Source organism: Kribbella sp. CWNU-51, from assembly GCF_054073265.1.
Window position 1 is genome coordinate 283,746 of record NZ_JBSXMZ010000023.1, and the last position, 107,821, is coordinate 391,566.

A 107,821-nucleotide genomic window follows, 5' to 3' on the forward strand; every position below is an offset into this window, starting at 1 on the left:
GCGGTGGGTGGCGTACGGGTCGCCACGGGTCAGGCCCTGGTTGATGATCAGGACGGGCGTGCCGGACTTGGCTGCGTGGCGGACGAAGCGGAAGCCGGACATGACGGTCAGGGACGAGCCGAGGACGAGTACGGCGTTCGCGTCGTCAATCAGCGTGTAGCAGCGTTCGACCCGGGATTTCGGCACGTTCTCGCCGAAGAACACCACGTCGGGCTTGAGCACGCCGCCGCAGACCGTGCACGGGACCACGGTGAAGGTCCGGACGATGGAGTCGGGCAGGTCCACGTCACCGTCCGGGTTGATCCGGGTCGCCTCCCCTTCGAAGTCCGGGTTCGCAGCGCGCAGGCGACGGTCGAGGGCTTCGCGGGCGGATGTCGTACCGCAGTTCAGGCAGATGACGCGGTCGAGGTTGCCGTGCAGCTCGATCACGTCGCGGGCACCGGCCGCCTGGTGCAGGCCGTCCACGTTCTGGGTGATCACGCCGCTGAGGTAGCCGCGAGCCTGCAGGGCCGCGACCGCCCGATGCCCGTCGTTCGGCTCCGCGCGGGCGATCGTGCGCCAGCCGAGGTGGCTGCGCGCCCAGTACCGTTGCCGACCTGATTCGCTCGCCGCGAAGTCGCCGTACGTCATCGGCGTATGCGTCCGCAGACTGCCCGTCTCACCGCGGTAGTCCGGAATCCCCGACTCGGTCGAGATCCCCGCCCCACTCAGTACGACGACTCCCCCGCCGGCCACCGCGTCGGCCACTGGCGTGACATCCGTCGTACCGGCCTCCAACGCAAGCACGTCAGGGCCGGGAGCCCAGCTCAGTGTCGGACGGGAACGCACCCTTCCAGGGTAGCCAGTCAGCGATCATCCGACGGCTCGACGCCGCGGGTCAGGCCCAGGGTGGCGATCAGGTCCTCGTGGAGCTCGAACCAGACCTTGTGGCACGAGTCGACGTTGGTCCGGTCGACCCAGGCGGGGTCACCGGCCAGGACGCGGTCGAGGGCGGCGGCGAATCGTGCGTGGTAGCCCTGGAAACGGTCGAGCACCCCGGCGAGGTCCTCGGACAGTGGGCCGAGGCGCTCGGCGAGTGCTGACAGTTCGACGATCACGCGGCGGTCCCAGGCCGGATCGGTGTGGTCGTTGAAGGCGTGCGGGTCATCGTCGGTCGGTCTCAGTTGCCACTGCGTGCAGGCGATCTGCAGCCGTTCGTTGAGTGGGAGGAAGGCTCGGTAGGTCTCGCGGAGGGTGTCGACGCCGGCAGCCGTGGCCAGCTCCGCGGCGAGGCGGCGTTCGTTTTCCGCCCGGCCGGACGCCGTCAGCGACCAGCCGCCGATCCCGGCGAACTCGCTCCAGGTGATCCAGCCGAAGGCCTGGTAGTCGAGCAGCAGTTCCTTCGTGGCGGCGGGTTCGAGCGCGTATCTCCGCGCAGCCGTGTGGTCGTCCGCGACCCCGAGCAGGCGTACGGCGTGCAGCACGAGCAGATCTGATGCGGAGGGATGGGTCATGGCTGCTGGGTTTCGGCCGGGCGCTCGGTGCGTGCGGTCAGGCGGTCCAGTCGTTGCTGGCAGGCCTGAGGTGAGTTGAGGCCGAGTGCGCGCGCCATCTCGGCCCAGGTGATGCCGAGACCGCGGGCCGTGAACATCAGGCTCGTCTCGAGCTGATCAAGCTCGGCTCGTGCGGCCGGCAACAGCCGCAACGCCGCCAGGGCCGCCTCCCCGGGCTCTTCAGCGGGACGACTCGACTGCCAGAGGAAGAAATGGATGAGGTCGACGGCCGACGGCGGCACCGGGCCGGGCTGCCACGGACGACGGTCGAGCTGGTTGGCGCCCCGGTCCAGGAGCAGCCGGCGCGCCTCGGACTCCCGCCGGGCCTGGGCCTGGTCATCGACCGCTTGTTCGTGGTTGCTTCGCACGGGAGAACCGTGGATCATTCAACGGATTGTTGTCAATATTTTGTTGAAGGGATGCCTCGTTGATCATCGTCCTCACCGAGGCCACCCGGCAACAGGCAGGTGGTAAGGCCGCCGTGCTCGGGACACTCGCCCGGGCCGGTTTCCCGGTCCCACCCGGCTTCGTCGTACCCGCCGAGGTCTATCGAGCGGCAACGAGCGGTCTGGATCTTCCCGCCGTACTGGCCGACGGCGGGCCGGACGAGGTGCGTCGGGTGATCGAATCCCAGCCGCTCGCGGCAGAGCTCTTGCGCGAACTCACCGACCACATGGCGCGGCTCGGCGATCACGCGGTCGCCGTACGGTCCTCGGCTTCGACCGAAGACACCGCGGGCAGCTCGGCGGCCGGGCAGCATGACACCTTCTTGGGGATCACCGGACCAGCAGCGGTTGCCGAGCGGATCCCGGCGACCTGGGCCTCCTTGTGGTCCAGCCGCGCGGTCGCTTATCGCACAGCAGCGGTACGCGAGCCAGAGATCGCCGTCATCGTCCAGCGGCACATCGACGCCGATGTCGCTGGGGTGCTGTTCGCTTCTGGGGGCGCGACGATGATCGAAGCCTCGTGGGGACTGGGTGAGAGCGTGGTCGGCGGGGTGGCGACGCCGGACGCGTTCACTGTGACCGCGGACGGTGTCGTCGACCGTCGTACCGGAGACAAACGCACCCGCGTCGACCGCGGCGGCAACGGGACCGTCACCGCGACGGTGCGGCCTGAAGACCGCGGTCGGCTGTGCCTCGATGACCGGCAGGTCGTCCGCTTGGCTCGGCTCGGCGCGGAGGTGGCTGAGCACCTGGGCGCACCACAGGACATCGAGTTCGCTGTCGAGAACGACCAGATCTGGTTGCTTCAGGCCCGCCCTGTCACTGCTCCCGTCCCCGGTCGTACCCGAGGGGCGGTCGGCACCCTCGAACCCGGGCAACCGGACCCCGCCGACCTCCACGGGACTGCAGGCAGTCCAGGGCTCGTCTCGGGTCCGGCTCGGGTCGTGCACGGGCCCGAGGACTTCACCCGGGTCGGTCCCGGCGACATCCTGGTCTGCCGGTTCACCGACCCGGCGTGGACCCTGCTGTTCGGGGTCGTCGCCGGCGTGGTCACCGAGATCGGCGGACGCCTCTCGCATGCCGCGATCGTGGCCCGTGAACACCGCATCCCCGCCGTCCTCGGCGTCCCCTCCGCCATGACCTGCATCCAGGACGGCCAACCACTAACCCTCAACGGCACCACCGGCACTATCCACACCCGCCCATGAATCCTCCCGGGAGCGGACCGCCACGCCATCACAATCGCGCTCCGAGTCGGTCCTGCCGCGTGCGGATGAACCGGTGGCGCACTTGTGATGGCCTGGGCGTCCGCCCATCACGGTCCGACATCCGCGAGAGTGAGCGCGCGGACGTGCGGGTCGGCCGGGCTGTCCTCGCCCCCACCGGCAGGAATCACGCGTTGACCCCGCGGGGAAGCAAACCTCAGCTGACGAAGACCGCGGTGGGTTTCGCGACCGGCCCGTGGGGTTCGTAGAGGGCGAGGAAGGTGCCGGTCGGGTCGAACATCGCGGTCTGGCCGGGCTGGAGTTTGAGGCCGGACAGCGGGCGTCCGGTGCGGATGGCGGCGGCCTGGTCGGCGTCGGCGTCGTACCGCGGGAAGGTGCCGGCGGCAACATCCGCGATCGGCAGCCAGGCGAAGTCCTGCGCCAGCGACTCGAGCGTGTGCGCCGCCGCCAGGTCGAAGGCGCCGACCCGGGTACGACGCAACGCGGTCAGGTGACCGCCGACGCCGAGCTCGGCGCCGAGATCGCGTGCCAGGGCACGAATGTACGTGCCGCTGGAACAGTCGACCGAGACGTCGACATCGATCCCGTCCGGCCCCGGGCGTACGTCGAGGACGTCGTACCGCGAGACCGTCACCGCGCGAGCCTTCAGCGCGACCTCCTCGCCGGCCCGGACGCGTTCGTACGCGCGCCGCCCGTCGACCTTGATCGCCGAGACCTTCGACGGCACCTGCGAGATGTCACCGCGGAAACCCGCCACCGCGGACTCGATCGCCTCGGCCGCGACCCCGTCGACCGGGGCCGTGGTCAGCACGGAGCCTTCGGCGTCGTCGGTGGTCGTGGTCGCGCCGAGCCGGATCGTCGCGTCGTACGACTTGTCGGCCAGCTGAAGGTGACCGAGGAGCCGGGTCGCCCGGTTGAGGCCGACGACCAGCACACCCGTCGCCATCGGGTCCAGCGTGCCGGCGTGCCCGACCTTGCGGGTGCCGGCGAGCCGGCGGACCCGCGCGACGACGGTGTGCGAGGTGAGCCCCGCCGGCTTGTCGACGACGACTATCCCGTCGGACGACGAGGTGAAGTCATGGGACGGGGTGCTGTTCGGGGACATGGTGCCGATGCCGGTCAACGCAGCACTCAGTCCTGGTCCTCGTCGTCGTCCTTGTGCTTGTACGGGTCCGCGTCGCCGGCCGGCTTGGCACCCGCGGCGGCCTTGGCCACCTCGGCGTCGGCCTCGCGGGCCTTGGCCAGCAGGTCCTCGATCTGCCCGGCGGTCTCCGGAACGGCGTCCAGGAAGAAGGTGACACTCGGCGAGTGCCGCAGGCCCAGCGCCTTGCCGACCTCGCTGCGAATCAGGCCACGAGCCGACTCCAGGGCGGCCGCGGTCGACGCCCGCGCCTGCTCGTCGCCGTACACGGTGTAGAAGACGCTGGCCTCACGCAGGTCGCCGGTCAGCCGGGCGTCCGTCACCGTGACGAAGCCCAGCCGGGGATCCTTGACCCGGCGCTCGAGCAGTTCGGCGACGAGCACCTGGATCCGGTCGGCCAGCTGCTTCGCCCTTGCTTCACCCATCAGGGCTCACTCCCTCATTCATGAGAACGTCCGGAGAGACATAGACCGTCTCTCCGGACGTTACTCCCAGGTGATCCGGGCGGATCACCCTTGCTGTGTCAGTTGCGCGGCTTCTCGCGGAGCTCGAACGACTCGACGATGTCACCGATCTTGATGTCGTTGAAGTTGTTGACGGTCAGACCGCACTCGAAGCCCTCGCGGACCTCGGACGCGTCGTCCTTGAACCTCTTCAGCGACGACAACTCGGTGTTGTCGACGACCACCGCGCCGTCCCGGATCAACCGGACCTTGGCGTTGCGGCGGATCAGCCCACTGGTCACCCAGCAACCGGCGATGTTGCCCACCTTCGAGGAGCGGAAGATCTCGCGGATCTCCGCCTGGCCGAGGGTGACCTCCTCGTAGATCGGCTTGAGCATGCCCTTCAGGGCCGCCTCGATGTCGTCGATCGCCGCGTAGATGACCGAGTAGTACCGGACATCGACGCCCTCGCGCTCGGCCAGGTCACCGGCCTTGCCCGCCGGCCGCACGTTGAAGCCGATGATGACGGCGTTCGACGCGATGGCCAGGTTGACGTCGTTCTCGTTGATCGCACCGACACCGCGGTCGATGACGCGGAGGTTGACCTCGTCGCCGACCTCGATCCGGACCAGGGCGTCTTCCAGCGCCTCGACCGAACCGGACACGTCGCCCTTGAGGATGAGCAGCAGTTCCTGCGTCTCGCCCTTCTCCATCGAGGCCATGAAGTCCTCGAGGGTCCGGCGCGCACGACGCTTGGCGTTGGCGGCCGCCCGGGCGCGAGCTTCGCGCTTCTCGGCGATCTGCCGTGCCCTCCGGTCGTCGTCGACGACCAGGAACTTGTCACCCGCACCTGGTACGGCGGTCAGACCGAGCACCAGCACCGGACGCGACGGCGTCGCCTCCTCGACCGGGTCGCCGTGCTCGTCGAGCATGGCCCGGACCCGGCCGTACGCCGGTCCTGCCACCATCGAGTCGCCGACCCGCAGCGTGCCGCGCTGCACCAGCACGGTCGCCACCGGGCCACGGCCCTTGTCGAGGTTGGCCTCGATCGCGATGCCCTGGGCCGGCATGTTCGGGTTGGCCCGCAGGTCCAGCGCCGCGTCCGCCGTCAGGACGACGCTCTCGAGCAGCCCGTCGATGTTGATCCGGGACTTCGCCGAGACGTCGACGAACATCGTGTCGCCGCCGTACTCCTCGGGCACCAGGCCGTACTCGGTCAGCTGACCGCGCACCTTGGCCGGGTCCGCACTCGGTACGTCGATCTTGTTGACCGCGACCACGATCGGGACGTTCGCCGCCCGGGCGTGGTTCAGTGCCTCGATCGTCTGCGGCATCACGCCGTCGTCGGCCGCGACCACCAGGATGACGATGTCGGTGGCCTGCGCACCACGGGCACGCATGGCGGTGAACGCCTCGTGACCCGGGGTGTCGACGAAGGTGATGGCCCGCTGCTCGCCGTCCACCTCGGTGGTCACCTGGTACGCACCGATGTGCTGGGTGATGCCACCGGCTTCCTTGGCCACGACGTTGGCTTCCCGGACCGCGTCCAGCAGCTTCGTCTTACCGTGGTCGACGTGACCCATCACGGTCACCACCGGCGGCCGCTTGACCAGGTCGTCCTCGCCGCCCTCGTCGGAACCGAAGTCGATGTCGAACGACTGCAGCAGCTCGCGGTCCTCGTCCTCCGGGGACACGACCTGGACGTCGTAGTTCAGCTCGGTGCCGAGCAGTTCCAGGACTTCCTCGTTGACCGACTGGGTCGCGGTCACCATCTCACCGAGGTGGAACAGCACCTGCACCAGCGACGCCGGGTCGACGCCGACCTTCTCGGCGAAGTCCGTCAGCGACGCGCCACGGGCGAGACGCACGACCTCGCCGTCACCGTGCCGGACGCGAACGCCGCCGACTGCCGGCGCCTGCATGTTGTCGAACTCCTGGCGCTTCGCCCGCTTCGACTTGCGGCCGCGGCGCGCCGGACCGCCCGGACGCCCGAAGGCACCCTGCGTCCCGCCACGACCACGGTTGCCCGCACCCGGACGGCCACCGCCGCCACCGGGCGGGCCGCTCGGGCCGCCGCCGCCGCCGGGACGGAAGCCACCGCCGCCGCCACCGCCGCCACCGCGCGGACCGGCACCCGGTCCACCGGAACCGCCACCGGGACGGCCACGGCCACCAGCGCCGCCGCCACCGCCGCCGCCCGGACCGGACGGACGACCGGTGAACGTTCCGGCCGAGGACTTCGGCATCATCGCCGGGTTGGGCCGCGGCGCACCGGGCACACCACTCGGACGCGGCCGGTCGTTGCTGCGACCGCGGTCGTCACCACGGGACTGCGGCGGACGCGGCGCCATCCCGGCCGGGCTCGCACCCTGACCGGAACGCTCACCCTGACCACCCTGGCCGGGGCGCGCGCCACCGCGCTGCATGCCCTGGGTCGAGCTGAACGGGTTGTTGCCCGGACGCGGCGCACCCGGACGGGGCCCACCGCCCTGGCCACCCGGACGCGGCGCACCCGGACGGGGGGCGCCGGGACGGGGCGCATTGCCCTGGCCACCCGGACGCGGCGCACCCGGACGCGGACCGGATCCCGGCCCACCCGGACGCGGACCCGGCCGGGTCGACTGCTCGGCGGCCGGACGCTGCTGCGCCGGAGCGGCCGGCTGAGCGGCCACCGGGCTGGGCGCCGGCGCGGCCGGCGTGGCCGGCGTGGCCTTGGCGGCCGGTGCCTCGAACGACGGTGCCGCCGGGGTCTCGGCCTTGGCCGCCGGAGCGACCTCGGCGGGAGCGGTCTCCTGCCGCGGCGCGGGCTTCGGGCCCGGACGCGGCCCCGGCTTCACGCCTGGGGTCGGAACCGACTTCACCGGAGCCGGAGCGGACTCCACCTTCTCGGCCACCTCCGCCTTGGGGGTTTCTGCGACCGGCGCCGGGGTCGCCTCAGCGGCCGGCGCGGGGCGCTCGGCCGGGGCCGGCTGTGTTTTCTTCGCCGGTGCGGCAGGCGCGACCGGTGCGGTCGCCTGCGGCGCGGCAGACGTGCTTGCGGCGGCCTTCTTGGCCGCGCGCTTCTTCGGCGGGTTCTTCTCGAAATCTTCCGCCAACCGTCGAACGACGGGTGCCTCGATCGTCGAGGACGCCGATCGGACGAACTCTCCCATGTCGTTCAGCCTGGTCAGAACGACCTTGCTGGTAACTCCGAGCTCTTTCGCGAGCTCGTAGACCCGGACCTTTGCCACTGCTCTCCCTCTGGTCCGAGCCTGGGGCGCGGACCGTTAGTTGACGTACATGCTCATCGCATTGCACTCATCGTTCGACACTCATCGAGTGGTCATGAGTCGATGACCCGCCTTCATGTCGTCGCGACGGTCGTCGCGGGCGGCCGGGTGGCCGCACTTTCGGTACTGCTTTCGGTACTGCGCTGCGCAACATGTTCCCGTACGAGCGCCAGGTCAAGCGGACCGGGGACCTTGAAGGCCCGTGGGAACGCCTTACGCCGCTCGGCGAGGTCGAGGCACGCGGCCACCGGGTGCAGATGCGCCCCGCGGCCAGGCGCCCGACGATCGGGATCCGGAAGGACCAGCCCTCCAGACACCGTCATCCGCAGCAGATCAGCCGGACTGGACCGCTTCCGGCACCCGATACAGGTACGCTCCCGGGCCTTGCCAGGGCGCGCGTCTGCAGTCACTTGGTACGTGATCCTCAGGGTGTGGTTGCGACTCAGTCGACCGACCGAGAGATCAGTCTACCTTCTCGTCCTCACGAGTCACATCCGTATCCGGCCGGATGTCGATCCGCCACCCGGTCAGCCGGGCGGCCAGGCGGGCGTTCTGCCCTTCCTTGCCGATCGCGAGCGAGAGCTGGTAGTCGGGTACGACGACCCTGGCGGCACGTGCCGCGGCGTCTACCACCTCTACAGATGTAACCTGCGCCGGGGACAGCGCATTCCCGACGAAGGTGGCCGGATCGTCGCTGTGGTCGATGATGTCGATCTTTTCGCCGTGCAGCTCGTGCATGATGTTGCGCACCCGCTGGCCCATCGGCCCGATGCAGGCGCCCTTCCCGTTCACCGACGGGTTCAGCGTCCGGACGGCGATCTTGGTCCGGTGACCGGCCTCACGCGCGATCGCGGTGATCTCGACGGTGCCGTCCGCGATCTCCGGGACCTCGAGCGCGAACAGCTTCTTGACCAGGTTCGGGTGGGTGCGGCTGACCGTGATCTGCGGGCCCTTGAAGCCCTTGCGGACGCCCACGACGTACACCCGCAGCCGGGAGCCGTGCTCGTACTTCTCCCCCGGCACCTGCTCCGGCGCCGGCAGCACCGCCTCGATCTTGCCGAGGTCGACCATCACCGAACGCGGGTCGCGGCCCTGCTGGACGACCCCGGAGACGATGTCGCCCTCCTTGCCGGAGAACTCGCCGTACCGGACCTCGTCCTCGGCGTCGCGCAGCCGCTGCAGGATGATCTGCTTGGCCGTGGTGGCCGCGATCCGGCCGAAGTCGGCCGGGGTGTCGTCGTACTCGCGGGCCACGGTGCCGTCCTCGGCGAGCTCGCGGGCGAACACGGTGACGTGCCCGGTCTTGCGGTCCAGCTCGACCCGGGCCTGCTGCTGGGCACCCTCGGTCCGGTGGTAGGCCACCAGCAGTGCCTGCTCGATCGCCTCGGCGACGACGTCGAGGGCGATGTCCTTCTCCCGCTCCAGCGACCGCAGCACGGCCATGTCGATATCCATGTCAGTTCTCCTCCACCGTGCCGTCGGCAGGTGTTTCTGGTTCGTCGTTGCCGGCGGGCCGGTTGAATTCGATCTGGATCTTGGCCTTCTCGACGTCGGCGTACGCGACCGTCTGCCGCTTGCCGTCCACGTCCAGCTCGGCCGCCTCCTCGGAGGCGGACTTGATCCGGCCGGTCAGCTTCCCACCGGCGGTCAGGGTGACCGCGACCAGGCGGCTGACGTTGCGCCGCCAGTGCCGGGGCAGGGTGAGCGGCCGGTCGACGCCGGGGCTGGAGACCTCCAGCGTGTAGGCGCCGTCGCCCATGATGTCGTCGGCGTCGAGCGCCTTGGAGATCGCCCGGGTCACGTCGGCGACGTCGTCCAGGCTGATGCCGCCGTCGCGGTCGACGAGCACGCGCAGCAACCGGCGGCGGCCGGCCGGAGTGATCTCCGCGGCCTCCAGGTCGCAGCCGAACTGCTCGACGATCGGCCGCAGGAAGTTCTCGAGGCTCGTGGTGTCCGTGTGGTCAGTCCTTCGGCTCACAGGTTGACCTGCCTCTCTCCAGTTGTGCACCCGTTCCACCCCCGGCGGTCCGGCCGAGGGCAGTAGCCCACCATATCCGGCCGGTCGCAGTGCTCGGGTCACCGGCTCGTCCCAGACCGGTCACCGGCGCGTCACCAGGTATCGTTCCGCCGTGCCGATCGAACCCCGCCGTGTGTCCCGCCGCAGCCTCATGGTGAGTGCGGCCCTGGTGCCCGGAGCCGTCACGCTGGCCGGTTGCAAGGACGATCCGGCCGGGAGTACGCCGGGCGCCGTCAACCCCTCGTCGTCCGATCGGCGCGCCCAGGAGACGCCGACCGCCGATCCCGCGGTCGTCGCCGCCCTCAGCACGGCGGCGACCCAGGTGACTCAATTATCCCTCGCGTTCGCCGGGACGAGCCGGAAGTTCCCGGCGCTGCGGACTCAGCTCGCGGCGGGTGCGAAGTACCACGCCAGTCATCTGGCGAAGCTCAAGGAGACCGCCGGGGTCACGCCCACCGCCGGCAAGGCACCGGCCGTCGCGGGGACGTCGGCGGCCGCGCTCACCGCCCTGGCCAAGCAGGAGAAGGCCGCGGCGATCGCCCACGCCGCCGCGGCAGCCAAGGTGTCCGGCGCCCCGGCCCGCCTGCTGGCAATGATCGCCGCCGCCGAGACGCAGCTCGCGACGACACTCACCCCGAAAAAGAAGGCAAACGCCTCGTGACCCAACTGGAAGCCCTGCAGGCCGCACTCGCCGGGGAACATGCCGCCCTGTACGGCGTGGGCGTGGCCGGCGGGAAGCTGAGTGGCGCGCGCTTCAAGGCCGCGACAGACTCCTATGCGCAGCACCGCGACCACCGCGACCACCTGAGCGCCCTGGTCGTCGCCGCCGGTGAGACCCCGGTCGCGGCGGAAGCGGCGTACGACCTGCCCCAGGCGGTCACGAACGCGGCCACCGCCGCCGCCCTCGTCCTGCTGATCGAACGGCGAGTGGCAGCCGTGTACGGCGACCTGGTCGAGGCGGCCGAGCAGCCGGCCGTCCGGGCCTTCGCCATCGAGAGCCTGCTCGCCGCCGCGAGCGCCCAGGTCACCTGGGGCGGCGCTCCGGTGGCCTTCCCCGGCGCGGTGTGAGATGGCCAGGTCCTGTCCCTGTGGGCTCGCCGCCACCTACGACGACTGCTGCGGCCGTCTGCACCAAGGCCGTACGTCGGCCAGCACCGCCGAGCAACTGATGCGCTCGCGCTACTCGGCCTTCGTCGTCGACGATGTGCCGTACCTGCTGCGCAGCTGGCATTCCTCGACGCGACCGGCCGATCTCCAGCTGGATCGGGACCTCGTCTGGACCGGCCTCGAGATCCTGAACACCACCGATGGAAGCCCGTTCCACACCGAAGGAACCGTCGAGTTCCGCGCGCACTACACACTCGACGGCCGCCCGGGCCACCAGCAGGAGAACAGCCACTTCACCCGCGAGAACGGAGCCTGGGTGTACGTCGACGCTCTCCCCGGCGGCGCCACGGGCCGATGATGCCGGTGTTGCAGGTGTTCTAGGCGCCGAGGACGTGCTGGATGCCTGCTACCGCGGCGCCGCGGGCCCAGTCGGTGAAGGTCAGCGGGGTGGTGAGGACGTCGAGCGCGCAGCGCTGGGTCTCCAATGGCCCCGGGCGCAGCCGATCCGCGATCGTCTCCTGCAGAGCCGGCGAGTCGGTGAAGGCGGCGACATCCTCGCCACCCAGCACGATGCAGGTTGTCTGGAGGGCCCCGGCGAACGACGCCACGACGTGTCCGAGTGCCCGGGCGGCGTCGTCGAGCCGACGGGTGGCGACCGGGTCGCCGCCGGATCGGGCCCGGACGAGGTCGTGCAGGGTGACCGGGTGCTTGGCAGCCGCCGAGGCGTTGCGCTCGAGATCCTCCCGGTTGAGGTAGGCCGCCACACATCCCCGGTGGCCGAGGCCGCAGCTGGGCCCGCTGCTGTCGACTGGTGCGTGCGCCAGCAGATGACCGTTGTCGATCAGTTCTTCGACGGCGACGCCGTCCCGGACGACGCCCACGCCGAGACCGGCGCCGACGGTGACGATGCCGAAGGTCGAGTGGGTGCGGCCGGCCCCGAACCACAGTTGGTCGCGAGCCAGCGCGGTGACGTCGTTGGTGACGATGACCGGCAGACCGGTCCGGTCCCGCAGCGGTCCGCCGAGATCCACATCGCGCCAGCCCAGGAAGGTCCCCTCCCGGACGACCGAACGGTCCGCGATCACCCCGCCGACGGACACCCCGATGCCGTCCACGGTCGGCACCTTCGGAGCGAGCCTGTTCGCCAGCTGCGCGACGACCTTCACGGTGGCCGCAACCGGCACGACACCGCCCTCCTCGGGCCTGGGCAGGGCCGCCCTCGTCGTCGCTTTGACCTCGCCGAACAGATCGCAGACGACGCCGTAGGCGGTGTCGCCGGTGAGCTTGACGCCGACGACGTGCCGGGCACTGGGCACCGCGGTCAGGATCTGGCGCGGCCGGCCGATCGCTGCCGCGGGCTCGAGATCCTCGGTGGCCATGCCACCGAGGATGAGGGCGCGGGCCAACCGGGACATCGAAGCGTAGGAGAGGTTGAGCCGGTCGCCGAGGTCACCACGGGTCGCCGGTCCGTGGATCAGCAGCTGGCGGGTGACGGCGAGCTCTCCCGCGGTCAGGCCCCGCTCACCGGCTGGTCGTTCCGACGTGCCAGTCACCATCCGCCCAGTTTACAAATCGACACCACGTGACCCTTGTCACACCGGCCATCCTGGCTTATTTTCAATCTGACTGTAAATAGCCCCGGACCCCGGCTAGCAGTACCCGGGCGAAGGAGAGCTGATGGCCACCACGACTTCGATCCGGCCGGCGAAGGCCGGCCGCGCCAGGAACGGTCCGCGCGACGACACCCGTCTCGCGCTGCTGTTCATCCTTCCCGCGCTGATCGGCTTCGGAGTCTTCCTGGTCTGGCCGACCATCCGCGGGATCTACCTCAGCTTCACGAAGTTCAACCTGCTCACACCGCCGGAGTTCAACGGCCTGGACAACTACGTCCGGATGATCCACGACCCGGTGTTCTGGAACGCGTTGAAGGTGACGCTCTACTACGTGATCCTGAACATCGGCTTCCAGACGGTGATCGCCCTGGTGATCGCAGTGATGATGCAGCGGCTGACGCAGCGGACCTGGCTGCGCGGCATCGTGCTCACGCCGTTCCTCGTCTCGAACGTGGTGGCCGCGATGGTCTTCCTCTGGATCCTCGACTACCAGCTCGGCATCGCGAACAACATCATCGCCGCGATGGGCCTGGACCGGATCCCGTTCCTGTCCGACAGCACCTGGGTCATCCCGACGATCGCCTTCATCAATGTCTGGCGGCATGTCGGCTACACCGCGCTGCTGATCTTCGCCGGTCTGCAGATGATCCCCGAGACCGTCTACGAGGCGGGCCGCATCGACGGCGCGAGCGAAGTCCGGATGTTCCGCAGCATCACGGTGCCGCTGCTGCGGCCGATCCTCTCGCTGGTCCTGATCATCACGGTGGTCGGCTCGTTCCAGGTCTTCGACACGGTGGCGATCGCGACGCAAGGCGGGCCGGTCGATTCCTCCCGGGTGCTGCAGTTCTACATCTACGACGTCGCGTTCGGCCGCTTCCAGTTCGGCTACGCGTCGGCAATGTCGGTGGCGCTGCTCACCGTCCTGGTGATCGTGACGTTCGTCCAGTACCGGCTCACCCGCGCCGAGTCCTCCGACCTGGCCTGAGGAGCGACCATGACCACCGACACCACCCCGAAGGTCGCCCCCGCGCCGCCCCCAGTTGTCAGGGAACCCGCGGCCACCCCGAGCGAGCCACACCGGTTCAGCGCCGGTCGCGCACTCGCCTGGACGTTCATGATCCTGGTGATCCTCGTCAGCCTGTTCCCGTTCTACTGGATGCTGCGTACGGCGCTGTCCAGCAACAACGCCCTCTACGCGGGTTCCGGCAGCCTGCTACCGGTGCAGACCTCGGCCGGCGGCTTCGAGCGGGTCTTCGGCCTGCAGACCGGGCAGGAGGCCATCGATGCCGGTGGCGCCGGGCAGGCGATCAACTTCTGGCGCTACCTGTTCAACTCCGTCGTCGTCGCCACGCTCATCACTGCCGGGCAGGTGTTCTTCTCCGCGATGGCGGCGTACGCGTTCGCGCGGCTGCAATGGAAGCACCGTGAGAGGTTCTTCGCGTTCTTCCTGGGCGGCCTGATGATCCCGGCGATCTTCACGCTGCTGCCGAACTTCGTGCTGCTCAAGCAACTCGGTCTGGTGGACACCCTGATCGGGATCGCCCTGCCGACCATGTTCATGACGCCGTTCGCGGTGTTCTTCCTGCGCCAGTTCTTCCTCGGGATCTCCCGCGAGGTGGAGGAGGCCGCGCTGATGGACGGCGCTTCCAAGGTCAAGGTGTTCTTCCGGCTCATCCTGCCGATGTCGGCGGCCCCGATCACGACGCTGGCGATCCTGACCTACATGGCGGCGTGGAACGAGTACTTCTGGGCGCTGATGGTCAGCTACACCGACAGGTCGCGCGTCCTCACCGTCGCGCTCGGCGTCTTCAAGTCCCAGACGCCGCAGACCGGCCCCGACTGGTCCGGCCTGATGGCCGCCACGCTCGTCGCCGCCCTGCCGATGCTCGTGCTCTTCATGTTCTTCGCGAAGCGCATCGTCAACTCCATCGGCTTCAGCGGGATCAAGTGAGGAGCCCGGCATGATCACCTTCCGGCAACGGATCCGCACCGCCGCGGTCGCTCTGCTCACCGCCGCGGCCTTGACCGCCTGCAGCAGTACAACCGGTAGCAGCGCGAACGGCACCATCGAGTACTGGCTGTGGGACTCGGCCCAGCAGCCGGGCTACCAGAAGTGCGCCGACGCGTTCGCCAAGGCCAATCCCGGCCTGAAGATCCACATCTCGCAGTACGGCTGGGACGCCTACTGGTCCAAGCTCACCGCCGGCTTCATCGCCGACACCGCACCCGATGTCTTCACCGACCACCTGTCGAAGTTCGCCCAGTACGTCGATCTGAAGGTCCTCCGCCCCCTCGACGACCTCGGCCCGACCAGTGGAATCAAGGACGGCGACTACCAGCAGGGCCTGGCGGAACTGTGGAAGGGCCAGGACGGCAAGCGGTACGGCGCGCCCAAGGACTGGGACACGATCGCGATCTTCTACGACGGCGCCGCACTCAAGGCGGCCGGCGTGGATCCCGCCGAGTTGGAGAACCTCACCTGGAACCCCCAGGACGGCGGCACGTTCGAGAAGCTCGTCGCGCATCTCACCATCGACGAGAAGGGCGTCCGGGGCGACGAGCCGGGCTTCGACAAGTCGCACGTCAAGACACATGGCCTCGCCTCCGAAGGCTCCGGCGGCGGTGGCTGGGGCCAGACGCAGTGGTCGGCGTTCGCCGGCAGTGCGGGCTGGCAGGCGACTGACAAGAACCCGTGGGGCACCAAGTTCAACCTGGACCAGCCGGCCCTGCAGGACACGCTGAGCTGGTACTTCGGCATGGTGCAGAAGGGCTACATGCCCAGCTACGAGGAGATCGGCGGCGCGAACGCGATCGGCACCGACAAGCAGATCCAGTCCGGTACGGCGGCGATGGGCCTCAGCGGGTCGTGGATGATCTCCAGCTTCACCAAACTCACCGACTCCGCCGGCAAGAAGCTGGACATCGGGCTGGCGCCGACCCCGATCGGGCCGAGCGGCAAGCGGGCGTCGATGTTCAACGGCCTGGCCGACTCGGTCACCACGCTGTCGAAGCAGCCCGAGAACGCCGCGAAGTGGGTCGCGTTCCTGTCCGGCGCGGAGTGCCAGAACATCATCGGCCAGTCCGGCGTCGTCTTCCCGGCCCGGCCGGCCGGCACCCAACTGGCGATCGCCTACAACAAGTCCGAGCGCAAGCTCGACGTCACCCCGTTCACCCGGCAGGTCGTCGACAAGACGACGTTCCTGTTCCCGGTGACGACGAACGCCGCCGACATCGCGGCGCTGATGGCACCACGCTTCGACGCCGTCTACATCGGCAGCTCGCCCGTCAGCTCGTTGACGAAGCTCAATACGCAACTCGACGAGCTGTTCAAGGTCGCCCAATAGCACAAGGCCGGGTGGACCGCGAGGCTCCACCCGGCCGGCCGGCGCCGATCGACCCGTCCGACGTCCAGCCACGTCACGGGTCGTGACGGGTGGTGACGGGTGAGGATCGTCCGGACCGGGTGAGGTTTCCGGTACGGACGGGCAGTGAGGCTGGTGGGATGAACACTGACCTCGGTCTTGGACTGACCAGCCTGTTCATCGTCGCGTTGGTGGCGGCCATAACGCCTGTGATCGTCGGGTTACTCGGCGTGATGCGGATCCCGCAGGTGGTGGTGCTCATCATCGGCGGCGTCGTGGTCGGGCCGCACGTGCTCGATCTGGCCGACCCGGGCAGCATCGTCCTGCTCTCGAACGTCGGTCTAGGGTTCCTGTTCCTGATGGCGGGCTATGAGCTCGACCTGGCGATCTTCCGGCAGCGGGCCGGCAAGCTCGCTCTCGTCGGGTGGGGGGTCACCGTGGTGCTGGCCATCGGGGTGGTCGCGGCACTCGCGGCGCTGGGGCTGGTGCGAGCGTTCGTGCCGGTCGCGCTCGGCCTGACGACGACGGCGCTGGGAACGCTGTTGCCGATCCTGCGTGACAACAACATGCTGCGCGGGTCGTTCAGCTCCTACGTCCTGGCCGCCGGGGCCGTCGGGGAGTTCCTGCCGGTCGTGGCCATCGCGATCTTCCTCGGATCGCACGGCCGGTTCATCGGGCTGATCTCGCTGGTCGCGGTGGGCCTCCTCGGGCTGCTGCTGAGTCTGGCGCCCAGATTGGGGCGTGGCGGCCGGATCGCGCGGATTCTGACGGAAGGGGAGGACGCGACGTCGCAGACCACGCTGCGGTGGACGGTCGCGATGTTGCTGCTCCTGCTCGTGATCGCCAGCGACTTCGGGCTCGACTCCGTCCTCGGGGCCTTCGTGGCGGGAGTCGTCCTGCATCGGTGGGCGCCCGGAAACCCCGAGGGGCTGGACCGCAAGCTCGATGCCGTCGGCTACGGCTTCTTCATTCCCATCTTCTTCGTGTCCTCAGGGATGGGTCTCGACCTGGAGTCGATCATCCACGCACCTGGACGGCTGTTTCTCTTCTTCCTCCTGCTGCTCGTCGTGCGCGGCCTGCCGACGCTGGTGGTGTACCGAACCGCGCTGCCCCGGCAGCGACGGCTCGAACTCGTCTTCGTGGTGTCGACGGCCTTGCCGCTGCTCGTCGCGCTCAGTGAGATCGGACTCGAGACCGGCGAGATGCTGCCCGAGAACGCGGCCGCGCTGGTGGGCGCGGGCGTCTTGTCGGTGCTGGTGTACCCGGCGATCGCCGTCGCCATCGACCGCCGGCTCGCCCGCACCCACGACGAGACCGGCGAACCCCTGCCGTAGCCTGTCCGCCGCTCAGGTCATCGCCGCGTCCGGCGGCCGGCGCGCGGCCGGGATACCCGACGCGGTGTACCGGCGGGTGGCCTTCGCGCCATCCAGCGCGGCATCCAGGGTGATGGCCGCGTCGATCAGGGCCAGGTGCGTGAAGGCCTGCGGGAAGTTGCCCAGCTGCTGACCGGTCAGGCCGATCTCCTCGGAGAACAGGCCCACGTGGTTGGCGTAGGTGAGCATCTTCTCGAAGATCAGCCGGGCCTCGTCGAGGCGGCCGGCCCGGGCCAGGGCGTCGACATAGTTGAAAGTACAGAGCGAGAACGTGCCCTCGTCACCGGCCAGGCCGTCCGGTGAGGCGGCCGGGTCGTAGCGGTAGACCAGGCTGTCGACCACCAGTTCGGCTTCCATCGCGTCCAGCGTCGACAACCACATCGGATCGGTGGGCCCGATGGCGCCGACTGTTGCCATGCGCAACATCGACGAGTCCAGCACGGTGTCGCCGTAGTGCTGCACGAACGCGCCGAGCTTCTCGTTCCAGCCGCGGTGCAGCACCTGGTTGTGGATCGCGTCGCGGGTCGTCACCCACAGGCCGACCGAGCCGGGCAGGCCCCGTTCGGCGGCCAGCCGGATCGCGCGGTCGAAGGCGACCCAGCTCATCACCCGGCCGTAGGTGAAGTCCTTCTGCCCGCCGCGGGTCTCCCAGATCCCCTCCCCCGGCAGGTCCCAGTTCTCGGTCAGCCAGTCGACGATGCCCCGCAGGGCGGACCATGTCTGGAGGTCGAGATCGATCCCGTGCTGGTCGGCGAAGTAGATGCTGTCCAGCGCCTCGCCGTAGATGTCCATCTGCCGCTGGTCCGAGGCACCGTTGCCGATCCGCACCGGCCGCGAGCCGCAGTAGCCCTCCAGATGCTCGAGCGACTCCTCGGTCAGATCGGACGACCCGTCCACGCGGTACATGATGTTCAGCGGGCCACCTCCCCCGCCGGCCTTCTCCTGCACGCGGTCACGCAACCAGCCGCAGAAGTCCGCCGCCTCCTCGGTGAAGCCGAGGCCGAGCAGCGCGTACACGGAGAACGACGCGTCTCGCACCCAGGTGTAGCGGTAGTCCCAGTTGCGCTCGCCGCCAATCTGCTCGGGCAGCCCGGCCGTCGGAGCGGCCACCAGTGCGCCGGTCGGCGCGTACGTCATCAGCTTGAGGGTGATCGCCGAACGCTGCAGCATCTCCCGCCACCGGCCGGTGTACGTCGACTGCGACAGCCAGTCGCGCCAGAACGCGGTCGCGTCGTCGAACATGGCCGTGAACTCCGCGACCCCGATCTCCCGCGGTGGCCCGTCGGCCGCCGACTCCAGCACCAGCCCCCGGGTCTGCCCGGCCGACATCTCGTAGTCGATGTGGATGTCGCCGCCGTCCACCCGGACTTGCGCGAGCCGCTCCTCACCCGGCTCGCGGACCACGTGCAGGGTCAGGCTCAGATCCTTGGTCACGAAGACCGCCCCTGGCTCGACCACCTTCAGCTCGTGCTCCTGGCGGCCGTAGTCGAAGCGTGGCGCGATGTCCACCTCGAAGGCGATCCGCCCGCGCACGCACCGCATCATCCGCACGATCCGGTGGTTCGCGGTGGGCTGCTTGCCGGCCGGTGGCATGAAGTCGACGATCTCGCCGACACCCTCCTCGGTCATAAACCGGGTGATCAGGATGGCGGTGTCCGGGAAGTACAGCTGCCGGCTGGTGACGTCGGCGCCGGTCGCCCGCGCCCGGAAACAGCCGCCGCGTTCCTGGTCGAGCAGCGCGGCGAAGACACTCGGCGAATCGAACCGTGGACAGCAGAACCAGTCGATGGACCCGTCCGTTGCCACCAGGGCAGCGGTCTGGAGGTCGCCGATCAACCCGTGGTCGGCGATGCGTGGGTAGTCGGTCATGTGGGGTCGTCTCCCGTTCGGTTGCGGTACAGATCGACGCCACCGGGCGCAACCTGCTGCATCGTGAAGGCGCGTTCGCGCCGGGTCTCGCACTCATCGACCGGCCCCTTGATCATCCGGCCGGGTCATGCCAGATCGCCCCCGGCGGCAGCAAGGCGTCGGCCTCCTTCGGTCCCCAGCTGCCCTTGGCGTACGGGACGACAGGCACCACGTCCCCGAGCACGGGCTCGACCACTCGCCAGGCGGCCTCGACCGTGTCCTGCGCGGCGAAGAGCGACTGCTGGCCGAGGAGCGCCGCCCCGATCAGCCGGTCGTACGGTCGCTGGTCGGATCCTGGCACTTCGGCGAAGGTGAGGTGCTCGGGCTGCGCAGTCCAGCCGGCGCCGGGCTTCTTGCCGCACAGGATGAGCCCGACCTCGCTCTCCGGCCAGATCCGGAACCGCATCTCGTTCGCGGCGCCGGAATCCCCGAGCCCGAAGATGTCCTGCGGTGGACGGTGGAAGCGGATCATCACCTCGGTCGCGGTGACCGGCAGGCATTTCCCGGCCCGAATCGCGATCGGTACGCCGGCCCAGCGCCAGGTGTCGAGAGCGAGCCGGATCGCGACGTACGTCTCGGTCCGCGACGTGGGATCGACACCGGCGACGTCCAGGTAACCGTCGTACTGCCCGCACACCGTGTCGTCGGCGGTGAGCGGTCGTAGTGACTTGATCACCGCGGACTTCTGCGCCCGCCAGGTCGCGTCGTCGAACTGGCCCGGCGGATCGGCCGTCACGCACGCGAGCACCTGCAGCATGTGGTTCTGCAGAACATCGCGGATCGCCCCGGTGCGGTCGTAGAAACTGCCGCGGTCGGATACGTCGAAGTTCTCCGCCATGGTGATCTGGATGCTCGCCACGTGGTCGCGGTCGAGCAGCGGTTCGACCACCGAGTTGGCGAAACGCGCGAACAGCACGTTCTCCAGCGGGTCCAGGCCGAGCCAGTGGTCCACCCGGTAGATGGCGTCCTCGGGGAAGACCTTGTTCATGGTCGCGTTGAGCTCCTGGGCGCTGGCGAGATCGGTGCCGAACGGCTTCTCGACCATCACCCGGGCCCCGTCGGCCTTGCCCGCACCGGCGATGCCCTCGGCGATCCGGCCGAACAGCGGCGGCGGCACCTCGAGGTAGAACAGGGCTCGCTTCCCGGCACCGATCTCGTCGGCCATCGCGGCGTACGTCGCGGCGTCGTCGAGGTCGCCGTCGATGTAGCGCAGGAGGCGGAGCATGCCGGCTGCCGCAGGGGTGTCGGGGTCGATCCCGTTGGCCCGCAACGACGCCGTCGCGTACGCGCGGAACTGGTCGAGTCCCCAGCCGCTCTTGGCCACCCCGACGATCGGTACGTCGAGCACGCCCCGATCGACCAGCCCGACCAGGGCGGGAAAGGTCTCCAGCTTCGCGAGATCACCGGTCGCGCCGAAGATGACCAGTGCGTCCATGTCGGCGGTTGGCATGGTGGTTCTCCTAGTCACTCCGGGTCGGCTGGGCTCAGCCGAGCCGGTCGAGGATGTGGTCGCCGACCCGCAGCGCGTTCGCGATCGCGGTCAGCGAAGGGTTCACGGCACCGATGCTCGGGAAGAAGCTGGTATCGACGACGTAGAGGTTGTCGACGTCGTGCGCCTTGCAGTTCACGTCGAGGGCCGAACTCTGTGGGTCGTCGCCGAACCGCACTGTGCCCGCCTGGTGCGCGGTGGCGCCGATGGGCATCCCCTTGTGCAGGTAGATGCTGTGGTCGAGCAGCCGGTGCTCGTGCATCCCGAGCTGGCCGAGCATGCCCTCCAACTTGTGCTTGAGCCGGTTGACGCCCTCGATGTTGTTCTTCTCGTCAAGAGCGAGCTGGATCGACCCGTCCTCGCGCACGGTGACCCGGTTGTCTGGCAGTGGCAGATCCTCACCACACAACCAGAAGTCGACCGCATGGTGGGCGATCGTCTCGAACGGCATGTTCGGTGAGACCTTGCCGGCCCAGCGCGGCGCGCCACTGCGGACCTGTTCGGCGTCGGACTTGCCCAGCATCTGGATCCCACCGAGTGGATAGTCCCAGTCGTCGGCACCGAGGTACCAGTCGTTCATCGCGAGGGTCTTCTGGAACAGGGTCGGGTTCGGCTCCTTCGACACCGCCATCAAGGCGAGATTGTTGTGCCGCAGGTAGTGGCGGCCGACGACGTCCGAGCTGTTCGCGAGGCCCCGCGGATGGCGGTCGTTCGCCGACTTCAGCAGCAGTACGGCGGAATTGACCGCGCCGCAGGCGACGACCACGAGGTCCGCGCTGAACTGGACGGTCGACCCGTCGACCTCGGTCACGACCTGCGAGACGGTTCGTCCGGTCGGGTCGGTCTCCAGCCGCACCACGTGGGCGTTCGTCACCATCGAGACGTTCTCGTGCTTCAGCGCCGGGTCGACGCAGATCACCTGCGCATCCGACTTCGCCTGCAGCACACACGGGAACCCGTCCACCTTGTCGCACCGGATGCAGGCGCTGTCCCGGGTCGCCCGGCCGTGCTCGTCCTGGATCAGATCGACGCCGATCGGCAGATGGAACGGATGCAGCCCCTGCTTCTCCAGGTCGTCACTCAACTGCTGGATGCGCGGCTCGTGCTCGACCGGCGCGAACCGGTACGGCGCACTGGCCGCACCTTCGGTGGGGTCCTCGCCGTGGCGGCCGTGAACCCGATAGAGATGCTCGGCCTCGGTGTAGTACGGCTCCAGATCCTCGTACCGCAGCGGCCAGGCCGGCGAGACGCCGCCGTGGTGCCGCAGTTCGCCGAAGTCCTGCGGCCGCAGCCGGAACAGGGCGGCGCCGTAGAACTTGGTGTTGCCGCCCACGTAGTAGTTGGTCTCCGGCGGGAACTCGTGGCCGTGCTCGTCGTACCAGAACTCCGGTGCACGGTACCGGCCTTGGACGAATACCGCCGTGGAGTCCCAGTTCTCGCGTTCTCGCGGCAGGTAGTCCCCGCGTTCGAGGAGCAGGATCCGCTTCCCGGACGGCGCCAGCCGATGGGCCAGTGTGCCGCCTCCCGCTCCGGTGCCGATGATGATCACGTCGTAGTGCTGACCGTCCGCCATGTCTCCAGCCTTCGACGAGTACGGGCCGGATGCCTCATCCCGGTCGGATGACTGACCTAGGTGCTCAAGCGGTGACGGAAGACGAAGTACGACCAGGCCTGGTAGAGCAGCACCAGCGGGAGGAACACCGCGGCGACCACCGTCATCACCGTGAGCGCATAGTTGCCCGACGCCGCGTTGTGCACGGTGAGGCTGTTCGCAGGATCAGTGCTGGACACCAGAACCTGGGGGTAGAGGGCGGCGAACAGTCCCGCCACGGAACAGACCGTCGCCGCCGCCGACAGCAGGAAAGCGAGCCCGTCGCGTTCCTGGTGCACGGCCCAGATGGAGACGACCAGTGCCGCCGGGGCGACCACCAGGACCACGACCGGTCCCCAGCCATGGTCTGCGACGATCAGGATCCAGACAGCGAAGGCCGTGACCACCACGAGTCCTGCCCAGCCGATCCATCGGGCGGCGCGGTGCGCGCGTTCGCGCAGTTCACCAGTGGTCCTGATACCGAGGAACGTCGCCCCGTTCAGGAGACAGAGCACCACCATCGTCAGCCCTGTCCACAGGCCGAACGGCGTGAAGAGATCCCAGAACGTGCCGGTGAACTCGCCGTTCGCGTCGATCGGCAGACCCGCCACCAGATCGCCGAGCGCGATCCCGAGCACGAGCGGCGCAACCAGGCTGCCGATCGTCAGAGTGCCGCTCCACAGCCGGCGCCAACCGGGCCTGTCGACCTTGCCGCGGAACTCGAAGGACACGCCACGGGCGATCAGCGCCGCCAGCAGCAGCACGACCGCGAGGTAGCTCGCCGAGAACCAGGTGGCGTACCAGTCGGGGAAGGCGGCGAAGATCGCCGCACCGCCGACGACCAGCCAGACCTCGTTGCCGTCCCAGAACGGGCCGATCGTGTTGATCGCCACCCGGCGCTCGCGTCCGGTCCGGCCGAGAACCCGGTGCAACATCCCGACACCGAAGTCGAAGCCCTCCAGGACGAAGAAGCCGGTCCACAGGATCGCGATGATCACGAACCACAACTCGGGCAGTCCCACAGCCGCCTCCCGGACGCTCGCTAGTAAGTGATCGCCGGCGTACGGGGATCGCGGCCGGGCTCTTCCTCGGCAGGCTCGAGTTCGAGGCCGCGCCGCGCGTAGCGCAGCATCAGGAACAGGTAGGCGATCCCGAGCAGCACGTAGACGACGACCAGGACTGCGATGCTGATCGCCAGCTCGGTCGTGCTGACCGAGGTGGACACACCGTCGGCGGTCTTCATCAGCCCCTGGACGAGCCACGGCTGGCGCCCGTTCTCGGTCAGCATCCAGCCGGCCGTGTTCATCAGGAACGGCGCCAGCACCGCCCAGGTCGCCACGGCGAGGAAGACCCGCGACGCCGTGAGTTTCTTGCGGTACAGCAGCCAGGCGCCCCAGAGGGCGAGCAGCGTGATCAGGCTCCCGAGGTAGGCCATCACCCGCATCGACCAGTACTGGATGAACACGTTCGGCACGTAGTTGCCGGCGCCGTACTGCTGAACGTCGGCCGCCTGCAGTTCGTTGAGACCTTCCACCTCGCCGTTCCAGGTGCCGGTGGCGAGCAAGGACAGCAGATGGGGAACTTCGATCAACTGGGTCGGGGTCTCGTCGTTCCTGCCGCCGCCGATCTGGAACAAGGAGAACGAGCAGGGCTGGCAGGTCTCCCACTGTGCCTCGGCGGCCGAGATCTTCATGGGCTGGTATTTCGCCTCGATCACACCCAGGTGGCTGCCGACCACCAGCGCCAGGATCGAGACCGGGAGCAGGACGACGATCGCGAGTTTGGCCGAGCCGCGGAAGAGTCCGCTGTGCTCGCGGCGCCTGAGTTGCCACGCGGACACTGCCAGCATCAGCACGGCTCCCGTCACCAGCGAGGCCAGGATTACGTGAATGTAGCCCCACACGAACACGGGGTTCGTGAACAGGTCGCCGATCGAGCTGAGCTGCGGTCGCCCGGTCTCGGCGTTGGTGGTATAGCCCACCGGGTGCTGCATCCACGAGTTCGCGGCCATGATGAACGCGGCCGAGAGCGACGCCCCGACCGCGACCAGCCAGATCGTGGCGAGATGGACCCGCCGGGGCAGCACGTTCCAGCCGAAGACCCACAACCCCAGGAACGTCGACTCCAGGAAGAACGCCGCCAGTCCCTCCATCGCCAGTGGTGCACCGAACACGTCGCCGACGAACCGTGAGTACGCCGACCAGTTCATGCCGAACTGGAACTCCTGCACCAGCCCGGTGACGACCCCGACCGCGATGTTGATCAGCAGCAACGTCCCGAAGAACCGGGTCAGCCGCTTGTGGTCCTCCTTGCCCGATCGGTACCACTTGGTGTGCAGGACGGCCACCAGGAACGCCAACCCGATCGTCACCGGGACGAAGACGAAGTGGTAGATGGTGGTGGTGGCGAATTGGATACGTGCCAGATCGGTCGGGTCCATCGCAGGCCTTCGCCCTCGTCGGAAGCGTTCGTCGTCTCCTCGCAGGCTCGCCCCGGAGTCACGGTCCGCGCATCATTCCGACCGGATGAGATGCGCCTGCTCCTCGGCCCACAGCCGCGCGTACGCCCCGCCGGCCGCGACGAGATCCGCGTGCGTGCCCGTTTCCAGCACTCGGCCGGCGTCCAGCATCAAGATCCGGTTGGCAGCCTGCAGGCCGCACAGCCGGTGAGTGATCAGCAACGTGCTGCGTTCGGCGGCCGGGGCCAGCAGAGTGGCGGTCAGCGCGTCAGCCGCCGCTGTGTCGAGGTGCTCGGTCGGCTCGTCGAGGATGAGCACCGGGAAGTCCGCCAGCAGGGCGCGCGCGACGACGAGCCGCTGTCGCTGGCCGCCGGAGAGCCGGGCGCCGTGCTCACCGACCTCGGTCTCCAGGGCTCTGGGCAGGGCGTCCACCCAGTCCAGGAGACCGACGGCTTCCAGGACTTCCCGCAGCTCGGCCTCGGTGGCGTCCGGTCGCGCCAGCCGGAGGTTGTCGCCGATCGTGCGGTCGAAGACGTGTGCGTCCTGGCCGGCCTCCCCGACGACCCGCCGGACGGCGTCGGGGTCCAGGTCGGCGACGCAGATCCCGTTCAGGGTGGCCGAACCGGACTCGAGATCGAGGAACCGCAGCAGGACGGCGGCCAGCGTGGACTTCCCGGCCCCGCTGGGTCCGACCACCGCGACGATCTCCCCGGGAGCAAGGTCCAGGTCGATCCCGTCGAGCGCAAGCGGTCCGGACCCGTAGCGAGCGCGCACGTCGCGCAGCCGAATCGAGTACGGCGCGGCCGGCATCGGCGCCGGTGCACTGGGTTCGCGGACCGGATCATCGGCCGCCAGGAGCACGTCGACCCGGTCCCGCGAACGCCGTACCCGCTCGTGGATCGCGAAGGCCTGCGGCAGTCCGGTGACCAACTCGAAGGCGGTCAGGGACATCAGAACGACGACGGTGAGCAGGACACCGCGGAGCCTGCCGTCGTCCACGGCGACGATCCCGGCTACGACCACGGCCCAGACACATAAGCCCGCGAGCATCGTCGTGAGTCCCGAGCCGGTGCCTGCGGTTCGGGCCGCCGCGCCGGCCACCCTGGTCAGCTCGGCATCGGCGCGACCGGCCCGGCGCAGCTGCGCGTTCGCGGCGCCGTACGCGATGAGATCGGGCGCTCCCTGGACCAAGTCGACCACGGCGGTCGACAATTCACCGCGGGTCTCCGCCCGGCGCGCCTCGGACCGCCGGACCAGGTGCCGGGCCACGAGGGGAACGACCGTCGCGCAGAGCAGCGCGGCGGCCACGACCAGGATGCCCGCGACCGGCACCAGGGACCCGACCAGTCCGGCCGTCAACCCGGTTGCGGCGGCGAAGACGACGTACGGCGGGACCACGCGCAGCATCTGGTCCTGCAGAGAGTCGACGTCGTCGACGAAACGAGCCAGCAGGTCGCCGCTCCGGAAGGCCGGCAGGCCGGCCGGAGCGAGGCGCTCGAGCCTGTGGTAGACCCGCATCCTTACGTCGGCCAGAGCCCGGAACGCCGCATCGTGCCCGACCAGGCGCTCGGCGTACCGCAGCAGCGCGCGACTGATCCCGAAGAACCGCACTCCGACTACGGCGAGCCCCAGGGCGGCCATGTTGGGCTGCTCGGAGGCGCGCGCCACCAGCCAGCCGGCGGTCGCCGACAAGCCGAGGCCGGCGGCGGCACCACCCGCGCCGAGGAGGGTGGCCGCGGCCAGCCGGGTGGTCACTCCGGAAATCATCGGTGTCCCACCGGGGCCGACCGTTCCAGCTGGATCTCCCGGTCCGCCAAAGCGACCAGAGCCGGCCGGTGTGCGGCGATCAGTGCAGTACGGCCGGCGGTCAGCCGGTCGACGGCATCGAGGACCGACGCCTCGGTCTCTCCGTCCAGGGTGGCCGTTGGCTCGTCCAGCAGGAGTACCGGTGCATCCATCAAGAACGCCCGGGCCAGAGCGACGCGCTGCCGCTGACCTGCGGACAGACCGGCGCCCCGCTCGCCGAGCGGTGTCGCGAGTCCGTGCGGCAGCCGGCGGACCACCTCGGCAAGCCCCGCATCGTGGACCGCTCGCAGGAGGTCTTCCTCGGACGCGTCCGGCCGGCCGAGCCTGATGTTGTCGGCCAGACTCGCGGCCAGCAGGTAGGGCCGTTGCGGGACCCATGCCACGTTCCGGCGCCAGACGTCGAGATCGAGCCCACCGAGGTCCTCCCCGCAGACCGTCACTCGGCCGGAGTCCACGGCGACGAAGCCCAGGAGAACGTTGATCATGGTCGACTTGCCGCAGCCGCTCGGCCCGGTCAAAGCCACCACTTCCCCCGCCCCGACGGACAGACTGACCCGATCGAGGGCAGGTTCGGCCCGGTCCGGATAGCTCACGCAAACCTGATCCACGCGCAGTTCCACCGACGGGCAACCCGGGACTCCGGCACCCGAACGGACCTCCGGAAGTGGGCTGTCCAGCACGGAGAACACCTGGTCCGCGGTGGCCACCCCATCCGCACTGGCGTGAAAGCTCGCCCCCAGGGTGCGCAGCGGGAGGTAGGCCTCGGGAGCGAGGATGAGCACGAACAGACCGGTGGACAGGTCCAGGCCGCCGCTGACGAGCCTGATGCCGACCGCAACCGCGACCACTGCCACCGACAGCGACGCGAGCAGCTCCAGCACCAGAGACGACAGGAAGGCCACGCGCAACGTGCCCACCGTCTCCACGCGGAAGTCGTCCGTCGTGCGGCGGACCAGGTCTGCCTGGGCGCGCGCCCGCCCGAACACCTTGAGCGTCGTCAGTCCGGCGACGCTGTCGAGAAAGTGGCCGCCCAGACGCTGCAGGGTGACGAGGCGCTTGGCCGCGTGGGTCCGGGCGCCGGCCCCGACGACGGCCATCAGCAGCGGGATCAGCGGAACCGTCGCGGCGATGATCGCCGCCGTCACGATGTCCTGGGTCACGGCCGCGGTGATGACGGCAGTAGGAATGACGACCGCCAGCACCAACTGCGGCAGGTAGCGGGTGAAGTAGCCGTCGAGAGCATCGAGACCGCGGGTGCCGAGGGACTCGAGCTCGGCGGTGCGGTGCCGGGTGAGCCACGCCGGGCCGAGGGCGACAACGTGCCGCAGCAGGGTCATCCGCAGCTCCGCCTTGGCCTTGGTGCCGGACCGGTGCGCCATCAGCTCGGCCCACCAGGCGAGCACGGCGCGGCCGATGACGACGCCGAGCAGGACGAGCAGCGGCCCGCGCAACTCGTGAACGCTCGCGCCGTCCTGGAACGAGGCGGAGAGCAGCTCGGCCAGCAGCCAGGCTTGCGCGACGACCAGGGCCGCGGTCGCGATCCCGAGCGCGGCAGACCACAGCAACAACGCCCGGACGGCCCGCGTCCGCGCGATCAGCCTCCGATCAACCGCGGGCATCGGAGGTCTCACCGGACCGGGTGGCGCCAAGGCCCTGCCGGTCGCTCATCCGAGCTAGGGCCCGCTCGGCCGGGTCGGCGAACGCGGCGTCGGTCGCCCGGTCCAGCGCGTCGAGTTGAGACTGCACGACCGCCCGGCGTGCGAGCGGGACCCCGTCTCGCAGATCCTCGAGCATGGCCCGCAATCGGCGGCAGATCTGCGGCGAGGCAGCGCCGTACTGGCGGATCTCGGTCACGCCGATGTCGAGGTACTCCGACCAGCTTCGGGTCCGGACGACCAGGCGGACCTGCCCGCCGGCGTCGAGCGCGGTTCCGCGGAAGGCCCGGTCGGAGGAGCCGATCCCGAGCAACAGATCGTCGATGTGGTTGAGCACCTGGGTCGCCGTGGTGGGATCGTTGACCGCCGGCGACAGCGCCCGGATGGCGATGTCGACCATGATGCGCAGTGCGAAGGCCGGGTCCTGGTCGATCGTGCGCTCACGGCCCAGCGAGACCATCCCGCGCAATCGCCGCAGATCGGTCTCGCTCGCCGCCCCGTGAACCTCCATCAGCACAGTCCCCGCGGTGACGAAGTCACCGATCGTGTGCGGTATGACGCAGACCTGGCCGCGAGCCGCCCCGTACCGGACGAGGTCCGCGATGTCGACGTCCTGGATGGCGCCCGAGCGGGGCGCCAGGATCCGGGCGTCCGGCTCACCACGTCCGGACCCTTGGTCACCGCTCCCGGCGGATGCGACGAGGCCGTCCTCCTCGGCCTCGATCGCCAGACCGGCCTGGGCCATCGCCGCCGCGACCGCGACCGGCCGCAAGGCATGCACGAACCGGTCGAAGTACAGCAGCAAGAGGACCAGGTCGATACTGACGGCCAGCCCGACCAGGCTGACGCCCAGATCAGGCACGGAGTCGGCCTCCACATGGCGCAACAACGCGAAGGCAAAGGTGAACGTGGCGGTGAAGGCCGCCAGGACGAACTTCTGCAGCCGGTCCCGGTACCACAGCCGCATGAAGCGCGGCGACAGCGTGCCCGTCGCCATCTGCACGACGAGCACGCCGATCGTGACCACGAACCCGATCAGCCCGACCATCGCGGCCGCAGCGGCCGACAGCACGCTGTTCGCGGTGGCCTCGGAGTACGACCACGAAGGTGGCAGGTCGATCAGGCCCTCGACCCACAGGTCGACCCCGGACAGCACCACGCCGGCCACTCCGCCGAGCAGCGGAACCACCCAGAGGCTCTGCCGAACGAACTGGCGCGCCCGGAACGCTCCCGCCAAGGACATCACCGGTCGCTGTCCGGTCAGTGATGGAACCCAGCCGGCTCCTCCTCCTGCGGCATCGGGGTTTCCAGCCCGTCGAGCCAGTCGACCGCGATCCGCACGTCCCGCAGGAACAGGTCGGCCATGTCGTGACTGAACCCGTTCCGCACGACCACCCGCAGGACGACCAGATCCTCCCGGTTCGGCGGCATCGAGTACGCCGGCACCAGCCAGCCCCGTTCGCGCAGCTTCCGCGAGACGTCGTACGCCGTGTACTTCGTGATGGCGTCGGCCACCCGGAACGCGAACACCGGCAGGTCCCGTCCGTCCGAGACCAGCTCGAACTCGGGCATCGCCTTGATCGCGTCACTGAGGTGTACGGCGACGTCCTGGCACGTCTGCTGGATCCGCCGGTAACCGTCCCGGCCGAGTCGCACGAACTGGAAGTACTGCAGCAGCACCTGGGCGCCGGGCCGGGAGAAGTTCAGCGCGAACGTCGGCATGTTCCCGCCCAGGTAGTTCACCTTGAAGACGAGCTCCTCGGGCAGGTTCTCGGTGTGCCGCCACAGCACCCAGCCGACGCCCGGATAGACGAGCCCGTACTTGTGACCTGACGCCTGGATCGACGCGACTCGCGGCAACCGGAAGTCCCACACCAGGTCGGGCTGGATGAAGGGAGCGACGAAGCCACCGGACGCGGCGTCGACATGCACCGGCACGTTCAGTCCGGTCCGCTCCTCCAGTTCGTCCAGCGCCGCGCAGATCTGCTCGACCGGTTCGTAACTGCCTTCCATCGTCGAACCGAGGATGGCGACCACACCGATGGTGTTCTCGTCGACGAACTGCAGGGCCCGGTCGGCGGTCAGATAGAGGTCGTCGCCCTCCAGCGGCACGTACCTCGGCTCGACATCCCAGTACTCGGCGAACTTCTCCCACACGACCTGCACGTTCTGGCCCATCACGAGGTTGGGCCGGTCGAAGGGCTTGCCCGCGGCGCGACGCGCGTGCTGCCAGCGCCGCTTGAGTGCGAGGCCGCCCAGCATGCAGCCCTCGGAACTGCCCGTCGTCGACGTCCCGATCGCGTCGGCCGTGTCCGGCGCGTTCCACAGGTCGGCGAGCATGCGTACGCACCGGGCCTCGATGTCCGCCGTCTGCGGATACTCGTCCTTGTCGACCATGTTCTTGTCGACCGTCTCGGCGTACAGCCGGTCCGCCTCGTCGTTCATCCACGTGGTCACGAACGTAGCCAGGTTGAACCGGGCGTTGCCGTCCAGCATCACCTCGTCCCGGACGAGCTGGTACGCCGATTGCGGCAGCATCTCGTCATCCGGCATTCGGTCCTTGGGAACCGTCAGCACGGTGTCCCTCGTGAACCGTGGCATGACGGCCATGTCGCCGGTCGCGGTTTTCGTCGTGCTGCTGATCCCGGTCATCGCCGATCACCCCTCGGTCGCGGCGACACGAGTTGCCGCCGCGATCCATCCCACACCCGGGCGCCCGGGACGTCGTCACCCGCTCCGCATGAGGCAGACGTCGTCCGTCCGCGCGGCGGTCAGAGTGCGCGGACCCAGTTGGCCAGGAGTTCGGCGCCGGCGTCGCCGGACTTCTCGGGGTGGAACTGGGTCGCACTGAGCGGACCGTTCTCGACCGCCGCGACGAACCGGTCACCGGCGTACGACGTCCAGGTGACGGCCGGTGTCACCGAGGCCCGCGTGTCGTGGAGCTCCCACGCGCGGACACCGTAGGAGTGGACGAAGTAGAACCGCTCCTTCTCGATCCCCTGGAACAACGACGTCGCGGCAGGGACATCGACCGTGTTCCAGCCCATGTGCGGGACCGGCTCGCCGTTCGCGGGCTGCAACCGTTCGACCACTCCCGGCCACTGGTCGCAGCCCTCGGTCTCGACGCCGTGCTCGATGCCGCGGGCGAACAGGATCTGCATGCCGACGCAGATGCCGAGCACCGGGCGGCCACCGCTCAGCCGCCGGTCGACGATCACGTCACCACGGACCGCCTTGAGGCCTGTCATGCAGGCATCGAAGGCGCCGACGCCGGGGACCAGCAGACCGTCGGCGTTCAGCGCCTCGTCGTAGTCGGATGTGACCGTGACGTCCGCGCCGACGCGTTGCAGCGCGCGCTCCCCCGACCGGATGTTGCCCGATCCGTAGTCGAGCAGCACGACCTTCTTGGTCACAGAGCGCCCTTGGTCGAGGGGATCCCCGGCTGCCGCGGATCCAGCTCGGCGGCCGCCCGCAGCGCCCGGGCGAAGGCCTTGAACTGGGCCTCGACGATGTGATGCGGGTCGCGGCCGGACAGCACCCGGATGTGGATACAGATCGCGGCGTTGAACGCGAGTGTCTCGAACACGTGCTGGGTCAGTGAGCCGGCGTAGTCGCCGCCGATGATCGCGTACGCCTGGCCATCCGGCTCGCCGGTGTGCACGCAGTACGGGCGCCCGGACAGGTCGACCGTGCAGTGCACGAGCGCCTCGTCCAGCGGCACGGTCGCGTCGCCGAACCGGCGGATCCCGCGCTTGTCACCCAGCGCCTCGCGAAGCGCCTGGCCGATGCCGATCGCAGTGTCCTCGACGGTGTGGTGCGCGTCGATCTCGAGATCTCCGACCGTGTTCACGTGCAGGTCGAGCAGCGCGTGCTTGGCCAGCGCGTTGAGCATGTGGTCGTAGAACCCGACGCCGGTGGAGATGTCGGCGCGGCCCTCGCCGTCGATGTTCAGCTCGACCAGGACCTTCGACTCGCTGGTCTCCCGATCGATCCGCGCTGTCCGGGTCATGTCAACCTTCCCATGTCTGTCTTCAGGACGCGCTCCAGCGAAGCGCGGAACGCGGCCATCTCCGCGCTGGTGCCGATCGAGACCCGCAGCCAGCCGTCCGGCCCGGTCTCGCGGATCAGTACGCCGTCGTCCAGCAGCGACTGCCAGACCGCGTGCCGATCGGCGAACGTGCCGAACAGCACGAAGTTCGCGTCCGAGTCGACCGCGCGCAGGCCCAGTGACCGCAGCCAGTCGACCGTCTCGTCCCGCTCGACCCGCAACTGCTCGACCCGGCCGAGCAGCTCGTCGGAGTGCCGCAGCGCCGCCCGCGCGACCGCCTGCGTCACCGCGGACAGGTGGTACGGCAGCCGGACGATCCGCAGCGCGTCCACCAACTGCTTGCTCGCGGCAAGGTATCCGACCCGGCCGCCGGCCAGCGCGAACGCCTTCGACATCGTCCGCGCCACCGCGAGATTCGGGTACGACGGCAACAGTGTCACCGCACTCGGAGTCCCGGTCCGGCGGAACTCGGCGTACGCCTCGTCGACCACCAGGACGGATCCCATCGCGGCGGTCCGGGCGGCGATCGCCTCGACCACGTCGATCGGCAGCGCCGTACCGGTCGGGTTGTTCGGCGAGGCGAGCAGGACGACGGACGGGTGGTGCCGGGAGATCGCGGCCAGCGCCTTGCTCTGGTCGAGCGTGAAGTCCTCGGCCCGGCGGCCGGTGACCCAGGCAGTGTTCGTGTCCCGGGCGTACTCCGGGTACATCGAGTACGTCGGCGCGAAGGAGAGCGCCGTCCGCCCGGGGCCGCCGAAGGCCTGCAGGATGTGCAGCATGACCTCGTTGGACCCGTTGGCCGCCCACACCTGCTCGGCGGTCAACTGCGCACCGGACTCACGGCCCAGGTAGGCCGCGAGATCCGCGCGGAGGTCGAGGAACTCACGGTCCGGGTAGCGGTTCACGCCGCGGGCGGCCACGGTGACCGCCGCGGCGATGTCGGCCACGGTCTCCTCGCTCGGCGGGTACGGGTTCTCGTTGACGTTGAGCAGGATCGGGACGTCGAGTTGCGGGGCGCCGTACGGCTCGAAGCTCTTCAGCTCGTCGCGGATCGGCAGCCCGTCGAAGCGGCCCATCAGTTCGCCCCGGGGAAGCGCACCGACACCGCGGCGCCGTGGGCGGGCAGGTCCTCGGCGTGGGCCAGCGCGACCACGTGGCCGGCGACCTCCTGGAGCGCGTCGCGCGAGTAGTTGATGACGTGCACCGCCTTCAGGAAGCTGCGGACCGACAGGCCGGACGAGTGGCAGGCGCACCCGGCTGTCGGGAGGACGTGGTTGGAGCCGGCGCAGTAGTCGCCGAGGGAGACCGGCGACCAGCCGCCGACGAAGATCGCGCCGGCGTTGGTGATCAGGCCGGCCCGCTCCTCGGCGTCCGCGGTCTGGATCTCCAGGTGCTCGGCGGCGTACGCGTCGACGACGGCCGTGCCCTGCTCCAGGTCGTCGACCAGTACGACGGCCGACTGCTGACCTGTCAACGCTTCGGTGACGCGGTCCTGGTGCTTGGTGTGCGCCACTTGCTGCGGCAACTCAGCCTCGACTGCGGCCGCCAGAGCTTCTGACGGCGTGACCAGCACGCTGGCGGCCATCGGGTCGTGCTCGGCCTGGCTGATCAGGTCGGCGGCGACGTGCTGGGCGTCGGCGGTGTCGTCGGCGAGGATCGCGATCTCGGTCGGGCCCGCCTCGGAGTCGATGCCGACCTCACCGAGCAGGAACCGCTTGGCCGCGACCACGTAGATGTTGCCGGGGCCGGTGATCAGGTTGACCTTCCGGCACCCCGTGACACCAGCACCGAAGCCGTACGCGAATCCGGCGATCGCCTGCGCGCCACCCATCGCGTACGCCTCCTCGATCCCGAGCAAGGCACACACCGCCAACACAGTCGGGTGCGGCAGACCGCCGTACTCCTTCTGTGGGGGCGATGCGACCGCGAGGGACGGCACACCGGCGACCTGTGCCGGGACGACGTTCATCACCACGCTGGAGGCGAGGGGCGCGCGACCGCCCGGGACGTACAGCCCGACGCGCTGCACCGGGACGAAGCGCTGGGTCACCCGGCCGCCGGGCGCGGGCTCGGAGGCGATGTCGGGGATGAGCTCGTCCTGGCTGACCTCGCGGACCCGGCGGATCGACTCCTCGAAGGCCGATCGCACCTCGGGGTCGAGCTCCTCCAGCGCCGTCTTCAGCGCGTCGGCCGGGACCCGGATGTCCTCGACCCGGACATGGTCGAACCGCTCGCCGTACTCCCTGATCGCCTCGAGTCCACGATGGCGGACGTCCAGGCAGATCGGTCGGACGACGTCGAGAGCCTTCTCGACGTCGAACACGGCTCGGGGGACGAGGGCGTTCACTTCGGCTTGGAGGTCGGACACCTCTCCGGCCGCCACTCGGCCCCGCAGGTCGACGCGGCGAATCATGGCCTCAGTCTAGTGGTGACGACCTGCTGAGTTTGCGCCGTATCCACAAGGTGGCAGTCACGAGGCGTGATCATGACGCGGCATGGCCTAGGCTCGTTGGTATGGACTCCCGCCTACCGCTGCTCACTGTCGAGACGGTGATCTTCCCCGGGCTGGTGCTCCCCATTCCGGTGACCGACGTCCAGGGCCGCGCGGTGGTCCGCGACCTGGTCGAGAACGGTGGCGAACTGGTCTGCGGCGCCCTCGCCGTCAGGGACGGGTACGAGCTGGGCGAGCGGGTGTTCCGGTCGTTGTACGGGACCGGCTGTGCGGCGACGATCTCGGAGATCAGCCTGGACCCGGACGACGACGGCCCGGTCGAGATCACGCTGACAGGCAACCGGCGGTTCAAGGTGGCCGAGCTGGACGGCGGCGGTGACTATCTGGTCGCCGACGTCGAGTGGCTGGACGAGGACCTCGGCGACGATCCGCTGGGTACGGCGACGATCGCCATGGCCCGCTTCCGCCGGTACGCCGAGGCCGTCACCGAGATCAGCCGGCCCGGCCTGCACATCGGCGAGCTGCCCGACGACCCGAGCACGCTGTCGTTCCTGATGTCGGCTGCGATGACGCTACTCACCCCCGACCGCCAGAAACTCCTCGAAGCCACCGACACCACGTCCCGCCTGGTCCAGCTGGTCGGCCTCCTCGACAGCGAGCTCGCCGCGATCGCGGCCCTCCCCTCGCTGCCCGCGACCGACCTCATCAACTGGTCGACGATGTCCCCGAACTGACGCTCGCCACCATCGCCCGGTCGGCAGACGGCGCTACCGAAGTGAATCCCAGAGCGGTATGGTGTTGGTATGAGCAAGCAGATCACTGTGCGGTTGCCGGATGAGCTGGTCGACTTCATGGACCAACTCGTGGCCACCGACAAGGCGACGAGCCGGGCGTCCGTGGTCGCCCGGGCGATGGAGCGCGAGCGCCGGCGGGAGCTCGCCGCCCGCGACCTCGCCATCCTGACCGAGCACGGCGACTACCCGGATCTCGAGGGCCTCGCCCCTGCGGCCGCCGGCACTGTGCTCACTGACCTCGACTGATGCGTCCGCTCCACATCGCCCGGCTCGACAAGCCGAGGCCGGTCGTGGTTCTGACCCGGGAGCTGATCCGCCCACGCCTCACCAACGTAACGGTCGCCCCGATCACCAGCACCATCCGCGGCCTGTCCACCGAGGTCCTGGTCGGCCCGGACAACGGCCTCGATCACCCGAGCGCCATCTCCTGCGACAACATCCAGACCATCCCGAAGTCCCAGCTCGGCCGCCTGATCGGCTACCTCCACCCCGACCAGGAACCAGCCCTCGCCGAGGCCATCAACCTCGCCTTCGACCTCGAGCTCTGACCGTCGGCCCGGCGGACCCCCGAAGGCTGGAAGGTTGCCCCCTCAGTTAGGGGGTTGCCCCCTCGGAATCTGAGGGGGCAACCCCCTGACTGGGTGGATAACCACCGAGGTGGAGGGTTCGCGGGGAGTGCCGCGGCGTCAGCCCAGCTTGCTGACGTCGCGGACTGCGCCCTTGTCGGCGCTGGTGGCCATGGCGGCGTACGCGCGGAGGGCCTGGGAGACCTTGCGGTCGCGGGACTTGGGTGCGTAGACACCGCCGAGCGCCTCGCGGCGCGCGGTCAGCTCGGCCTCGTCCACCAGCAGCTCGATGGAGCGGCCCGGGATATCGATCCTGATCTGGTCGCCGTCCTGGACGACTGCGATCGTGCCGCCGGACGCGGCCTCGGGTGAGGCGTGACCGATCGAGAGGCCCGACGTACCGCCGGAGAAGCGGCCGTCGGTGACCAGTGCGCACACCTTGCCCAGGCCGCGGCCCTTCAGGAACGACGTCGGGTAGAGCATCTCCTGCATGCCCGGCCCGCCCTTCGGTCCCTCGTACCGGATCACCACGACGTCACCCGGCTGGACCTGCTTGGCCAGGATCTTCTCGACGGCTTCCTCCTGCGACTCGCACACCACCGCAGGACCCTGGAAGGTCCAGATCGACTCGTCCACGCCGGCCGTCTTCACCACGCAGCCGTCAACGGCCAGATTGCCCTTCAGTACGGCGAGCCCGCCGTCCTTGGAGTACGCGTGCTCCAGATCGCGGATGCAGCCACCAGCCGCGTCCGTGTCCAGCGTCTCCCACCGCTCCGACTGCGAGAACGCGGTCGCCGACCGCTTGCAGCCCGGCGCCGCGTGCCACAGTTCGACGGCCTCCGGCGACGGCGAGCCGCCGCGCAGGTCCCACGTCTTCAGCCACTCATCGATCGAGTCGCTGTGGACGGTGTGGATGTTCTCGTTCAGCAGTCCGGCCCGGTGCAGTTCACCGAGGATCGCCGGGATGCCGCCGGCCCGGTGCACGTCCTCCATGTAGTACGTCCCGCCCGGGGCGACGTTCGGCGCGACCTTCGCCAGGCACGGCACCCGGCGCGACACCGCGTTGATGTCGTCCAGGTCGAACTCGACCTCCGCCTCCTGCGCGGCCGCGAGCAGGTGCAGGATCGTGTTCGTCGACCCGCCCATCGCGATGTCCAGCGCCATCGCGTTCCCGAACGCCTCGCGGGAGGCGATGTTGCGCGGCAGCACCGTCGCGTCGTCGTTGTCGTAGTACCGCTTGGTGATCTGTACGACGGTCTCGCCGGCCTTCTCGTACAGCGCCTTGCGCGCGGTGTGGGTGGCCAGCACCGAGCCGTTGCCAGGCAGCGACAGGCCGATCGCCTCGGTCAGGCAGTTCATCGAGTTCGCGGTGAACATGCCCGAGCACGACCCGCAGGTCGGGCAGGCGTTCTCCTCGATCCGCAGGATGTCGGCATCGGAGACGTTCTCGTTGACCGCCTCGGACATCGCGTCGATCAGGTCGAGCTTGCGGACCGTACCGTCGACGAGCGTGGCCCGGCCGGCTTCCATCGGGCCGCCGGAGACGAACACGGTCGGGATGTTCAGCCGGAGTGCGGCGTTCAGCATGCCCGGGGTGATCTTGTCGCAGTTCGAGATGCACACCAGCGCGTCGGCGCAGTGCGCCTCGACCATGTACTCGACCGAGTCGGCGATCAGATCCCGCGACGGCAGGCTGTAGAGCATGCCGCCGTGACCCATCGCGATCCCGTCGTCGACCGCGATCGTGTTGAACTCGCGCGCGATCCCGCCGGCCGCGTGGATCGCCTCGGACACGATCCGGCCGACCGGCGCGAGGTGGGTGTGGCCGGGGACGAACTCGGTGAAGCTGTTCGCCACCGCGATGATCGGCTTGCCGAAGTCCTCGCGGGCTACCCCGGAGGCCTGCATGAGCGCGCGGGCGCCTGCCATGTTGCGGCCGTGGGTGACAGTACGGGACCTCAGAGCGGGCACGACGACATCTCCTTGCTACGTGGACGACTTGTCTGATGTTGCCACGCCCGTCCGGATGGCGGTACGCGGGTCCCGGATTGTGGAGCAGGTGATTCTGTCCGTGGCCGCATCTAGCCTGAGGACATGGCGGGCTTGGAGCACCACACGCGACCGGTGCACCCGGCCCTGCGCCCGTACGTCGGCGATCTCAGCGGCTATGCGTACGGCGGTGATCCGCCGACCCTCCATCGCGGACTCCCGTCGCGGCACCTGACGCTCGTGATCACCCTGGACGAGCCACTCGGCGTGGCCTGGCCCGGCTCACCCGTCGAGAAATTCGATGCGCTCGTCGGAGGTCTGCACTCGACCGCTGTCCACGTCGGTGCGACACCCAGCCGGTCCGGTGTGCAGCTGTCACTCACCCCGGCCGCCGCCCGTGTCCTGCTCGGCCTGCCGCCGGTCGAGCTCGCGTCCACAGTGGTCGGGCTCGACGACGTACTCGGCCGGCCGGCTCGCGTGCTCATCGACCAACTGCGGGAGGCGCCGAGCTGGAATGCGCGCTTCGATCTGCTCGAGGGACTGTTCCTCGAGCGATGGGCCGGCGACGCCCCCAAGGTGCGCCCGGAGCTCGGCTGGGCCTGGCAGCGACTGTGCGAGCGTGGCGGCGCGATCGCCGTACAGGAGCTGGCGGCCGAGGTCGGATGGAGCCGGCGGCACTTGACGGATCGGTTCACCGCGGAGTTCGGGCTGGCGCCGAAGGTGGCCGCGCGGGTGCTGCGGTTCGAGCGCACGGTCGGCCGGTTGCGGCGGCGGCCGGACACCCGGCTCGCCGACCTGTCCGCCCATTTCGGGTACGCCGACCAGGCGCATCTGACCCGGGAGTTCCGGGCGATCGCCGGCTGCTCACCGCGGCAGTGGATGGCCGAGGAACTCCCAAACGTTCAAGACTTCGTCCCGGCCTGGGCCGCAGAGTCGGAGGCATGAACAGCATGACTGAGCAGAAAGCAGTGATCGGAGTCTGGCCTGGGCTCCATTACCGAGACGGTCAGGCCGCGCTGAAGTTCCTCACCGAGGGCCTCGGCTTCACCCTGGCCGCGTCGTACCCCGGCGTGGCCGAAGGATCGATCGCGCACTCCGAGCTGACCTGGCCGTTCGGTGGCGGCATCATGATGGGTTCAGCGGACGCCAAGTCCGAGCCGGACGAGTTCACCGCGCTGGCCGACCGGACGCAGTCGATCTATCTCGTCCACGACGACCCGGACAGCCTGATCGGCCGCGTGATCGGCGCCGGCGCGGTCGTCGTCCGTGGGCTGAAGGACGAGGATTACGGCTCGCGCGGCTTCACCGTCAAGGACCACGAGGGCAATCTGTGGAGCGTCGGGACGTATCGCGGCGAAGTCGCGCAGTAATCCACAGGTTTCGCTTCCGCGCCCAGCATCGCCGGGGCGTTCTCACTAGACTCGCGGCGTGACCGAGACAACCGGGCTGCCCGTTTCCGAAGCTGTCGATGTGCTGCGCCGGGTCTTCGGGTACGACGCCTTCCGCGGTGAGCAGGCCGAGATCATCGACACGGTCGTCGCCGGCGGCGACGCGCTGGTCCTGATGCCGACCGGCGGCGGGAAGTCACTGTGCTACCAGATCCCGGCGCTGGTTCGATCCGGTGTCGGAGTGGTGATCTCGCCACTGATCGCGTTGATGCAGGACCAGGTCGACGCGCTGACGGCGCTCGGCGTACGGGCCGGATTCCTGAACTCCACGCAGGACTTCGAGCAGCGGCGCGAGGTCGAGCAGGCGTTCCTGGCCGGCGAGCTGGACCTGCTCTACCTCGCTCCCGAGCGGCTCCGGGTCGAGGCGACGGTTCGGCTGCTCGACCAGGGCAAGATCGCACTGTTCGCGATCGACGAGGCGCACTGTGTCTCGCAGTGGGGCCACGACTTCCGGCCCGACTACCTGATGCTGTCCGAGTTGCACGAGCGCTGGCCCGACGTACCGCGGATCGCGCTGACCGCGACGGCGACCGAGGCGACGCACCAGGAGATCGCGACCCGACTGAAGCTGGGTGACGCGAAGCACTTCGTCGCGAGCTTCGACCGGCCGAACATCCAGTACCGGATCGTCGCGAAGGACAACCCGCAGCGGCAACTGCTCGACCTGCTGCAAACCGAGCACGCCGGTGACGCGGGCATCGTCTACTGCCTGTCCCGCAACAGCGTCGAGAAGACCGCGGCTTTCCTCACGCAGAACGGGATCGAAGCCCTGCCGTACCACGCCGGACTGGACAGCCGGACCCGCGCGGCCAACCAGGCCCGGTTCCTCCGCGAGGACGGCTTGGTGGTGGTCGCGACGATCGCGTTCGGGATGGGGATCGACAAGCCCGACGTACGGTTCGTCGCGCATCTCGACCTGCCGAAGTCGGTCGAGGGCTACTACCAGGAGACCGGCCGCGCCGGGCGGGACGGGCTGCCGTCGACGGCGTGGCTTGCCTATGGCCTGCAGGACGTCGTCCAGCAGCGGAAGATGATCGACACGTCCGAAGGTGATCTCGCGCATCGTCGCCGGCTCAGCGCACACCTCGACGCGATGCTCGCGTTGTGCGAGACCGTGCAGTGCCGCCGGTCGCAACTGCTCGCGTACTTCGGTCAGCACGGCGACACGTGTGGGAACTGCGACACCTGCCTGACGCCGCCGGAGTCGTGGGACGGGACGATCGCGGCGCAGAAGTTGCTGTCGACGGTGTATCGGCTGCAGCACGAGCGCGGCCAGAAGTTCGGCGCCGGTCAGCTGATCGACATCCTGCTCGGCAAGGAGACGGAGAAGGTCAAGCAGTTCCGGCACGATCAGCTGTCCGTGTTCGGGATCGGGACCGAGCTCAAGGACACCGAGTGGCGCGGCGTGATCCGGCAACTGCTGGCGCTGCGACTGCTCACGGTGGAAGGCGACTACGGCACGCTTGTGCTCACCGAGGAGAGCGGCGAGGTTCTCGGCCGGCGCCGCGAGGTGATGATGCGACGCGAGCCCGAGCGAACGCGGTCGAAGTCGAGGTCTTCCGGTGCGAAGAAGGCCGCGGCCGACCTGGCTCCCGAGGCCGCACCGGTCTTCGAGCGGTTGCGGGCGTGGCGTGCCGGTGTCGCCAAGGAGCAGGGCGTTCCGGCGTACGTGATCTTCCACGACGCGACGCTGCGGCAGATCGCCACCGACCTCCCCGGCACGTTGGCCGAGCTCGGCACCATCAGCGGCATCGGCGAGAACAAGCTGGCCAAGTACGGCGAGGGCGTCCTGGAGGCACTCGCCGAGCCGGAGTGAAATCCGGCGCGGGTGATGTCGAGTCTGCTCCGGCGCCTTCGACGCGAGGGTAGGAAGCGCGGGCAGGCCGTGCTTCACGGAGTGAAGGAGCAGGCTGATGGCTGCATCGGTGTTGTTGATGTCGATGTCCGTCGACGGATACGTCGCGGGCCCGAACGACGCCCCGGGGAATCCGGGCGGCGACGGCTTCATGCGGTTGCACGAGTGGTACAAGACCGCGGACGGCGACTTCGGCCGCCCGCAAGGGCCGGCCGAAGTCATCTGGGACGAACTCCATGCGACCGGCGCGGTGCTGGTCGGGCGGCGGACCGCGGAGCAGGTCGACTACTACGGCGGTGATCACCACGGCGTGCCGATCTTCGTGCTCAGTCACCAGCCGGCGCCGGCCGCGGCGGAGAAGTACCCGACGGTGAAGTTCGTGACCGACGGCATCGAGAGCGCGATGGCGCAGGCGAAGACCGCGGCCGGCGACAAGGACGTCCTGGTCCACGGCGCGTACACGGCGCAGAAGGCCTTGGAGGCCGGCGTACTGGACGAGCTCCAGATCGACCAGGTCCCGGTCCTGTTCGGCCATGGCATGCGCTTGTTCGACGTACTGCCGGCCCAGATCGAGCTGGAGGTCGCACGAGTGATCGACACCCCGGCAGCCACCCACCTCCGCTACCGGATCCGCCGCTGAGCACGACCCCTCCGGCCCCGTTCAGTTGACCAGGGGCTGGAGGGCCTTCGTCAGTTCGGTCATCGCCTTGCCGATATCTCTGCCGCCGTCGGCAAAGATCATGGCAGCCGCGACCTTCTTCGCCGGGACCACGACCAGCACGCTGGTGTGGTCAGGGTTGTCACCGAAGTGACCGTACGCCGGACCGAGGTCGATCTCGTCCGGGAACAGCATCGTGCCCAGCCCGTACTCCCCGTGGCCCTTGGTCATCTCGCTGACCAGGTCGGCCGGTAGCACGCGAGCGCCGTACAACTGGTATCCCCAGCGTGCGACCGTCGGTGCGTCGGCGGCCAGTCCACCCGCCGCTGCCACCGCGCTCGCGAACGCGCGGCACGGCTGGTAGCCGTCGGGGTCACCGCAGGACTCGTTGTCGTCGATCGCCGCCGGAGGCTGCGGCTTCTCCCCGTCCTGGAAGGCGGCGTGCGTCAGCCCGGCCGGCGTGGCCAGGTCGCGACGGAGCACGACGGCCAGCGGCCGGCCGGCCACCTTCTCGATCAGCAGGCCCAGCAGCTCATAGCTGGGATTGCTGTACCCGGAGGCACTGCCCGGCGCTCCGATAGTCCCAGTGTGGTACGACAGCACCTGCCCGAGCGTCCAATGCTTACCCGGCGCCGCTGCGACCGCCTTGTCCAGTTCGCGGTAGTCCTCGTTCAGGTAGTCCGGCACGCCGGACGTCATGGACAGATGCTGCCGGACGGTCGCGTTGTTCGCCGTCAGCTTGTTCTGCACGTACGTCGAGATCGGCTTGTCCAGTTCGACCTTGCCGGCCTTGTCGAGCAGCATCACCTCCGCCGCGACGAACGTCTTCGTGATGCTCGCGACCGCCATACTCGTCTCCGGCCTCAACGCCGTACCGTGCGCGTCCTTCCCGGCCGAGCCCGACCACGTCCAGTGATCGGGCTCGGCCGCGGCGGTAGCACCCTTCGATCCTGTCCGGCTGTCCGGCGACGCGACGACCTGGTCGAGCACGTCCTGCAATACCCGGCCTTCGCCGGGTCGAGCGGTGTGGTCGCCGGCGCCGGGAAGCCCTGCGTCGTGGCAGGCGTGGTCGGCGCGGCTGTTGGGTTCTCTCCCCCACCAGAACATCCCACCAGCGCAATCACCAGGAGGGCGGTTGCGCTCCACCTCATTCTTCGATGATGCCACTGCTCGGGCCGGATGGCGCCCACTCGACCGCGGCCGCGATATCCGCGAAGTCGTGGAGGAGGCGGGAGCGGCGGGTGGCTATCCAGGCCACGGAGACCTTGTTGGTGGTGAGGTCGTTCACGGGTACGACGGCGACGTCGGGACGCTGGTAGTAGGTCGCTACAGATAACGGGATGATCGAGACGCCGCGGCCGGCCCGCGACGTGTTCGAGTTTCTCTTCGACGCTGCGGTAGGTGGGGACCGGCTTGGGGCGGCCGAGGCGGAGCTCGAGTGCGATGTCGCGCCATTCCGGTACGGCGTCGGGGTCCTGCAGGAGGTGTTCGTCGGCGAGGTCGGTGATCTCGATCATCGGCTTGCCGGCCAGGCGGTGGTTCGACGGCAGCATCGCGACCCGGGGCTCCTCGAACAACGGGCGGATGCTCAGCCCCTGCTGGTCGATCGGCAGGCGCACGATGCTGACGTCGGCGCGGCCATCGTGCAGGACGTCCACCTGGTCGTCCCAGGTCGTCCGGAGCACCTCGACCTCGACGTCGGGATGCGTGGCGGCGAAGGCCCGAACGACCTGTGTCACGGTGATGCCGGGCATGAAGCCGACGGTGAACGTCTTCGCTCCCCGCGCCGCCTGAGCCACCCGCCGGCGCACGGCCTCTGCCGAGGCGAGCAGGGGCCGGGCATCGTCGAGCAACTGACGACCGGCGGGAGTCAGCTCGGTGGATCGCTTGGTGCGGACGAACAGCTGCACCTTGAGCTCGTCCTCGAGCGCGCGGATCTGCCGGGACAGCACCGGCTGGGCGATGTGCAACCGCTCCGCCGCCCGGCCGAAATGCAGTTCCTCGGCGACAGCGACGAAGTACCTGAGCTTGCGGAGGTCGACGTCCATAATACCTTCAGGGTATGACAGCGGCCGGAACAGGTCTTGGACGGCCGCCGCTCGGGACCCCCATCGTGGAAGGGAATCCCCCACCACGAAAGGCAGTTCCATGACTTTGCAGGATCAGCGCGTCGTCCTCCTCGGCGGTACGTCGGGGATCGGCCTCGCGACCGCCGGCCTCGCCGCCGCCCAGGGTGCGACCGTGATCGTTGCCTCCAGCAACCACGATTCCGTGAAGCGCGCGCTGGACGCCCTCCCCACGACCGCAGCCGGCCAGGCCGTCGACCTCACGGACCCCGTGGCGGTCAAGGCCTTCTTCGATGGCCTCGACGCGTTCGACCACCTCGTCTACACCGCGGGTGAGTCGCTCACTCTCCTCGACATCGCATCGATGGACCTGGCCCAGGCTCGCAAGGCGTTCGAGCTCCGCTACTTCGGCGCCCTCGGTGCGGTCAGCGCCGCCGCGTCGAAGATCCGCCCGGGTGGTTCCGTCGTACTGACGAGCGGTGCCGCAGGCGACCGTCCGAACCCGGGCTGGTCGGTGGCGGCCAGCATCTGTGGGGCGGTCGACTCCCTCGTCCGCGCACTCGCCGTGGAGCTGGCACCGCTGCGCGTCAACGCGGTCAAGCCCGGCGTGGTCCGCTCGCCACTGTGGTCGAACCTGTCCGTCGAGGACCAGCAGACGCTGTACGACGAGACGTCGCGGCTGCTGCCGGTCGGCCGGGTCGGCGAGGTCACCGACATCGCCGAGGCCTACGTCTACCTGATGAACCAGGGCTACGCGACGGGCACGATCCTCACGGTCGACGGCGGCCACGTCCTCGTCTGACACGGCAGACTGAAGACATGGCACGCATTCTCGTCACCGGATCCGCCGACGGCCTGGGGCACCTGGCCGCCGCCGAGCTCATCGATCAAGGGCATGACGTCGTACTCCACGCCCGCAACCAGGCCCGGGCCGCCGACGCCACCGCCGCACTGCCCAAGGCCTCGGGCGTGCTGATCGGCGATCTCGCGAGTATCGCGGAGACGCGCGAGCTGGCCAGGCAGGCGAACGAGTCGGGGCGGTTCGACGTGGTGATCCACAACGCGGCCGTCGGCTACCAGGAACCTCGGATCGAGACGGCCGACGGGCTCGAGCACGTGTTCGCGGTCAACGCGTTGGCGCCGTACGTGCTGACCGCCCTGATCGATCGGCCGGACCGGCTGGTCTATCTGAGCTCCGGCATGCACGAGGGCGGCGACGTCGTACTCGATGATCTGCAGTGGACCCGGCGGCGATGGCGTGGGGCGCAGGCGTACTCGGACTCGAAGCTGTACGACGTGATCCTGGCCTTCGCGGTAGCCCGGTTGTGGCCCGAGGTCCGATCGAATGCTGTGGATCCGGGCTGGGTCCCGACCAAGATGGGTGGCCGGGGTGCGCCCGGTGACTTGAGCCAAGGTCACTTGACGCAGGTCTGGCTGGCCACCGCGCCGAGCACAGCGAGCGGCGGGTACTACTACCACTTGCAGCCCCACCGGACGCACCCGGCCGCATCGGACCCCGAGGTGCAGGCGGCCTTCCTGGACGCCTGCGCCTCGCTGACGGGGATCACGATGCCGGGTCATTCCTGAGACACGTAGAGCCTGTTCCCGTCCTGGTCGCGGAGGCTGAACATCGGCGGAACATCCGGCCATTCGAGCAGTTCGCCGGTCTCGATCCCTTCGGCGAGGAAGTGCTTGTGCGCCGCCGGCGCGTCCGGGCTCGACAGCCGGATGCCGGTGTCGACGCCGGCCGGATTCTGCTCCGAGGCCGGCACCAGGGCGATGCTCGTGGTCGCACCGGCCGGCGCGACCACGATCCACCGGCCGCCGAACTGCGGCAGCGGTGCGTCCATCAACAGCTCGAATCCCAGCGTCTCGGTGTAGAACGTGACCGCCCGATCCTGATCGGTGACCGGTACGCCGACGGTCCGAATGCCCGTGAAGTGGTTCATCGTGGTTCTCCTCCTGGGTGAAAAGGTGCTTTCACCCAGGAGGTAGAAGCCGTCCGGCCGATTTCGACATCACCGGCCGAAGAAGTCCTACTTCGCGACGACTCGCAGGGAGAACTCCGCCTGGCCGTCGCCCGTGGAGCGGGCCACGAAACCGCCGGAGCGGAGAGCGGCCAGGTCCTTGTCGGAGCTGAACCGCGGGCTGAGCGAGCTCGCCGCCTCGAAGTCGACGTACCCGACCGTCACCGCGCCCTTGGTGTCGGGCAGAGCCTGCTTGAAGTTCTCGGACTGGCCGAGGTTGCCGCCCTTGAGCACCTGCTCGGCGTAGTCCTTGTCGGTGGCGAGGACGAGCGTGTCGTCGTCCTTGGCGGTCTCGATCGGGACGTTGGCCGAACTCCGCTCGTGCAGCAGGGTGGTCAGCTTCTCCACCACCGGCTCGGCCTTGGCCGGGTCGGTCTCCATCCGGGCCGCGATCTTCGGGCCGTTCGCGCTGTCCTTGTCGATCGCGACCGCGAGGTTCTTGCCCAGCAGGCTCTTCAGGTCGTCCGGCAGCGTCAAGCCGGTCTCCTCGGTGATCTGCTCGGTGAGTTGCTTGATGTTGCCGTTGGACGCCTTGTCCATCTGCTGCCACATCGTGTCGACCAGGTTCTCGCCGCCCGACACCGCGACCGCGCCGGCCGTGCTGTCCGGCAGCTTGGTGATCAGGTCACCGGCGTCGGCCGAGTTCACCTTGATGCTCTTGTCGCCCTGGGCGATGCCCTTCAGTTCGACGTACGACGCGTCGAACCGCAGCGCGGCGGCCATGCTCGCGTCGCCGATCCCGCCGAGCGCCGCAGAGTCGACCTTGCCGGAGATCGAGGCGATGCCCTTCATGTCGGCCCAGGCGGACATGAAGCCCTGCTCTCCGAGCTTGTCCATGTCCGAGCTGAACTTCGCGTTCTTGTCCAGCGGGTTGTCCTTGGCGGTGGCGACGGCCTTGTCGACGGTGGCCTGGTCGTCGCCGAGCAGCACATAACCGTTGCTGAACGCGCGACCCGGCTTCTTGTCCTCGTTCGCCATCAGCTTGTCCAGGCCCTTGGTTGCCTCGCCCTCGTTCTTCACCTGGACTGCGAGCACGACGACCGGGTCGTCCTTGCCGTCGGCGGGTGGGAGCGCGGCGATGCCGGCGCGTTCACCGAGCCACGGCTTGATGTCCTTGTCGTAGTCGACATCGGCCAGGTCGTCGCCGGCGTACTTCTTGATCTGCTCGAACAGCTTCTGCCGGAGGTCGTCCTTCTCACCGGTCAGGCCGAGCTTGTCCTTGACCGACGGGAACTTCAGCAGGAAGCGGATCGCGGCAACCTTCTGGCCGGCCGACGGGTTCAGGTCGACCCGGGCGTAGGCGACGGCGGTTCCCGGCAGCACGGCGGACGGCTGGTCGCCGCCCTTGAGCTTGCCGTAGGCAAAGATTCCGCCGCTCGCCACGACGAGCACCATGGCCAGCGCCGCGATCAGCGGGATCACCTTGCCGCGCTTCTTCTTCGGCTCCGGCTGCCACTGCGGCTGCCCGTAGCCAGGCCCCTGCGGCGGCTGCCCACCAACGTGCAACTGCTCGTACGACGCCTGCCCACCGGCCGGTCCGTACGGCGCCTGACCCGGCTGCCCGTACTGCGGAGCACCCTGCCCGTACTGCGGCGCACCCTGGCCGTGCTGCGGACCGCTCTGGCCGTACTGCGGTCCGCCGTACGGCTGCCCCTGCTGCGGCTGCCCGTGCTGCGGCTGACCCTGCTGCGGCGGGCGCTGCTGGTAAGCGGGCTGCTGCGGGCCGGGCTGCGGCGGGTACTGTTGCCGGCCGGGCTGGGGCCACAGGTTCTGGCCTTGACCCTGCGGCGGGCCGTACGGGTTCTGGGGGTTCTGCGGACCGCCGGCACCCGGGTACTGCGGGGTGGGCGGGGTGTTCTGGTCGGACATATGCTCCCTCGCTGGCCGGTGGCCTCACCCACCGGACTGGCAAAGGCTATTGCACCGGTGGTGCAGGCTCTGACGCGGCAGGTTGCGATGTGGTTGCAACCGGCTCGCTGCGCCAGGTGGTGGCTGCGAGGATGGCGCACGCCAGCGCGGCACCGATCAGCCAGGCCGCTGCGGGAGTCCAGGTGTGCAGTTCGAGCGGCGCCGAGATCAGATCACCGGGCTTGGCCGCCTGCAGCCGCGGCTGCAGCGGATCGTGGCCGAGCAGCATGCCGACACCCCAGGCGATGCCGGAGCCCAGGCACGCGCCGAGCGTCACGATCGCGACCGACCACGGTCCGTAGTTCCGCAGCCACCAGAAGAGCGCACCACCGAGCACGAGCGCGGCCAGGAACCCGATCGCGGTGAACGTGCCATCCGGACCGAAGATCCGGGTCATCTGCTCCTCCCCCAGCGCTCCCCCGTTCTCGTCCACGGTGTACTGCGCCAGCGGCGAGAACTGCTGCCACGCCCACCCGGCCACCACACCGGCGGCCAGGAACACCACGACGGTCACCACGATCGCCTTCGCCCACGGCATCTCCGCCTCCGGCGGCGCCGGCGTACCCCAGGGCAGACCGGCAGGCGGCGGAGAGTACGGCGACGAGGGCTGCGCCGGGTGCGGTTGAGTCACCTCGACAGTGTGACGCATCGAACCCAGCGACGATCAGCTGGCCAGGCAGGACGGGCCGAGGAGCGCCTTCAGGTCAGCCATCAGCGAGGCGGTCGGCGTGACTCTGAACTGATCGCCGATCCGCAGCACCGTCGTCTTCTGCCGACCTTGCAGCCGGAGGTGCACCTCGGTCATCCCCGGGTGTGATCGCAACACATCACGGAGACCATCTGCCACCGGTTGAGTGCATCGGTTCTCCGCCATCGTGATCACCACCGGACCGGTCGGGCCCTCGGTCAGGTCCGGCACGATCACCTCGGAGCCGCTCAGCTCGACCCGGTCCTCGCGACGACGCAGCCGGCCCTTCATCAAGATGATCGCGTCGTTGCTCAGCAGGTGCGCGTGCAGCTGGTACGCCGAGGAGAACATCATCACCTCGATCGAACCCTCGAGGTCCTCGATGGTGACGATCGCGTAGATGTCGCCGCGCTTGTTCACCTTCCGCTGGACCGCGGTGACCAAGCCGCCGATCGTCACCTGGGTGCCGTCCGGCCGGTCCTCGTCGGCGAGCAGTTGACCGATCGTGCAGTCGCTGCCGTTGGTGAGCACGTGCTCGACACCGAACAGCGGGTGGTCCGACACGTAGAGACCGAGCATGTCGCGCTCGTGCGCGAGCTTGGTCGCCTTGTCCCATTCCTCGATCTCGGGGACGGTGACGGTGAGCCGGCTGTTGCCTTCGCCCTCGTCCGCGTCGTCGCCCATCGAGAACAGGTCGAACTGGCCGTGCGCCTCGTTCCGCTTCAGGTCGATCGCTTCGTCGACGGCCTGCTCGTGCACCGCGACGACCGCGCGCCGGGCGTGGTTCATCGAGTCGAACGAGCCGGCCTTGGCCAGCGACTCGATCACCCGCTTGTTGCAGACCGGCAGCGACACCTTGTCGATGAAGTCGACGAAGTCGGTGAACCGGCCCTTGTCCTCGCGGGCCGCGACGATCTCGGCCACCACGTTCACGCCGACGTTGCGGATCGCGGACAGGCCGAAGCGGATGTCGGTGCCGACCGGGGTGAAGTTCGAGTCCGACTCGTTCACGTCGGGCGGCAACACCTTGATGCCCATCCGGCGGCACTCGTTCAGATAGATGGCCATCTTGTCCTTGTCGTCCTTCACGGACGTCAGGACGGCGGCCATGTACTCCGCCGGGTAGTTGGCCTTCAGGTACGCCGTCCAGTACGAAACCAGACCGTACGCCGCGGAGTGCGCCTTGTTGAACGCGTAGTCGGAGAACGGGACCAGGACGTCCCACAGCGCCTTGATCGACTGGTCGGAGAAGCCGTTCGCCTTCATGCCCTCGGAGAAGCCGACGTACTCCGCGTCCAGCACCTCGCGCTTCTTCTTGCCCATCGCGCGGCGGAGCAGATCCGCCTTGCCGAGCGTGTAGCCGGCCAGTTGCTGGGCGATCGCCATCACCTGCTCCTGGTAGACGATCAGACCGTAGGTCGTCCCCAGGATCGGTTCGAGCGCGACGGCGAGCTCGTCGTGCGGGTAGCTGATCTCCTGCTGCTTGTTCTTGCGCAGGGCGTAGTTGGTGTGGCTGTTCGCACCCATCGGACCGGGCCGATAGAGCGCGCCGACCGCGGAGATGTCCTCGAAGTTGTCCGGCTTCATCAGCCGCAGCAGCGCCCGCATCGGGCCGCCGTCGAACTGGAACACGCCGAGCGTGTCACCGCGGCCGAGCAGCTCGAAGGTGGGACCGTCGTCCAGGCTCTTGGCCAGCTCGTCCAGGTCCAGCGTGATGCCACGGCTGGCCTCGACGTTCTTGACCGCGTCGTCCATGATCGTCAGGTTGCGCAGACCCAGGAAGTCCATCTTGACCAGGCCGAGCGTCTCGCAGCTCGGGTAGTCGAACTGGGTGATGACCTGGCCGTCCTGCTCGCGGCGCATGATCGGGATCAGCTCGATCAGCGGCTCGCTGGACATGATCACGCCGGCCGCGTGCACACCCCACTGGCGCTTCAGGTTCTCCAGGCCGCGGGCGGTGTCGACGATCTTGCGGACGTCCTGGTCGGACTCGTACAGCTGCCGGAACTCGCCCGCCTCGGAGTACCGCTTGTGCTGCGGGTCGAAGATGCCGGACAGCGGCACGTCCTTGCCCATCACCGCCGGCGGCATCGCCTTGGTGATCCGGTCGCCCATCGCGAACGGGTAGTCCAGCACCCGGCCGGCGTCCTTGATCGCCTGCTTGGCCTTGATCGTGCCGTAGGTGACGATCATCGCGACCCGGTCGTCGCCGTACTTCTCGGTGACGTAGCGGATCACCTCGGGCCGGCGGCGGTCGTCGAAGTCGATGTCGAAGTCGGGCATCGACATGCGTTCCGGGTTCAGGAAGCGCTCGAAGATCAGGCCGTGCTGGAGCGGGTCCAGGTCGGTGATCCGCATCGCGTACGCGCACATCGAACCGGCCCCGGAACCACGGCCCGGACCGACCCGGATGCCGTGCTCCTTGGCCCAGTTGATGAAGTCCGCGACGACCAGGAAGTAGCCCGCGTAGCCCTTCGAGGTGATGACCTCGATCTCGTACTCCGCCTGCTTGCGGACGTGGTCCGGGACACCGCCGGGATAGCGCTTGTGCAGGCCGGTCTCGACCTCGGCGACGAACCAGGACTCCTCGTTGTGGCCGTCCGGGCAGGGGAACCGCGGCATGAACCGGCCCTCGCCCTCGGTGAAGCTGACGTCGCACTGCTCGGCGATCAGCAGCGTGTTGTCACACGCCTCCGGCAGTTCCTTCCACACCTCGCGCATCTGGGCCGGCGTCTTCAGGTAGAACTCGTCGCCGTCGAACTTGAAGCGGTTCGGATCCGACAACGTCGAGGCAGACTGGACGCACAACAGCGCCGCATGCGCGGGAGCGTCATCCTGATGGGTGTAGTGCAGGTCGTTGGTCGCGACCAGCGGCAGGTTGAGGTCCTTCGCCAGCCGGAGCAGGTCCTTCTGCGTCTGCCTCTCGATGTCGATGCCGTGGTCCATCACCTCGCAGTAGAAGTTCTCCGCGCCGAAGATGTCCCGGAACTCCGCCGCCGCCTCGACGGCCTCCTTGTACTGCCCGAGCCGCAGCCGGGTCTGCACCTCGCCGCCCACGCACCCGGTCGTCGCGATCAGGCCCTTGCCGTAGGTCTGCAGCAACTCGCGGTCCATCCGCGGCTTGAAGTAGTAACCCTCGAGGCTGGCGAGCGACGCCATCTTGAACAGGTTGTGCATACCCCCGGTGTTCTTCGCGAGCAGGGTCATATGCGTGTAGGAGCCACCGCCGGAGACGTCGTCGCGGCCCGAGTTCGCATCGCCCCACTTGACTCGCTTCCGCTCACTGCGGTGGGTCTGCGGGGTCAGGTACGCCTCGGTGCCGATGATCGGCTTGACGTCGTACTTCTTCGCGGTCTTCCAGAACTCGTAGGCCCCGAAGACGTAGCCGTGGTCGGTGGTCGCGATCGCCGGCATGCCCATGTCCTGGGCTGTCTTGATCAACTCGTCGATCCGCGCGGCGCCGTCCAGCATCGAGTACTCGGTGTGCACATGTAGATGCACGAAACTGTCGCTGGACGCCATGTCTTCGCAGACCTCCCAGGGCGTGAGTGAGCGGGACTGACACAGCCTATGTGGGACCGCCGACAGTTCCTCACCGGCGCACCGCCCCGGGAGTTCAGCGCCCGCTATCCGTGCGTGGAGCACACCACTTTCACACCAGTTGGAACGACGGACCCAGCGCCGAGCAGGGGCTCAGGACGCTGGGTCCGCCGGTCTGGCGGCCGTCCGGCAGGAGGGTCCGGACGGCGAGGGGGAACGCCTGAGCAAAGGGTGCCGCCCGGGACACGCCCACCCATCGGGAGAACTACGGATCTGTCTACGTATCCGGGTGCTCCGTGATCCAGCGCGCGACCTGGGACCGGGAGGTGAAGGCGAGTTTGCCGAGGATGCGTTCGACGTGTGTCTCCGCGGTGCGTTGCGAGATGACCAGGCGGGCGGCGATCTCGCGGTTGCTCAGGCCCTCACCGACCAGGCCGGCGATCTCGTGCTCGCGCGGCGTCAGCTTGCCGGCCAGTCCCGTCCGCGCCACTCGGTGGTTCACCTTCTCCTCACCCAGCGCCAGCGCGACCGCCTGCTCGAACGAGTACGCCGCCCCCAGCTCGAACTCCCGGTCGAACGCGGCATCCCCGATCGCGGCCCGGATCCGCTCCTCGGCCTGGTCGTCGAACCGGCTGTACGGCGTGGTCTGGTCGACATGCGCACCGGTGGACCGCCACACCGCCCGCGAGGCACCCAACAGCCGGGCGGCGCTCGCACCGGGCGCCGACGACCCCGCACACCACGACAGCGCCTGGACACAGAACGCGATGCCGGTCCGGCCGTTGAGCGGTTGCCACAACCGGATCGCCTCCCGGAACAACCGGGTGGCGTCCTCGGTCCGGTCGTGGTCCCGCCACTGCACGACCCCGACAGCCAGCATCGCGTACGCCTTCGACGACTCCGCACCCGCGGACGTGGCCAGGTCGTACGAGCGCCGGCTGAACTCGTCCGCCCGTGGATCGCCGAGGAAGAACGTCGCCGCCGACAACAGCGTCAGTACGTCGAACTCCCCCAGCACGTCGCCGACCGCACGGAAACCGTCGAGCGCCGTCAACAGCCTGCCGACCGCACCTGACAGGTCGCCCTGATTGATCAGCGCGTGCCCTGCCACCTCCGCGATCCGGGCCCGCAGATGGTCGTCGTCGTACCGCTCGGCGAGGAGCACGCACTCGGCCAGCCAGCGCCTCTGTTGCTCGGCCTCGCCGATGAACATCGCGTTGTAGCCGCCGGCCCAGAGCCCGAGCGCGCGGATCGGTGTCTGCTGCGGTGCGGCATCGAGGGCTCGGTACAGGTAGTGATAGCCCTCGCGGGGGAACCCGGTGAACCAGAAGTTCCAGATCGGCGCCGCGATCTCGAGCGCCGCCGAACCACCGTCAGGCTCGCTCAGGCAGAAGTCGAGCGCGGCTCGGAGGTTGCCGTGTTCGCGCCGCATCCGGAGGTACCAGTCGGCCTGACGCGGCCCGAAGATGTCGGTGGCCCACTGCGCCGCCAGGTTCCGGTAGTGGTCGCGGTGCCGCAGCTGGTACTCGCGTGTCCCGTTGCCGAGCCGCACCGCGCCGTACTGGCTGATCGTCGTCAGCATGTCGTACCAGGCGACCGAGTGCGGTGTGCCGACGGTGCGAGTGATGATCGACTTGTTCAGCAGACCGGCGATCAGACCGAGTACGTCGTCGCGCTCGATGCCGCCACCCGAGCAGACCTCCTCGGCTCCCTCCAGGTCGAATCCTCCGGAGAAGACCGACAGCCTCGCCCACAGCGTGCGCTCAGCCTCGGTACACAGGTCGTAGCTCCAGTCGATGGCGGCCTCCAGCGCCTGGTGCCGTGGCGGTGCCGTCTGCTTGCCGCCGGCCAGCAGACGGAAGCGGTCCTCGAGCCGGTCGAGGATCTGCTGCAACGAGAGGGTTCGCATCCAGACCGCCGCGAGTTCGAGCGCCAGCGGTACGCCGTCCAGCTGCCGGCAGAGCTCGATCACCTGCGCCCGATTGGTGTCGTCGATCGCAAACCCTGGCAGCACCGCGCGCACCCGGTCGGTGAAGAGCACCGTTGCCTCGTACTGCTCGGCGTCCGCTGCCGGAGCCTCCGCGGGCGGCGTCGACAACGGTGGGACCGAGAGGACCTGCTCGCCCTCCACTCCCAGCAGATGCCGGCTGGTCGCGATGATCTGCAGTCGTGGCGCGGCCGCCAGCAGTTTGCCCACCAGTACGGCGCACGCGTCAGCGACCTGCTCGCAGTTGTCCAGCACCAGGAGCAGGTGCCTGTCCTCCAGGTACTCCGCGAGATCATCGGTTGGGTTCGCGGATATCTGGCTCAGCTCGAGTGCCTCGGCCAGCGTGTAGGCGAGCAGGTCCGCCTCATACACTGCGGCCAGCTCGACGAACCAGACTCCGTCGGCGAACGTCCGGCGTACCTCTGCCGCCATCCGCAACGCCAGCCGCGTCTTACCGACTCCCCCGGGGCCGGTCAGCGTCAGCAGGCGGCTGCTGGACAGCAACCGCCTGGTATCGGCCAGCTCACGTCGCCGCCCGACGAAGCTCGTCAGCTCTGCCGGCAACCGCCCGCGGGCCGATGCGACCGGCTTCGTCTCCCCCATGCCTAGTCAGACTAGGCCGAATTCCCAGGCGATAAAGGGCAGACTGAAACAATGATGCGCATCGCGCTCGTCGCGGCCGCAGTGATGGTCTGCGCCTGGGTGCCTGGCTGGTGCCGGCTAAGGGGCCTGATCGCGGCGTCTTCTTACTGAGCGTCGACGAGCAGATCGAGCGCGTGGTCGAGGTCGTCCGGATACTTCGAGGTGAACTCGACGTACTCGCCAGTCCCTGGGTGGGTGAAGCCGAGGCGCATGGCGTGCAGCCACTGGCGGGTGAGTTGGAGACGCTCGGCGAGGACCGGGTCGGCGCCGTACGTGAGGTCGCCGCAGCACGGGTGACCGATCGCGGACATGTGCACCCGGATCTGGTGCGTGCGGCCGGTCTCCAGCGTGATCTCCAGCAAGGTGGCGAACCGGAACGCCTCGAGCGTCTCGTAGTGCGTGACGCTCGGCTTGCCGCCGGCCACGACGCCGAACTTGTAGTCGTGGTGCGGGTGCCGGTCGATCGGCGCGTCCACCGTGCCGGTGAACGGGTCGGGATGGCCTTGGACGAGCGCGTGGTAGATCTTCTTGACCGTGCGCTCCTTGAAGGCGCGTTTGAGCACGGTGTAGGCGTACTCCGTCTTCGCGACGACCATCAGCCCGGACGTGCCGACGTCGAGCCGGTGCACGATGCCCTTGCGCTCGGCCGCGCCGCTCGTGGAGATGTTGAAGCCTGCGCCGGCCAGATGCCCGATCACAGTCGGGCCGGTCCACCCCGGTGACGGGTGCGCGGCAACCCCGACCGGTTTGTCGACCACGACGATCTCGTCGTCGTCGTACACGATCCGGAGGTTGTCCACAGTCTCCGGTACGACGGTCACCTCGCCGGGCGGAGGCGGTAGCTCCACGTCGAGCAGTACGCCGGCAGATACCCGGGACGACTTGGGTGCCGGGGCGCCGTCGACCTGGACCAGACCGGACTCGATCAGCTCCGCGGCCTTGGTCCGGGACACACCGAACAGCCGCGACAGCGCCGCGTCCAACCGCTCGCCCGCCAGTCCGTCCGGCACCATCACGGTCCGCGAACTCACTTGCGGTGCTCCCGGGTGCCGTCGAGCTTGACCCCACGCAGGGTCTGGATCACCAGCAGGATCGCGGCCGACGTGACCGCCATGTCCGCGACGTTGAAGATCGCCCAGTGCGGAGTCTGCAGGAAGTCGACCACGTGCCCGTGGAACGGCGAGGGCTCGCGGGCGATCCGGTCGATGATGTTCCCGACCGCGCCTCCGAACAGCAGCCCGAACGCCACCGCCCAGCCCGCCGACCCCAGCCGCCGGGACAGGTAGACGACCCCGGCCGCCACGGTGATCTGCACGGCACTGATGTACGGCGTGTAGCCGGACCCGAGACTGAACGCGGCGCCGGAGTTCCGGATCAGGTTGAACTTGAGCAGGCTCCCGATCACGTTCACCGGCTCACCAGGCGTCAGATGCGCCAGGGCCAGAGCCTTCGTCAACTGGTCCAGGAGCAGGATCAGCAAACCGACCCCGCCGAACAGCGCCGTCCACTTCCAGGACCGGCCGGCCACGCCGCCTCCGCCACCGGCCTCGGGGGCCGAAGAGGAGGTAGAAGACACGGCCTCACGACTATCGGAGGCGGCAGCTTCGCCGCCGGCTGTCTCACGGGAGCCGTCATCGGGGGCTGGGGACGACGGAGAACCGGCCGACGGGGTGTCGGCCGGTTCCGTTGGCTCCGAGGGCGCGTCCCCCACCTGATGGGACGAGTCGGTGTGGCTCAGCGGCGTTCTTCGCGTTCTTTGCATGACACGCACAGTGTCGCACGGGGGAACGCCTGCAACCGACCCTTGCCGATCGCGTTGCCGCAGCTCTCGCACACGCCGTACGTGCCGTCGTCGATCTTCGCCAGGGCGCGCTCGATCTGGTCGAGCATGTCCCGGGCGTTGTTCGCCAGCGACATCTCGTGGTCGCGCTCCAGTGTGGTGGAGCCGACGTCGGCCTGGTCGTTCCCGGCGCCGTCACCACCGTCCCGGAGCAGTCCGACGATCTCCTGCTCGGCGTCGTGGATTTCCTTCCTCAGGTGCACCACGTCGGCTTCCAGCTCGCCGCGGAGCTCGGCCAGCTCGGCCGCGGTCCACGGGCTCTCGCCGGACTTCACCGTGAGGGTCTCTGCCTTGTGTGCTACGGACTTCGCCGGCGCCGTTGCCGGAGTCCTGTTCTCGTTCGTCTTCATGGCCACCCTCTTCGTCGGAGCATGCTTGGCAGGGGTCTTCTTGGCCGGAGCCTTCTTCGCCGCAGCGGTCGATGTCGACTTCTTCGCCGCGGAAGTCTTCGTGGCCGGCGAGGTCTTCGCCGGTGCCTTCTTGCGGGCCGTGGTCGTGGCCGGCTCGGTCGTCTTCTTCGCGGCACTCTTCTTGGCCGCGGCAGTGCGTTGGGGGGCGGTCTTCTTGGGAGCCGATGTAGCCATGGTCAGCTACCCCCTGCCTTCGTCGGTGACTGAAGCGGACTGGTCGCAAGACACTAGGCCACGTGTTCATCACGTGCCAGTCCGACGCGCAGACCGTGGGGATACGGTAGTCGGTTCTTCAAGCCCACTCGATGTTCCGCGCGTCACAGCGAAACTGACAGAAATTCGGTTATCCCCTGGCTCAGCCGAGCAGTTGTTTCAATCTCGGCCGGATGTCGCTTTCCTCCCCCTCCACCTCGACCACCTTGTCCCGGCTGGTCGCGCCCCGCACCAACGTCACCCCCAGAGCGTCGTACGCCGAACGCGGCAGCAACCGCATTCAGGACAGCCTTCGTCGCCTGTCCCTCCACCGCACGGGCTGCCACCGCGACCACCAGGGCCGGACCAGATGGTCCGTCGTACCGGCCCCCGACCGCGGTCCGTGAAGCTCCCGGTCGCACCCGCAGGAGAATTCTCATCCCTGAATTCTTGCCTGACCACCGATTAACGATTCGTAGTTGCCTCGTACTACGCCGTACACTGACAACCGCGATCCGCAAGGCAGTGACGGGGCAATCACCCCTGAGCCGCCGGAAGAACAGTCCGCAAGGACCTATTAGAACCGGCTGCGTGTCGTAAAGGAAGTGGGTGACCACACTCTGGGTCACCAAGGAGGGTGGTACCGCGCGGTAGCAGGCGACACGCCTGGTGCTTCGTCCCTCGTCAGCAGTCACTGGCGACGAAGGACACCGAAGATGGCGGCAGACACCCCGGACACTCCCTGGCGGCAGGTCCCGGCCCAGGTTGATTTCCCCGCGCTCGAGCGAGAAATGCTCACCCTCTGGGACGAGCACGACACCTTCGCCAAGAGCCTCGAACAGTCCGCCGGCGGACAACCGTGGACGTTCTTCGAGGGTCCCCCGACCGCGAACGGGATGCCCGGCACCCACCACATCGAGGCGCGTGTCTTCAAGGACGTCTTCCCGCGCTACCGGACCATGAAGGGCTTCTGGGTCGAGCGCAAGGCCGGCTGGGACTGCCACGGCCTGCCGGTCGAGGTCGCGGTGGAGAAGGAGCTCGGCTTCAACGGCAAGCCCGACATCGAGGCGTACGGCATCGCCGAGTTCAACGCGAAGTGCCGCGAGTCCGTCCTGCGCAACGTCGACGCGTTCAACGAGCTGACCGTCCGGATGGGCTACTGGGTCGACCTCGAGCACCCGTACAAGACGATGGACCCGCAGTACGTCCAGTCGGTCTGGTGGTCGCTCAAGCAGGTCCACGAGAAGGGCCTCCTGGTCGAGGACTACCGGATCACGCCGTACTGCCCGCGCTGTGGCACCGGCCTGTCCGACCACGAGCTCGCCCAGGGGTACGAGACGGTCGTCGACCCCTCGGTCTACGTCCGCTTCCCGCTGACCTCCGGCCCACTGGCAGGCAAGGCATCACTGCTGGTCTGGACGACGACACCATGGACGCTCGTGTCAAACACCGCGGTCGCAGTGCACCCCGACGTCCAGTACGTCGTCGCCACCGACGGCAACGAGTCCCTGGTGGTGGCCGAGCCGCTCCTGGACAAGCTGGGCGAGGGCTGGACGGTGACCGGTCAGTACGGCGGTCGCGAGATGGAGCGGTGGACGTACCAGCGGCCGTTCGAGCTGGTGGAGTTCCCCGAGCCGGCGCACTACGTCGTACTGGCCGAGTACGTGACCACCGAAGACGGCACCGGTCTGGTGCACCAGTCCCCCGCGTTCGGTGCGGACGACCTCGCGGTGAGCCGCGCATACAACCTGCCGGTCGTGAACCCGGTGGACGCGAGCGGTCACTTCAACGCCGACGTACCGCTGGTCGGCGGGCAGTTCTTCAAGAAGGCCGACGAGGACCTCGTCAAGGACCTCGCCGAGCGCGGTGTGCTGTTCAAGCACGTGCCGTACGAGCACCCGTACCCGCACTGCTGGCGCTGCCACACCCCGGTCATGTACTACGCCCTCCCGTCCTGGTACATCCGCACCACGCAGGTCAAGGACGCCCTGCTCCGGGAGAACGAGAAGACCAACTGGTACCCGGACTCGGTCAAGTGGGGCCGGTACGGCGACTGGCTGCGGAACAACATCGACTGGGCCGTCTCCCGCTCGCGCTACTGGGGTACGCCGCTGCCGATCTGGCGCTGCGAGGACGACCACCAGGTGTGCGTCGGTTCGCTGGCCGAGCTCGGTGAACTGGCCGGCCGGGACCTGAGCGAGACCGACCCGCACCGGCCGTACGTCGACGACATCACCTTCGACTGCCCGACCTGTGGCGCCGAGGCTCGCCGCGTGCCCGAGGTGATCGACGCCTGGTACGACTCGGGTGCGATGCCGTTCGCGCAGTGGGGCTACCCGTGGGCCGAGGGGTCGAAGGAGAAGTTCGAGCAGACGTACCCCGCCGACTTCATCTCCGAGGCGATCGACCAGACCCGTGGCTGGTTCTACACGCTGATGGCGATCGGCACGCTGGTCTTCGACGAGTCGTCGTACCGCAACGTCGTCTGCCTCGGCCACATCCTGGCCGAGGACGGCCGGAAGATGTCCAAGCACCTGGGCAACATCGTCGAGCCGATCCCGCTGATGGACGATCACAGCGCGGACGCGGTGCGCTGGTTCATGGCCGCGTCCGGCTCGCCCTGGAAGGCGCGCGGCATCGGGCCGAACGTGCTGAACGAGATCGTCCGGAAGGTGCTGCTGACCTACTGGAACACGGTCGCGTTCCACGCCCTGTACGCGCGGCTGGCCGACTGGTCGCCCACCGACGCCCCGGCGGTCGCCGAGCGCTCGGTGCTGGACCGCTGGCTGGTGAGCGAGACGCACCGGCTGGTCCGGGACACCGACGAGGCGTACGCCGCGTTCGACACGCAGCGGCTCGGTCTGCTGATCAGCTCGTTCGTCGACGTGCTCTCGAACTGGTACGTACGCCGTTCCCGCCGCCGGTTCTGGTCCGGCGACGCCGGTGCACTGGCGACGCTGCACGAGACGCTCGACGTGCTCACGCGGGTGATGGCGCCGCTGATGCCGTTCGTCACCGAGCGGGTCTGGCAAGACGTCCTCCGCCCGGTCACACCCGGCCTGCCGGAGTCGGTCCACCTGGCCGCGTTCCCGACGTACGACGAGACGCTGATCGACGACGTCCTCGCGCAGCACGTGTCGATGGCCAAGCGGGTCGTCGAGCTCGGCCGGTCGGCGCGGGCGGAGGCGAAGGTGCGCACGCGCCAGCCGCTGTCCCGCGCCCTGGTCGGATCCGCGGCGATTGCGGACCTGTCGCCCGAACTGCTGCGCGAGATCGCCGAGGAGCTCAACGTGGGCGCGGTCGAGCCGCTGTCCGCGGCGGGCGCGGATCTGGTCGAGTTCTCTGCCAAGGGCAACTTCCGTGAGCTCGGCAAGCGATTCGCCAAGCAGACGCCGGTGGTCGCGGCCGCGATCGCCGCCGCCGACGCCGGTGCGCTCGCGGTCGAGCTGAAGGAGACCGGGACGGCGAGCGTCGTCGTCGACGGCGAGGACGTCCGCGTCGGCGAAGCCGAGGTGCTGCTGTCCGAGCGGCCGAAGGAAGGCTGGTCCGTGGTGAACGAGCAGGGCGAGACCGTTGCCCTCGACCTCGAGGTGACCCCGGAGCTCAAGCAGGCCGGCCTGGCCCGCGAGGTGGTCCGGACGTTGCAGGAGGCCCGGAAGAACGCCGGCCTCGAGGTGTCGGACCGGATCAAGGTCTGGCTGACGTCGACCGACGCCGACCTGACCGATGCCCTCGGCAAGCACGCCGACGAGATCGCCCGCGAGGTGCTCGCCGTCGAGCTGGCCCAGTCGGCACCGTCGGAGTCCGCGGACGTTGCCACCGGCACCGAAGAGGACCTGCAGCTCACCTACTGGCTGACGAAGGCCTGACCCCTGGCCCGTCCCCGTCTGATGGGTTCAGCCCACCGGACGGGGCCGGTGAACCGGGCGAGGCTATTTCTTGTCCCCACACCCCAGATAGAGTCCGCCCCCGAAACCGGCCACCCGAGGAGCGCGCCCCGGGCATCGGGCAGCAGGTACTGGAGCAGCTTCGCTCCATGTCCCCACTGTGGGGAACCTTTCAGTCACCCACAGCACATTTGTTTCCCCAAGCCGAGCAACAGCACCCCGGGACCGAGCACCCGAGCACCGCTCAGTGGCCGGAGCAACCTCTCGCCTGGCCCTGACTCGCACTGACACCGTGTCACCGGCACGAGACGGTGTGTCAAAAGGGCCCGGACATGACGAAGAGGCGGTGCTGCCGGAAAGCACCGCCTCTCGTTGCGAGGTTTTTAGACGCCGTGACCGTGCGCCTGCGCGCGAGCCTCCGGGCGGAAGCCGTTCCGCGGGCTGAGCGTGTCGTCGCCGTTGCCCAGCGCCTTGAGCTGCTCGGTGAAGTAGGTCTTCAGCCGGCTGCGGTACTCGCGCTCGTAGGCGTGCAGGTCGTCGATCGTCCGCTCGAGCTGGCCCTTCTGCTTCTCCAGCGTGCCGAGCATCTGGGCCCGGCGCTCGGCGATCTCGCCGTCCAGCTTCTCGGCGCGGGCGCGAGCCTCACCGGTCATCCGGTCGGCCTTGCCGCGCGCCTCGTTCTCCAGCCGCTCGGCCTTGGCGCGGGCCTCGCCGATGATCTTGTCGGCGGTGTCCTTCGCCTCCTGGACCAGGTCGTCGGAGTGCTTGGTGGCCATCTCCAGCAGCCGCACAGCGGAGCTGGAGGCGTCCCCGACGGTTCCTGCCGCCGCAGCAGCCCCCGCGGCCGCAACAGCGGGCACCACGGGTGGCTTCTCCTCCGGCTTCTCGACCACGACCGGGGGCTTGGGCTGTTGCACGACGGGCGGCAGCGCGGCGGTCTGGTCGACCGGCCGCTCCTGGCCGGCGCCCGCGCGCTGAGCCGCCGCGAGCTTGGCCCGCAGCTCCTCGTTCTCGGCGAGAAGTCGCTCGAGCTCGGCTTCGACCTCGTCGAGGAAGGAGTCGACCTCTGTGACGTCGTAGCCCTCCCGTAGTCGGACGGGCGTGAATTGCTTCGAGCGGACGTCATCCGGCGTCAGCGGCATCTTTCACCTCGTTTGTCTGTGTCTTGGCGGAGTCCCCGTGGCCTACACCATCGGCGACTCAGTAGATCACGTTATCGCTTCGTTGTGTTCTAACGGAATCCGGGCGGGCGAAACAGCCCACGGACCGCGAACGCCGGCAACGAACCGGCCCCGTTTCTTCGTGGTCGTACCTACCCTGTCCCCGGCGTCCTCACCCTCGGACTCGGTGGATGATCCACCGGTTCCCTGTGGTCTGCGCCGCACTGGATCACAGTGAGCGCAAGGCCGTCGAGTTGATCGACATCGCCACGGAGACGATGACGAACAGCATCAGCATGGACAGGTCGATCCGCACCCCGCCGGCCCCGATCGGGGGCAGGATCCGCCGCAGCGGCTTCAGGAGCGGATCGGTGACCGAGTAGATCAGTTCGAAGAACAGCAGCAGCGGGCCCTTCGGGTGCCACTGCGGCGCGAACATGACGATCAGGCTGAGTACGAACCGCGCCACCAGCACGAGGAAGAAGGCGAGCAGCACCCAGCTGAGAACACTGAGGACGAGCGCTAGAGCAACCATGTCGTCAATGAGTGTAGAAGACGGCGGAAGGGAGCGGGTCAGCTCTGGTTGTAGAACCCGTCCGCCGCGATCTTCTCCTTCTCCTCGGCGGCCACTGTCACGTTCGGCGGGCAGACCAGGAACACCTTGGTGGTGATCCGCTCGATCGACCCACGGCAGCAGAAGATCAGCCCGGCCGCGAAGTCGACCAGTCGCTTGGCGTCGGCGTGATCCATCTCGGTCAGGTTCATGATGACGGGCGTGCCGTCGCGGAAGTGCTCACCGATGACACGCGCCTCGTTGTAGCTGCGCGGGTGCACGGTGGTGATGCGGGCCAACTCGGTAACCTCCGGGGACGGTGCGACACCACGTCGTTCTGGAAACTTGCTGACCGTCGCGCCCTGCTCCTCGCGGCCTGAGTGACTGTGAGACTCGGCCCGCGGTTCGCGGACGTCCCGGTTCTCCCGGCCGGCGGGTACCGGCTCGGTCTCGTGGGACTCCCCGTCGACGGCTTCGTCCTCGTACTCGTCGAAGTCGTCGTACTCGTCGTCGTACCGCGCGTTGTAGCGCTCCCCGTCCTCGACCAAGCCGAGGTAGACACCCATCTTGCGCAGCGCGCCGCTCATGGCCCTCCAGCCCCTCGATCCGGTTCGACGACAACGGTGAGCAGGAAGCAAAACCTGCTCGATGTCGACACTAACCCGCGGGGGTACGCGTTCCGAGTAAGGCGCGCCCGAGCCGGACGTGTGTCGCTCCCTGCCTGATCGCGGCGTCCAGGTCGGCCGTCATCCCGGCCGAGATCCAGTCGGCTCCGGGGTGTTCGGAGCGTAGCCGGGACGCTACCTCGCGCAGGCCGGCGAAGGCTTCGTCAGGGTCCGAGCCGAGTGGCGCGACCGCCATCACTCCCCCGAGCTCGAGCCCGTCCGCCGACGCCACCTCACCGGCGAGATCGAGTACAGCGTCCGGCTCGACGCCACCGCGGGCGGCACCGGTCGCGGCGTCCGCGGATCCGTACGACGCGAGACTTACCTGAAGGAGACAGCGAAGGGTCTTCTCCTCGACGACCGCGGCCTTGGACAGCGCGGCCACCAGCGACAACCGGTCGACCGAGTGCACGGCCGACGCGTACCGTACCACCGAACGGGCCTTCTTCGACTGCAGCTGACCGACGAAGTGCCAGGTGAGGTCCGGGCAGTCCGGCGCCTTCGCCTTGAGCTCCTGCTCACGGTTCTCGCCGACGTCGCGGACGCCGAGGTCCGCCAGCGCCCGTACATCGCTGACTGGGAAGGTTTTGGTGATCGCGACAAGGGTGACCTCGTCCGGAGACCTCCCGGCCGCCTGACAGGCCTTCTCGATCCGCTCCCGGGCGTGGTGGAGATTCGCCCGCAGCTCGTCCGCGCGCGTCGTCACGCCGTGGTCACCGCGCCTAGCTTGATCAGGCCGGCCATCCGGCCACTGACCGGGCCTTCCCGCCGGTACGAGTACAGGGCCTCCGACTCGATCGTGCACGCCGTTGCGTCGACCACCTCGACGCCCAGCTCGTCCAGTTGTGCGCGGACCCCGGCCGCCACGTCGATGGCCGGCGTACCCCAGCTCGTCTCCGCGTACGACGCCGGCACCCGCTCGACGACCTCGGCCCGCATCTCCGCCGGCACCTCGTAGCAGTTGCCACAGGCATACGGCCCGAGTACGGCGGTGATCCGCGTGGCACCGAGCACACGCATCGCCTCCACAGTCGCCGGTACGACGCCGACGTACATGCCCTTGCGACCGGAGTGAGCCGCACCGATCACGCCATCACCTGCGAGCAACACCGGAAGACAGTCGGCGGCGCGAACACACAGCACCACATCGTCGCGCGTGGTGACGACACCATCGGCAATCGGCATCGGCTGCATCGGAAGCTCGTCGTCCGGCCGCACGACAGACACGTCGCGTCCATGCACCTGGCTGACCCGCACGACACCCTCCGGCCGGACTCCGAACTCGGCCGCGATCAGCCGGAAGTTCGCCGTCACCGCCTCGGCATCGTCGCCGAGCGCGCTGCCGAGATTCAGTTCGCCGTACGGCGCTTGGCTCGTGCCTCCGAAGCGGTCGGTGAAGGCGCAGCGGACGTCGTCGAGAACCTCGTCGTAGCCGAACACGACTGAAGGTTACCCAGCGACGACCTGTGCTCCCAGCACTGTCCGAGCCTCGTCGGTCACAGTGTTCCGCTCCGGATCCGATGGCAGGCCGAGGACGTGCTCGGCAGCCCAGCGGTACGCCTCGGCGAAGGCCTGGTCCGCGGGCACGTCGACGTCCGGCGTCACGCCGGTTCCTTCCCAGTTGGTCCCGGAGACCGGGTTCATCGCACGCTGCACCGAGATCGTCGCCTCGAGCTGCTCGTGCAGCTTGAACCCACGACGTGGATGCGCTCCGCCACCCGTCCGCTCGCCGACGATCACCGCTCGCCCGAGCTGCTGCAGGTTGTACGACAGTTCCTCCGCGCCGGAGAACGTCACCGAACTGGTCAGCACCCAGATCGGCTTGGAGCCGCCGAACCGCGGACCCGGGACGTACGGCGACGTCCAGAACTGCCGCGTGGTCCCGTCGGCCGGAGTGACCAGGTCGTTCAGATGGACCGCGTCGTCGGCATCGACCAGATGACTGCAGACGAAGGCGACCTGGTCGGGCGACCCGCCCAGGCAGCGACGCAGGTCGAGCAGCAGCGCGTCGGTCGACGCGAGCAGGGTCATCGCCGCGGTCACGGCCGGGCCGGCGTGGGTAGGGGCGTACAGCAACGGCCGGATCTCCAACAGCCCGATGTTGCCGTCCAGCCGTTCGACCCGCGCCATCCCACCGGCGTCGAGAGAGGCCCGGCGGCGCCAATGGGCCTCCTCGGCGATCGGGTCGGCCTCGTCCGGCAGCCCGTCGCGGTGGAACTTCAGCCGCAGATGCTTGTCGTGGTTGCCGGCCTGCAGGTCGCCGGTGACCAGCTCGGCCAGCCGCTCGGGCTCCCGGAGTTCGTCGTACCGGCCGGTGGCGGTGGCGGCGGCGAGCCGGTCGGCCACCTCCCGACCGGTCTCGGGAAAGACGTAGTGCTCGGCGACGAGCGCGCCCAGCCGGCCGACGACGGCGCGGATCTCTTCGGTCTGCATGGGCAGGAGTGAAGCATGCGGCTTGACAAAGCGTCAAGATAAATTGACGCTTGATTCATGAGCGAGATCTCCGACCGGCTGGAGGTGTCGACGGCCGCGCAGTTCAAGGCGCTCGGGCACCCGCTGCGGCACCGCTTGCTGTTCGCGCTCGGGCAGGAGGCGGCCACGATCAGCCAGCTGGCCGTCGCGCTCGGCACGGCCAAAGGCAACGTCGCCCATCACCTCGGCGTGCTGCGCGAGGCCGGCATGGTGCACGTGGCCGACACCCGGCAGGTGCGCGGCGGGACCGAGCAGTACTACCGGCGATCCGCGTGGAAGTTCGACTTCGTCGGTGAGGGCGCGCGGGCGAACAACACAGTCGTCCTGCACGCGATCGCGGCCGAGCTCGAGACCGACGACGCCGACCCGCTGGTCCTGTTGCGGAACGTCCGGCTGACCGCGGACCAGGCCGTGGAACTGGCCGCGACGCTGGAGCGGATGGTCGGTGACCTCACCGACGCCGGCCCCGGCGAGTCCCGGTACGGCGTCGTCGTCTCGGTCTACCACCCGCGTCAGCCCCAGCCATCCTCCGGGATCTGACGCAGGGAATCGGGGGCCGAGACACGTTCTTTGCTGTTCCGTTCGACGATCTTCCACACATCGAGCAGGAGAGCCCATTTCAGGGGATATCCGTCGAACTTCCCCAAGGTGTGAAGCCGTGGTCTGCTGGGACTCGCCGGCCTGAGGCAGATCGAGGCCACCCCGACCGCCCGAGTGAGCTGATCCCTCCCCTCCGGCGGGATCTGTGCTCGGCGCCGGAGGTTGCGCCGGGCCCCGGGCCAGTCCGGGGAGGGTTTTACCCCCGTGAAGGGACATTTCCCTCCCCAGTCCACCCAGCTCCCGACAAACACAGCCCGCCGTGCCGACGGCCGAGCCCCATACATCACGCCACCGGATCACACCCAGAGATCCAGCAGGAGAGCCGTTATTCCCTGTCCCAGCACACCAGAACGTGTCCAGGCCCCCACTTGTCGCCGTACGACGAGGTCGCGGGTGGCGGGACCTGGTGGCGGGTGGCCGGACCTGGTGGCGGGGACCTGGTGGCCGGTGTTACTTGAGGAAGTCCGGGATGTCGAGGTCTTCTTCGGGGTCCGGCTTGCGGGCCGGGCGGGTCGGGGTGGGCTGGGACGAACCGTTGCCCGACGTCGACCCGGGCGTCGTGCCCGAGGTGCTGGGGCCGTGGGTCGGCCAGGAGTGCTGGGTCCCCGGCGCGGTCGGAGAGGCCGGGGTGTGCGGCGCCGACTGCGGCGACTGCTGCCCCGACTGGACCGTGCGGACCGGATCGCCGGGCTGAGGGCGGGCCGAGTTGGTCGTGCCCGCGCCCGGACGGCCCTCGGTCGGAGCCGGCACCGGGACCGTGTCGTCGGTTTGCGCCGGCGGGTTCGTGAACTCACCCGCCTGCCCGTTCGCGGAGCCCTGGCCGGCAGTGGACTGACCGGCACCCGGCTGACCAGCAGCCTCACCGGCGCCCGGCTGTCCACCGGCGAACTGACCACCCGTCGACTGCCCACCACCTGCGGTCCCGGCGCCCGGCTGACCGGTCCCCGGCTGGCTCGCCGGGGGTTGACCGGCCTGCTGGCCGGCCGGAGCCGACGGGTTGTTCGTCGGCGCCGAGTAGCTCTGCGACTCCGACGCCGGCCGAGAGGTCTGCGGGCGGGCGGTGCTCATCGCCTGCTCGCGCCGCTTCGGCATCCCGCCGTCGAACCCGGCCGCGATCACGGTGACCCGCACCTCGTCGCCGAGGGCGTCGTCGATCACCGCGCCGAAGATGATGTTCGCGTCGGAGTGCGCGGACTCCGAGACCAGCTGGGCCGCCTCGTTGATCTCGAACAGCCCCAGGTCGGAGCCGCCGGCGATCGACAGCAGCACGCCGTGCGCACCCTCGATGCTTGCCTCGAGCAACGGAGAGGAGATGGCCGCCTCGGCCGCCGCGACCGCGCGGTCCTCGCCGCGGGACGAGCCGATGCCCATCAGCGCTGAGCCGGCGTTCGACATGACCGCCTTGACGTCGGCGAAGTCCACGTTGATCAGACCGGGCGTGGTGATCAGGTCGGTGATGCCGGAGACACCTTGCAGCAACACCTGGTCGGCCTGCTTGAACGCGTCCAGCACCGACACGGCGCGGTCGGAGATGGTCAGCAGCCGGTCGTTCGGGATGACGATCAGGGTGTCGACTTCTTCACGGAGGGCGGCGATACCGTCCTCCGCCTGGGTCGCACGCCGTTTGCCCTCGAACGAGAACGGCCGGGTCACCACACCGATCGTCAGCGCACCGAGCGAGCGCGCGATGCGGGACACCACCGGCGCGCCGCCGGTGCCGGTGCCGCCACCCTCGCCCGCGGTGACGAAGACCATGTCGGCGCCCTTGAGCGCCTCCTCGATCTCCTCCGCGTGGTCCTCGGCGGCCTTCTGCCCGATCGCCGGGTTCGCGCCGGCGCCGAGGCCCCGGGTCTCCTCCCGGCCGATGTCGAGCTTGACGTCCGCGTCGCTCATCAACAGCGCTTGCGCGTCGGTATTGATGGCGATGAACTCAACGCCCTTCAGACCGTGCTCGATCATCCGGTTGACGGCGTTCACGCCGCCTCCGCCGATGCCGACGACCTTGATGAGTGCCAGGTAGTTCTGCGGTGCCGCCACGTCCGCGCCTCTCGCCTCGTTCTGTTCCCGTTGTGGCCGGTTGGCCCCTGTTCCAGCGAAAAGTTCCAGCGAAAAGACTGAACCTCAAGTGGATGCTTAGACTTATGTCAACTTTAGATTACGACGCACGCTACGGGACGGCTTCGGGCAATGTCCACGCGCCTCGCCGCACACTGCCGTGATGTGATCCGTCACCGCTTTTCCCCTTTGGTGACAGGGAGATCGGGCGCCGAGACGTCGTACACCTTGGCCTTGCGTTTCATCAGCACGCTGAGTACCTCGGCCTTTCGCTCGCTGTCATCGGAACTCCCCCAAACGACCTTCACCCCGGAGGCGAGGTTGAGAGTGATCGAGTCCGGCGACAGCGCCGAGATCGATCCGACCTGGGCCCGCAACGTGTCCGGCAGGGCCGCCGAAACCGTCACCAGCGAACGGATCGTGACGTCGCGCCGGGCGCCGGTCACCTTCGCCTCCGGCAGTCCGGCCGGCCGGTCCGGCACCGTCTTGAACGTCGCTCCGGTCGCGTCGACCAGCTCGAACCGCGAGCCGTCGGTGACAACGACCACCGGCACCCGTTCGGTGACGACGATCACGATCTTGTTCGGCCAGGCGCGGGTCACCTGCGCGTCCTCGACCGCCGGGATCGTCCGCACCCGGTCCGCGATCGACCGCAGGTCGACCTGCGCCAGCGGTGTGCCGATCGGTGCCGCCGCCGCCTGCTCGATCGTTGCCACCGGCACCGTGTCCGCACCGCTCACCCGGACCCCGGCGACCGCGAACGCCGACGAGTAGTAGAACAACCAGACGATCAGCGCGGCCAGGACGAGCAGGGCGCCACCGACCGCCCACGGCAACCAGCTACGCCAGCGCACCAGCCGTTGCCGGCGCGCGAACCGCTGTTGTGCCCGAGCCAGATCAGCGCTCTGGCTCATTCAGTCAACCCCACCCTTTTACTCCACCACAGGAGCGAGGGCCTCGGCCGCAGACTCGCGGGCGGCAGCGCGTTCGGCCAGCAAACCAACGACTTCCGGTCCGATCAGCGTCACGTCGCCCGCGCCCAGCGTCACCACCAGGTCACCCGGCTCGGCGAGATCCGCGACCAGCTGAGGTACGGCGGACCACGACGGCTCGAACCGCACCTGATCCGGCTTCAGCGGCACGTGGTTCGCGATCAGGGCGCCGGTGACACCGGGCTCCGGGTCCTCACGGGCGGCGAAGACGTCCATCACGACGACCTCGTCGGCCAGCGCGAGCGCCTCGGAGAACTCCGTGGCGAAGATCCTGGTCCGGCTGAACAGGTGCGGCTGGAAGCACGCGACCACGCGCCCCTCCCCGGCCACCTGCCGGGCCGCCGTCAGGTCGACGGCGAGCTCGGTCGGGTGGTGGGCGTACGAGTCGAACACCCGCACGCCGTCCTCCAGTCCCTTGAACTCGAACCGCCGGCCGGTGCCGGTGAACGACTCCAGCCCCTCGGCCAGGTCGGCCGCGGAGAACCCGAGCCCGAGCCCGACCGTCAACGCGGCCGACGCGTTCAGCGCGTTGTGCTTGCCCGCCTGCTGTAACTGCACCATCGGCAGCCGCCGCCCGCGGTACACCGGCACGAACGACTGCGTCGCCCCGGTCGCGGTGATCTCGGTGACCCGCAGATCCGCGTCGTCGGACTCGCCGTACGTCCGTACGTCGATGCCGCGCGCGCCGGCGAAATCGGCCAGTCTCCGCGCGCCGGCGTCGTCGTAGCACATCACCATGAAGCCGCCCGGGAGGACCCGGTCGCAGAACTGCTCGAAGGCGAGCCGGTAGCTGGCCTCGTCGCCGTAGTTGTCCAGGTGGTCCGGCTCGACCGATGTGACGATCGACACCTCGGGCGTGTAGGTCAGGAACGACTTGTCCGACTCGTCCGCCTCGGCGACGAACAGGTCACCGGTGCCGTCGTGGGCGTTCGAGCCCGACTCGTTCAGGTTGCCGCCGATCGCGTACGACGGATCGGCCGCGCAGTGCTGCAGCGCCACGGTCAGCATCGACGTCGTGGTCGTCTTGCCGTGCGTGCCGGCGACGGCGAGGGTCCGGCGGCCGACCATCACCGAGGCGAGTGCCGCGGCGCGCGGCAGGATCGGGATCCCGGCGGCCCGGGCGGCGATCACCTCGGGGTTGGTCTCGCGGATCGCGGTCGACACCACCACGGTGTCGGCGTCGGCGACGTGCTCGGCGGCGTGACCGACCCAGCAGGTGGCGCCGAGCGCGCGCAGCGCGGCCAGCACCTTGCCGTCCTTGGCGTCGGAGCCGGACACCTCGATGCCGCGGGACGCCATGATCCGCGCGATACCGGACATCCCGGCGCCGCCGATACCCACGAAGTGGACCTTGCCCAGCTTCTCCGCGGGCAGCGTCGTGTCAGGAGCGGTGACGATCACGAAGCAGACCTCACCACATCCAGGATGATCCGCGCCAATCGCTCGTCGGCATCCGTACGGATCAGGCCTTTCGCCGCTGTGGACATGGCTGTCAGACGCGCCGAGTCGTGCAGAAGTTGCGGAACGGTGGCACGAACCCAATCCGGCGACACCATCGCGTTGTCCACCAGCAGGCCGCCGCCCGCATCCACCACGGGCTTGGCGTTCAGCGCTTGCTCACCGTTACCGTGCGGAAGCGGAACGTAGATCGCGGGCAGACCGACACCGGACACCTCGGTGACCGTGTTCGCGCCCGAGCGGCAGACCGCGAGATCCGCGGCCGCGTAGGCCAGGTCCATCCGGTCGATGTACGACAGAACGGCGTACGGGAGGGGTCCGGTCTGCGGGATCTCGAGCGTGTTCTTCGGACCGATCGCGTGCAGGACCTGGATGCCGGCCGCCTGCAGGTCCGCGGCGGCACCGGCGCACGCCTCGTTCAGCCGCTGCGCACCCTGTGAACCGCCGGTCACGAACAGCGTGGGCGCATCCGGGTCCAGCCCGAAGAACCGCCGCGCCTCGGCCCGCAGCGCGGCCCGGTCCAGTGTGGAGATCGCGCGCCGGATGGGCAGGCCGACGTACTCGGCGTGCGGCAGATCCGTGCCGGGGAACGACGTCTTGACGTGCTGCGTGCAGTAGCGGGCGGCGAACTTGTTCGCGATCCCCGGTACGGCGTTGCCCTCGTGCACCACGATCGGCGTCTTCCGCCGCCAGGCCGCGACGTACGCGGGGGTGGAGACGTAGCCGCCGAAGCCGACCAGGACGTCGGCCTTCGCCTCGTCCAGCGCCTTACGGGCCGCACCGACCGAGGCCAGCATCTTCCCCGGTACGGCGAGCAGCGCGGGCGTGGGCCGGCGCGGCAGCGGCACCGGCGGGATCAGCTCGAGCCGGTAGCCGGCCTCCGGGACCACGCGGGTCTCGAGCCCGCGCTCGGTGCCGAGCGCGAGGATCTCGATGGTCGGATCGAGCCGCCGCAACGCGTCCGCGGTGGCGATCAGGGGTGAGGTGTGGCCGGCGCTTCCGCCTCCGGCCAGGACGATGCTGGGCACAGCTTTCAACGCTCCCGCGTGTTCTCTCGTCAATGCGTGCGCGACGGCAGCCACCCGAACCGCGGCCGCCTGGTCTCCTTCAGGGCAGCCTGCGCGCCGGGCTCGGCCTTCGCGAAGGACAGCAGCATGCCGATCGCGATCAGCGTCGGCAGCAGTGCGGAACCACCGTACGACAATAGCGGCAGCGGGATACCCACGATGGGTAGCAGTCCGATCACGGCCCCCAGGTTGACCAGGGTCTGCGCCATGATCCAGATGGTGATCCCGGCCGCCGCGTAGCGGACGAACGGCTCGGTGTTCCGGGTCGCGATCCGCACCCCGGCGTACGCCAGGGTGAGGAACAGGGCGAGCACGGTGAGCGACCCGACCAGGCCGAGCTCCTCACCGATCACGGAGAAGATGAAGTCGGTGTGCGCCTCCGGCAGGTTGCCCCACTTCTGCCGGCTGTTGCCGATCCCGACGCCCCACCAGCCGCCCGTCGACAGTGCGTAGAACGAGTGGTACGCCTGCCACCCGACCGCGGTCGGGTCGGCGAAGGGGTCCAGGAACGAGGTCACGCGCTCCATCCGGTACTTCTCCGCGTTGACGAAGTACGTCGCGACCGCGCCGACCACCGCGATCGTGGCGATGAACAACCGCGTCGGCGCGCCGACGATCCAGATCATGCCGATCATCATGGCCATCAGGACGAGCGCCGTCCCCAGGTCGTGCTGCCCGACGACCAGTGCGATCACCAGACCGCAGACTGGGACCATCGGGACCAGCAGGTGCTTCCACTGGGTGAGCAGCTTCTCCTTGCGCGCGTACAAATCCGCGCACCACATCACCAGCGCCAGCTTGGCGAACTCACTCGGCTGGATCTGCAGCGGTCCACCGAGGTTCAGCCAGTTGGTGTTGCCGTTCACGCCGACTCCCAGACCGGGGATGTAGGTCAGCACGAGCAGGAAGATCGAGCCGAGCAGAGCGACGTACGAAAGCATGCGGAAGTGCCGCGGCGTCATCCGGGAGGCGACGTACGCCATCGGCAGGCCGACGCCGACCCAGATCAGCTGGCGGACGAAGATCGTGTAGCTGTTCCCGTTCGCGCGTAGCGACAGCACGCTGGACGCCGACAGCACCATCAGCAGCCCGAGCACCAGCAACAGGCCGGTGGCGCCGAGCAGGATGTGGTACGACGTCAGCGGCCGGTCCAGCACGTCCTTGATGGCCGCCAGCCAGGGCCGCTCCGCCTGACCGGGGCGGCGGGGTGGGGTCAGAGATTGCGCTGTTTTCTTCTGATCCGGCTGATCAGCGATCGATGTCACTCGATCACCCCCGGATCAGTTGTCGCCCAGCCGACGTACGGCTTCGGCGAAAGCGTCTCCGCGGGCTCCGTAGTTGGCGAACATGTCCCAGGATGCGCAGCCGGGCGCGAGCAGCACGGTGTCACCCACCTGTGCGAGCTTCGCCGCCTCCCCCACCACGATCTCCATGGCTCCAGTGTCGGTTGCCTCGATCATGATCCTCGGGACATCCGGTGCGTGTCGCTCGAGAGCTTCCGCGATCACGGCCTTGTCCTGACCGAGCAGTACGACGGCACGCAAACGTTCCCGGGCCGCGATCACCAGCTCGTCGAACGTCGCGCCCTTGGCCTGACCTCCAGCGATCCACACCACGTGCTCGTACGCGAGCAGCGACGCCTGGGCGGCATGCGGGTTGGTCGCCTTCGAGTCGTCGACATAGTTGACCCCGGCAACGTCCGCGACCTGCGCGATCCGGTGCTTGTCCGGCGTGAACCCACGCAGCCCGTCCCGGACCGCCGTCGCCGGTACGCCGAACGCCCGGGCCAGCGCGGCGGCGGCCAGCGCATTCGCCACGTTGTGCGGCGCGGGCGGATTCACGTCGTCGATCGTCGCCAACTCCAGCGCCGACGTCGCTCGCTGCTCGACGAACGCACGGTCCACCAGCAACACGTCGACCAGGCCGACCATCGACGGTCCCGGCGTACCGAGGGTGAAGCCGATCGCGCGGCAACCCTCGATCACGTCCGCGTCCATCACCAGCTGCTCGGTGGCCGGGTCGGCGGCGTTGTACACGCACGCGACCTGGCAGTTCTCGTAGATCCGGCCCTTGTCCTTGGCGTAGGCGTCCATCGAGCCGTGCCAGTCGACATGGTCCGGCGCGAGATTCAGTACGGCGGCGGAGTGCGCGGACATGGAGTGCGTGAAATGCAACTGGTAACTGGACAGCTCGACCGCGATCACGTCGTACGGCTCGGGGTCCATCACGGCCTCGAGCAGCGGCAGCCCGACGTTGCCCGCGGCAACGGCTCGGTGACCCGCGGCGGTCAGCATCGCGGTCAGCATCTGCACGGTCGTGGTCTTGCCGTTGGTGCCGGTGATGCACAACCAGGGCGCGGCGTTCGCCGGGTCGCGCAGCCGCCAGGCCAGCTCGATCTCACTCCAGATCGGCACCTCCCGCTCGGCCGCCTGAGCGAGCAGGGGCGCGTGCGGCGGTACGCCGGGCGACGTTACGACGACATCGACTTCCTTGGGGAGTTCCGCCGTACTGCCGGGACCGAGGGTGACCTTGGCGCCGAGGATCTCCAGGATCTGGGCCTTCTCACGCAAGCCCTCGTTGTCCCGGTCGTCGAGTACGGCGACGTGCTCAGCGCCGGCCTGCAGCAGCGAGTCGGCGCACGCATACCCCGCCGTACCGAAGCCGAGGACGACGAAGTGCGTCGTCGCCCAGCCGTCCGACGTGCGTGTCTCGAGGCTCATTTAGCTGGCCACCCATTCTGCGTAGAAGATCCCGAGGCCGATCACCACGCACAGGCCCTGGATGATCCAGAACCGGATCACCACGTTCACCTGTTCCCAGCCGAGCATCTCGAAGTGGTGCTGCAACGGCGCCATCCGGAAGATCCGTTTGCCGACACCGGTGGTGCGCTTGGTGACCTTGAAGTAGCTGACCTGCAGGATCACCGAGGCGGTGATGATGACGAACAGACCGCCGAGCAGCAGCACCAGCAACTCGGTCCGGGTCATCACCGCCATGCCGGCCAGCGCGCCACCCAGCGACAGCGAACCCGTGTCACCCATGAAGATCTTGGCGGGCGAGGCGTTCCACCACAGGAAGCCGAACAGCGCACCGGTCAACGCGGCGGCGACAACGGCGAGGTCATGCGGATCCCGGACCTCGTAACACTTCGCGCCGACGCCCTGCGCGGTCGCGCAGCTCTGGTTGAACTGCCAGATGCAGATCAGCGTGTAGGCGCCGAACACCATCATCGAGGCGCCGGTGGCCAGACCGTCCAGACCGTCGGCGAGGTTGACGCCGTTCGACATCCCGGCGATCAGCAGCAGGATCCAGATCACCACGAGGATCACCGGCAGCTCCAGCCAGCCGATGTCGCGGATGAACGAGATGAACGGCGACGCCGGCCGCTGGCCGCGCTCGTCGGGGAACTGCAGCGCGAGGACCGCGAACACCACCGCGACCATCGTCTGACCGGCCAGTTTCGCCTTGCTGCGCAGGCCCAGGCTGCGCTGCCGGAAGATCTTGATGAAGTCGTCCAGGAAGCCGACCGCGCCCATCCCGGCGAACAGGAACAGCACCAGTAGCGCCGACGCGGTCGGCGGGGTCATCGTGAACAGCTTCGCGGCGAAGTACCCGATGATGGTGGCGAGGATGAAGACGGTGCCGCCCATGGTCGGCGTACCGCGCTTGGTGTGGTGCGAAGTCGGGCCGTCGTCGCGGATCTCCTGGCCGTAGCCACGCCGGGCCAGCAGAGTGATCGCCCAGCGCGTGCCGAGCAGCGTCAGCACCATCGAGACGGCGCCGCCGAACAGGATCGAGATCACTGCGCGTCCTCCCCGGTCAGCGCGTCCGCGAGACTGCGGAGCTTCGACCCCTTCGAGGACTTCACCAGTACGACGTCACCCGCGCGCAGCTCGGATCGCAACAGCTCGAGCGCTTCCGGGATGCTGTCGACGTAGGCCGACTCGTTGCCCCAGGAGCCTTCCAGCGAGGCACCGAGATGAATGGGTTTCGCCCCCGCTCCGACCACGAGCAGCCGGTTCACGTCGAGTCGCACCACCAGCCGCCCGATCGCGTCGTGCTCGTCGGCCGACGCGTCGCCCAACTCGAGCATCTCGCCGAGCACCGCCCAGGTCCGCGCCCCGCGCGAGCGGCCGATCGCGACCAGTGCCTTCAGTGCGGCGCGGGTGGAGTCCGGGTTGGCGTTGAACGCGTCGTTGATGATCGTGACGCCGTCCGCGCGCTCGGTCAGCTCCATCCGCGCCGCGGACACTCGCGTGGCGGCGTTGAGGCCTTCCGCGAGTTGCTCGGGGGTCATACCGATCGCCGAGCCGACGGCAGCGGCGGCCAGCGCGTTCGACACGTAGTGCTCGCCGATGAACTGCAGCTGGATGTCGCCGCCGAAGTCACCGATGCGCAGGGTGAACGCGGGCTGTCCCTCGGCGTCGAGCTTCACGCCCTCCGCCCGGATGTCGGCCTCGGGTGCCTCGCCGAAGGTCAGCACCCGTTCCCGCGTCCGGCTTCGCATCGCGGCGACGCGATGGTCGTCGGCGTTGAGCACCGCGGTGCCGCCGGCGGTCACGGCCTCGATCATTTCGCCCTTGGCGACGGCGATGTTGTCCTGGGATCCGAACTCGCCGATGTGCGAAGTACCGACGTTCAGCACCAGCCCGATCTTCGGCGGAGTGATCCCGGCCAAGTAGGTGATGTCGCCCTGGTGCCGCGCGCCCATCTCGGCGACGAGGTACTTCGTGCGCTCCGTCGCCTGAAGCGCGGTGAGCGGGTGCCCGATCTCGTTGTTGAACGAACCCTCCGGCACCACGGTCTCACCGTGCGAGCGGATCAGCTGCCCGATCAGGTCCTTGGTGCTGGTCTTCCCCGACGAGCCGGTCAGCGCGATCACGGTCAGGTCGGGAAGGCGGCTGACCACCAGGCGGGCCAGCGCTCCGAGCGCGGCCTGCGGGTCAGCGACGACGATGCAGGGACTGCCCTCGACCGGCCGGGTCGTCAGTGACGCCGTGACGCCTGCGGCGGTCGCCGTACCGACGTAGTCGTGCCCGTCGACGTTCTCGCCCGGCAGGGCGACGAACAGCCCACCGGGGCCGGCGGCTCGCGAGTCGATCACCACCGCGCCGTCCACGACGTCCGACGGGGCGACCCCCGCGAGCTCGCCGTTCACAGCGTCGGCGATCTCGCCGCAACTGACAGGGATCACCGGTCTGCCTCCAACAGCTCACGCACGGTTTCGCGGTCGTCGAACGGGTGGATCACACCGCCGACGTCCTGGCCTGTCTCATGGCCCTTGCCCAGCACGACGACCGTGTCGCCCGGACCGGCCAGCTCGATCGCGCTCGCGATGGCCTGCCGGCGGTCGCCGATCTCGTGCAGGTCTACGCCGGGGACCGCCGCGCGAGCGCCGGCCAGCGCGGCGGCGCGGATCGCCGCCGGGTCCTCGCTGCGCGGGTTGTCGTCGGTGACGATCACGACGTCCGCCGTCCGGGCCGCCGCGGCACCCATCGCCGGGCGCTTGCCGGGATCACGGTCGCCGCCGCAGCCCACGATCGCGAACAGCCGGCCCTTCGTCGCACTCCGCGCGGCCTGCAGCGCCAGCTCGACCGCGTCCGGCGTATGCGCGTAGTCGACGATGACCGCCAGGCCGTCCTCGCGGGTGAACGCCTCCATCCGCCCCGGGACGGTCGCGGTCCGCAGCCCGGCCGCGATCGCCTCGGCGGGTACGTCGAGTTGCCGCAGCATCACGGTCGCGAGCAGCGCGTTCGCCACATTGAAGTCCCCGGGCAGCGCGATCTCGAGGGTCAGCGACTCGTTCGGCCCCTGAACGTCGAGCACAGTTCTGCCGTGCCCGGACTGATGCCGGCCGGCCACCGTCCAGTCGGCGTCGCCCTTGGTGGAGACGGTGACGAGAGGTACGACGGTCTGCGCGGCGAGCCGGCGCCCGTACTCGTCATCGATCGTCACCACGGCCACATCACACCGCTCCGGGGTGAACAGCGAGGCCTTCGCCGCGAAGTACTCCTCGAACGTGCGGTGGAAGTCCAGATGATCCTGCGTCAGGTTGGTGAACCCCGCGACCGCGAAGCGAGCTCCGTCGACCCGGCCCATCGCCAGCGCGTGGCTCGACACCTCCATCGCACACCACGCGACCGCCTGCTCCCGCATCACCGCGAACAGCGCCTGCAGGTCGGTGGCCTCCGGAGTGGTCCGGACGCTCTTCACCACCTCGTCACCGATCCGGGTCTGGATCGTCCCGATCAACGCTGTCCGGCCGAGCTCACGCAATACGGCGTCCAAGAGGAAGCTGGTCGTGGTCTTGCCGTTGGTGCCGGTCACTCCGAGCAGGCGTAGCTCACTGGTCGGCTCCCCGTAGATCCGCGCCGCGACCGCACCGAGCACGTCCCGCGGCCTGGCGGCCACGAGCACCGGGAGACCGGTTGCCGCGGCCCGATCCCCGCCCGTCGGGTCCGTGAGTACGGCGACTGCCCCGGACTGCTGCGCGTTCGCGACGAACTCCGCGCCATGCGTGACGGCTCCGGGCAGAGCGGCGTACAGGTCGCCGGGAAGAACGGACCGGGAGTCGAGGGTGACGCCGGTGACGTCGGCAGCCGGACCGGCCGGGACCGCTGCTCCGGCGATCCGGGCGACGTCGGCAAGGCGGACCGGCACGACATGTCGTGGCCTGATCGCTGCGACGGCGCCGCCTGCGGCGGTAGGGGTGGACACGGGCCCTGAGGCTACCGCTCCGGACCCTGTGACTCCTACCTGACCCTGCGTCACCAGGTGATGGGAACGTCGGGCTGCTTCGCCCCCGACGGCGGGACGACGTACTTCTGCAGCGCGTAGCTCATCACGTCTCGGAACACCGGTCCTCCTTGGAAGCCACCACCCCGAGCACCCAGGGGATCGTGCAGTACGACGTACGTAACGAACCGTGGGTTGTCGGCAGGAGCGAATCCGGCGAAAGACGTCGCCCATTTGCCGTACTTGCCGGTCTTCGGGTCGACCTGCTGCGCCGTCCCGGTCTTGCCGGCCACCAGGTAGCCGTCGATCGCAGCCTGCGGCGCGGTGCCCTTCTTCGCGGTCACCGCCTCCATCATCGTGGCGACCTCCTTGGCGGCCTTCTCGCTCACCACCCGGTGCGGCGCCGGCGTCTGGTTCGGTACGACGGTGCCGTTCGCGTCGATGTAGTCGCGGACCAGCTTCGGCGGGACGTAGACGCCGCCGTTGGCGACCGCGTTCACAGCGGCGGTCATCTGGACCGCGTTCACCGACAGGCCCTGGCCGAACGCGACGTTCGACCGGGTCAGCTCGGGCCACTCGTCGCCCGACTTCATCAGGCCGTTGCTCTCACCGGGGAAGTTCAGCCCGGTCGGCTCGCCGAAGCCGAAGTCGTGCAGGTACTTCACGAACTGCGGGATCCGCATCTGCTGCGCGGCCATGATCGTGCCGACGTTCGACGACTTCGCGACCACGCCGGCGATGGTCAGGTTGAGCGGGCCGTGGTCCCAGTGGTCCTTGATGGTCCGCCGCTGCACCTCGATGCTGCCGGGCACCCGGAGTTTGGTGTTCAGGTCGATCAGCCCGGCGTCGGCGAGGGCGGCCATCGTGACCACCTTCTGCACGCTGCCCGGCTCGTAGGTGCGCTCCAGCGCGGGGTTGTTCAAGTCGGCCGACGTGTACTTCCCGTTCGGGTCGAAGGACGGGTAGTTGGCCATCGCCAGGATCTCGCCGGACTTGACGTCCATCGTGATCACCGTGCCGGAGGTGGCGTGGTACTGCTCGACCGCCTGCTGGATCCGCTTCTCCGCGAAGAACTGCAGGTCCGTGTCCAGGGTGAGCTGCACGCTGACGCCGGGCTTCGGCTCCTCGACCGTGTGATTCGCGTTCGGGATCTTGTTGCCCCGGGTGTCGACCTCGTACATCGCCCTGCCGTCATGGCCGGACAGCTTGTCGTTCAGGCCGTACTCGAGCCCGGACAGGCCCTTGCCGTCGGCACCGACGACGCCGACCACGGTCGCGGCGACGCTGCCGTTGGGGTGGCTGCGGATCGGGTCGTCCTCGGTGTAGAGGCCGGCCAGCAGTGGAGCCTGCTGCTCCTTGACCTTGCCCTTGTTCTGCTCGGCGATGTCCGCGTTGCGGGTCTTGATCTCGGCCTCGACGGCGTTCCAGGTCTGGGGAGTGACCTGATGCGCGAGGACCGCGAAGCGGCCCTTGCCGGTCATCGCGGCGATCAGCTTGGCCGACGTCGTACTCGTCAGCTTCGGCGCCAGGATCGCGGCGAGCTGGTCGGCGACCGGCTTCGTCTGGGTCGGGTCGGCGGTGATCGCGACCGCGTCCTCGGACACCGCCAGCTCGACACCGTTGCGGTCCTCGATCGACCCGCGCGACGCGTGCAGGATGTTCCCCTGGGTGTTCTCCTTGGTGGCCGCCGCCGCATAGCTGTCCGGGTCCACGCCCTGCAGCAGCACCAGCCGCCCGGCGAACAGCGACAGCACGAACGCCATCACCCCGAACGTCATCCGCAACCGCAACCCCGACCGCCCCAACTTGAGCATCCGCGGCGGCTTCCTGACCTTGCGCCGCTGCGGAGGCCGCCTGCTCTGCGGCCGCTTCCGCGGCACGCTCTTCTTGGCCGCAGCCTTCTTGGCAGGCGCTCGCCCGGCTCCGTCAGGAGCACGACGAGGCGCCGGCCGACCGCCGGCCGCCTTCGGCGCCTGCTTGCCCCCCGCGCGCTTGCGCGGCGCAGTCCCTCGCCCTGCACCCTCGGGCGCAGGACGCTTCCGCCCACTCGTGGGCCTGCCTTCCCCGCCCGCGGCGGGGCGGCGCGGAGCGCCGCCTTCGTGCTCCTCGCGGGCCTGGCGGAGCAGTCTTTCCCGGGTGGACTCGGGACGCTGGGGGGTGGTTCGGGTGCTGTCTGTAGTGGCGGACGGACGGGACGGAGCCTTGCGGGCCGGGGTGCCCCGGCCCGGTTGAGTGCCGCGCTTGCGCGGCGGCTCGCTGCCCCGTCGGTCCGTCATCCGATCATCCCCCGGTGGTCGTGGTGCCCTGCGCTCCCGTCGTACCGGCGCGCGGCTTGTTCGTCGTCGCGGGCGGCTTGTTACCCGTCGCCGTACCTGTCTGTGCTGTCGTCGTCCCCGGCTTCACCGTGCCCGCCGGCGGCTTGACCACAGGCGGCTTGACGACCGGCGGCTTGACGGGTGGCTTCGCGACCGGCGGCTTCACCGGCGGCTTGGTCGCGGTGCCCGTCGGCGTCCCCGGACCGAACATCGCCGTACCCGTGCCGGCCTTTCCTTCCGCCGGCACTCCGAGCACCCGCCCGTCGGACAGCCGCAGGAAGACCGGGTTCGGGTTCGGCACCATGCCCATCCGCAGCGCCCGGTCGGCCAGGTTCTGCGGCGACTCGAGCGTCCGGACCTGCTTCTCCAGACCTTCCTGCTGATCGCGCAGCTGGTCGGCCTGGCTGTTCAGCTTGGTGATCTCGAACGTCCCGCCCTGCAGCTCCGTGTTGAGCAGCAGCAGGCCGACCAGGCCGGCCGCCAGCAGCGACACCACGAAGATGACGAACGGCATCCGCGGCGGCCGGAACGGCGCGCCGTAGACCACCCGCAGCTTCGGTTCCGAGCGCTTGGCCGGAGCGGCCGGTGTGACCCGCGCCTTCTGCGGGCTGAAGACAGTACTCATCAGGCCACCAACCCCTTCTCCCGGATGCGTTCGGCCGCCCGCACGCGAGCGGAGGCGGCCCGCGGGTTCGCCGCGACCTCCTCTTCGGTCGGTCGTTCGGCCCCGCGGGTCAGCAGTTTCAGATACGGCTCGTGCCCGGCCGGAATCACCGGCAGGTCGTCCGGTACGTCGCTCTTCGTCGCGGCCGCGAACGTCTGCTTGGTGATCCGGTCCTCGAGCGACTGGTAGCTCATCACCACGATCCGGCCGTGCAGCGCCAGCGCCTCGAGTGCGGCCGGCAGGGCTCGCCGCAGGACCTCGAGCTCGCCGTTCACCTCGATCCGCAGCGCCTGGAACGTCCGCTTCGCCGGGTGTCCGCCAGTACGGCGGGCCGCCTGCGGGATCGCGTTGCGGACCAGCTCGGACAGTCGCGCGCTGGTGGTGAACGGCTCGGTCTCGCGCTCCCGCACGATCCGGTCCGCGATTCGCCGGGCGAACTTCTCCTCGCCGTACTGGAAGAGGACCCGGGCCAGGTCGGCCGCGCTGTAGGTGTTGACGATGTCGGCCGCCGTGGTCGGGCCGGTGCTGTCCATCCGCATGTCCAGCGGCGCGTCCTGCGCGTAGGCGAAGCCGCGCTCGGCCTCGTCCAGCTGCATCGAGGAGACGCCGAGGTCGAACAGGATCCCGTCGATCGCCGGCACGTCGAGATCGGAGAGGACGCGCGGGAGTTCGTCGTACACCGCGTGGACGAGGGTGATCCGCTCCTGGTACGGCGTCAGCCGGTCACCGGCCAGCCGCAGCGCGGCCGGGTCGCGGTCGAGCCCGATCAGCCGGGCGTCCGGGAACTGCCGCAGGAAGGCTTCGGAGTGACCACCGAGACCGAGGGTCGCGTCGACGAGGACGGCACCGGGATGCGCGAGCGCCGGCGCCAGCAGCGCGACCACGCGCTCCAGCATCACCGGCACATGCCGCTCCGCAGCGTCCATCCTCGACCCTTCCGTCGCCGCGGGAGCGACCCTGCCCCCGCAGGTTCTGTGGTGTTGCGGTGCCGATCAGTGGTGAGCCGTGCGGAGACGACTCCGTCCGGTCAGATCGCGGGTTCGCCTTCCGGGGAAGTACCTCGGGTCTTGGCGCCGGGGAAGTGGCGCCAACACGTGAGGTCGGAAGTCGGACCCGTGATCTCACCGGACGGCCGGTGTGCTCGCGATGCCGCTTGCCCACTGTTCAGCTTCAGAAGATGCCGGGCAGTACCTCCTCGGAGAGGTCGGCGAATGCCTGCTCCTGCTCCGCGGAGTACCTGTTCCAGTTCTCCGTGTTCCAGATCTCCACCCTGTTCATCGCCCCGATGACGACGCAGTCACGATCCAGACCCGCGTAATCGCGCAGCATCGGCGGGATGGTGACCCGGCCCTGCTTGTCCGGCACCTCGTTGGAGGCCCCGGCGAACAGCATCCGCAGATAGTCCCGCGCACCCTTGTTGGTGATCGGCGCCTGCTTCAACTGTTCGGTCAGCTGGACGAACTCGCGCTCCGGCCACACGGACAGCGACCGCTCCTGCCCACGCGTGATCACCAGGCCGTCAGCCAGTTCGTCCCGGAACTTCGCCGGCAGGAACAGTCGTCCTTTGTCGTCGAGCTTGGGGAAGTGAGTTCCGAGGAACACGCTCCACCTCCCCGTTGCGGACTCTCCGTCTCAGGCGAGCTGTTTCCACCACTTCGGTTCCACTGCGCTCCACCTTACTCCACTTTCCACCACCGTCAACCAACTTCCGCCCCAATCGCTCCCCGTGCCGCCTGATTCCGGCGCGACTCCACCGCGTGTCGCTGCCGCGTCAATCGCCCAGATCCACGCCCAACCCCTCCACTTCGCTCCCCACCCCGCTCCACTCCACTCCCCTCGCTCCCCTCCACTCGCTCCCCTCCACTCCGCTCCCCGGCCGACCTTGAGCACGCACCAACCAAATTCCGGTGGTCAGAATGGTTGGTGGATGCTCAAAGTGGGGGTTGGGCGGCGGGGTGGGTGAACTTTTGGGGGGTGCGGGTCGTGAACCTTGCAGGTGTTCGGTACGTCGTACGGCCCGCGCACTGCTTTTTCCGCCCGTACGCTTGGAGGGACGCCAAATCTCGAAACCAGAGACCGACCCGCCGTGAGGGCGTGTGCCGATGAACACCGAAACGCCAGGTAACGAAACCCCCGCTGCCCTAGGCCCGACCCCTACAGCGGGTGAGAATGTGTCGGCCGTCAAAGAATGGGGAGGACTCAGGGTGAGCACCACCGCGACCAGCTCGGCGTTGGCAGGAGCCGGGGATTTCGACGAGCTGTCCGAGGTGGCGGGACGTGTCCGCCGGGCGATGGAGCAGGTGATCGAGGGCAAGCCCGACGTGGTCGAGGTCGCCATCACCGTGCTGCTGGCCGAGGGACACCTGCTGATCGAGGACGTGCCCGGCGTCGGCAAGACGATGCTGGCCAAGGCGCTGGCCAAGTCGATCGACTGCACCGTGCGCCGGATCCAGTTCACGCCGGACCTGCTGCCGTCGGACATCACCGGCGTCTCGGTCTTCAACCAGGAGATCCGCGACTTCGAGTTCAAGCCGGGCGCGGTGTTCGCGAACATCGTGGTCGGTGACGAGATCAACCGCGCCTCGCCGAAGACCCAGGCCGCGCTGCTGGAGTCGATGGAGGAGCGCCAGGTCACCGTCGACACCACGACGTACCAGCTCGAGGCGCCGTTCATGGTCATCGCGACCCAGAACCCGATCGAGATGGAAGGCACCTACCCGCTGCCCGAGGCGCAGCGCGACCGGTTCATGGCCCGCGTCTCGATGGGCTACCCGGAGCCGGCCGCGGAGCTGCGGATGCTCGACGGGCACGCGGCCGACGATCCCCTGCTCACGCTGCAGCCCGTCACCGACGGTCAGCAGATCCTGCGCCTGGTGAAGACAGTGCAGTCGGTGCACGTGTCGGAGTCGGTCAAGGAGTACGCCATCGCCCTCGTGGGTGCGACCCGCCGGTCGCAGGAGCTCCGGCTCGGGGCCAGCCCACGGTCGACGCTGCACCTGATCCGGGCCGCGCGCGCGGCCGCGGCGCTCGACGCCCGGGAGTTCGTCCTGCCGGACGACATCCAAGAGCTTGCGGTACCGGTGCTGGCGCACCGGGTCCTTCCAGCGGCTGAGGCGCATCTCGGTGGGCGCGATGCAGCCGACATCATCTCCGGGCTGGTGGCCACCGTGCCGCTGCCCCGCACGCGTCGGGACTGAGACATGCGGCAGGCACTGCGCGGACTGACCACCAGGGGGCGGGCATTCCTCGCTGCCGGTATCACCGCTTCGCTGTGCGCGCTCCTGCTCGGGCAGAAGGATCTGTTGCGGGTCGGCATCCTGCTGGTCGCGCTGCCGGTCGTGGCGGCGCTCGTCGTCGGCCGGACCAGGCTGCGCCTGCAGGTACGGCGCAGCCTCGCGCCGGACCAGGTCCCGGTGGGGACGCAGGCGACAGTCGAGCTTGCGCTGAGCAACCAGGGCCGGATGCCCGCCGGTCTGCTGCTGCTCGAGGACCGCATTCCTTATGTCCTGGGCCACCGGCCACGGTTCGTGGTGGACCGCGTCAGCCCGAACTGGCGTCGTACCGTCACGTACCCGGTCAAGTCCGACGTCCGTGGGCTGTTCCAGGTCGGGCCGCTGATGCTGACCGTGGCCGACCCGTTCGGGCTGGTCGAGACCAGCCGGACGTTCACCCGCAGCCAGCACCTGCTGGTCACGCCGCGGGTCTACCGACTGCCCGAGATCCGGCTGGGCGCCGACCGGGCCGGTTCGGGCGAGAACCGGCCGCGGGCGATCGCGTCGGCCGGTGAGGAGGACGCGACCGTCCGCGAGTACCGCGACGGCGACGACCTGCGCCGGGTGCACTGGCGATCGACGGCCCGCCGCGGCGAGCTGATGGTCCGGCGCGAGGAGCAGCCCTGGCAGAGCCGGTGCACGATGTTCCTGGACGCGCGGACGATCTCGCACCACGGGCACGGACCGTCGTCCAGCCTCGAGTGGGCGGTCAGCGCGGCCGCCTCGATCGGCACCGATCGGATCCGCCGCGGCTACGTCACCACCATGCTCGGTGGACCGACGACCCTGGCGGCGATCTCCCGTCGCACGTCGGCCGCCGTCCATCAGCCGTTGACCGCGCAGCAGTTGCTGACCGAGTGCGCAACCGTCGAGGAACACCGGTACGCCGAGGTCGGTCCGCTGCTGACCGTCGACCGGCACGCGCAGGAGCCCAGCCTGGTGATCGCGATCGTCGGCGCGTGCAGCTCCGACGACGTCGTCGCCCTGAACCGGTGGCGGACCAGCCAGGCGACCGGGGTCGCGCTGCTGCTGGACGCGGCCAGCTGGGCGGTCGGCGCCGAGGCGACGGAGAAGGCGGCCCGCCTGAGCGCGGCCACCGCCGCCACCGAGAACGAACTGCGCCGGAACGGCTGGCGGGTCGTCAAGGTCCAGCGCGGAGATCACCTACCCACCGTGTGGTCCACCCTAGGACTACGGAGCGGAAGGATCGCATGAGAGTGCTTTTGGCCGGGCCTCCGGCGCCGGCAGGGTCATGGGGCCCTAGCTCATGACCGGTCACGCCAGGATCTCTCTCGCTGCCTGGGGAGCGACCGTACTGGGGTCGCTGGTGCTCACGCCGGTGTTCTCCGGGCCGTTCCTGATCATCAGTGCGCTGCTGTGCGCCGTGATCACCGGCGTCGGCGTCCTGTTGCAGAACCTGCGCACCCCGCGGGCCGTCGTACCGCTGGTCCAGCTCGTGGTGCTGGTCGAGTTGCTCTCGATCTTCTTCCTGAAGGACACGCTGAAGTTCGGGCTGATCCCGTGGAAGGCGACCGCGCTCGAGTTCAACCAGCAGATGGTCAACGCGATGGACTCGATCAACCGGTTCAGCGCGCCGCTGCCGCCGGACTCGCATCTGACCCTGTTCGCGGTCTCGGTGATCTCGGCGACCGGGTTGCTCATCCACATCATCGCCGTACAGCTCCGGCAGGCCGCGTGGGCCGGGTTGCTGTTGCTCATCATGTACACGGTGCCGGCCGCGACGGTGCACGGCGGACTGCCGGCGCTGCTGTTCATCCCGCCGGCGGTCGGCTACATCCTGCTGCTGTCCGCGGAGGGCCGGAGCAGGCTGAGCCGCTGGGGCCGCCGCATCTCCGGGGTGTCGCACCTGGACGCGGCCGAACCCGTCGAGGCGTCCGCGCTCGGCCAGGCCGGCCGCCGGATCGGCCTGTCGGTGGTCGCGCTGGCCGCACTGCTGCCGGCGTTGCTGCCGGCCCTGCCGGAAGGTGTCATCGGCAACGGTCTGGCCGGCGGCGGACCGGGGGGCGGGCTCGGCACGTCGATCTCGTCGACCGACCCGATGCTCGACATGGCTAAGAACCTGAAGCAAGGCGAGAACGTGGTCGCGCTCACGTACAAGGGCGGCCCGTCCGGCGGGACGTACCTGCGGCTGACCGCGCTCGACCTCTTCGACGGCAACACCTGGCGGATTTCCCCCCGGGAGGACGGCCACAAGATCAACGGCGACCTGACTCCGCCGCCGGGCTACATCGGCGACCTGTCCAAGGTCCCGGAGACCAAGATGGAGATCGACGTCACCCGGAACTTCCGGTCCCAGTTCGTGCCGGTCCCCTACCCGCTGCACTCGATCTCCCTCAAGCGGGACTGGCGGTACGACGCCGGCGCGCTCGACATCGTCTCCGCGGGCGGGCAGGTGATCGCCGGCAAGAAGTACAGCGTGACGTCGTACGACCTGCAGCCGACGCCGGATCAGCTGTCCAGCGCGGTCTTCACCGGCGAGCCGGACCAGTACACCAGCGCCGTCCCGCAGCGCACCCCGACAGAGATCAAGACGCTGACCGACCAGATCATTGCCGGTGCCAACGGCAACAAGTTCGAGGCGGCGGTGCTGCTGCAGCAGTGGTTCCGCAGCGGCGGCGGCTTCACCTACAGCACCGAGAACGCCCGCGGCAGCGGGATGCACGCGATCCGCGACTTCCTGCTGCAGAACAAGTCCGGGTACTGCGAGCAGTTCGCGACCGGGATGGCGCTGATGGCACGCATCGCGGGCATCCCGTCCCGGGTCGGCATCGGCTTCCTGCCCGGTCAGGCCGGCAAGGACGGTCAGTACACGGTCCGGATGCACGACATGCACGCCTGGCCGGAGCTGTACTTCCAGGGCACCGGCTGGGTCCGCTTCGAGCCGACCCCGGCCGCGCGGGTGGCCGCCACCCCGAACTGGACGGTCGCCGCCGGCCCGGACCCGACGAACCCGTCGACCGCACCGAGCACCGCACCGAGCTCGCCCGGCGCGACCGGCGACCCCAACGACATCAGCCGGCGGAACCTCGACCCCAACCTGCCGGCCGACAGCGGCATCCCGACCCTCAACAGCGGCAACTGGTGGACCAAGGGCGGGGGCCGGGCGATCGGGATCGGCGCTGGCGTGATCCTGCTGATCTCCATCCCCTGGCTGATCCGTAGCCTGACCCGGCGCCGGCGGTTCGCCCGGGAGCCGGGCCGCGCCTCGGCCGAGGGTTTGTGGGCCGAGATCCGGGACACCTCCCGCGACCTCGGGCTGGACTGGTCCGACGTGTCCACGCCACGACAGACCGGTGAGTGGCTCGTCTCGAAGCTGCCCGCCGAGACGAAGCCCGACGCCCTCCGGCTGGCGCGCGGCATCGAGGCGCTCCGGTACGCCGGGGATGCGAATCCGACTGTGGACCTCACGTCGGAGGCGGCCGCCGTACGCAAGGCTCTCTGGAGTCAGGCTCCCCGTCGCCGCCGCTGGCGGGCGCGCCTACTGCCGCCGTCCTGGCGCTGGTACCTGAACCGGGGCAGCACCGAGGCCTCCGACCTCCTGGACGAGTTCGACCTCCTCCTGGCCCGCCTCCGGTCCCTGGTCCTCCCCCGCCGCCACGCCAACTGAGCACCACAGGGGCCGTGTACTCCACCCCGAGTACACGGCCCTTCGCATGCTCTGCCACCGGTTCAGGAGGCAAAAGACAACCACACCCGTCCCACCAGGGCACGGGTGTGGTTGTTCGCGCTTAGGCGGCGCGTCGCGCTGTCAGAGGTCTTCGTCGCGGCGGCGGCGCCAGCGATCTTCCATCCGCTCCATGAAGCTGCCGGACGAGTCGTGCCGCGTCCGGTGCTTCTTGGTCGGCGGCGGTGGCGGGATGTCGTCGGCGTCCCCGGCGTTGCTGATCCGCTTCATGCTCAGTGCCGCGATGTAGAGGCAGGCGACCATCATCACGAAGCCCACGACTCCGATGATGGTGTTGGGAACGATCGCGCCGGTCATCAGCACCGCGATGCCCAGCACAAATCCGACGCCGGCAAGAACTGCCCGGCGCTTGTAGTACAAGCGCACATTGGTCCCTCGCATGGCGGAAACGAACTTCGGGTCTTCCGCAGCGAGGGCGCGTTCGAGCTGCTCGAACTGGCGCTGCTCTTCTTCCGAGAGGGGCACCGTCGATCCCTCCATGATGAGCGCGATCTCGATAGGCCGCCTTCAGTCTAGGCCGCGCGTGCCCCGCACGAAACCCTGACCGCCTGTCCAGCGCGTCACGGTCCGGCAACTGCCCCTACAACACGAGCTCCAAACCTGCGCCTGATCGCGTGTCGCTCACAGTTCTCTCACAGCTTCGCGACCGCGGGAAAGCCCCTCCCGCCGCAGGTCACCCGACGATCACCGTCCGTGGTCAGCGGGTGGCGAGGATGTGGAGCTGGGTGGCGAGGGCGCGGAAGGCCGGGTGCTGGCTGGCGGCGCGCTCGAGCTCGGCGAGGGACTCGGCGGCGCCCGGTTCGGAGTCGACGAAGGCGGACGGGACGAGGTCGGCGAACGTGCGTACGCCGTGCACCGTGTGCACCATCAACCCGGCGTCGGCGAGTTGCGCCGTGATCCCCGCCTCGTCGAACCGCCGCGGCATCGGATCGGTCGGACCCCAGCGCCCGTCCGGGTCCTGCAACGCGACGCGCGCGTCGGCGAGGTGACCGGCCAGGGCGCGGGCCAGCACCACAGCGTTGCGCTGGGCAACAAGCAGACTCAGTACGCCGCCCTCCCGCAGTACCGAAGCCATCGCCTGCAACGCCTGCACCGGGTCGTCGACGACCTCGAGCACGCCATGGCACAGGACGGCGTCCGCGCTCGACTCACCGGCTAGTCCTTGGAGCTCGGCCGCATCACCTTGGACGCCACGGACCAGCTCGCTCACACCCTCGTCGCTCGCACGCCGCTCCAGCGACGCAAGCGCGTCCGGGCTCGGGTCGACGACCGTCACCCGGTGCCCTTCGACCGCAAGTGGCACCGCGAACCCGCCGGTCCCGCCCCCGAGGTCGACGATGTCCAGCCCTGCTCCCGGATCGGTCCGCGCCCGTCCCTCCAGCGCCACCCGCAAAGCCTCGCCTACCAGCGCGGTCCGCACACCCCGCCGCCGCCGATCCACCATCCACAACCCTCCAGCCGGTCCCCCAACACCACCGGGCCACACCCTACTTCCACCCCGCATCCCACTCCCGACCCGCACCGGGCACTACGAGCTCGCGCTGGCGTACGAGCGCAACCCGCGGCGCCACAGCATCCGGACGAGCGTCACCGCGACCACCGACAGCGCGATCCCGCCGGCGACCGGCGCCCAGCCGAGGTCGCCCGCCAGCGCCTCGACCGGGAACGTCGTCGCGAACGCCACCGGGAACGCGAAGGTCAGGAACGTCCGCACCACCGCCGGGAAGAACACCAGCGGATACCGGCCCGCTTCGACCAGGTTCAGGTAGATGGCTCCGATCGGGTTCACCGACTGCAGCCAGAACGCCAGGAACGACATCGCACTCCACACGGACGCGAGCAGCACTACCCCACAGGCCGCGAGTACGAGCGCCTGCAGGATCTGCCCCGCGTCCGGATTGGTGCCCGACTGCACGAGCCCGATCACCAGGACGACGACGCCGCTCGCGACGTTGCTGAGCTCCGCGACGTTGATCCACCGCAGCGTCAGGTAGAACTGGCTCGACACCGGCCGCAGCAGCACGGCGTCGAGCTCGCCCTCGGTGATGTAGGCCGTCATCCGGTCCAGGTTGGGCGCGACGAACGCCGCCATCAGGCCGGTGATGATCTGGTACGCCCCGACGAGCGTGATCACCTCGGCCCGCGACCAGCCGTGCATCTCCGGGGTGAAGCCGAACAGCAACAGGATCGGCACGATGCCGAGCCCGAGCTGGACGAGACCCACCAGCAAGGTGGTGACGAAGTGCGCGCGGTAGTGCGTTTCGCGGACCACTGCCTGGGCGAGGAACCGCCGCCACAGCCGAAGGTGGCGCAGCTGCTTGTGCAGCCAGTTGCGGTCGAGCGGCGGCCGGTCGCCGACGTACGTGCTCATGCGCCCACCGCCGAGTACGCGCGGATCCCGGCCGCCCAGACGAGGCGCGCGACCGTTGCGAACCCGAGCACGTACGCGAACTGAATGCCCAAGCCCACCAGAAGGTCCTGGCCGGACAGATCCCCGGCGACGATCTCGACCGGGAACGACACCGTGTACCTGAACGGTTGGATGTCGATGAAGCCGCGCGACCAGTCCGGCATCAGCGCGAGCGGCACGACGGAGCCGGACAGCACACTCGCGATGATCAGCCGGGCCTGCGCCAGCGCGGACACGTCGTCCATCCAGAACGCGAGCGCCGCGATCAGGATGTCGATCGTGAACACCAGGATCGCCCCGAACACGATGCTGACCGCGAACAGCGCCCAGCGGTCCGGGCCGGCTGGGATGTCCATCGAGTCGCGGAAGATCCACCACAGCACACCGATCATCGGCACCAGCGCAAACAGCTTGAGCAGTTTCTCTGAGAGGTTGTTGGCGACGAAGCTCAGCAGCAACGACGCCGGACGCACCATCCAGCTGGAGAGTTTGCCGAGCCTGATGTCGTTGGCCAGGAACCCCGTCATCCACGACGACGTGGCCATCGTGACGAAGCTGAGCAGCACGAAGTACGTCGTCACGTACTGCTCGTCGATCGGGAGTTGTGCGCCGTTCGCGATCGCGGTGCGCCAGATCAGTAGCGAGATGATCGGCATGCAGATGTTGGCCGCCATGAAGATGATCCACGCGCCGCGGTAGATGGACTGCTGGGCGATCTTCGCCGCGGTCATGCGGCGCAGTACCCGGAGGTTCCGCACAAGGGTGGTCGTCACGCGTCCCCCAGCGTGCTGCGGAGAAAGAGGTCGCGCATGATCTCCTCGATGTCGGCGTCCGCGACGTCGAGGTCGACCAGTGGACCGATCCGTGTCAGCTGCTCGAGGACGTCGCCGGCCCGCTCGCGATCCACCTCGAGCTTGATCATCTGGCCGTGGCTGCCGACCGCGGTCACCCCGTCGAGGGCGGCGAGGTGGCCGCCGTCGACGGTCGTCGCGTACGTCGCCTGCACGAGCTTGCGCGGGCGCGCCGTGTGCACGAGTTCGTCGAGGCCCCCGTCGTACTGCAGGCCGCCGTGGTCGATGATCATCACCCGCGAGCAGAGCGCCTCGATGTCGTCCATGTCGTGGCTGGTGACGAGGATCGTGGTGCCGCGGATCTGGTTGACCTCGGCAAGAAAGGTCCGCACCCGCGCCTTCGCGACCACGTCGAGGCCGATCGTCGGCTCGTCCAGGAACAGGATCTCCGGGCCGTGCACGAGGGCCGCCATCAACTCGAGCTTCATGCGCTCGCCCAGCGAGACCTTGCGAACCTGGACGTTCAGCAGATCCTGGACATCGAGCAGCTCGGCCAGCTCGGCGACGTTGCGGTCGAACTCCTTCGTGGTGAGGCCGTACATGTCCTTGTGCAGCAGGAGACTCTCCATCGCGGGGACGTCCCACCAGAGCATGGTCTTCTGCCCCATCACGAGCGCGATGCGCCGCAGGTAGTCGTGCTTGCGGTCCGACGGGGCGAAGCCGAGAACCTCCAACTCGCCGGATGTGACGTAGAGGAGGCCGGAGAGCATTTTCAGCGTGGTGGTCTTGCCGGCACCGTTCGGGCCGAGCAGCCCGACGACCTCGCCGCGGTCGATGCTGAACGTGATCTTGTCGACGGCGAGCCGGGTCTCGTACGTCCGCCGGACGAGGCTCTTGATCGCCCCGCCGAGGCCGGCCTGCTGCTGGTGGAACGTGTAGGTCTTGGTGAGGTCGGCCGCCGCGATCACCGGTGGCTGCGCCGAGGGGACCTGATGGGTTGCGTGCGTCACGGATGAGCACCGCTTTCGAGAGTCGGTTGGTGCGTCGGACCGGGCAACGTCAGCGCAGAGCGCGCGAAGCCCTCTGGTCCTTCCGACATACGGCTGCCAGGAGAAACGCTAAGGCAGTCCGGAAAGCGATGTCCATCGCATTTCGCGGGGTCAGGAGGCGGTGCGGCCGACGACGTACAGGCGCCGGGTCGTCTCCTCCCGGGCGGCGATCGGACCGCGGATGTACCACTCGACATCGACGAGACCGGCTGACTCCACGACGCCGACTACGAACGCCGGGTCGTGCAGGACGACGTCCAGGTCGACCTCGTGGCCGAACCACTGGTCGACGTGGCGGACCTCGGCTCCGGCGTGCAGGGCGAGGACGAGCAGGCCGCCGGGATCGAGCGGGCGCACGAGGGCCGCGATCGCATCGGGGAGTTCGGCGGCCGCCAGGTGGATCAGGGAGTACCAGCCGAGCACGGCCGCCCATCCGGAGCTGGTCGGCGGGCGACCCAGCCGCCGCAGGTCGCCTTCCTGATAGTTCCGGTCCGGGAAGCGTCGGCGGGCCTCGGCGACCATTGCCGGGGAGAAGTCGACGCCCGTGGCATCGGCGCCATGCTCGGCCAGGTACGCGGTGATGTGTCCGGGGCCCGAGCCGACCTCCACCACCGGGCGTCCGTCGGCGTCGGCGATCACCCGGTTGAGCAGCCAGGTCTCGAACGACAGCCCGACCAGCTCGTCGGCCAGGCGGTCGGCGTACGTCTCGGCGACGGCGTCGTACGACGAACGCACCCGAGCGTCCCGCGCCTCTGCTCCTTCGGCGATCACCACGTCCCGGTCGACCGTCTCCGCGACGACCGGCTCGGCCTGCCCCTGCACCGGCCCGAGGAGATGGATCCAGCGGCGGTCGTGCTGGCCGGGGCGCAGCTCTAGCTCGCGGACCAGGGGCTCGGCGCGTTCGGCCATCCGGCGCAGGCAGGCCTCGACCTCGGAGCGGTCGGCGAACCCGTGGAGTCGCTCGGTGCGGGTGCGCAGCTCACCGGGCGTCTGCGCGCCGCGAAGGAGCAACACCGTGAGCAGTGCGCGCTCGTCGGTCTCGAGCCCGAGCCGCTCGTCGAGGATCTGGTGGTACTTCAGCGTCCGCCGGCCGGTGTCGACCCAGACGATCCGCACCAGCTCGCGGTCCCTGAGCGACCGCGCGGTCCGCTCCACCGTCGCCTGGTCGTAGTCGACGACAGGCTCCCGATTGCTCGTCTGGTTGCAGGCCGTCCGCAGGGCGTTCGCGGTGAGAGGGTACGACGCCGGCACCGTCGTCTGCTTCTCCAGCAGACTCCCGAGCACCCGCTGATCTTCGGCCTCAAGAACAGGAAGTTCACTCACCCCAAAGACCCTAAAGCCTCCCCCACCCATTCCCCCCACCACGGCCCGGAGCCGCTTGGGTTGAGGGGCGGGTCGGCCGGGTTGGAGGGCGTGTGTGACTCGGAGGGTTACCCAGCCCATTCCACCCACCGCAGCCTCCGGGTGCCTGGGTTGGGGTGGGGTCAGCCGGGTTGGGGGGTGTCTGGGGCTGGGAGGGTTATTGGTTCGAAGGCAGTGCCGTTGCAGTGGGGGCAGGGGGTGCCGGCTTGGATGCCGGCGCCGGCGCAGTAGGTGCAGAGGCCGTCGTGCCAGGACTCTCCGGTCAGGGAGTGGTGAGGGCGCGGGTAGTGAGTGTCTGGGAGGTAGCACTCGATGCCGGTGATGGCGTGCACTCGGCCGCACAGGTCCACGCCCATGCCTCGGTCCAGACGGCTGCGTCGTTCGATCACGTTCGGGGTCTCCTGTGTCGCCGGCTGGTCAGCTGGCTTGCATCCAGGGTTGGGTGAGGACGGATTGGGGATCGGTGGTCGCCGTCAGGGCGGGGGTCGTGGAGAGGCGGAGGCTGGCTTCCACCTGGGTGTAGAAGGTGTCCACCGCACGAACCAGGTCGTCGGCCTCGCGAGTGCTGACGGCGCGCTCGAGACCCGCCTCGGCGGCGGCACGCTGGGCCGCGCCGGCGGCGAAGAACGTGGCCCACTCGCCGAACTCCGGAGCGACCTCGGCCAGCAGCACCCACGCGTTCCGCTGGACGCGGCGACGGGGGCCCGAGCGGACCGGACGGGCGCGGACGGCGAGAACCGCGGCCGCGACCCGGAGCGCCGCGACGTGGGCGCTCGAGTAGCGGATCAGGTGGTCGCTCGTCTCCACTGCCTCGGCCAGCGCGGCTCGCGCGCGGGACAGTTCCCGGCTCGCCGACCCCGCGGCCGCCGGGGAAACCGGTGAAACAGTCATCGGTCCGTCACCCTCTCCAGTTGCCAGCGGCCGGAGTCCGGGTCGTGCGCGAGATCGAACAGCTCTCGCCGACCGTGCCGGCCGCACCCCGCCTCTACCCGGTACACCGCCCGCCGCGGGCCCCAGTCCGCATCCAGTACGCCGACTGCCGCCGGACTCCCGGACAGTCCGCGAGCCGGCTCCCCGCCGGCCGCACCGGCACCGCTCTTCCCGCTGGCGCTCCCGGCGGCGGCGAATGCGCCATCGCTACCGGCGGGAGCGAGCGCGGCCAGGCAGTCGGCGAGAGAACGGGGACTCGCCGACGCCACCGCGCCGCTCGTGTGGTGCCGCGTCGCTGCGCCACCCGCGTGGGTGCGCTCGGCGTGAGCCCAGTGGTCGGCGCGGCCGTCGTACGTCAAGCCGGTGCCGATGATGCCGCGCTCCCACCATGCGGCGGTCTCGGTCCAGTGCGACTGGACGGAGCAGACTCGCCAGAGGCGGCCACGCCAGAGGAACTGGTCCGGGGTCTCGGTGTCGTCCACAACCACCGAGTGCACCTCGACGGCCTCGTCGAACTCCCACATGCTCCATCGCCTCCTGTGAACGAACCGCTGCCCCTGGTCAGGCACTGGGCCCTGGTCGGAGGCCCGGCGGGTCGGCACGGGGTGGGGGTCGAGGTCCACCCCGGTGCCCGGCCCGCCGGGACCACCGGTTTCCGATGCGGCCGCAACTCCGCACCGGAGCCGTCCAGCTGTCCGGCTCACCCCCGCCCGGCCTCCCGACGAAACCGGGCCAGAGGTAATCGAACATCTGTTCGAACACTGGAAGCGTAGCGTCGCCCGCCGACAATCGTCAACGGCCGGTAATCCCGGCGCGCCACCGCGCGGCCGATCCGGCCCGCAGACTGATGACAGGCAGGTCGAACGAACAGGAGACGCGATGGCGAGGCGGTCGAGGCGATGGCGCGCAGCGGTGATCGCCGCGGCGGCGGTGACCGTCGTGGTCGCCGCGGTCGCGTTGCCGCTCTTCCAGCCGTGGCGGCTCGTCACCGACAAGGTCGTCGACGAGGCACTCCCCAGCGCTGCTCCGATGTCCACACACTCATCGTCGACGGCACCACCGACAATTTCCGTCGCACCAAAGAAGACAGAGACTCTGCTGACCGGACAGCTGATCACGCACGAACACGAGACCTCCGGCACCGTCGCCGTACTCGAACTGCCCGACGGCAGCCACGTACTCAGGATCGAGAACCTCGACACGTCCGACGGCCCCGACCTCAAGGTGTGGTTGAGCGATGCCGAGGTGGTAGCCGGCCGGGCTAGATGGCATGTGTTCGACGACGGGCAGTACCGCAGCCTCGGCAGCCTGAAAGGCAACCACGGCAACCAGAACTACCCGATCCCCACCGACGTGAGGCTCGAGGACTTCCGCAGTGTCGTGATCTGGTGCGATCGGTTCAACGTGTCCTTTGGCGCGGCCCGGCTCGCATAAGGTGCCTAGGGTGAGCAGTCATCCCAATGTCCAGAAGGTGGCCGATGCCCTGCGGGCGGCCGGGGCCACCGGTGAGATCGTGATCCTCGACGAGGCGGTGCCGACGGCGGCGGCCGCGGCGGCCGAGCTCGGGTGTGAGGTCGGTGCGATCGCCAACAGCCTGATCTTCGACGGCGACGGCACCCCGGTCCTGATCCTGACGTCCGGCGCGCACCGGGTCGACACACCGAAGGTCGCCGCCGAGCTCGGGATCGGCAAGCTGCGCCGCGCGACCCCGGAGTTCGTCAAGGAGCACACCGGTCAGTCGATCGGCGGCGTCGCCCCGGTCGGCCACCCGGGCCAGGTCCCGACGTATGTCGACACTGCCCTCGAGCAGTACAACGTGGTCTGGGCAGCCGCCGGGATCCCCCACTCGGTCTTCCACACCACGTACGCCGAACTCCTCACCCTCACCAACGGCACCCCGATCACCGTCAACTGATCACCCGCGGGATCGCCGTACTCACGAACCGCCGGGTCAGCACGGCCCGGCGGTGCCGCCACCACGGGGTCAAGCGGCGGGATGGGCCGTAGCGTCGGTGAGTGATATCGGAGACCACAGCGGCCGGGGCGTGCAGGGACGGGAGCACGTCGAGGGCGGCGCGCTTGGTGATCAGCTCCCCCGTCGTCAGTGTGACGTGGGCACGGGCGATCGTCAGCAGGCTGAGGTCGACCCAGATGTCGGCGTACCACGGGGTCCGCTTGCGGGTCACCGGGAACCAGAAGTCCCGCAGATCGCGCCGGACGAAGGCGGCGAGCTCGGCATCGCTGGTTGCCGGTAGCAACGATGACGGCGGTGGGCCGAACAGCGAGAGGTTGCTCAGGGCAAGTTCCCGGCGGGTCACCGGCGTCACCGGGCGGTCGAAGTAGCGGCCCTGGGCGAACGTGGCGTGCCGGACTGCAGGGTCGGCCAGCTCCGCCGCGACCAGGTAGGAGCAATGCAAGTTGGCGGCCAGTGGTACGGCACGGATCAGCCGTCGGTGCACGTCCTCGATCGCGGCCGGCGGTGGCGACGAGACGACGGCGACCACGTCGAGGTCGCTGCGGCCGAGCTGGAAGTCGCCGAGGGCCAGCGAGCCGTGGAGCCAGACAGCCTCGACGGCCGCGACTTCGCGGACCGACGTGACGAAGCCGTCCAGCAAGCGCTGGACGGCTTCGTCGATCACAGGATCCAACCTAGATGGCTGGGCGGATGTCCACGTCGGCGGCGCGGACGTAAGCCATCCGGTGGCCGAACCAGATCTGGTAGTACCGGTCCTTGCCGAGCACCTGGACGTGGTCGGTCGGCGGCTGACCCGCGAAGGTCACGGCCCGGTAGTAGTCCGTCTCGATGTTCAGGTCACCCACCGGGTAGGCCTGGCCCGCGCTGATCGTGTACTGCAGCGGCGTGACCGTCTGGTACGGAATACCCGCCGGGTACGCCGCCTGCTCCGGGTACGCACGTCCGTACACCGGCACCGAGGCCAGGCCCGCCTTCGGCTTCACCACGAGACCCGGCTTCGCGAACGCGTCCGGAGCTGACGCCGGGCTCTTGAACCATCCCAGCGCCCCGAGGTACCAGACCGCGACCCAGTCGCCCTGCCGTTGCGCCACGACGTACTGCGAGCCGGCGGCGGCCCGTGAGCCCATGTCGGAGACGTCAGTGGTCCCGTCGATGCCGCTCGGGTGCAGACCGATGTCCTTGACCAGCGGAGCGTTGTCGTCAGGCGACTGACGCAGGTAGACGAAGTTCGTGCCCTGCGGCGTGCACGGGGTGCCCGGAGCGTCGCAGTTGCTGACGACCTGGACGTTGCCCTGGAAGCCCGGCTTGATGGTGACGATCGAGCCGGCCTTCACCGGGAACACGGAGTGCCCGTAGATCGGAGCGCCCAGCAGATCGAAGTAGTGCTCCCAGTCCCAGTACGGTCCCGGGTCCCAGTGCATGCCGGCGACCGTCGACGGGACCGTGCCCGGCACCTGGTCGTGGCCGATGATGTGGGCCCGGTCGAGCGGGATGTTGTTCTTGGCGGCCAGGTAGCGCACCAGCTTGGCCGAATTGCGGTACAGCGCCTCGGTGAACCAGGTCGCGCCCTGCGGTGCGAAGCCCTCGTGCTCGATGCCGATGCTGTGCATGTTCACGTACCAGTTGCCGGCATGCCAGGCGACGTCGTTCGCCTTGACGTGCTGCCAGGTGTGGCCGTCGGACGAGCGCATCGTGTAGTTCCAGCTCACGTACGTCGGGTCCTGCACCAGGTTGAGCACACCCTGCCAGGTGCCTTCGGTGTCGTGGATGACGATGTAGTCGATCTTGCCGGTCTTCGGCCGGTTCGCCAGGTCATGGTTGCCGTAGTCCCCAGCAGTGCCGAACTCCGAGTACGGCGCCGGCAGCCACTCGCACCCGAGCGACGGCGGGCACTCCACTCCGGAGTTCGCCGGCTTCGTGCCGGCGGGCAGTGCCAGCTTGTTGACCTGCGCCTTGTCCGGCGTGACACCGACGGCAGGCATCACGACCTGCTGCCCGGTGTTCGTCGTACGGGCCGCACCGCGGGCCATGATCGAGTAGACGTCGTCGGCGAAGCCGGACGCGGCCACCCGGTCCCCGGCTTCCGCGTACGACGCCACGGCGCCGTACCACTCGGCCGGAGAGGTGTTGGCACCGACGGGCAGACCGAGGGACCGCTGGTACGACGCCAGCAGTGCGGCACCACCGTTGATGTTGGCGGTGGTGTCGGTGCGCAGCGCGGCCGGGTCCAGACCGGTCAGGTCGGATGCCTTGTAGAGCGTCCGCAACGACGAGGCCTTGGCGACCTTCTGCTTGCCGGACAGGTCCGCGACCGTGCTGGGGTCGATAGCGGTCAGGTGCATCGGGCCGTAGCCACCCGACGTGCTCGGCGCACCCCGGTGGTCGTCCCACCGCGACTCCGAGTACGACACGGCCAGCAGCACGGACTCCGGTACGCCGTACTTCGCAGCGGCCGCGCTGTACGCCGAAGCCTCGACGGCGGCCGGTGCCGGCGGCGGCGCAGCGGCCGCGGGTGGACCTCCGGACGACACGCCGGTCAAGGTGATGGGCAGCGCTACCGCAGCCAGTGCGGCGAGAATCTTCGGACGACGCAGCATGTTGTTCTCCTGAACCCAAGGCGGGTGCCGGTCACACAGACTGGCAGCCTAGTCACTGTGGGTCGAGGCGCGCCGGATGTCAACGGTTAACCAAAACTCACCTCGGAGGGTTCGATACTGACGAAAACATGCCGCCGGCGAAACGGCGACTGAGGGTTACGGAGCACGACGATGGAAGCGTTGCCGTTGGCGTTCACGACGGGCTGGGCCAGTGGCATCAATGCCTATGCCTGCGTGCTGATTCTCGGCCTGCTCGGCCGGTTCGCCGGTGCCGACGACGTCCCGGAGGCACTGACCAGCAACGCCGTTCTGATCGCAGCGGGTGTTCTCTTCGCGTTCGAGTTCATCGCCGACAAGATTCCGTATGTCGACTCCGCGTGGGACGCGATCTCGACGGTGATCCGGCCGACCATCGGCGCGATCCTGGCCGCCCTGCTCGCCGGTGAGGCGACCACGCTGCACCAGGCCATCATCGCGACCACCGGCGGACTGGTCGCCCTGCTCTCGCACTCGGTGAAGTCGAGTCTGCGGCTGGCGATCAACACCTCCCCCGAGCCGGCGACCAACATCGCCGCGTCTTCCGCCGAGGACATCACCGTCGTCGGCGTGGTGTCGCTGGCCGCGTTCCACCCGGAGGCCGCGCTCATCATCGCCGGCATCCTGCTGTTCCTCGGCCTGATGGGGGTGTACTTCGCGTTCCGCTTCATCCGGCGCGGCTACCTCCGGTTCAAGGCGTGGCGGGAGAAACAGCGCGACCCGGCGACGGGGAGCAGTACCGCCTCGCCTGACCGGGGTGGCGGGACGGGGAAGGCAGAATAGTGGCCACCGTGATCGTGATCGGGTCCGGTCTGGCCGGTCTCGCCAGTGCAGTCCGGTTGGCCAAGCTCGGCCACCAGGTCACCGTCTGCGAACGGGACGAACGCCTCGGCGGGGTGCTGGGCCGGGTCGAAGCGGATGGGTTCACCTGGGACGCCGGAGCAGCCAGTACGACGCTCCCGGCCGCACTGCGGGACCTGTTCCGCAAGAGCGGTCGTCCGATCGAGAGTCTGCTCCAACTGGAGCCAGTGACCGAGCCCCGGCGGCACATGTTCGCCGACGGCTCGGTGCTGGACCTGCCGATCAACGACCGCGGCTCACAGCAGGACGCCTGGACGGACCTGGCCGGCGAGCAGGTGGCCGAGCAATGGACCGCACTGGTCGACGGCTATGGCGAGACGTGGCAGACCCTCCGGAAGACGTCGCTCGAGCCACCCCTGCAGGACAAGCTGCCGCTGAAGAGCGTCCGGACCCTCAAACCCTGGCAGTCGCTGGAGAAGGTCGCGCAGCACCGGCTGGGTGACGACAGAGCCCGTGCGGTACTGCGCCACTTCGCAGCGCAAGGTGGATCCGACGCGAAGCTCACGCCGGGGTACGTCGGTGTCTGGTCGTATCTGGAACGCACCTTCGGCCGTTGGACGATCGAGGGCGGCTTCGGCGCGCTGGCGGACGGACTGGCGCAGCGGGCGAGCGAGCGGAAGATCACCGTGCGCACCAGCGCCGAGGTGGTCGCCGTCATCACGGCCGGCGGCACTGTGACCGGCGTACGCCTGGCTGACGGGACGGAACTGCCGACCGACATCGTCGTCAGTGACATCGACCCGCGTGAGCTCTACGGACAGCTGGTCGACGACCCGGCGGCCAAGAAGGTACGCAAGAGGATCCTGACGACGCACCAGGCGCAGGCGGCGTACGTCGTCCACCTGGGGCTGAAGGATCCGGTGCCGACTCTGCCGTTCGAGACCGTTCTGCACGGTACGCCGACAGTTGTCGTACGGACTGGTGGTCAGGCGCCGGTCGGGCACCAGGCGTGGTCCGTACTGGTCCACGGCTACCCGACGGACGACGTACTGGACCTGCTGATCGCGCGTGGGCTGCACATCCGGGAGAACGTGGTGTCACGGCAGACGTCGCCGTCATGGTGGGCCGGTGTGGCGTGGGAGGGCTACAAGACGGCCCGCCGCCGCGCGGCCAACGTGTCTCCGGTCAAGGGGCTGTACTGCGTCGGGGCGGGCGCTCACCCGGGGTCCGGGGTACCGGCCACGACGCTCGGCGCCGCGATTGTGGCCGACGCCATCGGGAAGGCCTGAGACCGGTCTGGGGTTGAGATACCGAGCGCACTAAGATTGATCGTTCCTGTTCCATGTCGGGGTAGGTGCCCGGCAGTAGAGAGGACCTCGGTGGATCAAACCCCCACGTCGGCCGATCACGAGAACGTCGAGCCGGCTGAGCTGGCGGCTGAGCAACAACATGTCGACCGGGTGTACGACCGGGTCGCGGAGGCTGCCCGCTCGGCGTCACGGATCGCGGTCGAAGGGCACCAGCGCGCGCAGGCGCAGAACGTCGGCCGCGTCCGCGAGGAGGAGCAGACCGGGCTGTACGAGCGCGACGTCCTAGTGTTCGCCGCGGCCCGCCGGATCGCCGAGCTGGACGCCGAGCACGAGGGCCTGGTCTTCGGCCGGCTCGACTCCGACCACGGTGACGACCAGCCGGCCGCCGCGACCGCCGCGGACCTCGACAAGCTGTACGTCGGCCGGATCGGTGTCCGGGACGCGGAGTACGAACCGCTCGTGATCGACTGGCGTGCACCGGCGGCCGAGCCGTTCTACCGCGCCACCTCGACGGACCGGCTGAAGGTCGTCCGCCGGCGCGTCCTGCGGAACAAAGGCCCCCGGATCGTCGGTCTCGAGGACGACCTGCTCGCACCGGAGCGTGCGCCCGAGGACCTGCCCGTGATGGGCGAGGGCGCGCTGATGGCGTCCCTGTCGCGGGCCCGCGGTCACACGATGCGCGACATCGTCGCCACCATCCAGGCCGAGCAGGACAGAGCCATCCGGGCGCCGGCGCGTGGTGTGACCGTCATCGGCGGTGGACCAGGCACCGGCAAGACGGTGGTCGCTCTGCACCGAGCGGCGTACCTGCTCTACAGCGACCGCAGGCGGTTCGAGCGCGGCGGCGTACTGGTCGTCGGACCGTCCGCTGCCTTCATGGCCTACATCGAGCGTGTCCTGCCGAGCCTCGGTGAGAACACGGTCTCACTGCGGGCAGTGGGCGAACTGGTGGACGGCATCAAGGCCACTGCGGTCGACGATGCCGACGTTGCCGCGGTCAAGGGTTCGCTGCGGATGCGCGGCGTACTGTCGCGTGCCGCCCGCGACCGGGTGCCGACGGCCCCGGCCACCGTCCGGGTGTTCATCGGCGGTGCCACGGTTGAGCTGGACGCCAACCAGCTCGACAACGTACGGCGGAACGCTTTGCGCCGGACGCCGCGCAACAAGGCGGCCACTGAGGCTCGTAAGGCTCTCGTGGCTGCGCTCTGGCAGCGGTTCCCGGACGACTTGCGTACCGGGGTCTATGGCGACCGGGAGGCGTTCGGCGACCGGGTGGTCGACACCCCTGCTTTCAGGACGTTCTTCAGCCAGTGGTGGCCGGTGCTGACGCCGGAGGCGGTGCTGCGCTGGCTCGGTGACCCACGGCGGCTGCAGCGCTGGGCCCGGAACGAGCTCACCCCCCGGGAGGTCGACGCACTCGCCCGTGCGATCCGCAGCACGGACGAGTTCACGATTGCCGACGTGGCACTTCTGGACGAGCTGAACACGCTCCTGGGCCGTGCACCGGTCAACGAGGCCAAGGACGACGAGTTCGACTGGATGGAGGGTCTGAGCGACGGCGTCAACGAGGTGCTGACCACGTCCGAGCGGCGCGCCCGGGCCGCCGCCGCGCGAGAGGCCGACGAGCCGGAGGAGTACGCGCACGTGCTGGTGGACGAGGCACAGGACCTCTCCCCCATGCAGTGGCGGATGGTGACCCGGCGCGGTCCGCAGGCGAGCTGGACGATCGTCGGCGACCCGGCGCAGAGCTCGTGGCCCGATCCGGACGAGGCGCGGGCGGCGATGGACTCGATGCTGTCGCACCTGCAACGGCACTCGTTCCGGCTGTCCACCAACTACCGGAACTCGGCCGAGATCTACGCGTTCGCCGGCGAGGTGATCCGCCGTACGCTCCCGGACGCCGATCTGCCGAACCCGGTCCGCAGCACCGGTGTCGACCCCGAGCACCGGATCGTCGACGACGGCAAGGTCGCCGAGGCCGCGGGTGACGCCGCGGTCGAGCTGCTCCAGCTCGTCGAGGGCACGGTCGGCGTGATCGTGCCGCCGAAGCTGCGGCCGGTCGTCGATCCGGTCCTCGCCGAGCTCGGCGACCCGCGCGTCGTCGCGGTCAGCCCGCTGGAGTCCAAGGGCCTCGAGTACGACGCGGTCGTGGTGGTCGAGCCCGACCGCATCGTCAGCGACACGCTGGGCGGCGTCCGCGCGTTGTACGTCGTCCTGACCCGCGCGACTCAGCGCCTGATCACGGTCAACAGCACGACCAACTGGCTGCCTTAACCACGAGGTACGACGTACGACACCAAGTCGGCCTCGTTCGCGGCGAGGTCGGCCCAGCGGCAGGTGAGGTGCAGGACGGCGAGACCCGTGGTCGGGTACTTCCGGCTGAGCTCGGTGCGCTCCGGGCTGGTGCCGTCCAGGGCGAGCTCGTCGGCGAGCCACGGGATGCCGGGCCCGTGGCCGACCATGATCACCGTGCGAGCCTCGGTCGGAGCCTCTCGGACGACGTCGAGGAGCTCGTCGGTGCCGGCGCTGTAGATGCGGCGGTCGTACCAGACGTCGGTCGCGGTCGCCCCGCCCTCGACGGCGTACTTCCAGGTCTCCCGGGTGCGCTTGGACGGCGAGCACAGGACCAGGTCGGCTTCGATGCCCTGGGCAACCAGATAGCGCCCGGCCGCCTGCGCGTCGGCGCGGCCGCGGTCGGACAGCGGGCGCTCGAAGTCCGGCATCGACTCGGGCGGAACCGACTTGGAGTGCCGGAGCAGGACGAGCGTGCGATCGATCAACAGATCCGACGGGTCAGCCATCGAGTCAGGATACGACGGATGAGCGGAGGTTCAGGAAGACCTGACGGGTCGCGGTCGACCTGTTCAAAGTGATGAAGTGAATGCCGGGAGCTCCCCCGGCCAGCAAGGCCTCGCACAGCTCGGTCGCGATCTCGATGCCGACCTCCCGGACCGCGGCCGGTTCGTCCTCGACCGCGAGCAACCGGTCGGTGACCGCGGTCGGCAGCGCCATCCCGGTCAGCTCCGCCATCCGCTGGATCTGCTTGATGTTGGTGACCGGCATGATGCCCGGCAGCACCGGCATGTCACAGCCCAGCTCAGCCGCCCGGTCGACCAGCCGGAAGTAGTCGTCGGCTCCGAAGAACATCTGGGTGATCGCGTAGTCGGCCCCGGCCCCAGCCTTCGCCGCGAGCACTTGCGCGTCGGCCTCCAGCGATGCCGCCTCCGGATGCTTGTCCGGGAATGCCGCGACACCCACGCAGAAATCGCCGAGCGACCGGATCAGCTCGACCAGCTCGACCGCGTGGTTCAGCCCCTCGGGGTGCGCGACCCACGGCTGGTTCGGACCGCCCGGCGGATCGCCGCGCAGCGCCAGCATGTTGCGCACACCGGCACCCGCATACGCACCGATCACCGACCGCAGCTCGTCGCGCGAGTGCGCGACACAGGTCAGGTGGCCGAGCGGTGTGAGCGAGGTGTCCTGCGCGACCCGCTCCGTGACCCGGATCGTGCCGTCGCGCGTGGTCCCGCCGGCGCCGTACGTGATCGAGACGAAGGTCGGCCGCAGCTGCTCGATCTCGCGGATCGAGCGCCACAGCACGTCCTCGGCCTCGGGCGTCTTCGGTGGGAAGAATTCGAACGAGAACGAACGACTCCCCGAGGACAGGAGCTCGCGGATCGTCGGCGTGCCGCCGGGAAGCGTCGAGGGAAGTCCGTTCGCCATGGCGACAGATTACCCGCGGTGTCTACCGCTGCGCTCGTACCGACTACGCTCCGAGACGTGTATGGCGATGTGGACATCCCGGCCGAGGTCCAGCGGGCGCTGACCGGCTTCCTCGACCTGCAGGAGCAGCGACTGGCCGCGATCGGCCCGGAGTTGACCGAGCAGGTCCAGGCGGCGCGGGACGCGACCAGCGGTGGCAAGCGACTCCGCCCGTCCTTCTGCTACTGGGGTTTCCGGGCCGCCGGTGGCGATCCGGCGCAGCCGATCCTGACGGCCGCGGCCAGCCTGGAGATGCTGCACGTCAGCGCGCTGGTGCACGACGACGTGATGGACTCCTCCGACGTACGGCGGGGTGCACCGGCTGCCCATCGCCGGTTCGAGGCGTTGCAACGGGCCCGGTCGGAGACGTCCGGTCGCGGTGGCGATCCGGTCGGCTTCGGGGTCGGCGCGGCGATCCTGCTCGGCGATCTGTGCCTGATCTGGGCGGACGAGCTGCTGCACACCTCGGGCTTCGACGCGGCCGCGCTGGCGCGGGCGGCGCGGTTCTTCGACGCGGTCCGGGTCGAGGTGACCGCCGGGCAGTACCTCGATCTCGTCGCGCAGGCGAGCGGCGAGTCCAACATGGACCTGGCGTTGCGAGTCCTGCGCTACAAGTCGGCGACGTACACGGTCGAGCGCCCGCTGCACGTCGGCGCCGCGCTGGCCGGCGCGGACCAGCGGTTGATCGAGCCGTTGTCGGCGTACGGACTGCCGGTCGGTGAGGCGTTCCAGTTGCGCGATGATCTGCTCGGGGTGTTCGGCGATCCGGCGCTGACCGGGAAGCCGGCCGGCGACGATCTGCGCGAGGGCAAGCGGACCGTGCTGGTCGCGTACGCGGTGGATCACGCGTCGGAGGTGCAGCTGGCCGAGTTCGACCGGCTGTTCGGACGGCCCGACCTGGACGACGACGAGATCCAGCTGCTGCGCGAGATCCTGCAGGACTCGCGGGCCGTGCAGGCCTGCGAGGACCTGATCACCGAACGCACCGAGGACGCCCTCGACGCGCTCGACCGCGCTCCCCTGGCCGACGACACCGCCCGCAAGGCACTCGCCGACCTCGCGATCGCCGCCACCTCCCGCCTGCTCTGACCCGACCCGCTGCCGCCCTCTCCGCCTCAACCTGCCGGCCCTCTCTGCCGCAACTTCAGGGGAGATCCCCTGAAGTTGCCCCTTCTCCCCCCTTGATATGAGCAGAGAAGGGGGTAGTTGAGGGGATAACCCCCTCAACACTCCGCGTCGGAATACCCGGTGCTCCGGTCGGTTCCGTAGGTGTTGCCCGCGCCGACGGCCGGATCGCCAGGCCATCACAACGAGGCGAGGACGAAGACCTCCCGCGGACGGATCGCGGCGTCTCGGCGATTGTGATGGCCTGCAGGTCCGCCACACCCCGCCGCGCGGCGGTGGCGGGTTTGGCGATGCGACGCCGCGGACCGGACGCGCACCACTCATCAAGCGGCGCGATGCCAGCGAGGCCCCGCTCGGCTGCGGGCAGTCGGCGGCTGACGGACCGGGTTAGTGAGTGCCCCACGTCCGCCCAGGCCGAGACCCACGGGTCGGCCGGGCCAGGCTGGGGAGGATCTTCCACGGCGAGATCAGGGGGTGGTCGCAACGCGGTGTAGGTCGTCGATGAGGAGGGTAGCGAACATTTCGC

General features: G+C 69.1%; 93 protein-coding genes and 3 pseudogenes (1 of these 96 running past the window's edge). 28 read left to right on the top strand and 68 right to left on the bottom strand.

All coding sequences use genetic code 11. The annotated features are described in order from the left end of the window. The 3 genes in view from ACXC9Q_RS25110 to ACXC9Q_RS25120 are tightly spaced (at most 17 nt apart) and all read right to left on the bottom strand, a layout consistent with a single transcriptional unit that may run on beyond the window. Positions 1-828: the 5' portion of an NAD-dependent protein deacetylase gene (locus ACXC9Q_RS25110; protein WP_457059107.1), read on the bottom strand. The gene continues 51 nt to the left of window position 1, outside the view; 828 of the gene's 879 nt are visible here — the first part of the coding sequence; the start codon lies at positions 826-828; the stop codon falls past the left edge of the window. 17 nt (positions 829-845) lie between these two features. Continuing rightward, on the bottom strand, positions 846-1,493 hold the full coding sequence (locus tag ACXC9Q_RS25115) for a transcriptional regulator (RefSeq protein WP_457059108.1): 648 nt from the start codon (positions 1,491-1,493) through the stop codon (positions 846-848). Next, positions 1,490-1,900 carry a hypothetical protein gene (locus tag ACXC9Q_RS25120; RefSeq protein WP_457059109.1) on the bottom strand — a complete coding sequence of 137 codons (411 nt, stop codon included), beginning with the start codon at positions 1,898-1,900 and terminating at the stop codon, positions 1,490-1,492. Before ACXC9Q_RS25120 ends, ACXC9Q_RS25115 begins: the two co-directional genes overlap by 4 nt. Positions 1,901-1,959: 59 nt before the next feature. Here ACXC9Q_RS25120 and ACXC9Q_RS25125 point away from each other — a divergent pair, with 59 nt between their 5' ends. Continuing rightward, positions 1,960-3,186 (top strand): PEP/pyruvate-binding domain-containing protein, encoded by a 1,227-nt coding sequence (locus ACXC9Q_RS25125; RefSeq protein WP_457059110.1) that lies wholly within the window; start codon positions 1,960-1,962, stop codon positions 3,184-3,186. 214 nt (positions 3,187-3,400) lie between these two features. Here ACXC9Q_RS25125 and truB read toward each other — a convergent pair whose 3' ends face one another. From truB to rimP, 6 genes are all read right to left on the bottom strand, one after another. Beyond that, positions 3,401-4,309, bottom strand: a complete 909-nt coding sequence (gene truB, locus ACXC9Q_RS25130) for a tRNA pseudouridine(55) synthase TruB (RefSeq protein ID WP_457059111.1) — start codon at positions 4,307-4,309, stop codon at positions 3,401-3,403. A gap of 26 nt (positions 4,310-4,335) precedes the next feature. Further along, complete coding sequence (gene rbfA, locus ACXC9Q_RS25135; protein WP_328521726.1) at positions 4,336-4,770, bottom strand: 30S ribosome-binding factor RbfA; 435 nt, start codon at positions 4,768-4,770, stop codon at positions 4,336-4,338. A gap of 98 nt (positions 4,771-4,868) precedes the next feature. After that, positions 4,869-8,018, bottom strand: a complete 3,150-nt coding sequence (gene infB, locus ACXC9Q_RS25140) for a translation initiation factor IF-2 (protein ID WP_457059112.1) — start codon at positions 8,016-8,018, stop codon at positions 4,869-4,871. Between the two features lie 113 nt (positions 8,019-8,131). Continuing rightward, entirely contained in the window at positions 8,132-8,467 is a 336-nt protein-coding gene (locus tag ACXC9Q_RS25145; RefSeq protein ID WP_457059113.1) for a YlxR family protein, read from the bottom strand. 52 nt (positions 8,468-8,519) lie between these two features. After that, the gene (nusA, locus tag ACXC9Q_RS25150) at positions 8,520-9,512 is read right to left on the bottom strand and encodes a transcription termination factor NusA (protein ID WP_457059114.1); all 993 of its coding nucleotides are present in this window, start codon (positions 9,510-9,512) and stop codon (positions 8,520-8,522) included. 1 nt (position 9,513) lies between these two features. Then, positions 9,514-10,035, bottom strand: coding sequence for a ribosome maturation factor RimP (gene rimP, locus ACXC9Q_RS25155; protein ID WP_457059115.1), 522 nt, complete (start codon positions 10,033-10,035; stop codon positions 9,514-9,516). A gap of 151 nt (positions 10,036-10,186) precedes the next feature. Between rimP and ACXC9Q_RS25160 the strand changes: the two genes are divergently transcribed. The 3 genes from ACXC9Q_RS25160 to ACXC9Q_RS25170 are packed head-to-tail and all read left to right on the top strand — an operon-like array spanning position 10,187 to position 11,539. Further along, positions 10,187-10,735 carry a cell division protein FtsK gene (locus tag ACXC9Q_RS25160; RefSeq protein ID WP_457059116.1) on the top strand — a complete coding sequence of 183 codons (549 nt, stop codon included), beginning with the start codon at positions 10,187-10,189 and terminating at the stop codon, positions 10,733-10,735. Continuing rightward, positions 10,732-11,142, top strand: coding sequence for a ferritin-like domain-containing protein (locus ACXC9Q_RS25165; RefSeq protein ID WP_457059117.1), 411 nt, complete (start codon positions 10,732-10,734; stop codon positions 11,140-11,142). The genes ACXC9Q_RS25160 and ACXC9Q_RS25165 overlap by 4 nt, the downstream gene beginning before the upstream one ends. A gap of 1 nt (position 11,143) precedes the next feature. Next, the gene (locus ACXC9Q_RS25170) at positions 11,144-11,539 is read left to right on the top strand and encodes a YchJ family protein (RefSeq protein ID WP_457059118.1); all 396 of its coding nucleotides are present in this window, start codon (positions 11,144-11,146) and stop codon (positions 11,537-11,539) included. A gap of 19 nt (positions 11,540-11,558) precedes the next feature. Here the strand turns inward: ACXC9Q_RS25170 and ACXC9Q_RS25175 are convergent, their stop codons facing one another. Then, complete coding sequence (locus tag ACXC9Q_RS25175) at positions 11,559-12,737, bottom strand: ROK family protein (RefSeq protein WP_457059119.1); 1,179 nt, start codon at positions 12,735-12,737, stop codon at positions 11,559-11,561. A 121-nt stretch (positions 12,738-12,858) separates the two neighbouring features. On the opposite strand from ACXC9Q_RS25175, the gene ACXC9Q_RS25180 reads away from it, so the two are divergent. The 4 genes from ACXC9Q_RS25180 to ACXC9Q_RS25195 all read left to right on the top strand — a co-directional run bounded on the left by ACXC9Q_RS25180 (position 12,859) and on the right by ACXC9Q_RS25195 (position 17,490). Further along, positions 12,859-13,779 carry a carbohydrate ABC transporter permease gene (locus tag ACXC9Q_RS25180; protein ID WP_457059120.1) on the top strand — a complete coding sequence of 307 codons (921 nt, stop codon included), beginning with the start codon at positions 12,859-12,861 and terminating at the stop codon, positions 13,777-13,779. 9 nt (positions 13,780-13,788) lie between these two features. Continuing rightward, the gene (locus tag ACXC9Q_RS25185; protein ID WP_457059121.1) at positions 13,789-14,745 is read left to right on the top strand and encodes a carbohydrate ABC transporter permease; all 957 of its coding nucleotides are present in this window, start codon (positions 13,789-13,791) and stop codon (positions 14,743-14,745) included. A 10-nt stretch (positions 14,746-14,755) separates the two neighbouring features. Further along, positions 14,756-16,138: an ABC transporter substrate-binding protein gene (locus ACXC9Q_RS25190; RefSeq protein ID WP_405065919.1), complete on the top strand. Its 1,383-nt coding sequence runs from the start codon at positions 14,756-14,758 to the stop codon at positions 16,136-16,138. Positions 16,139-16,296: 158 nt separating this feature from the next. After that, positions 16,297-17,490, top strand: a complete 1,194-nt coding sequence (locus tag ACXC9Q_RS25195) for a cation:proton antiporter (protein WP_457059122.1) — start codon at positions 16,297-16,299, stop codon at positions 17,488-17,490. A 12-nt stretch (positions 17,491-17,502) separates the two neighbouring features. On the opposite strand, the gene ACXC9Q_RS25200 is transcribed toward ACXC9Q_RS25195, so the two are convergent. The 13 genes from ACXC9Q_RS25200 to hisD all read right to left on the bottom strand — a co-directional run bounded on the left by ACXC9Q_RS25200 (position 17,503) and on the right by hisD (position 34,897). Continuing rightward, the gene (locus tag ACXC9Q_RS25200; protein ID WP_457059123.1) at positions 17,503-19,398 is read right to left on the bottom strand and encodes a glycoside hydrolase family 15 protein; all 1,896 of its coding nucleotides are present in this window, start codon (positions 19,396-19,398) and stop codon (positions 17,503-17,505) included. Between the two features lie 112 nt (positions 19,399-19,510). Beyond that, a complete protein-coding gene (gene zwf, locus ACXC9Q_RS25205; RefSeq protein ID WP_457059124.1) occupies positions 19,511-20,887 on the bottom strand; it encodes a glucose-6-phosphate dehydrogenase in 1,377 nt (458 codons plus the stop codon). A 34-nt stretch (positions 20,888-20,921) separates the two neighbouring features. Continuing rightward, positions 20,922-22,499 carry a GMC oxidoreductase gene (locus ACXC9Q_RS25210; protein ID WP_457059125.1) on the bottom strand — a complete coding sequence of 526 codons (1,578 nt, stop codon included), beginning with the start codon at positions 22,497-22,499 and terminating at the stop codon, positions 20,922-20,924. A gap of 56 nt (positions 22,500-22,555) precedes the next feature. Next, positions 22,556-23,539 (bottom strand): cytochrome d ubiquinol oxidase subunit II, encoded by a 984-nt coding sequence (cydB, locus tag ACXC9Q_RS25215; protein WP_457059126.1) that lies wholly within the window; start codon positions 23,537-23,539, stop codon positions 22,556-22,558. A gap of 20 nt (positions 23,540-23,559) precedes the next feature. Continuing rightward, positions 23,560-24,957, bottom strand: a complete 1,398-nt coding sequence (locus ACXC9Q_RS25220) for a cytochrome ubiquinol oxidase subunit I (protein ID WP_457059127.1) — start codon at positions 24,955-24,957, stop codon at positions 23,560-23,562. 72 nt (positions 24,958-25,029) lie between these two features. Further along, positions 25,030-26,742, bottom strand: coding sequence for a thiol reductant ABC exporter subunit CydC (gene cydC / locus ACXC9Q_RS25225; RefSeq protein WP_457059128.1), 1,713 nt, complete (start codon positions 26,740-26,742; stop codon positions 25,030-25,032). Next, the gene (gene cydD, locus ACXC9Q_RS25230) at positions 26,739-28,400 is read right to left on the bottom strand and encodes a thiol reductant ABC exporter subunit CydD (protein ID WP_457059129.1); all 1,662 of its coding nucleotides are present in this window, start codon (positions 28,398-28,400) and stop codon (positions 26,739-26,741) included. The genes cydC and cydD overlap by 4 nt, the downstream gene beginning before the upstream one ends. After that, positions 28,387-29,679 carry a DUF2254 domain-containing protein gene (locus tag ACXC9Q_RS25235; RefSeq protein ID WP_457059130.1) on the bottom strand — a complete coding sequence of 431 codons (1,293 nt, stop codon included), beginning with the start codon at positions 29,677-29,679 and terminating at the stop codon, positions 28,387-28,389. Before ACXC9Q_RS25235 ends, cydD begins: the two co-directional genes overlap by 14 nt. Positions 29,680-29,696: 17 nt before the next feature. Next, on the bottom strand, positions 29,697-31,088 hold the full coding sequence (locus ACXC9Q_RS25240; protein WP_457059131.1) for a glutamate decarboxylase: 1,392 nt from the start codon (positions 31,086-31,088) through the stop codon (positions 29,697-29,699). A 119-nt stretch (positions 31,089-31,207) separates the two neighbouring features. Next, a complete protein-coding gene (gene hisH / locus ACXC9Q_RS25245; protein ID WP_457059132.1) occupies positions 31,208-31,849 on the bottom strand; it encodes an imidazole glycerol phosphate synthase subunit HisH in 642 nt (213 codons plus the stop codon). Then, entirely contained in the window at positions 31,846-32,445 is a 600-nt protein-coding gene (gene hisB, locus ACXC9Q_RS25250; RefSeq protein WP_457059133.1) for an imidazoleglycerol-phosphate dehydratase HisB, read from the bottom strand. The genes hisH and hisB overlap by 4 nt, the downstream gene beginning before the upstream one ends. Continuing rightward, positions 32,442-33,560 (bottom strand): histidinol-phosphate transaminase, encoded by a 1,119-nt coding sequence (locus tag ACXC9Q_RS25255; protein ID WP_457059134.1) that lies wholly within the window; start codon positions 33,558-33,560, stop codon positions 32,442-32,444. The genes hisB and ACXC9Q_RS25255 overlap by 4 nt, the downstream gene beginning before the upstream one ends. Continuing rightward, a complete protein-coding gene (hisD, locus tag ACXC9Q_RS25260; protein ID WP_457059135.1) occupies positions 33,560-34,897 on the bottom strand; it encodes a histidinol dehydrogenase in 1,338 nt (445 codons plus the stop codon). Before hisD ends, ACXC9Q_RS25255 begins: the two co-directional genes overlap by 1 nt. 101 nt (positions 34,898-34,998) lie before the next feature. On the opposite strand from hisD, the gene ACXC9Q_RS25265 reads away from it, so the two are divergent. The 3 genes from ACXC9Q_RS25265 to ACXC9Q_RS25275 all read left to right on the top strand — a co-directional run bounded on the left by ACXC9Q_RS25265 (position 34,999) and on the right by ACXC9Q_RS25275 (position 36,278). Beyond that, entirely contained in the window at positions 34,999-35,670 is a 672-nt protein-coding gene (locus tag ACXC9Q_RS25265; RefSeq protein WP_329475873.1) for an LON peptidase substrate-binding domain-containing protein, read from the top strand. A 69-nt stretch (positions 35,671-35,739) separates the two neighbouring features. Further along, entirely contained in the window at positions 35,740-35,976 is a 237-nt protein-coding gene (locus tag ACXC9Q_RS25270; protein ID WP_329475872.1) for a ribbon-helix-helix domain-containing protein, read from the top strand. Further along, entirely contained in the window at positions 35,976-36,278 is a 303-nt protein-coding gene (locus tag ACXC9Q_RS25275; protein ID WP_387667500.1) for a type II toxin-antitoxin system PemK/MazF family toxin, read from the top strand. The genes ACXC9Q_RS25270 and ACXC9Q_RS25275 overlap by 1 nt, the downstream gene beginning before the upstream one ends. 138 nt (positions 36,279-36,416) lie before the next feature. Here ACXC9Q_RS25275 and ilvD read toward each other — a convergent pair whose 3' ends face one another. Next, entirely contained in the window at positions 36,417-38,267 is a 1,851-nt protein-coding gene (gene ilvD, locus ACXC9Q_RS25280) for a dihydroxy-acid dehydratase (RefSeq protein WP_457059136.1), read from the bottom strand. A gap of 123 nt (positions 38,268-38,390) precedes the next feature. Between ilvD and ACXC9Q_RS25285 the strand changes: the two genes are divergently transcribed. From ACXC9Q_RS25285 to ACXC9Q_RS25300, 4 genes are all read left to right on the top strand, one after another. Continuing rightward, positions 38,391-39,230: a helix-turn-helix domain-containing protein gene (locus ACXC9Q_RS25285; RefSeq protein ID WP_457059137.1), complete on the top strand. Its 840-nt coding sequence runs from the start codon at positions 38,391-38,393 to the stop codon at positions 39,228-39,230. After that, entirely contained in the window at positions 39,227-39,655 is a 429-nt protein-coding gene (locus tag ACXC9Q_RS25290) for a VOC family protein (protein ID WP_457059138.1), read from the top strand. The genes ACXC9Q_RS25285 and ACXC9Q_RS25290 overlap by 4 nt, the downstream gene beginning before the upstream one ends. A gap of 58 nt (positions 39,656-39,713) precedes the next feature. Further along, positions 39,714-41,549: a DNA helicase RecQ gene (recQ, locus tag ACXC9Q_RS25295; protein WP_457059139.1), complete on the top strand. Its 1,836-nt coding sequence runs from the start codon at positions 39,714-39,716 to the stop codon at positions 41,547-41,549. A gap of 97 nt (positions 41,550-41,646) precedes the next feature. Beyond that, positions 41,647-42,228 (top strand): dihydrofolate reductase family protein, encoded by a 582-nt coding sequence (locus tag ACXC9Q_RS25300; protein WP_457059140.1) that lies wholly within the window; start codon positions 41,647-41,649, stop codon positions 42,226-42,228. A 21-nt stretch (positions 42,229-42,249) separates the two neighbouring features. On the opposite strand, the gene ACXC9Q_RS25305 is transcribed toward ACXC9Q_RS25300, so the two are convergent. The 3 genes and pseudogenes from ACXC9Q_RS25305 to ACXC9Q_RS25315 form a co-directional block, all read right to left on the bottom strand. Next, positions 42,250-43,353: a serine hydrolase domain-containing protein gene (locus tag ACXC9Q_RS25305; RefSeq protein ID WP_457059141.1), complete on the bottom strand. Its 1,104-nt coding sequence runs from the start codon at positions 43,351-43,353 to the stop codon at positions 42,250-42,252. A gap of 40 nt (positions 43,354-43,393) precedes the next feature. Next, entirely contained in the window at positions 43,394-43,534 is a 141-nt protein-coding gene (locus tag ACXC9Q_RS25310) for a hypothetical protein (RefSeq protein WP_457059191.1), read from the bottom strand. 136 nt (positions 43,535-43,670) lie between these two features. Next, positions 43,671-44,396 (bottom strand): annotated as a pseudogene (locus ACXC9Q_RS25315) (LysR family transcriptional regulator); the annotation flags it as partial. Between ACXC9Q_RS25315 and ACXC9Q_RS25320 the strand changes: the two are divergent. Next, complete coding sequence (locus ACXC9Q_RS25320) at positions 44,395-45,114, top strand: SDR family oxidoreductase (RefSeq protein WP_457059142.1); 720 nt, start codon at positions 44,395-44,397, stop codon at positions 45,112-45,114. The pseudogene ACXC9Q_RS25315 and the gene ACXC9Q_RS25320 overlap by 2 nt on opposite strands. Before the next feature lie 17 nt (positions 45,115-45,131). Then, positions 45,132-45,899, top strand: coding sequence for an SDR family NAD(P)-dependent oxidoreductase (locus ACXC9Q_RS25325; protein WP_457059143.1), 768 nt, complete (start codon positions 45,132-45,134; stop codon positions 45,897-45,899). On the opposite strand, the gene ACXC9Q_RS25330 is transcribed toward ACXC9Q_RS25325, so the two are convergent. The 10 genes and pseudogenes from ACXC9Q_RS25330 to ACXC9Q_RS25375 all read right to left on the bottom strand — a co-directional run. Continuing rightward, complete coding sequence (locus ACXC9Q_RS25330) at positions 45,890-46,261, bottom strand: VOC family protein (RefSeq protein WP_457059144.1); 372 nt, start codon at positions 46,259-46,261, stop codon at positions 45,890-45,892. The genes ACXC9Q_RS25325 and ACXC9Q_RS25330 overlap by 10 nt on opposite strands. Positions 46,262-46,348: 87 nt before the next feature. After that, the gene (locus ACXC9Q_RS25335) at positions 46,349-48,208 is read right to left on the bottom strand and encodes a DUF3352 domain-containing protein (RefSeq protein WP_457059145.1); all 1,860 of its coding nucleotides are present in this window, start codon (positions 48,206-48,208) and stop codon (positions 46,349-46,351) included. Between the two features lie 46 nt (positions 48,209-48,254). Continuing rightward, positions 48,255-48,878 carry a hypothetical protein gene (locus ACXC9Q_RS25340; protein ID WP_457059146.1) on the bottom strand — a complete coding sequence of 208 codons (624 nt, stop codon included), beginning with the start codon at positions 48,876-48,878 and terminating at the stop codon, positions 48,255-48,257. 33 nt (positions 48,879-48,911) lie between these two features. Beyond that, the gene (gene dnaE / locus ACXC9Q_RS25345; protein WP_457059147.1) at positions 48,912-52,457 is read right to left on the bottom strand and encodes a DNA polymerase III subunit alpha; all 3,546 of its coding nucleotides are present in this window, start codon (positions 52,455-52,457) and stop codon (positions 48,912-48,914) included. A 295-nt stretch (positions 52,458-52,752) separates the two neighbouring features. Then, a complete protein-coding gene (locus ACXC9Q_RS25350) occupies positions 52,753-55,065 on the bottom strand; it encodes an ATP-binding protein (RefSeq protein WP_457059148.1) in 2,313 nt (770 codons plus the stop codon). Between the two features lie 143 nt (positions 55,066-55,208). After that, positions 55,209-56,117, bottom strand: coding sequence for an RluA family pseudouridine synthase (locus tag ACXC9Q_RS25355; protein ID WP_329484892.1), 909 nt, complete (start codon positions 56,115-56,117; stop codon positions 55,209-55,211). Between the two features lie 14 nt (positions 56,118-56,131). Then, a complete protein-coding gene (lspA, locus tag ACXC9Q_RS25360) occupies positions 56,132-56,680 on the bottom strand; it encodes a signal peptidase II (RefSeq protein ID WP_457059149.1) in 549 nt (182 codons plus the stop codon). A gap of 158 nt (positions 56,681-56,838) precedes the next feature. After that, on the bottom strand, positions 56,839-57,528 hold the full coding sequence (locus ACXC9Q_RS25365; RefSeq protein WP_457059150.1) for a TraR/DksA family transcriptional regulator: 690 nt from the start codon (positions 57,526-57,528) through the stop codon (positions 56,839-56,841). Between the two features lie 181 nt (positions 57,529-57,709). Then, positions 57,710-57,847, bottom strand: a complete 138-nt coding sequence (locus tag ACXC9Q_RS25370) for a hypothetical protein (RefSeq protein ID WP_457059192.1) — start codon at positions 57,845-57,847, stop codon at positions 57,710-57,712. Positions 57,848-57,857: 10 nt separating this feature from the next. Beyond that, a pseudogene (locus tag ACXC9Q_RS25375) lies at positions 57,858-57,986 on the bottom strand (DUF167 family protein); the annotation flags it as partial. Between the two features lie 276 nt (positions 57,987-58,262). Here ACXC9Q_RS25375 and ileS point away from each other — a divergent pair. Continuing rightward, positions 58,263-61,415, top strand: coding sequence for an isoleucine--tRNA ligase (gene ileS / locus ACXC9Q_RS25380; protein ID WP_457059151.1), 3,153 nt, complete (start codon positions 58,263-58,265; stop codon positions 61,413-61,415). Between the two features lie 401 nt (positions 61,416-61,816). Here the strand turns inward: ileS and ACXC9Q_RS25385 are convergent, their stop codons facing one another. The 6 genes from ACXC9Q_RS25385 to ACXC9Q_RS25410 all read right to left on the bottom strand — a co-directional run bounded on the left by ACXC9Q_RS25385 (position 61,817) and on the right by ACXC9Q_RS25410 (position 66,244). After that, entirely contained in the window at positions 61,817-62,575 is a 759-nt protein-coding gene (locus ACXC9Q_RS25385; protein WP_328521776.1) for a DivIVA domain-containing protein, read from the bottom strand. A 247-nt stretch (positions 62,576-62,822) separates the two neighbouring features. Beyond that, positions 62,823-63,128, bottom strand: a complete 306-nt coding sequence (locus ACXC9Q_RS25390; protein WP_329475847.1) for a YggT family protein — start codon at positions 63,126-63,128, stop codon at positions 62,823-62,825. 38 nt (positions 63,129-63,166) lie between these two features. Continuing rightward, the gene (locus ACXC9Q_RS25395) at positions 63,167-63,733 is read right to left on the bottom strand and encodes a cell division protein SepF (RefSeq protein ID WP_457059152.1); all 567 of its coding nucleotides are present in this window, start codon (positions 63,731-63,733) and stop codon (positions 63,167-63,169) included. A gap of 70 nt (positions 63,734-63,803) precedes the next feature. Next, the gene (locus tag ACXC9Q_RS25400; RefSeq protein ID WP_457059153.1) at positions 63,804-64,517 is read right to left on the bottom strand and encodes a YggS family pyridoxal phosphate-dependent enzyme; all 714 of its coding nucleotides are present in this window, start codon (positions 64,515-64,517) and stop codon (positions 63,804-63,806) included. After that, the gene (pgeF, locus tag ACXC9Q_RS25405) at positions 64,514-65,251 is read right to left on the bottom strand and encodes a peptidoglycan editing factor PgeF (protein ID WP_457059154.1); all 738 of its coding nucleotides are present in this window, start codon (positions 65,249-65,251) and stop codon (positions 64,514-64,516) included. Before pgeF ends, ACXC9Q_RS25400 begins: the two co-directional genes overlap by 4 nt. 9 nt (positions 65,252-65,260) lie before the next feature. Next, positions 65,261-66,244, bottom strand: a complete 984-nt coding sequence (locus tag ACXC9Q_RS25410) for a S41 family peptidase (RefSeq protein ID WP_457059155.1) — start codon at positions 66,242-66,244, stop codon at positions 65,261-65,263. 57 nt (positions 66,245-66,301) lie between these two features. On the opposite strand from ACXC9Q_RS25410, the gene ACXC9Q_RS25415 reads away from it, so the two are divergent. Next, positions 66,302-66,823, top strand: coding sequence for an ArsR/SmtB family transcription factor (locus ACXC9Q_RS25415; RefSeq protein ID WP_457059156.1), 522 nt, complete (start codon positions 66,302-66,304; stop codon positions 66,821-66,823). 1,077 nt (positions 66,824-67,900) lie between these two features. Here the strand turns inward: ACXC9Q_RS25415 and ftsZ are convergent. From ftsZ to mraZ, 13 genes and pseudogenes are all read right to left on the bottom strand, one after another. Further along, a pseudogene (ftsZ, locus tag ACXC9Q_RS25420) lies at positions 67,901-68,989 on the bottom strand (cell division protein FtsZ); the annotation flags it as partial. 122 nt (positions 68,990-69,111) lie between these two features. Then, positions 69,112-69,852 (bottom strand): cell division protein FtsQ/DivIB, encoded by a 741-nt coding sequence (locus tag ACXC9Q_RS25425; RefSeq protein WP_457059157.1) that lies wholly within the window; start codon positions 69,850-69,852, stop codon positions 69,112-69,114. 18 nt (positions 69,853-69,870) lie between these two features. Continuing rightward, positions 69,871-71,331 carry a UDP-N-acetylmuramate--L-alanine ligase gene (gene murC, locus ACXC9Q_RS25430; RefSeq protein ID WP_457059158.1) on the bottom strand — a complete coding sequence of 487 codons (1,461 nt, stop codon included), beginning with the start codon at positions 71,329-71,331 and terminating at the stop codon, positions 69,871-69,873. After that, a complete protein-coding gene (gene murG / locus ACXC9Q_RS25435; RefSeq protein WP_457059159.1) occupies positions 71,328-72,416 on the bottom strand; it encodes an undecaprenyldiphospho-muramoylpentapeptide beta-N-acetylglucosaminyltransferase in 1,089 nt (362 codons plus the stop codon). Before murG ends, murC begins: the two co-directional genes overlap by 4 nt. Positions 72,417-72,445: 29 nt before the next feature. Then, the gene (gene ftsW / locus ACXC9Q_RS25440; RefSeq protein WP_457059160.1) at positions 72,446-73,720 is read right to left on the bottom strand and encodes a putative lipid II flippase FtsW; all 1,275 of its coding nucleotides are present in this window, start codon (positions 73,718-73,720) and stop codon (positions 72,446-72,448) included. Between the two features lie 15 nt (positions 73,721-73,735). Further along, a complete protein-coding gene (murD, locus tag ACXC9Q_RS25445) occupies positions 73,736-75,175 on the bottom strand; it encodes a UDP-N-acetylmuramoyl-L-alanine--D-glutamate ligase (protein ID WP_457059161.1) in 1,440 nt (479 codons plus the stop codon). After that, entirely contained in the window at positions 75,176-76,225 is a 1,050-nt protein-coding gene (gene mraY, locus ACXC9Q_RS25450; protein ID WP_405072231.1) for a phospho-N-acetylmuramoyl-pentapeptide-transferase, read from the bottom strand. Between the two features lie 29 nt (positions 76,226-76,254). After that, entirely contained in the window at positions 76,255-77,649 is a 1,395-nt protein-coding gene (locus tag ACXC9Q_RS25455) for a UDP-N-acetylmuramoyl-tripeptide--D-alanyl-D-alanine ligase (protein ID WP_457059162.1), read from the bottom strand. After that, a complete protein-coding gene (locus ACXC9Q_RS25460; protein ID WP_457059163.1) occupies positions 77,646-79,172 on the bottom strand; it encodes a UDP-N-acetylmuramoyl-L-alanyl-D-glutamate--2,6-diaminopimelate ligase in 1,527 nt (508 codons plus the stop codon). Before ACXC9Q_RS25460 ends, ACXC9Q_RS25455 begins: the two co-directional genes overlap by 4 nt. 50 nt (positions 79,173-79,222) lie before the next feature. Beyond that, positions 79,223-81,004: a peptidoglycan D,D-transpeptidase FtsI family protein gene (locus tag ACXC9Q_RS25465; RefSeq protein WP_457059164.1), complete on the bottom strand. Its 1,782-nt coding sequence runs from the start codon at positions 81,002-81,004 to the stop codon at positions 79,223-79,225. 466 nt (positions 81,005-81,470) lie between these two features. After that, positions 81,471-82,130, bottom strand: a complete 660-nt coding sequence (locus ACXC9Q_RS25470) for a hypothetical protein (RefSeq protein WP_457059165.1) — start codon at positions 82,128-82,130, stop codon at positions 81,471-81,473. Beyond that, positions 82,130-83,095, bottom strand: a complete 966-nt coding sequence (rsmH, locus tag ACXC9Q_RS25475) for a 16S rRNA (cytosine(1402)-N(4))-methyltransferase RsmH (RefSeq protein WP_457059166.1) — start codon at positions 83,093-83,095, stop codon at positions 82,130-82,132. Before rsmH ends, ACXC9Q_RS25470 begins: the two co-directional genes overlap by 1 nt. A 244-nt stretch (positions 83,096-83,339) precedes the next feature. Then, positions 83,340-83,771 carry a division/cell wall cluster transcriptional repressor MraZ gene (mraZ, locus tag ACXC9Q_RS25480; RefSeq protein WP_132144096.1) on the bottom strand — a complete coding sequence of 144 codons (432 nt, stop codon included), beginning with the start codon at positions 83,769-83,771 and terminating at the stop codon, positions 83,340-83,342. Positions 83,772-84,460: 689 nt separating this feature from the next. Between mraZ and ACXC9Q_RS25485 the strand changes: the two genes are divergently transcribed. From ACXC9Q_RS25485 to ACXC9Q_RS25495, 3 genes are read left to right on the top strand one after another with little or no spacing between them, the layout of a single operon-like run. After that, positions 84,461-85,366, top strand: a complete 906-nt coding sequence (locus ACXC9Q_RS25485; protein WP_457059190.1) for an AAA family ATPase — start codon at positions 84,461-84,463, stop codon at positions 85,364-85,366. Positions 85,367-85,369: 3 nt separating this feature from the next. Beyond that, positions 85,370-86,656 (top strand): DUF58 domain-containing protein, encoded by a 1,287-nt coding sequence (locus ACXC9Q_RS25490; protein WP_457059167.1) that lies wholly within the window; start codon positions 85,370-85,372, stop codon positions 86,654-86,656. Positions 86,657-86,708: 52 nt separating this feature from the next. Beyond that, on the top strand, positions 86,709-89,069 hold the full coding sequence (locus ACXC9Q_RS25495; protein ID WP_457059168.1) for a transglutaminase family protein: 2,361 nt from the start codon (positions 86,709-86,711) through the stop codon (positions 89,067-89,069). A 141-nt stretch (positions 89,070-89,210) separates the two neighbouring features. Here the strand turns inward: ACXC9Q_RS25495 and ACXC9Q_RS25500 are convergent, their stop codons facing one another. The 8 genes from ACXC9Q_RS25500 to ACXC9Q_RS25535 form a co-directional block, all read right to left on the bottom strand. After that, positions 89,211-89,627 (bottom strand): DUF3040 domain-containing protein, encoded by a 417-nt coding sequence (locus tag ACXC9Q_RS25500; RefSeq protein WP_457059169.1) that lies wholly within the window; start codon positions 89,625-89,627, stop codon positions 89,211-89,213. Positions 89,628-89,844: 217 nt separating this feature from the next. Next, a complete protein-coding gene (locus tag ACXC9Q_RS25505; RefSeq protein ID WP_457059170.1) occupies positions 89,845-90,591 on the bottom strand; it encodes a class I SAM-dependent methyltransferase in 747 nt (248 codons plus the stop codon). Positions 90,592-90,675: 84 nt separating this feature from the next. Then, entirely contained in the window at positions 90,676-91,518 is an 843-nt protein-coding gene (locus ACXC9Q_RS25510; RefSeq protein ID WP_457059171.1) for an ABC transporter permease, read from the bottom strand. Next, a complete protein-coding gene (locus tag ACXC9Q_RS25515) occupies positions 91,515-92,330 on the bottom strand; it encodes an ABC transporter permease (RefSeq protein ID WP_457059172.1) in 816 nt (271 codons plus the stop codon). Before ACXC9Q_RS25515 ends, ACXC9Q_RS25510 begins: the two co-directional genes overlap by 4 nt. Continuing rightward, positions 92,327-93,358 (bottom strand): ABC transporter ATP-binding protein, encoded by a 1,032-nt coding sequence (locus ACXC9Q_RS25520; RefSeq protein WP_457059173.1) that lies wholly within the window; start codon positions 93,356-93,358, stop codon positions 92,327-92,329. The genes ACXC9Q_RS25515 and ACXC9Q_RS25520 overlap by 4 nt, the downstream gene beginning before the upstream one ends. 150 nt (positions 93,359-93,508) lie before the next feature. Then, entirely contained in the window at positions 93,509-94,720 is a 1,212-nt protein-coding gene (locus tag ACXC9Q_RS25525) for a DUF480 domain-containing protein (protein ID WP_457059174.1), read from the bottom strand. Positions 94,721-95,176: 456 nt separating this feature from the next. After that, a complete protein-coding gene (locus ACXC9Q_RS25530) occupies positions 95,177-95,650 on the bottom strand; it encodes an SAV_6107 family HEPN domain-containing protein (RefSeq protein ID WP_328521803.1) in 474 nt (157 codons plus the stop codon). Next, a complete protein-coding gene (locus ACXC9Q_RS25535; RefSeq protein ID WP_457059175.1) occupies positions 95,647-96,213 on the bottom strand; it encodes a DUF6504 family protein in 567 nt (188 codons plus the stop codon). The genes ACXC9Q_RS25530 and ACXC9Q_RS25535 overlap by 4 nt, the downstream gene beginning before the upstream one ends. A gap of 355 nt (positions 96,214-96,568) precedes the next feature. On the opposite strand from ACXC9Q_RS25535, the gene ACXC9Q_RS25540 reads away from it, so the two are divergent. Both ACXC9Q_RS25540 and ACXC9Q_RS25545 read left to right on the top strand, forming a co-directional pair. Next, positions 96,569-97,123, top strand: coding sequence for a DM13 domain-containing protein (locus tag ACXC9Q_RS25540; protein WP_457059176.1), 555 nt, complete (start codon positions 96,569-96,571; stop codon positions 97,121-97,123). Between the two features lie 10 nt (positions 97,124-97,133). Beyond that, positions 97,134-97,604 (top strand): YbaK/EbsC family protein, encoded by a 471-nt coding sequence (locus tag ACXC9Q_RS25545; RefSeq protein ID WP_457059177.1) that lies wholly within the window; start codon positions 97,134-97,136, stop codon positions 97,602-97,604. On the opposite strand, the gene ACXC9Q_RS25550 is transcribed toward ACXC9Q_RS25545, so the two are convergent. Together ACXC9Q_RS25550 and ACXC9Q_RS25555 are read right to left on the bottom strand one after the other, a co-directional pair. After that, the gene (locus ACXC9Q_RS25550; protein WP_457059178.1) at positions 97,597-98,328 is read right to left on the bottom strand and encodes a nucleotidyltransferase domain-containing protein; all 732 of its coding nucleotides are present in this window, start codon (positions 98,326-98,328) and stop codon (positions 97,597-97,599) included. The two genes, ACXC9Q_RS25545 and ACXC9Q_RS25550, sit on opposite strands and share 8 nt — an antisense overlap. Positions 98,329-98,338: 10 nt before the next feature. Then, positions 98,339-100,261: an N-acetylmuramoyl-L-alanine amidase gene (locus ACXC9Q_RS25555; RefSeq protein ID WP_457059179.1), complete on the bottom strand. Its 1,923-nt coding sequence runs from the start codon at positions 100,259-100,261 to the stop codon at positions 98,339-98,341. Positions 100,262-100,432: 171 nt separating this feature from the next. Here ACXC9Q_RS25555 and ACXC9Q_RS25560 point away from each other — a divergent pair, with 171 nt between their 5' ends. The 3 genes from ACXC9Q_RS25560 to ACXC9Q_RS25570 all read left to right on the top strand — a co-directional run bounded on the left by ACXC9Q_RS25560 (position 100,433) and on the right by ACXC9Q_RS25570 (position 104,682). Next, a complete protein-coding gene (locus ACXC9Q_RS25560) occupies positions 100,433-101,080 on the top strand; it encodes a DUF4126 domain-containing protein (protein ID WP_457059180.1) in 648 nt (215 codons plus the stop codon). Between the two features lie 8 nt (positions 101,081-101,088). Beyond that, positions 101,089-102,387: a phytoene desaturase family protein gene (locus ACXC9Q_RS25565; protein ID WP_457059181.1), complete on the top strand. Its 1,299-nt coding sequence runs from the start codon at positions 101,089-101,091 to the stop codon at positions 102,385-102,387. Between the two features lie 90 nt (positions 102,388-102,477). Further along, on the top strand, positions 102,478-104,682 hold the full coding sequence (locus ACXC9Q_RS25570; protein ID WP_457059182.1) for a HelD family protein: 2,205 nt from the start codon (positions 102,478-102,480) through the stop codon (positions 104,680-104,682). Here ACXC9Q_RS25570 and ACXC9Q_RS25575 read toward each other — a convergent pair. After that, on the bottom strand, positions 104,679-105,209 hold the full coding sequence (locus ACXC9Q_RS25575) for a SixA phosphatase family protein (protein WP_457059183.1): 531 nt from the start codon (positions 105,207-105,209) through the stop codon (positions 104,679-104,681). The genes ACXC9Q_RS25570 and ACXC9Q_RS25575 overlap by 4 nt on opposite strands. A gap of 4 nt (positions 105,210-105,213) precedes the next feature. After that, a complete protein-coding gene (gene metF / locus ACXC9Q_RS25580) occupies positions 105,214-106,131 on the bottom strand; it encodes a methylenetetrahydrofolate reductase [NAD(P)H] (RefSeq protein WP_457059184.1) in 918 nt (305 codons plus the stop codon). A 57-nt stretch (positions 106,132-106,188) separates the two neighbouring features. Here metF and ACXC9Q_RS25585 point away from each other — a divergent pair, with 57 nt between their 5' ends. Next, entirely contained in the window at positions 106,189-107,259 is a 1,071-nt protein-coding gene (locus ACXC9Q_RS25585; protein ID WP_457059185.1) for a polyprenyl synthetase family protein, read from the top strand. Positions 107,260-107,821 lie beyond the last annotated feature (562 nt).

Coding starts and splice junctions, on each gene's coding strand:
- ACXC9Q_RS25115 (WP_457059108.1), bottom strand. CDS start 1,493: ATGACCCATCCCTCCGCATCAGATCTGCTCGTGCTGCACGCCGTACGC.
- truB (WP_457059111.1), bottom strand. CDS start 4,309: ATGTCCCCGAACAGCACCCCGTCCCATGACTTCACCTCGTCGTCCGAC.
- rbfA (WP_328521726.1), bottom strand. CDS start 4,770: ATGGGTGAAGCAAGGGCGAAGCAGCTGGCCGACCGGATCCAGGTGCTC.
- nusA (WP_457059114.1), bottom strand. CDS start 9,512: ATGGATATCGACATGGCCGTGCTGCGGTCGCTGGAGCGGGAGAAGGAC.
- ACXC9Q_RS25170 (WP_457059118.1), top strand. CDS start 11,144: ATGGCCAGGTCCTGTCCCTGTGGGCTCGCCGCCACCTACGACGACTGC.
- ACXC9Q_RS25175 (WP_457059119.1), bottom strand. CDS start 12,737: ATGGTGACTGGCACGTCGGAACGACCAGCCGGTGAGCGGGGCCTGACC.
- ACXC9Q_RS25180 (WP_457059120.1), top strand. CDS start 12,859: ATGGCCACCACGACTTCGATCCGGCCGGCGAAGGCCGGCCGCGCCAGG.
- ACXC9Q_RS25185 (WP_457059121.1), top strand. CDS start 13,789: ATGACCACCGACACCACCCCGAAGGTCGCCCCCGCGCCGCCCCCAGTT.
- ACXC9Q_RS25190 (WP_405065919.1), top strand. CDS start 14,756: ATGATCACCTTCCGGCAACGGATCCGCACCGCCGCGGTCGCTCTGCTC.
- ACXC9Q_RS25195 (WP_457059122.1), top strand. CDS start 16,297: ATGAACACTGACCTCGGTCTTGGACTGACCAGCCTGTTCATCGTCGCG.
- ACXC9Q_RS25200 (WP_457059123.1), bottom strand. CDS start 19,398: ATGACCGACTACCCACGCATCGCCGACCACGGGTTGATCGGCGACCTC.
- zwf (WP_457059124.1), bottom strand. CDS start 20,887: ATGCCAACCGCCGACATGGACGCACTGGTCATCTTCGGCGCGACCGGT.
- ACXC9Q_RS25210 (WP_457059125.1), bottom strand. CDS start 22,499: ATGGCGGACGGTCAGCACTACGACGTGATCATCATCGGCACCGGAGCG.
- ACXC9Q_RS25220 (WP_457059127.1), bottom strand. CDS start 24,957: ATGGACCCGACCGATCTGGCACGTATCCAATTCGCCACCACCACCATC.
- cydC (WP_457059128.1), bottom strand. CDS start 26,742: ATGATTTCCGGAGTGACCACCCGGCTGGCCGCGGCCACCCTCCTCGGC.
- cydD (WP_457059129.1), bottom strand. CDS start 28,400: ATGCCCGCGGTTGATCGGAGGCTGATCGCGCGGACGCGGGCCGTCCGG.
- ACXC9Q_RS25235 (WP_457059130.1), bottom strand. CDS start 29,679: ATGTCCTTGGCGGGAGCGTTCCGGGCGCGCCAGTTCGTTCGGCAGAGC.
- ACXC9Q_RS25240 (WP_457059131.1), bottom strand. CDS start 31,088: ATGACCGGGATCAGCAGCACGACGAAAACCGCGACCGGCGACATGGCC.
- hisB (WP_457059133.1), bottom strand. CDS start 32,445: ATGACCCGGACAGCGCGGATCGATCGGGAGACCAGCGAGTCGAAGGTC.
- ACXC9Q_RS25255 (WP_457059134.1), bottom strand. CDS start 33,560: ATGGGCCGCTTCGACGGGCTGCCGATCCGCGACGAGCTGAAGAGCTTC.
- hisD (WP_457059135.1), bottom strand. CDS start 34,897: ATGATTCGCCGCGTCGACCTGCGGGGCCGAGTGGCGGCCGGAGAGGTG.
- ACXC9Q_RS25265 (WP_329475873.1), top strand. CDS start 34,999: ATGGACTCCCGCCTACCGCTGCTCACTGTCGAGACGGTGATCTTCCCC.
- ACXC9Q_RS25270 (WP_329475872.1), top strand. CDS start 35,740: ATGAGCAAGCAGATCACTGTGCGGTTGCCGGATGAGCTGGTCGACTTC.
- ACXC9Q_RS25275 (WP_387667500.1), top strand. CDS start 35,976: ATGCGTCCGCTCCACATCGCCCGGCTCGACAAGCCGAGGCCGGTCGTG.
- ACXC9Q_RS25285 (WP_457059137.1), top strand. CDS start 38,391: ATGGCGGGCTTGGAGCACCACACGCGACCGGTGCACCCGGCCCTGCGC.
- ACXC9Q_RS25290 (WP_457059138.1), top strand. CDS start 39,227: ATGAACAGCATGACTGAGCAGAAAGCAGTGATCGGAGTCTGGCCTGGG.
- ACXC9Q_RS25300 (WP_457059140.1), top strand. CDS start 41,647: ATGGCTGCATCGGTGTTGTTGATGTCGATGTCCGTCGACGGATACGTC.
- ACXC9Q_RS25305 (WP_457059141.1), bottom strand. CDS start 43,353: ATGTTCTGGTGGGGGAGAGAACCCAACAGCCGCGCCGACCACGCCTGC.
- ACXC9Q_RS25320 (WP_457059142.1), top strand. CDS start 44,395: ATGACTTTGCAGGATCAGCGCGTCGTCCTCCTCGGCGGTACGTCGGGG.
- ACXC9Q_RS25325 (WP_457059143.1), top strand. CDS start 45,132: ATGGCACGCATTCTCGTCACCGGATCCGCCGACGGCCTGGGGCACCTG.
- ACXC9Q_RS25330 (WP_457059144.1), bottom strand. CDS start 46,261: ATGAACCACTTCACGGGCATTCGGACCGTCGGCGTACCGGTCACCGAT.
- ACXC9Q_RS25335 (WP_457059145.1), bottom strand. CDS start 48,208: ATGTCCGACCAGAACACCCCGCCCACCCCGCAGTACCCGGGTGCCGGC.
- dnaE (WP_457059147.1), bottom strand. CDS start 52,457: ATGGCGTCCAGCGACAGTTTCGTGCATCTACATGTGCACACCGAGTAC.
- ACXC9Q_RS25350 (WP_457059148.1), bottom strand. CDS start 55,065: ATGGGGGAGACGAAGCCGGTCGCATCGGCCCGCGGGCGGTTGCCGGCA.
- ACXC9Q_RS25355 (WP_329484892.1), bottom strand. CDS start 56,117: ATGGTGCCGGACGGACTGGCGGGCGAGCGGTTGGACGCGGCGCTGTCG.
- ACXC9Q_RS25365 (WP_457059150.1), bottom strand. CDS start 57,528: ATGGCTACATCGGCTCCCAAGAAGACCGCCCCCCAACGCACTGCCGCG.
- ACXC9Q_RS25370 (WP_457059192.1), bottom strand. CDS start 57,847: ATGCGGTTGCTGCCGCGTTCGGCGTACGACGCTCTGGGGGTGACGTTG.
- ileS (WP_457059151.1), top strand. CDS start 58,263: ATGGCGGCAGACACCCCGGACACTCCCTGGCGGCAGGTCCCGGCCCAG.
- ACXC9Q_RS25385 (WP_328521776.1), bottom strand. CDS start 62,575: ATGCCGCTGACGCCGGATGACGTCCGCTCGAAGCAATTCACGCCCGTC.
- ACXC9Q_RS25390 (WP_329475847.1), bottom strand. CDS start 63,128: ATGGTTGCTCTAGCGCTCGTCCTCAGTGTTCTCAGCTGGGTGCTGCTC.
- ACXC9Q_RS25395 (WP_457059152.1), bottom strand. CDS start 63,733: ATGAGCGGCGCGCTGCGCAAGATGGGTGTCTACCTCGGCTTGGTCGAG.
- ACXC9Q_RS25410 (WP_457059155.1), bottom strand. CDS start 66,244: ATGCAGACCGAAGAGATCCGCGCCGTCGTCGGCCGGCTGGGCGCGCTC.
- ACXC9Q_RS25415 (WP_457059156.1), top strand. CDS start 66,302: ATGAGCGAGATCTCCGACCGGCTGGAGGTGTCGACGGCCGCGCAGTTC.
- ACXC9Q_RS25425 (WP_457059157.1), bottom strand. CDS start 69,852: ATGAGCCAGAGCGCTGATCTGGCTCGGGCACAACAGCGGTTCGCGCGC.
- murD (WP_457059161.1), bottom strand. CDS start 75,175: ATGAGCCTCGAGACACGCACGTCGGACGGCTGGGCGACGACGCACTTC.
- mraY (WP_405072231.1), bottom strand. CDS start 76,225: ATGGTGCTGACGCTGCTCGGCACGCGCTGGGCGATCACTCTGCTGGCC.
- ACXC9Q_RS25465 (WP_457059164.1), bottom strand. CDS start 81,004: ATGCTCAAGTTGGGGCGGTCGGGGTTGCGGTTGCGGATGACGTTCGGG.
- ACXC9Q_RS25470 (WP_457059165.1), bottom strand. CDS start 82,130: ATGAGTACTGTCTTCAGCCCGCAGAAGGCGCGGGTCACACCGGCCGCT.
- rsmH (WP_457059166.1), bottom strand. CDS start 83,095: ATGGACGCTGCGGAGCGGCATGTGCCGGTGATGCTGGAGCGCGTGGTC.
- ACXC9Q_RS25485 (WP_457059190.1), top strand. CDS start 84,461: ATGGAGCAGGTGATCGAGGGCAAGCCCGACGTGGTCGAGGTCGCCATC.
- ACXC9Q_RS25490 (WP_457059167.1), top strand. CDS start 85,370: ATGCGGCAGGCACTGCGCGGACTGACCACCAGGGGGCGGGCATTCCTC.
- ACXC9Q_RS25495 (WP_457059168.1), top strand. CDS start 86,709: ATGACCGGTCACGCCAGGATCTCTCTCGCTGCCTGGGGAGCGACCGTA.
- ACXC9Q_RS25500 (WP_457059169.1), bottom strand. CDS start 89,627: ATGGAGGGATCGACGGTGCCCCTCTCGGAAGAAGAGCAGCGCCAGTTC.
- ACXC9Q_RS25505 (WP_457059170.1), bottom strand. CDS start 90,591: ATGGTGGATCGGCGGCGGCGGGGTGTGCGGACCGCGCTGGTAGGCGAG.
- ACXC9Q_RS25510 (WP_457059171.1), bottom strand. CDS start 91,518: ATGAGCACGTACGTCGGCGACCGGCCGCCGCTCGACCGCAACTGGCTG.
- ACXC9Q_RS25530 (WP_328521803.1), bottom strand. CDS start 95,650: ATGACTGTTTCACCGGTTTCCCCGGCGGCCGCGGGGTCGGCGAGCCGG.
- ACXC9Q_RS25535 (WP_457059175.1), bottom strand. CDS start 96,213: ATGTGGGAGTTCGACGAGGCCGTCGAGGTGCACTCGGTGGTTGTGGAC.
- ACXC9Q_RS25540 (WP_457059176.1), top strand. CDS start 96,569: ATGGCGAGGCGGTCGAGGCGATGGCGCGCAGCGGTGATCGCCGCGGCG.
- ACXC9Q_RS25555 (WP_457059179.1), bottom strand. CDS start 100,261: ATGCTGCGTCGTCCGAAGATTCTCGCCGCACTGGCTGCGGTAGCGCTG.
- ACXC9Q_RS25560 (WP_457059180.1), top strand. CDS start 100,433: ATGGAAGCGTTGCCGTTGGCGTTCACGACGGGCTGGGCCAGTGGCATC.
- ACXC9Q_RS25575 (WP_457059183.1), bottom strand. CDS start 105,209: ATGGCTGACCCGTCGGATCTGTTGATCGATCGCACGCTCGTCCTGCTC.
- metF (WP_457059184.1), bottom strand. CDS start 106,131: ATGGCGAACGGACTTCCCTCGACGCTTCCCGGCGGCACGCCGACGATC.